The 112693-nt window shown below is 65.0% G+C and carries 112 protein-coding genes, 1 tRNA gene and 1 pseudogene (1 of these 114 cut by a window edge); 54 read left to right on the forward strand and 60 right to left on the reverse strand.

Annotated elements, in window-relative coordinates; translation table 11 throughout:
* Positions 1 to 576 (forward strand): lipoyl synthase (locus tag J2805_RS05815; protein ID WP_309970625.1); only part of this gene is annotated, 576 nt, incomplete at its 5' end.
* A 103-nt stretch (positions 577 to 679) separates the two neighbouring features.
* On the opposite strand, the gene J2805_RS05820 is transcribed toward J2805_RS05815, so the two are convergent.
* A complete protein-coding gene (locus J2805_RS05820; protein WP_309970628.1) occupies positions 680 to 2839 on the reverse strand; it encodes an amylo-alpha-1,6-glucosidase in 2160 nt (719 codons plus the stop codon).
* A gap of 291 nt (positions 2840 to 3130) precedes the next feature.
* Between J2805_RS05820 and J2805_RS05825 the strand changes: the two genes are divergently transcribed.
* The gene (locus tag J2805_RS05825) at positions 3131 to 3301 is read left to right on the forward strand and encodes a hypothetical protein (RefSeq protein ID WP_309970631.1); all 171 of its coding nucleotides are present in this window, start codon (positions 3131 to 3133) and stop codon (positions 3299 to 3301) included.
* Between the two features lie 113 nt (positions 3302 to 3414).
* On the opposite strand, the gene J2805_RS05830 is transcribed toward J2805_RS05825, so the two are convergent.
* A complete protein-coding gene (locus tag J2805_RS05830) occupies positions 3415 to 4422 on the reverse strand; it encodes a TM2 domain-containing protein (protein ID WP_309970634.1) in 1008 nt (335 codons plus the stop codon).
* 316 nt (positions 4423 to 4738) lie between these two features.
* Between J2805_RS05830 and J2805_RS05835 the strand changes: the two genes are divergently transcribed.
* Positions 4739 to 5278 carry a hypothetical protein gene (locus tag J2805_RS05835; RefSeq protein WP_309970638.1) on the forward strand — a complete coding sequence of 180 codons (540 nt, stop codon included), beginning with the start codon at positions 4739 to 4741 and terminating at the stop codon, positions 5276 to 5278.
* A 22-nt stretch (positions 5279 to 5300) separates the two neighbouring features.
* Here the strand turns inward: J2805_RS05835 and J2805_RS05840 are convergent, their stop codons facing one another.
* From J2805_RS05840 to J2805_RS05850, 3 genes are all read right to left on the reverse strand, one after another.
* Positions 5301 to 6236 carry a recombinase XerD gene (locus J2805_RS05840; RefSeq protein ID WP_309970641.1) on the reverse strand — a complete coding sequence of 312 codons (936 nt, stop codon included), beginning with the start codon at positions 6234 to 6236 and terminating at the stop codon, positions 5301 to 5303.
* Between the two features lie 98 nt (positions 6237 to 6334).
* A complete protein-coding gene (locus tag J2805_RS05845; RefSeq protein WP_309970644.1) occupies positions 6335 to 6505 on the reverse strand; it encodes a hypothetical protein in 171 nt (56 codons plus the stop codon).
* Between the two features lie 370 nt (positions 6506 to 6875).
* The gene (locus tag J2805_RS05850) at positions 6876 to 9269 is read right to left on the reverse strand and encodes an excinuclease ABC subunit UvrA (RefSeq protein WP_309970646.1); all 2394 of its coding nucleotides are present in this window, start codon (positions 9267 to 9269) and stop codon (positions 6876 to 6878) included.
* A gap of 106 nt (positions 9270 to 9375) precedes the next feature.
* Here J2805_RS05850 and J2805_RS05855 point away from each other — a divergent pair, with 106 nt between their 5' ends.
* Genes J2805_RS05855 through J2805_RS05865 form a run of 3 tightly spaced genes read left to right on the forward strand, consistent with a single transcriptional unit; the run spans position 9376 to position 12435 of the window.
* A complete protein-coding gene (locus J2805_RS05855) occupies positions 9376 to 10593 on the forward strand; it encodes a type III polyketide synthase (RefSeq protein WP_309970649.1) in 1218 nt (405 codons plus the stop codon).
* Positions 10593 to 11303, forward strand: coding sequence for a class I SAM-dependent methyltransferase (locus tag J2805_RS05860; protein ID WP_309970652.1), 711 nt, complete (start codon positions 10593 to 10595; stop codon positions 11301 to 11303). The genes J2805_RS05855 and J2805_RS05860 overlap by 1 nt, the downstream gene beginning before the upstream one ends.
* Entirely contained in the window at positions 11296 to 12435 is a 1140-nt protein-coding gene (locus J2805_RS05865) for an FAD-dependent oxidoreductase (RefSeq protein WP_309970656.1), read from the forward strand. Before J2805_RS05860 ends, J2805_RS05865 begins: the two co-directional genes overlap by 8 nt.
* 61 nt (positions 12436 to 12496) lie before the next feature.
* Here the strand turns inward: J2805_RS05865 and J2805_RS05870 are convergent, their stop codons facing one another.
* Positions 12497 to 12913 (reverse strand): nuclear transport factor 2 family protein, encoded by a 417-nt coding sequence (locus tag J2805_RS05870; RefSeq protein ID WP_309970659.1) that lies wholly within the window; start codon positions 12911 to 12913, stop codon positions 12497 to 12499.
* A 59-nt stretch (positions 12914 to 12972) separates the two neighbouring features.
* Between J2805_RS05870 and J2805_RS05875 the strand changes: the two genes are divergently transcribed.
* Both J2805_RS05875 and J2805_RS05880 read left to right on the forward strand, forming a co-directional pair.
* Positions 12973 to 13932 carry a hypothetical protein gene (locus tag J2805_RS05875; protein ID WP_309970662.1) on the forward strand — a complete coding sequence of 320 codons (960 nt, stop codon included), beginning with the start codon at positions 12973 to 12975 and terminating at the stop codon, positions 13930 to 13932.
* A gap of 9 nt (positions 13933 to 13941) precedes the next feature.
* Positions 13942 to 14613 carry a peptide deformylase gene (locus J2805_RS05880; protein ID WP_309970665.1) on the forward strand — a complete coding sequence of 224 codons (672 nt, stop codon included), beginning with the start codon at positions 13942 to 13944 and terminating at the stop codon, positions 14611 to 14613.
* On the opposite strand, the gene J2805_RS05885 is transcribed toward J2805_RS05880, so the two are convergent.
* Positions 14610 to 16706, reverse strand: a complete 2097-nt coding sequence (locus J2805_RS05885; protein WP_309970668.1) for a S9 family peptidase — start codon at positions 16704 to 16706, stop codon at positions 14610 to 14612. The two genes, J2805_RS05880 and J2805_RS05885, sit on opposite strands and share 4 nt — an antisense overlap.
* A gap of 114 nt (positions 16707 to 16820) precedes the next feature.
* Between J2805_RS05885 and J2805_RS05890 the strand changes: the two genes are divergently transcribed.
* From J2805_RS05890 to J2805_RS05905, 4 genes are all read left to right on the forward strand, one after another.
* Positions 16821 to 17675: a methyltransferase domain-containing protein gene (locus J2805_RS05890; RefSeq protein WP_309970671.1), complete on the forward strand. Its 855-nt coding sequence runs from the start codon at positions 16821 to 16823 to the stop codon at positions 17673 to 17675.
* Positions 17676 to 17797: 122 nt separating this feature from the next.
* A complete protein-coding gene (locus J2805_RS05895) occupies positions 17798 to 18259 on the forward strand; it encodes an NfeD family protein (RefSeq protein WP_309970675.1) in 462 nt (153 codons plus the stop codon).
* Between the two features lie 100 nt (positions 18260 to 18359).
* A complete protein-coding gene (locus J2805_RS05900; protein WP_309970677.1) occupies positions 18360 to 19322 on the forward strand; it encodes an SPFH domain-containing protein in 963 nt (320 codons plus the stop codon).
* A gap of 264 nt (positions 19323 to 19586) precedes the next feature.
* Positions 19587 to 19934 carry an RNA polymerase-binding protein RbpA gene (locus J2805_RS05905; protein ID WP_011692034.1) on the forward strand — a complete coding sequence of 116 codons (348 nt, stop codon included), beginning with the start codon at positions 19587 to 19589 and terminating at the stop codon, positions 19932 to 19934.
* Between the two features lie 218 nt (positions 19935 to 20152).
* Here J2805_RS05905 and J2805_RS05910 read toward each other — a convergent pair whose 3' ends face one another.
* The 18 genes from J2805_RS05910 to J2805_RS05995 form a co-directional block, all read right to left on the reverse strand.
* Entirely contained in the window at positions 20153 to 20893 is a 741-nt protein-coding gene (locus tag J2805_RS05910; RefSeq protein WP_309970681.1) for a polyprenol monophosphomannose synthase, read from the reverse strand.
* A 424-nt stretch (positions 20894 to 21317) separates the two neighbouring features.
* Positions 21318 to 22988, reverse strand: a complete 1671-nt coding sequence (locus J2805_RS05915; protein WP_309970684.1) for an amidohydrolase — start codon at positions 22986 to 22988, stop codon at positions 21318 to 21320.
* A gap of 95 nt (positions 22989 to 23083) precedes the next feature.
* Positions 23084 to 25981: a DEAD/DEAH box helicase gene (locus J2805_RS05920; RefSeq protein WP_309970687.1), complete on the reverse strand. Its 2898-nt coding sequence runs from the start codon at positions 25979 to 25981 to the stop codon at positions 23084 to 23086.
* Positions 25982 to 26005: 24 nt separating this feature from the next.
* Positions 26006 to 26800: a twin-arginine translocase subunit TatC gene (gene tatC, locus J2805_RS05925; RefSeq protein ID WP_309974825.1), complete on the reverse strand. Its 795-nt coding sequence runs from the start codon at positions 26798 to 26800 to the stop codon at positions 26006 to 26008.
* A gap of 48 nt (positions 26801 to 26848) precedes the next feature.
* Entirely contained in the window at positions 26849 to 27145 is a 297-nt protein-coding gene (gene tatA, locus J2805_RS05930; RefSeq protein ID WP_309970690.1) for a Sec-independent protein translocase subunit TatA, read from the reverse strand.
* A gap of 32 nt (positions 27146 to 27177) precedes the next feature.
* Entirely contained in the window at positions 27178 to 27540 is a 363-nt protein-coding gene (locus tag J2805_RS05935; RefSeq protein ID WP_309970694.1) for a hypothetical protein, read from the reverse strand.
* Positions 27541 to 27550: 10 nt separating this feature from the next.
* Positions 27551 to 29566 carry a helix-turn-helix transcriptional regulator gene (locus J2805_RS05940; RefSeq protein ID WP_309970697.1) on the reverse strand — a complete coding sequence of 672 codons (2016 nt, stop codon included), beginning with the start codon at positions 29564 to 29566 and terminating at the stop codon, positions 27551 to 27553.
* A 122-nt stretch (positions 29567 to 29688) separates the two neighbouring features.
* Positions 29689 to 30084, reverse strand: coding sequence for an FKBP-type peptidyl-prolyl cis-trans isomerase (locus J2805_RS05945; protein WP_028269209.1), 396 nt, complete (start codon positions 30082 to 30084; stop codon positions 29689 to 29691).
* A gap of 30 nt (positions 30085 to 30114) precedes the next feature.
* The gene (locus J2805_RS05950) at positions 30115 to 31044 is read right to left on the reverse strand and encodes an FKBP-type peptidyl-prolyl cis-trans isomerase (protein ID WP_309970702.1); all 930 of its coding nucleotides are present in this window, start codon (positions 31042 to 31044) and stop codon (positions 30115 to 30117) included.
* A gap of 112 nt (positions 31045 to 31156) precedes the next feature.
* On the reverse strand, positions 31157 to 32521 hold the full coding sequence (gene pafA / locus J2805_RS05955; RefSeq protein ID WP_309970705.1) for a Pup--protein ligase: 1365 nt from the start codon (positions 32519 to 32521) through the stop codon (positions 31157 to 31159).
* A 1-nt stretch (position 32522) separates the two neighbouring features.
* On the reverse strand, positions 32523 to 33230 hold the full coding sequence (prcA, locus tag J2805_RS05960) for a proteasome subunit alpha (RefSeq protein WP_309970708.1): 708 nt from the start codon (positions 33228 to 33230) through the stop codon (positions 32523 to 32525).
* 1 nt (position 33231) lies between these two features.
* The gene (prcB, locus tag J2805_RS05965) at positions 33232 to 34059 is read right to left on the reverse strand and encodes a proteasome subunit beta (protein WP_309970711.1); all 828 of its coding nucleotides are present in this window, start codon (positions 34057 to 34059) and stop codon (positions 33232 to 33234) included.
* A gap of 85 nt (positions 34060 to 34144) precedes the next feature.
* A complete protein-coding gene (locus J2805_RS05970) occupies positions 34145 to 34348 on the reverse strand; it encodes a ubiquitin-like protein Pup (RefSeq protein WP_104174275.1) in 204 nt (67 codons plus the stop codon).
* 83 nt (positions 34349 to 34431) lie between these two features.
* On the reverse strand, positions 34432 to 36051 hold the full coding sequence (gene dop / locus J2805_RS05975; RefSeq protein ID WP_309970717.1) for a depupylase/deamidase Dop: 1620 nt from the start codon (positions 36049 to 36051) through the stop codon (positions 34432 to 34434).
* 50 nt (positions 36052 to 36101) lie between these two features.
* A complete protein-coding gene (gene arc, locus J2805_RS05980; protein ID WP_309974828.1) occupies positions 36102 to 37883 on the reverse strand; it encodes a proteasome ATPase in 1782 nt (593 codons plus the stop codon).
* An 82-nt stretch (positions 37884 to 37965) separates the two neighbouring features.
* A complete protein-coding gene (locus J2805_RS05985; protein WP_309970720.1) occupies positions 37966 to 39033 on the reverse strand; it encodes a tRNA (adenine-N1)-methyltransferase in 1068 nt (355 codons plus the stop codon).
* Positions 39034 to 39134: 101 nt separating this feature from the next.
* Positions 39135 to 40322 (reverse strand): site-2 protease family protein, encoded by a 1188-nt coding sequence (locus tag J2805_RS05990; RefSeq protein WP_309970723.1) that lies wholly within the window; start codon positions 40320 to 40322, stop codon positions 39135 to 39137.
* On the reverse strand, positions 40315 to 41064 hold the full coding sequence (locus tag J2805_RS05995; protein ID WP_309970726.1) for an HAD family hydrolase: 750 nt from the start codon (positions 41062 to 41064) through the stop codon (positions 40315 to 40317). The genes J2805_RS05990 and J2805_RS05995 overlap by 8 nt, the downstream gene beginning before the upstream one ends.
* Positions 41065 to 41217: 153 nt before the next feature.
* Between J2805_RS05995 and J2805_RS06000 the strand changes: the two genes are divergently transcribed.
* On the forward strand, positions 41218 to 42123 hold the full coding sequence (locus J2805_RS06000; protein ID WP_309970729.1) for a PAC2 family protein: 906 nt from the start codon (positions 41218 to 41220) through the stop codon (positions 42121 to 42123).
* Positions 42124 to 42180: 57 nt separating this feature from the next.
* On the opposite strand, the gene mshC is transcribed toward J2805_RS06000, so the two are convergent.
* Together mshC and J2805_RS06010 are read right to left on the reverse strand one after the other, a co-directional pair.
* On the reverse strand, positions 42181 to 43461 hold the full coding sequence (gene mshC, locus J2805_RS06005) for a cysteine--1-D-myo-inosityl 2-amino-2-deoxy-alpha-D-glucopyranoside ligase (protein WP_309970732.1): 1281 nt from the start codon (positions 43459 to 43461) through the stop codon (positions 42181 to 42183).
* A 15-nt stretch (positions 43462 to 43476) separates the two neighbouring features.
* The gene (locus J2805_RS06010; RefSeq protein WP_309970735.1) at positions 43477 to 44310 is read right to left on the reverse strand and encodes an undecaprenyl-diphosphate phosphatase; all 834 of its coding nucleotides are present in this window, start codon (positions 44308 to 44310) and stop codon (positions 43477 to 43479) included.
* Positions 44311 to 44362: 52 nt separating this feature from the next.
* Between J2805_RS06010 and J2805_RS06015 the strand changes: the two genes are divergently transcribed.
* On the forward strand, positions 44363 to 45298 hold the full coding sequence (locus tag J2805_RS06015; protein ID WP_309970738.1) for an aldo/keto reductase: 936 nt from the start codon (positions 44363 to 44365) through the stop codon (positions 45296 to 45298).
* 39 nt (positions 45299 to 45337) lie between these two features.
* Here J2805_RS06015 and J2805_RS06020 read toward each other — a convergent pair whose 3' ends face one another.
* Positions 45338 to 45601: a hypothetical protein gene (locus J2805_RS06020; RefSeq protein WP_309970741.1), complete on the reverse strand. Its 264-nt coding sequence runs from the start codon at positions 45599 to 45601 to the stop codon at positions 45338 to 45340.
* 39 nt (positions 45602 to 45640) lie between these two features.
* On the opposite strand from J2805_RS06020, the gene J2805_RS06025 reads away from it, so the two are divergent.
* Complete coding sequence (locus J2805_RS06025) at positions 45641 to 45874, forward strand: DUF5703 family protein (protein WP_011692010.1); 234 nt, start codon at positions 45641 to 45643, stop codon at positions 45872 to 45874.
* A gap of 76 nt (positions 45875 to 45950) precedes the next feature.
* On the opposite strand, the gene J2805_RS06030 is transcribed toward J2805_RS06025, so the two are convergent.
* A complete protein-coding gene (locus J2805_RS06030) occupies positions 45951 to 47114 on the reverse strand; it encodes an acyl-CoA dehydrogenase family protein (protein ID WP_309970744.1) in 1164 nt (387 codons plus the stop codon).
* Between the two features lie 30 nt (positions 47115 to 47144).
* Positions 47145 to 48449 carry a M20/M25/M40 family metallo-hydrolase gene (locus J2805_RS06035; protein WP_309970748.1) on the reverse strand — a complete coding sequence of 435 codons (1305 nt, stop codon included), beginning with the start codon at positions 48447 to 48449 and terminating at the stop codon, positions 47145 to 47147.
* A 165-nt stretch (positions 48450 to 48614) separates the two neighbouring features.
* Here J2805_RS06035 and J2805_RS06040 point away from each other — a divergent pair.
* A tRNA-Leu gene (locus J2805_RS06040) sits at positions 48615 to 48697 on the forward strand.
* A 217-nt stretch (positions 48698 to 48914) separates the two neighbouring features.
* Here the strand turns inward: J2805_RS06040 and J2805_RS06045 are convergent.
* The 4 genes from J2805_RS06045 to J2805_RS06060 form a co-directional block, all read right to left on the reverse strand.
* Positions 48915 to 49148, reverse strand: coding sequence for a helix-turn-helix domain-containing protein (locus tag J2805_RS06045; protein ID WP_309970751.1), 234 nt, complete (start codon positions 49146 to 49148; stop codon positions 48915 to 48917).
* Positions 49148 to 49786 (reverse strand): hypothetical protein, encoded by a 639-nt coding sequence (locus J2805_RS06050; RefSeq protein ID WP_309970753.1) that lies wholly within the window; start codon positions 49784 to 49786, stop codon positions 49148 to 49150. Before J2805_RS06050 ends, J2805_RS06045 begins: the two co-directional genes overlap by 1 nt.
* A gap of 195 nt (positions 49787 to 49981) precedes the next feature.
* Complete coding sequence (locus J2805_RS06055) at positions 49982 to 50680, reverse strand: HNH endonuclease family protein (RefSeq protein ID WP_309970756.1); 699 nt, start codon at positions 50678 to 50680, stop codon at positions 49982 to 49984.
* Between the two features lie 175 nt (positions 50681 to 50855).
* Positions 50856 to 51428, reverse strand: a complete 573-nt coding sequence (locus J2805_RS06060; protein WP_309970760.1) for a hypothetical protein — start codon at positions 51426 to 51428, stop codon at positions 50856 to 50858.
* A 114-nt stretch (positions 51429 to 51542) separates the two neighbouring features.
* Between J2805_RS06060 and J2805_RS06065 the strand changes: the two genes are divergently transcribed.
* Positions 51543 to 52016, forward strand: a complete 474-nt coding sequence (locus J2805_RS06065) for a hypothetical protein (protein ID WP_309970763.1) — start codon at positions 51543 to 51545, stop codon at positions 52014 to 52016.
* On the forward strand, positions 52013 to 52204 hold the full coding sequence (locus J2805_RS06070) for a hypothetical protein (RefSeq protein ID WP_309970766.1): 192 nt from the start codon (positions 52013 to 52015) through the stop codon (positions 52202 to 52204). Before J2805_RS06065 ends, J2805_RS06070 begins: the two co-directional genes overlap by 4 nt.
* 72 nt (positions 52205 to 52276) lie before the next feature.
* On the opposite strand, the gene J2805_RS06075 is transcribed toward J2805_RS06070, so the two are convergent.
* The gene (locus tag J2805_RS06075; RefSeq protein ID WP_309970769.1) at positions 52277 to 52474 is read right to left on the reverse strand and encodes a hypothetical protein; all 198 of its coding nucleotides are present in this window, start codon (positions 52472 to 52474) and stop codon (positions 52277 to 52279) included.
* Between the two features lie 209 nt (positions 52475 to 52683).
* On the opposite strand from J2805_RS06075, the gene J2805_RS06080 reads away from it, so the two are divergent.
* The 4 genes from J2805_RS06080 to J2805_RS06095 all read left to right on the forward strand — a co-directional run bounded on the left by J2805_RS06080 (position 52684) and on the right by J2805_RS06095 (position 56663).
* Entirely contained in the window at positions 52684 to 53985 is a 1302-nt protein-coding gene (locus J2805_RS06080) for a cyclopropane-fatty-acyl-phospholipid synthase family protein (RefSeq protein WP_309970774.1), read from the forward strand.
* Between the two features lie 38 nt (positions 53986 to 54023).
* A complete protein-coding gene (gene lhgO, locus J2805_RS06085; protein ID WP_309970777.1) occupies positions 54024 to 55223 on the forward strand; it encodes an L-2-hydroxyglutarate oxidase in 1200 nt (399 codons plus the stop codon).
* Positions 55224 to 55362: 139 nt separating this feature from the next.
* Entirely contained in the window at positions 55363 to 55734 is a 372-nt protein-coding gene (locus J2805_RS06090) for a SpoIIAA family protein (protein ID WP_309970781.1), read from the forward strand.
* Between the two features lie 59 nt (positions 55735 to 55793).
* Complete coding sequence (locus tag J2805_RS06095) at positions 55794 to 56663, forward strand: HNH endonuclease (protein WP_309970784.1); 870 nt, start codon at positions 55794 to 55796, stop codon at positions 56661 to 56663.
* Positions 56664 to 56702: 39 nt separating this feature from the next.
* On the opposite strand, the gene malQ is transcribed toward J2805_RS06095, so the two are convergent.
* Positions 56703 to 58856: a 4-alpha-glucanotransferase gene (gene malQ / locus J2805_RS06100; RefSeq protein WP_309970787.1), complete on the reverse strand. Its 2154-nt coding sequence runs from the start codon at positions 58854 to 58856 to the stop codon at positions 56703 to 56705.
* A gap of 141 nt (positions 58857 to 58997) precedes the next feature.
* On the opposite strand from malQ, the gene J2805_RS06105 reads away from it, so the two are divergent.
* From J2805_RS06105 to J2805_RS06125, 5 genes are read left to right on the forward strand one after another with little or no spacing between them, the layout of a single operon-like run.
* A complete protein-coding gene (locus J2805_RS06105) occupies positions 58998 to 59363 on the forward strand; it encodes a TraR/DksA family transcriptional regulator (protein ID WP_309970791.1) in 366 nt (121 codons plus the stop codon).
* Positions 59360 to 60118, forward strand: a complete 759-nt coding sequence (locus J2805_RS06110; RefSeq protein WP_309970794.1) for a M50 family metallopeptidase — start codon at positions 59360 to 59362, stop codon at positions 60116 to 60118. Before J2805_RS06105 ends, J2805_RS06110 begins: the two co-directional genes overlap by 4 nt.
* A 9-nt stretch (positions 60119 to 60127) precedes the next feature.
* Positions 60128 to 61210 (forward strand): glutathione S-transferase family protein, encoded by a 1083-nt coding sequence (locus tag J2805_RS06115; protein ID WP_309970797.1) that lies wholly within the window; start codon positions 60128 to 60130, stop codon positions 61208 to 61210.
* 37 nt (positions 61211 to 61247) lie between these two features.
* The gene (locus J2805_RS06120) at positions 61248 to 62384 is read left to right on the forward strand and encodes a serine hydrolase domain-containing protein (protein WP_309970800.1); all 1137 of its coding nucleotides are present in this window, start codon (positions 61248 to 61250) and stop codon (positions 62382 to 62384) included.
* Between the two features lie 51 nt (positions 62385 to 62435).
* A complete protein-coding gene (locus J2805_RS06125; protein WP_309970803.1) occupies positions 62436 to 63557 on the forward strand; it encodes an FUSC family protein in 1122 nt (373 codons plus the stop codon).
* 125 nt (positions 63558 to 63682) lie between these two features.
* On the opposite strand, the gene J2805_RS06130 is transcribed toward J2805_RS06125, so the two are convergent.
* The 3 genes from J2805_RS06130 to J2805_RS06140 are packed head-to-tail and all read right to left on the reverse strand — an operon-like array spanning position 63683 to position 67314.
* The gene (locus J2805_RS06130) at positions 63683 to 64594 is read right to left on the reverse strand and encodes a MaoC family dehydratase (protein ID WP_309970807.1); all 912 of its coding nucleotides are present in this window, start codon (positions 64592 to 64594) and stop codon (positions 63683 to 63685) included.
* On the reverse strand, positions 64591 to 65931 hold the full coding sequence (locus J2805_RS06135; RefSeq protein WP_309970810.1) for a 3-oxoacyl-ACP reductase: 1341 nt from the start codon (positions 65929 to 65931) through the stop codon (positions 64591 to 64593). The genes J2805_RS06130 and J2805_RS06135 overlap by 4 nt, the downstream gene beginning before the upstream one ends.
* A 9-nt stretch (positions 65932 to 65940) precedes the next feature.
* Entirely contained in the window at positions 65941 to 67314 is a 1374-nt protein-coding gene (locus J2805_RS06140) for an acetyl-CoA C-acetyltransferase (protein WP_309970813.1), read from the reverse strand.
* A gap of 105 nt (positions 67315 to 67419) precedes the next feature.
* Between J2805_RS06140 and J2805_RS06145 the strand changes: the two genes are divergently transcribed.
* Entirely contained in the window at positions 67420 to 68136 is a 717-nt protein-coding gene (locus J2805_RS06145; protein ID WP_396134256.1) for a TetR/AcrR family transcriptional regulator, read from the forward strand.
* Between the two features lie 30 nt (positions 68137 to 68166).
* On the forward strand, positions 68167 to 70281 hold the full coding sequence (locus tag J2805_RS06150) for an acyl-CoA dehydrogenase family protein (RefSeq protein WP_309970816.1): 2115 nt from the start codon (positions 68167 to 68169) through the stop codon (positions 70279 to 70281).
* A 132-nt stretch (positions 70282 to 70413) separates the two neighbouring features.
* Here J2805_RS06150 and glgA read toward each other — a convergent pair whose 3' ends face one another.
* Positions 70414 to 71610 (reverse strand): glycogen synthase, encoded by a 1197-nt coding sequence (gene glgA / locus J2805_RS06155; RefSeq protein ID WP_309970819.1) that lies wholly within the window; start codon positions 71608 to 71610, stop codon positions 70414 to 70416.
* 101 nt (positions 71611 to 71711) lie between these two features.
* Here glgA and glgC point away from each other — a divergent pair, with 101 nt between their 5' ends.
* From glgC to J2805_RS06170, 3 genes are all read left to right on the forward strand, one after another.
* Positions 71712 to 73109, forward strand: a complete 1398-nt coding sequence (glgC, locus tag J2805_RS06160; RefSeq protein WP_309970821.1) for a glucose-1-phosphate adenylyltransferase — start codon at positions 71712 to 71714, stop codon at positions 73107 to 73109.
* Between the two features lie 69 nt (positions 73110 to 73178).
* Positions 73179 to 74630, forward strand: coding sequence for an SDR family NAD(P)-dependent oxidoreductase (locus J2805_RS06165; protein ID WP_309970823.1), 1452 nt, complete (start codon positions 73179 to 73181; stop codon positions 74628 to 74630).
* A gap of 100 nt (positions 74631 to 74730) precedes the next feature.
* Entirely contained in the window at positions 74731 to 75195 is a 465-nt protein-coding gene (locus tag J2805_RS06170) for a pyridoxamine 5'-phosphate oxidase family protein (RefSeq protein ID WP_309970826.1), read from the forward strand.
* 52 nt (positions 75196 to 75247) lie between these two features.
* Here J2805_RS06170 and J2805_RS06175 read toward each other — a convergent pair whose 3' ends face one another.
* Entirely contained in the window at positions 75248 to 75691 is a 444-nt protein-coding gene (locus J2805_RS06175) for a universal stress protein (RefSeq protein ID WP_309970829.1), read from the reverse strand.
* A 272-nt stretch (positions 75692 to 75963) separates the two neighbouring features.
* On the opposite strand from J2805_RS06175, the gene J2805_RS06180 reads away from it, so the two are divergent.
* Positions 75964 to 76728 carry a response regulator transcription factor gene (locus J2805_RS06180; protein ID WP_309970833.1) on the forward strand — a complete coding sequence of 255 codons (765 nt, stop codon included), beginning with the start codon at positions 75964 to 75966 and terminating at the stop codon, positions 76726 to 76728.
* Here the strand turns inward: J2805_RS06180 and J2805_RS06185 are convergent.
* Positions 76725 to 78425 carry a GAF domain-containing sensor histidine kinase gene (locus J2805_RS06185; protein ID WP_309974834.1) on the reverse strand — a complete coding sequence of 567 codons (1701 nt, stop codon included), beginning with the start codon at positions 78423 to 78425 and terminating at the stop codon, positions 76725 to 76727. The two genes, J2805_RS06180 and J2805_RS06185, sit on opposite strands and share 4 nt — an antisense overlap.
* 153 nt (positions 78426 to 78578) lie before the next feature.
* On the opposite strand from J2805_RS06185, the gene J2805_RS06190 reads away from it, so the two are divergent.
* Entirely contained in the window at positions 78579 to 79064 is a 486-nt protein-coding gene (locus J2805_RS06190) for a pyridoxamine 5'-phosphate oxidase family protein (RefSeq protein ID WP_309970835.1), read from the forward strand.
* Between the two features lie 17 nt (positions 79065 to 79081).
* Here the strand turns inward: J2805_RS06190 and J2805_RS06195 are convergent, their stop codons facing one another.
* The 3 genes from J2805_RS06195 to J2805_RS06205 all read right to left on the reverse strand — a co-directional run bounded on the left by J2805_RS06195 (position 79082) and on the right by J2805_RS06205 (position 82494).
* Positions 79082 to 79933 (reverse strand): transglutaminase family protein, encoded by an 852-nt coding sequence (locus J2805_RS06195; protein ID WP_309970838.1) that lies wholly within the window; start codon positions 79931 to 79933, stop codon positions 79082 to 79084.
* Positions 79930 to 80856, reverse strand: a complete 927-nt coding sequence (locus J2805_RS06200; protein ID WP_309970840.1) for an alpha-E domain-containing protein — start codon at positions 80854 to 80856, stop codon at positions 79930 to 79932. The genes J2805_RS06195 and J2805_RS06200 overlap by 4 nt, the downstream gene beginning before the upstream one ends.
* Positions 80857 to 80937: 81 nt before the next feature.
* Complete coding sequence (locus tag J2805_RS06205) at positions 80938 to 82494, reverse strand: circularly permuted type 2 ATP-grasp protein (protein WP_309974837.1); 1557 nt, start codon at positions 82492 to 82494, stop codon at positions 80938 to 80940.
* Positions 82495 to 82728: 234 nt separating this feature from the next.
* On the opposite strand from J2805_RS06205, the gene J2805_RS06210 reads away from it, so the two are divergent.
* Positions 82729 to 83736 carry a YeiH family protein gene (locus tag J2805_RS06210; protein ID WP_396134258.1) on the forward strand — a complete coding sequence of 336 codons (1008 nt, stop codon included), beginning with the start codon at positions 82729 to 82731 and terminating at the stop codon, positions 83734 to 83736.
* 79 nt (positions 83737 to 83815) lie between these two features.
* Entirely contained in the window at positions 83816 to 86440 is a 2625-nt protein-coding gene (pepN, locus tag J2805_RS06215; protein ID WP_309970843.1) for an aminopeptidase N, read from the forward strand.
* Between the two features lie 51 nt (positions 86441 to 86491).
* Here pepN and J2805_RS06220 read toward each other — a convergent pair whose 3' ends face one another.
* The 4 genes and pseudogenes from J2805_RS06220 to J2805_RS06235 all read right to left on the reverse strand — a co-directional run bounded on the left by J2805_RS06220 (position 86492) and on the right by J2805_RS06235 (position 89722).
* Positions 86492 to 87601, reverse strand: coding sequence for a lipoate--protein ligase family protein (locus J2805_RS06220; RefSeq protein ID WP_309970846.1), 1110 nt, complete (start codon positions 87599 to 87601; stop codon positions 86492 to 86494).
* 93 nt (positions 87602 to 87694) lie between these two features.
* Positions 87695 to 87952 (reverse strand): type B 50S ribosomal protein L31, encoded by a 258-nt coding sequence (locus tag J2805_RS06225; RefSeq protein WP_309970849.1) that lies wholly within the window; start codon positions 87950 to 87952, stop codon positions 87695 to 87697.
* Between the two features lie 165 nt (positions 87953 to 88117).
* Positions 88118 to 88567, reverse strand: a pseudogene (locus tag J2805_RS06230) (TrmH family RNA methyltransferase); the annotation flags it as partial.
* 213 nt (positions 88568 to 88780) lie between these two features.
* A complete protein-coding gene (locus tag J2805_RS06235) occupies positions 88781 to 89722 on the reverse strand; it encodes a LysR family transcriptional regulator (RefSeq protein WP_309970856.1) in 942 nt (313 codons plus the stop codon).
* A 120-nt stretch (positions 89723 to 89842) separates the two neighbouring features.
* On the opposite strand from J2805_RS06235, the gene J2805_RS06240 reads away from it, so the two are divergent.
* The 5 genes from J2805_RS06240 to J2805_RS06260 all read left to right on the forward strand — a co-directional run bounded on the left by J2805_RS06240 (position 89843) and on the right by J2805_RS06260 (position 93578).
* Complete coding sequence (locus tag J2805_RS06240) at positions 89843 to 90835, forward strand: DUF1852 domain-containing protein (RefSeq protein ID WP_309970858.1); 993 nt, start codon at positions 89843 to 89845, stop codon at positions 90833 to 90835.
* 20 nt (positions 90836 to 90855) lie between these two features.
* On the forward strand, positions 90856 to 91902 hold the full coding sequence (locus J2805_RS06245) for a methionine synthase (RefSeq protein ID WP_309970861.1): 1047 nt from the start codon (positions 90856 to 90858) through the stop codon (positions 91900 to 91902).
* A 2-nt stretch (positions 91903 to 91904) separates the two neighbouring features.
* On the forward strand, positions 91905 to 92477 hold the full coding sequence (locus tag J2805_RS06250; protein WP_309970864.1) for a flavin reductase family protein: 573 nt from the start codon (positions 91905 to 91907) through the stop codon (positions 92475 to 92477).
* An 81-nt stretch (positions 92478 to 92558) separates the two neighbouring features.
* Positions 92559 to 92792, forward strand: coding sequence for a hypothetical protein (locus J2805_RS06255; protein ID WP_309970867.1), 234 nt, complete (start codon positions 92559 to 92561; stop codon positions 92790 to 92792).
* Positions 92793 to 92861: 69 nt separating this feature from the next.
* Positions 92862 to 93578 (forward strand): YoaK family protein, encoded by a 717-nt coding sequence (locus J2805_RS06260; protein ID WP_309970869.1) that lies wholly within the window; start codon positions 92862 to 92864, stop codon positions 93576 to 93578.
* Between the two features lie 65 nt (positions 93579 to 93643).
* Here J2805_RS06260 and J2805_RS06265 read toward each other — a convergent pair whose 3' ends face one another.
* The 3 genes from J2805_RS06265 to J2805_RS06275 are packed head-to-tail and all read right to left on the reverse strand — an operon-like array spanning position 93644 to position 96144.
* Entirely contained in the window at positions 93644 to 94537 is an 894-nt protein-coding gene (locus J2805_RS06265; RefSeq protein WP_309970871.1) for a TrmH family RNA methyltransferase, read from the reverse strand.
* A gap of 17 nt (positions 94538 to 94554) precedes the next feature.
* Complete coding sequence (locus tag J2805_RS06270; RefSeq protein WP_309970873.1) at positions 94555 to 95340, reverse strand: sulfite exporter TauE/SafE family protein; 786 nt, start codon at positions 95338 to 95340, stop codon at positions 94555 to 94557.
* 18 nt (positions 95341 to 95358) lie between these two features.
* Positions 95359 to 96144, reverse strand: coding sequence for an ABC transporter ATP-binding protein (locus tag J2805_RS06275; protein WP_309970875.1), 786 nt, complete (start codon positions 96142 to 96144; stop codon positions 95359 to 95361).
* A gap of 121 nt (positions 96145 to 96265) precedes the next feature.
* Between J2805_RS06275 and serB the strand changes: the two genes are divergently transcribed.
* The 6 genes from serB to J2805_RS06300 all read left to right on the forward strand — a co-directional run bounded on the left by serB (position 96266) and on the right by J2805_RS06300 (position 100143).
* A complete protein-coding gene (gene serB / locus J2805_RS06280) occupies positions 96266 to 97159 on the forward strand; it encodes a phosphoserine phosphatase SerB (RefSeq protein WP_309970878.1) in 894 nt (297 codons plus the stop codon).
* A gap of 59 nt (positions 97160 to 97218) precedes the next feature.
* On the forward strand, positions 97219 to 97458 hold the full coding sequence (locus J2805_RS23905) for a helix-turn-helix domain-containing protein (protein ID WP_396134259.1): 240 nt from the start codon (positions 97219 to 97221) through the stop codon (positions 97456 to 97458).
* A 136-nt stretch (positions 97459 to 97594) separates the two neighbouring features.
* A complete protein-coding gene (locus J2805_RS06285; RefSeq protein ID WP_307048050.1) occupies positions 97595 to 97879 on the forward strand; it encodes an ArsR/SmtB family transcription factor in 285 nt (94 codons plus the stop codon).
* Entirely contained in the window at positions 97876 to 98289 is a 414-nt protein-coding gene (locus J2805_RS06290; RefSeq protein WP_309970886.1) for a VOC family protein, read from the forward strand. The genes J2805_RS06285 and J2805_RS06290 overlap by 4 nt, the downstream gene beginning before the upstream one ends.
* A 147-nt stretch (positions 98290 to 98436) precedes the next feature.
* Positions 98437 to 99315: a proline iminopeptidase-family hydrolase gene (locus J2805_RS06295; protein ID WP_309970889.1), complete on the forward strand. Its 879-nt coding sequence runs from the start codon at positions 98437 to 98439 to the stop codon at positions 99313 to 99315.
* 78 nt (positions 99316 to 99393) lie between these two features.
* Positions 99394 to 100143, forward strand: a complete 750-nt coding sequence (locus tag J2805_RS06300) for a phosphotransferase (protein WP_309970892.1) — start codon at positions 99394 to 99396, stop codon at positions 100141 to 100143.
* A 243-nt stretch (positions 100144 to 100386) separates the two neighbouring features.
* Here the strand turns inward: J2805_RS06300 and J2805_RS06305 are convergent, their stop codons facing one another.
* The 3 genes from J2805_RS06305 to fabG form a co-directional block, all read right to left on the reverse strand.
* Positions 100387 to 101148: an SDR family oxidoreductase gene (locus J2805_RS06305; protein WP_043481547.1), complete on the reverse strand. Its 762-nt coding sequence runs from the start codon at positions 101146 to 101148 to the stop codon at positions 100387 to 100389.
* A 107-nt stretch (positions 101149 to 101255) separates the two neighbouring features.
* On the reverse strand, positions 101256 to 101672 hold the full coding sequence (locus J2805_RS06310) for an Hsp20/alpha crystallin family protein (protein ID WP_309970897.1): 417 nt from the start codon (positions 101670 to 101672) through the stop codon (positions 101256 to 101258).
* 152 nt (positions 101673 to 101824) lie between these two features.
* Entirely contained in the window at positions 101825 to 102550 is a 726-nt protein-coding gene (fabG, locus tag J2805_RS06315) for a 3-oxoacyl-ACP reductase FabG (protein ID WP_309970899.1), read from the reverse strand.
* 140 nt (positions 102551 to 102690) lie between these two features.
* Between fabG and J2805_RS06320 the strand changes: the two genes are divergently transcribed.
* The 3 genes from J2805_RS06320 to J2805_RS06330 are packed head-to-tail and all read left to right on the forward strand — an operon-like array spanning position 102691 to position 104246.
* Complete coding sequence (locus J2805_RS06320) at positions 102691 to 103122, forward strand: DUF3099 domain-containing protein (protein WP_396134239.1); 432 nt, start codon at positions 102691 to 102693, stop codon at positions 103120 to 103122.
* Positions 103119 to 103379 (forward strand): hypothetical protein, encoded by a 261-nt coding sequence (locus J2805_RS06325; RefSeq protein WP_309970902.1) that lies wholly within the window; start codon positions 103119 to 103121, stop codon positions 103377 to 103379. Before J2805_RS06320 ends, J2805_RS06325 begins: the two co-directional genes overlap by 4 nt.
* On the forward strand, positions 103380 to 104246 hold the full coding sequence (locus J2805_RS06330; RefSeq protein WP_309970906.1) for an SURF1 family cytochrome oxidase biogenesis protein: 867 nt from the start codon (positions 103380 to 103382) through the stop codon (positions 104244 to 104246).
* Positions 104247 to 104324: 78 nt separating this feature from the next.
* Here J2805_RS06330 and J2805_RS06335 read toward each other — a convergent pair whose 3' ends face one another.
* Entirely contained in the window at positions 104325 to 105923 is a 1599-nt protein-coding gene (locus J2805_RS06335) for an ABC-F family ATP-binding cassette domain-containing protein (protein ID WP_055805845.1), read from the reverse strand.
* A gap of 312 nt (positions 105924 to 106235) precedes the next feature.
* Here J2805_RS06335 and J2805_RS06340 point away from each other — a divergent pair, with 312 nt between their 5' ends.
* The 3 genes from J2805_RS06340 to J2805_RS06350 are packed head-to-tail and all read left to right on the forward strand — an operon-like array spanning position 106236 to position 108311.
* Positions 106236 to 106907: a biotin transporter BioY gene (locus J2805_RS06340; protein ID WP_309970911.1), complete on the forward strand. Its 672-nt coding sequence runs from the start codon at positions 106236 to 106238 to the stop codon at positions 106905 to 106907.
* Between the two features lies 1 nt (position 106908).
* The gene (locus J2805_RS06345) at positions 106909 to 107661 is read left to right on the forward strand and encodes an energy-coupling factor ABC transporter ATP-binding protein (RefSeq protein ID WP_309970914.1); all 753 of its coding nucleotides are present in this window, start codon (positions 106909 to 106911) and stop codon (positions 107659 to 107661) included.
* Complete coding sequence (locus tag J2805_RS06350) at positions 107658 to 108311, forward strand: energy-coupling factor transporter transmembrane component T family protein (protein ID WP_309970917.1); 654 nt, start codon at positions 107658 to 107660, stop codon at positions 108309 to 108311. Before J2805_RS06345 ends, J2805_RS06350 begins: the two co-directional genes overlap by 4 nt.
* Here J2805_RS06350 and J2805_RS06355 read toward each other — a convergent pair.
* Together J2805_RS06355 and J2805_RS06360 are read right to left on the reverse strand one after the other, a co-directional pair.
* Positions 108304 to 109488, reverse strand: coding sequence for a thiolase family protein (locus J2805_RS06355; RefSeq protein WP_309974846.1), 1185 nt, complete (start codon positions 109486 to 109488; stop codon positions 108304 to 108306). The two genes, J2805_RS06350 and J2805_RS06355, sit on opposite strands and share 8 nt — an antisense overlap.
* 79 nt (positions 109489 to 109567) lie before the next feature.
* A complete protein-coding gene (locus tag J2805_RS06360) occupies positions 109568 to 110989 on the reverse strand; it encodes a class I adenylate-forming enzyme family protein (protein ID WP_309970920.1) in 1422 nt (473 codons plus the stop codon).
* Between the two features lie 61 nt (positions 110990 to 111050).
* On the opposite strand from J2805_RS06360, the gene ypfJ reads away from it, so the two are divergent.
* On the forward strand, positions 111051 to 111932 hold the full coding sequence (gene ypfJ, locus J2805_RS06365; RefSeq protein ID WP_309970923.1) for a KPN_02809 family neutral zinc metallopeptidase: 882 nt from the start codon (positions 111051 to 111053) through the stop codon (positions 111930 to 111932).
* A 95-nt stretch (positions 111933 to 112027) separates the two neighbouring features.
* Here ypfJ and J2805_RS06370 read toward each other — a convergent pair whose 3' ends face one another.
* Complete coding sequence (locus tag J2805_RS06370; RefSeq protein ID WP_309970927.1) at positions 112028 to 112360, reverse strand: metal-sulfur cluster assembly factor; 333 nt, start codon at positions 112358 to 112360, stop codon at positions 112028 to 112030.
* A 13-nt stretch (positions 112361 to 112373) separates the two neighbouring features.
* A protein-coding gene (gene sufC, locus J2805_RS06375) for a Fe-S cluster assembly ATPase SufC (protein WP_309970930.1) crosses the window boundary here: on the reverse strand, positions 112374 to 112693 show its 3' portion. It continues 466 nt past the right edge of the window; the window shows 320 of its 786 coding nt (coding positions 467–786); its start codon lies off the right edge, out of view; the stop codon is at positions 112374 to 112376.

Genomic DNA, 112693 nt, shown 5'->3' on the forward strand with positions numbered 1-112693 from the left:
GAACTGAACCCCGGCACCGGCGTTGAACTGCTGATCCCGGACTTCTCCGGCAAACCCGAACACATCGCCGCGATCTGTGACTCCAAGCCCGAGGTCTTCGCGCACAACGTCGAAACCGTGCCGCGGATCTTCAAGCGGATCCGCCCGGCGTTCCGCTACGACCGGTCCCTGGACGTCATCACCCAGGGCCGGAACCTGGGCATGGTCACCAAGTCCAACCTGATCCTGGGCATGGGCGAGACCCGCGAGGAAATCTCCGAGGCACTGAAGGACCTGCACGCCGCCGGCTGCGACCTGATCACCATCACCCAGTACCTGCGCCCCTCCGAACGGCACCTTCCGGTGGACCGCTGGGTCAAACCGCAGGAATTCGTCGACCTCGCCACCGAGGCCGAGGAAATCGGCTTCCTCGGCGTCATGTCCGGCCCGCTGGTCCGTTCCTCCTACCGCGCCGGCCGCCTCTGGGCCACCGCAATGCGGAAGAAGGGCTGGGAAATCCCCGCCGAACTCGCACACATCGAGTCCTCCGGCAGCACCCGCCAGGAAGCAAGCTCCCTGCTCGCGGCCATTGCCTGAGTTCACCGAACGCGACGCGAAGCCACGCAGATCGGCGTCGGAAGTTCCCTGAAGTTCCTTAGCCGCAGGGGGCCACTGGCCCGAGGAGACCCGAAGAAGTGAGCTAGTCTCCGCCTCTCAGTCCCGCTTGGTCCATGAGTTCTGTCAGCCATGGCCGGTGTTCACGGTGGAACGCCAGCCCTTCAGGCAGCCCCTGTACGGAAGGTTCGGAACCTGAGATGTCGATGGTGATCCGGCCGCCGGCCATGGGTGCGTTGGTGATGTGCAGGTCGCCGTAGGATTCCGGCAGTGCCGGGTCCATCCACATGCCTCCCCGGGACACGTGGGCGTCGTACCGCATCAGGCTCGTCACCAGCATGATGGGTGTGGTGGCCGCCCATGCCTGCGGGGAGCAGGCAGTCGGATACGGCACAGGCTCGGGTACCTGGTCCCGGCTGAAGCCGCAAAACAGTTCCGGGAGGCGGCCGTCGGTGTAATCGGCCGCCTCGAAGAGGGCGGTGGAGATCCGCTGTGCCTCCTTAACGAAGCCGTACCGCATCAGGCCGGCTGCGATGATCGCGTTGTCGTGCGGCCAGACCGATCCGTTGTGGTAGCTGGCGGGATTGTAGGCACCCATGTCGCTGGCGAGGGTTCGCACGCCCCAGCCGCTGAACATCTCGGGAGACATCAGCCGCTCGGCCACCAGCGGTACCTTCTCCTCGTCGACGATGCCGTGCCACAGGCACTGGCCCATGTTGGACGCGCAGGCGTCAACAGGCCGCTTGTTGCGGTCGAGGGCGACGGCAAAATAGCCGCGGTCGGGCAGCCAGAACTCTTCGTTGAATTTCCTCTTCAGCCGCGCCGCCTCTTCGGTGAGCTTGGCCGCCAAAGACGCGTCGCCGGCGTCGTACGCCATCCACGCCCGGGACATGTACGCCGAATAGACCAGTGCCTGGACTTCGCAGAGAGCGATAGGAGGTTCGGCGATGGTCCCGTCGGCGAAGTTGATGCCGTCCCAGGAGTCCTTCCAGCCTTGGTTGATGAGGCCCTGGTCGTTGAGGCGCGCATACTCGACAAAGCCGTCACCGTCCTTGTCGCCGTATTTCCGGATCCAGTCCAGTGCGCGGTCGGCGTGGGGGAGCAGTGCGGCGATGGTATCCCTGGCGAAACCCCAGCGGCTCACCGAACCGAGCGCCATCACGAACTGCGGCGTGGCGTCGACGCTGCCGTAGTAGGCGGACTTGCCGCCCAGCGCCAGGCCGCCGGAGACACCGAGCCGGACCTCGTGCAGGATCTTGCCGGGTTCCTCCTCGCTCATGGGATCCACCACGCTGCCCTGCCGGTCAGCCAGCGTCTGCAAGGTGCCGAGTGCCAGGGACGGGTCCACCGGCAGGGCCATTTCCGAGGCCCACAGTGAGTCCCGGCCGAACAGGGTCATGAACCACGGGGCGCCTGCGGCCACCACGATCCGCTCCGGATGGGCGGGATCCTCGATACGGAGGGCGCCCAGGTCGTCGTAGCTGCGGCGGAGGGTCCGTTCAATGGAACGGTTGCTCATGTGCAGTTTGGGGATCTTCGCCACCCATTCCTGCCGGCGGCGGTCACTGGACGAAACTTCCCCTTCCGCCGGACGAACGAACGAGGCAGCCGGGGTCGCGCCGCCGTCGACGGTGGGCACCACGCTCACTCGGGCGCTCCAGTATCCGCGCGCCGGCACTACGGTCTGAAAGGTGAGGGCATCGGGAGTCACATCCGCGCCGGGGCCGTTGATGATGACGCCCTTCAGGAGGTCCTGCCAGGCCGCGTTGATAATCAGTGAGTCGCCATCGGGCCGGCGGGATTCTTCCCAATGCCGCTGGATACGCGCCTCCTTCACTTCGAAAAGGTCCGCAAAATCCGATTCGACGCTAAGGGAAACAACGCACGCAGTGTTGTTCGAGGAGTAGTTCCGGATGGTGATCTGCTCAAGGATGCCGGCCCCAACTTCCCGCAGGCGCTCCACGATCAGCGGACTGTCCGCATAGCCGTCGGAGCGGGGCACCCGGCCAATGAACAGGGCCCGATACGGTTCACTCGTCGAAGCTGTCAGCGGCTCCAGGGGCTGGCCGTTAACCGCCAGGTTCCAGCGCGACAGGATTCGGGTGTCCTCATGGAAAACGCCATGCGGATGTTCCGGATGGATGTCCCCATTCGCTGAGGAAATGCAGAAGGACGAACCCTCCACCAAAGTAACCGTGCCGGCCCCGACAGGTCCGGCAGCCGTGTCAGCATTCCAACCAGGCATCCCCGCCTCCTTCAATGGCTCAAGACCGGGGCGGCGCCGTGCGACTCCGAGTCCAGCCGTCGATCGCCGCCATACTCCGTTGGATAGACGCTACGCCTGTACTTCCCGTGATCATAGGGTCTGGCCTAGAGGTCCTTCGAGCCCGGTGGCGAAGGTTTTGGCTGTCCAGGTTTGGGACCGCGTCGCCAGATATCAGGCGACGCAGTGATGGGCCGGTTTCGCGGGAAATAGCGCGCAGATGCTGGCCTCGAGTACCGAGGAATCCGCGGTGCGTGACCCCTGGGTCACCCAATGAGGAGCCTCCCGGCAACGGTAGTGTCGAGCACGCTGGAAGACACAGGCCGGACCGGGACGGACCCGATCTTCCGGGGTGCGGCGGACTTCGACCTCGAGCTGATCGAGAGGCGGACGCTCGACGGCCACATCCAAGAGCTCATCTACCGGCCCACCCTGCATTTCTGAGTCCATCCAGGCGAACTGTGGCGCCTGCGCGGACCAGTCCGACCTCCGGCTGTTCAAGCAGAAACCCGCCGCCCCGGTACGGGGGCGGCGGGTTTCTGCCAGGCGAGGATCGACTACTGACCGGCCGAAGGGGTCAGGGTGATGCTCGAGGCTTTGTCGCCGAAGTCATCGGTGACCACGATATTGGTCGGACCGTTTTTGATGTCAAACGCAATCACCCCGCTGTGGACCTGCCCGGCCTGGCTGTCCGCCTCGGTCGGGAGGCCCCCCTCCTCAAGGAAGATACGTTCGCCTTCCTTGCCGTCTGCATCGTATGCCTCGAAGTTTGCAGGGCTGGAACTGCTGGTCCCGGTCAGCGTCTCCCAGGAAACCTCGACCAGGAGGAAGCCCCCATTGTTCGGCTTCATGTAGGACATAGTGGGAATCTCAGAAACGTAGAGGGAGTCAGTGACGGTGACCTTCACCGTGTTGCCCTCGGATACGGTAACCACGAAGGAGTTCGCGTCGGCGCCGGTTCCCGAGGACGGAGCGGGCGCAGCCTCAGTAGCTGCGGGGTCCTCTGCAGCGGCAGACTGTGTTGCCGGGGACTTCTGAAGCTCCTCCATCATGGCTGCGGTGGACGCAATGGTTGCAAGCGTGACCACTGTTCCCACGATCAGGCCGACAAGCCAAACGACGCCGGTGATGATCCATGCTGTCTTCTTGTTCTCCGGATACCCTTCCAGCGGACGGCCGTCCTTGTCCCGGGCATTTCCGGTCAGGGTGATGATCAGGTCCACGATGGACCAGATGCCTAATCCGCCACCGGTCAGCAGCTTGGCGATGCCCGTGCCGATCTTGCCCAGGTAAAAGCGGTCCACACCCAGGCCGCCCAGGAGAAGGGACAGAATCCAGGTGGTCATGAAGGACTTTCCCTGGCCGTTGGCGTAGGGAACATGTCCGTACGGGCCCGGACCGGTGCCCGGCTGGTATCCGCCCGGCTGTCCACCTTGGTACTGCCCTCCGAAGCCGGAGGGCGGGATAGGGGGAACTCCTGCTCCGGTGTCATTCTGGGGCGGATTAGGGTAACTGGGGTAACTCATGGTTCTTGCGTCCCGTTTCTGTTGGCCGATGGCGTTCATAGCACGGGGAATCCATGATCGGCTACCCCCAGTACCGATGATGCTCCGACAATTCTAGACGACGGGTTGCGGCCAGCACGCCAATGCCGGGCCGCTGATGAAACGTGTGAGCGGCAGGCCCTGGGGAGCGGGGGAGGGGGCCACCTCGGCGCGCGCTATAGGCTGATAGCTGTGGGCCGAAGCACTTCCATGCCGCGCTATTGAGCGTCTGTTTTCGTTTTCTTGGCTCTGCCTTTGCCGCGACTGTGGTGGCTCGCTGCTGTGGCAGCAGTCTTGTACTCGACGGCTGGACATTTTCTCGAAGCGAAAGTGCTGCATGGATTCCCTGGTGCTGGTGCTGATGTTGGTGCTGATTGTGTCCGCTGATCCAGCGCCTCTGGCAATCCGAATGACCCAGAAGAAAGCGGACCCGTTGCCATCAGAGCGAGGGGACAGGATCGTGCATCGGAGGCATTCATTTTCGACTTACTGGCACCCCTGCGTATCGAATGTCCGCGTATTCGTTGGTGGCTTCGTCTCTCGCGGGGCTATTCCCAAGTTCAAGACCGGCGGTTACCGTTGGGCCATGACGGGTAGCGGGCGACGTAACGCCTGGTTGCGGATGACAGACATGATGGGTCTGACCGAGCCTGGGAAAAAAGCTCCAAGGCCCAGCCGCCGAGTCCTAGTGTTTTGGACGGTTCTTTGGTCCTTGAATACCGCCCTGTGGCTGCCGCTGGCGGCTGTTGAAATATCTCGAGGAGCCCCTGATTATCTGCATCTCATTCTCGCCGTCATCTCGATCGTGCTTGCAGTTGCCTATTTCGTGATGTGGCTGCAGTCGAAGAAGACCCGGCCGGATTCCAACCTTTCCTAAGCGCATGCCGGCCCTTCTTCATTCAGGGTTTGGTCCGTTGATCAACGTAGCGTGACCAGGCATCCCCAGCGTTGTCAGCGTGGAGGAAAGCAACTTGGTAGCTGTAGCCGAGTGCGTCGGCCACCAGTGGTGGCGGTGTGACGGCGAGGTGCTCGACCAGTGCTGTGTTTCGTGCGCCCAGCAGTTCAATTCCCAAGGCACGGAGTCGGAGCATGATGGTGTTCGGGTGGAGGTGCTGGCCTGCCCGGGTTCCCGGGAAGAGCCACGGGCTTTCGGCGCCTGATGCTGTTCGGAGGTTGGGGCGGTTCCGGAGGTGCTGGCTGAGGAGTTCCGCGAAAGGCTGCGGGACAGGCACTGGATGCGTGCCAAGGGAGATCGTGATCGTGCCGGTGGTGTCGTTGATGTTGACCGCGTCGGTACGGAGCGAGGCCACCCGGACCAGGGGTTGGGCATATAGGAGGAGCAGCGTCCCGGCGACTCTGTAGGGCAGGGACTCGCTGGTGCCTGTGAGCAGTTCCTTTAGCCAGACAAGGCGTTGTTCCTGCGGGATGGCAGGCCGGCTTTTAGCGGCGTAGTGCCCGATTTCGACGCGCATATTCGTGCCGGTCTTTTTCGCAAAGATGAAGAAAGTCCGGATGGCTTTTCTGGTGGTCGGTCCGGTCATGAGCCAGCTGTCCACGTCCTGCTGGGTGCAGGTGGCAGCGGTGCGGCTGTGGGTCTGCCAGAGCCAGTCGAGGAACTTGATGGATTCGGTGATCTCCTGTTTGGCTGCGTGCACCGGGCTTTGGAGCGATTTGTCCGGCGTTGCCATGGCGCGGATGCGTCTCAGGTGGTGCCATTTGGCGAAGTGCTCGACAGGTTTGGCAACTTCGGCCGGCAGGGATCGGAGCTTGTCGTCGATCCAGGCTTCGAAACGGCTCAGATAGGGGTCCTGGTAGGGGAGGAACCCGTGATGCACGAGTAGCGCCCGGAGGTGGTCAGCTGCCCGTCCTGCCGTTTCGCGGTGACTGTCGAGGCCTTCGTGGCTTAGGGGAGTCTCTCCGCTCGAGACGGAGGTCAGGACCTGCGAACATACCGGATGCGCTGGTCAATGGTGTCGAACTTCAGATTGCGAGACAGCTGCTGATTGCGCCAGCCATCGAGCATCTGATCGAAGGTCTGCTGTTCGGGATGGAGCAGCTGGACGGATTCCAGAAGGTGCACCCGTCCGGCTCCATCGACCGCCATTCCGCCTCCCAAACCTGCTCCAAAATCTGAATCAATGATTCATTAAATGCATCATCTCAGCAAATCCGCAGGTCAGAGGCGTTTCTTCTATCATTGGCGCGCTGACCCGGCCGGTCCAGTCATGGCTGGGAAAATCGATTGGAGTCGAATAGAACCCCTGCACGCCGGGGCCTCGAACGCCTGGCGCGGAACTCTGCGGGAGAGTGCCTGAATGATTCATCTGACGAGATACGCAGAGTACTACTTTACATAATGTAGATTATCGGCGTTTTGGGTTACCGCAATCGGAAGTGGCTAAACAGCTGCGTTCTAGCTCCGCCGTCGGCACTGTCCATGACGGCACGGCCAGTGCCGACGACACGTGTCCCGGTCAGCTCCCGACGTAGGCTGCGAGGTGTTCGCCGGTCAGCGTCGAGCGTCCGGCGACGAGTTCGGCGGGCGTGCCTTCGAAGACGACCCGTCCGCCGTCGTGGCCGGCGCCTGGGCCGAGGTCGATGAGCCAGTCCGCGTGTGCCATGACTGCCTGGTGGTGTTCGATCACGATGACCGATTTTCCGGACTCCACGAGGCGGTCCAGAAGGCCCAGCAGGTTCTGGACGTCGGCAAGGTGGAGGCCGGTGGTGGGTTCGTCGAGAACGTAGACGTCGCCCTTTTCGGCCATCTGGGTGGCGAGCTTCACCCGTTGCCGCTCGCCGCCGGACAGCGTGGTAAGCGGCTGGCCTAGGGTGAGGTAGCCCAGCCCGACGTCCACGAGCCGGTCGAGGACCGTGTGGGCCGCCGGTGTGCGCGCCTCCCCTGCGCCGAAAAAGGCCTCGGCCTCGGTCATCGACATGGCCAGTACCTCGGCGATGTTGCGCCCGCCCAGCCTGTATTCAAGGACTGACGCCTGGAAGCGCTTGCCCTCGCAGTCCTCGCAGGTGGACTCGACGGTGGCCATAACACCCAGTTCGGTGAAGATGACGCCCGCGCCGTTGCAGGTGGGGCAGGCGCCTTCTGAGTTGGAGCTGAACAGTGCGGGCTTGACCCCGTTGGCCTTTGCGAACGCCTTGCGGATCGGCTCGAGCAGGCCTGTGTACGTTGCCGGGTTGCTGCGCCGAGACCCTTTGATGGCACCCTGGTCGATCACCACAACGCCGTCGCGGCCGGCAACCGAGCCGTGGATCAGTGAGCTCTTGCCTGATCCCGCGACACCGGTGACCACACAAAGTACGCCCAGCGGAACATCGACGTCGACACCCTTGAGGTTGTGCGTCGAGGCGCCGCGTACTTCAAGCGTGCCGGACGGCGTCCGCACCGATTCCTTGACCGCGGCCCGATCGTCGAGGTGGCGGCCCGTAATGGTGTCGCTCCCCCGCAGTCCGTCCACGCTTCCCTCGAAGCAGACCCTGCCGCCTTCGGTGCCGGCCCCGGGGCCGAGGTCGACGACGTGGTCGGCGATGGCGATGGTCTCCGGCTTGTGCTCGACCACGAGCACGGTGTTGCCCTTGTCACGCAGCTGCCGCAGCAGCTGGTTCATCCGCTCGATGTCATGCGGGTGCAGGCCGATGGTCGGCTCGTCGAAGACGTAGGTGACATCCGTCAGTGACGAACCGAGGTGCCGGATCATCTTGGTGCGCTGGGCCTCTCCCCCGGACAGTGTGCCCGCCGGTCGGTCCAGCGACAGGTAGCCCAGGCCGATTTCGGCGAAGGAGTCGAGCAGGTGCTGCAGGCCCTTCAGGAGCGGCGCGACCGACGGCTCCCGGAGCTCGCGGATCCACGCGGCCAGGTCGCTGATCTGCATCTCGCACAGGTCGGCGATGTTCTTGCCCTGGATTTTCGAGGACCGGGCCTCCGGGCTGAGCCGTGTGCCGTCACACTCGGGGCAGGCCTGGAACGTGATGGCGCGCTCAACGAAGCGCCGCACATGTGGCTGCATCGCCTCGACGTCCTTGGAGAGCATCGATTTGTGGATCTTGGGGATGATGCCCTCGAACGTGAGGTTGACGCCCTCGACCTTGATCTTGGTGGGCTCGGCGTACAGCATCGTCTCAAGCTGCTTCTTCGTGAACGTGGCAATCGGCTTGTCCATCGGCAGGCCCATCCCCTCGAACAATCGGCCGTACCAGCCGTCCATGCTGTAGCCGGGGACCGTCAGGGCACCGTCTCCGAGCGACTTGCTGTCGTCGTAGAGCGCAGTGAGGTCGAAGTCGGAAACCGAGCCCATGCCTTCGCAGCGCGGACACATGCCGCCCAGGTAGACGGCACCCTGCACCACACTCTTCTCGACCCGGCCGCCTGCCTTCTCAGTGCTCATCACCCCGCTCGCCTTCCGCGTCGGGACGTTGAAGGAGAACGCCGTCGGCGGCCCGACGTGCGGGGTGCCCAACCGGCTGAAGAGGATACGAAGCATCGCGTTTGCGTCAGTAGCGGTGCCGACGGTGGAGCGGGGGTTGGCGCCCATCCGCTCCTGGTCCACGATGATCGCCGTCGTGAGGCCTTCCAGCAGGTCCACGTCCGGCCGGGCCAGGTTCGGCATAAAGCCCTGCACAAAGGCGCTGTAAGTTTCGTTGATCATCCGCTGCGACTCAGCGGCGATGGTGCTGAACACCAGCGAGCTCTTGCCGGAGCCGGAGACGCCGGTGAACACCGTCAGCCGGCGCTTCGGGATCTCCAGGCTGACGTCCTTGAGGTTGTTCTCGCGGGCGCCCTGCACGCGGATCAGGTCGTGGCTGTCGGCGACGTGCTCCGCGCGCAACTGCGCGTCCGTCTGGGTGGCCATGCTCATCGTGTCTCCATCCGTTATTCGGGGGCGCCTTCGAAGCATGCGTCGGCGTCGCCTGCCTCAATCTAACCAGCATTGTCTTAACAGCAAAGCTCGCTGAGAATGAACCATGACGGTCTACATGAGGTCCCTGGAAACTGCTGTCCCGCCCACCGTACTCATTCAGTCTGAAGCACGCGATGTGTTTGCCGCCCAACCGGGCCTTACCAGGCTGGGTTCCCGGCTGGTTAAGACCTGCTTTGATTCCGCCGCCATAGACACCCGATACACAGCTGTCACGGAACTCACCAAGGACAGCCGTGCAGAGGATCCGCAGTTCTTTGACCCGGACACCGGACTGGTACTCAGTCCCAGTACCAAGGTCCGGAACGACATCTTCGGCCGCGAAGCAACCAAGCTTTTCGTGGAATCCGCCAGGGCCGCGCTGGATGCCTGCCCCGGAATCGATGCGCCTGACATCACCCATCTCGTGACCGTCTCCTGCACGGGGTTCTTCAATCCCGGGCCGGACTACAAAATCGTCCGCGCCCTCGGCCTGAACCCGGCCGTGCAGCGCTACCACCTTGGCTTTATGGGCTGTTATGCGGCGTTTCCGGCGCTGCGTGCCGCCAAGTCCTTCTGCGAAGCGGATCCCGACGCCGTTGTCCTGGTGGTCTGCGCGGAACTCTGCTCGCTGCACGTCCGCACGTCGAACGATCCCGACACGATCATGGGCTCGGCATTGTTTGCCGACGGCGCGGCAGCGGCAGTTATTTCCGCCCGCGACATCCCGGACGGAAGCCCACTGTTGCAGCTGGACCACTTCGAAACCGTGCTGACGCCCGTCGGCGAGGAATCCATGGCGTGGAACATCGGCGACGAAGGCTTCGAGATGGTGCTGGGAAACTACGTCCCGCACATCATTGACGACCACATCATCGGGGCCCTTGACCCCCTGCTGTCCCGCGACGAATCCCTGCGCGGACTCCCCTACCGGGAGATCACCCACTGGGCCATCCACCCGGGCGGCCGCAGCATCCTGGACAAGGTGCAGTCCCGGCTCGAGCTCACGGACGAGCAACTGGTGCCCGCACGCGAAACCCTGCGTAAGTTCGGCAACATGAGCAGCGCCACGGTGCTCTTCGTCCTCAAGCACATTGCCGAACTTCCGTCGCAGGACGGTGATGAACGCATCTGTTCGATGGCATTCGGGCCCGGCCTCACAGTGGAAACAGCGATGTTCACCAAGGTGCGCGCACGTCTGGCGGGAGGTTCGCCTGGAGAAGTTTCCCGGAAGGCGTCCGGCACACGGGACGCCACGGCACAGACTGAGCCGTCACTGATTTGATGGCCAGCCGGGGACTGCTGCGCCAGCGTGACGCCCACGCTGTGGAGGAAATGGACCGTCCCGGCTGCGATCCGGCACGTCTGGACCGCACTTACGCGCAGTTTTCCGTCGTTAACAGGGCCTTGGCCGGCTGGCGCGGAATCTACCGGACGCACCTCCGGCCCGTCCTGTCAGCAACCACGGCGACAACCCTGCTGGACATCGGGTGCGGCGGCGGGGACGTGCCGGTCCTGCTGGCCGCGTGGGCGGCACGCGACCGGCGGAAGCTCGAGATCACAGCCATTGACCCGGACCGGCGCGCCTTCGACTTCGCCCGGCGCCGCAGACACGTCGACGGGGTGACGTTCCGGCAGGCCTCCACGGCGGAACTGGTCGCGGAAGGGCAACGCTACGACGTCGTCGTGTCCAATCACGTCCTGCACCACCTGGGCACTGCTGAACTTCCGCAGTTCCTGACTGAATCGGCGCTGCTGTCCGGCGGAATGGTCATCCACAACGACATCCGCCGCAGTCCTGCTGCCTACGCGCTGTTCTATGCGGTTTCGTGGCCGTTCCCCGGTTCCTTCATCAGGGAGGACGGGCTGACCTCGATCCGCCGGAGCTACACCGCTGCGGAGCTCCGGGCCGCCGCTCCCCCGGGCTGGTCGGTACTGACCCGCCCGCCCTTCCGCAACCTGCTGACCCTCAACCGGAACACGCGCGGTGATTGACGTCGTCGTGGTGGGCGGCGGCCCGGTAGGGCTGTACCTGGCGGCCCTTCTGCTCCAGCACGGTGTGTCGGTCCGCGTCCTGGAGCGGCGCGACGCTCCCAACACCCACTCGCGTGCCATCGGCATCCATCCGCCGTCGCTGGAAGCACTCGACCGCATTGGCGTTGCCTCCGGCCTGGTGGCGAAGGGCGTGCAGATCCGCCGCGGAGTAGCCATCGGAGGCGGCGTGGAAGTGGCCGGGATGTCCTTCCACACCGTCTCCCGCTGCTACCCGTTTGTTCTGTCGATACCGCAGGCGCGCACGGAAGCCGCCCTGGAGCGGCGGGTCAGGGAGCTGGACGGCGGGTCGCTTATGCGGGGGGCCACCGTGACGGGACTGCACGACGACGGCGCGAAGGTTGCAGTGGACGTCCTCACCTCAGACGGGGAATCCCGGATTCATGCCGCCTTTGTGATGGCCGCGGACGGTGTCCGCTCCACGGTCCGGCAGCAGCTGGCCATTCCCCTGCGGCGCAAGGACTACCCCGACAGTTATGTGATGGGCGATTTCGCGGACGGCACCGCGTTCGGCCCGGATGCGGCGCTGTTCCTGGAACCCGCCGGAATCGTGGAGTCCTTTCCGCTGCCCGGAGGTGTGCGGCGTTGGGTTGCGAGGACGCACCGAACCGGGGCGGACACGGCAACTGCCCGTTCCCTGGCCGGGATCGTGTGGGAACGGACCGGGGTGGCCGTCGACGCCGGCACCAACTCGATGCTGAGCAGCTTCGGCGTCCGGACGCGCCTGGCGACGCGGATGATCCACGGACGGATAGTGCTCGTCGGTGATGCCGCGCATGAAATCAGCCCCATCGGCGGCCAGGGAATGAACCTGGGCTGGCTGGACGCTGCGGGGCTGGCACCGCTCCTCCTCAGCCTGCTGGCGCACGCGGACGTGGAACGGGAACTGCAGCGCTTTGAACGTCAACGGTTGCGGGCGGCTGCGGCGGCTGTGCGGCAGTCCGAAATCAACATGCTGCTTGGCAGGCCGCTGCCCCGAGCCCTGTGGCTCGCCCGCAATCGCCTGATCGGTTACGCAGCAGGCGTGCCGGGCATCAGTGAACGCGTCGCCGCCCGCTTCACCATGCATTCGTGAAGCTCGCCGGCGCCAACGCGGCCGCCCCTGTCTGTTCCCGGCCTGGCTATTCCCTGCCTGCCTATACCGCGGCCGCGTCGCCGGTGAAGTAGCAGTCGTAGCTGTCCTGGCTGCTGATCCGGCCGTCCCGTACCTCGAAGACCGAGGTGGTCCGGGCCCGGATGGTTTCGCCGGCATCCCAGTAGCGGAGGTCCATCAGCAGTGTGGCGGACCAGTCCATTTCAAGCACCACGCGGTTTCCCTCGCAGGTGCTCCGCCGGACGTCAAAGCGCTGGCCGGACACCACGTGGCGGCTCTGGTCGGCGCCGGCCATGACCTGGTCCCGGCCGCGGGTGGAACCTTCGGGCGCAAGCAGGTGGGGCGCTTCGACGAGAGTGAAGTCGTCCGCGAGGAACGTGCCCACCTCCCCGGCACCGCCCCCGGCCTCGAGGGCTCGGATAAATCCCAGGGCACAGGTAAGGGGCGTCTGTTCAGTCATGCACCGAGGGTAGCCCATTGCCCGGCGACGCCGCGGCGCCATGCCCTTAGACTGCTGGCATGAGCCGCGTTCTGCAGGCGGGCCGACGGCGGTATCCGGCTGCCGTCGTCGTACTGGCTGCCCTGCTGGGCGCTCCCGCCGTGCACGGCTGCAGTGCGGGCACGCCGACCCCCGCGCAGCAGTCTTCCGGGAATTCGGCAGAGGCGCCCCCGGCATCCACGGCGCCTGCGCGGGTGCCGCTGAGTGTCGCAGTCAACCAGTTCAGGGACAACTACGGCACGCAGGTCATCGAGATCCAGCTCAGCAACACCTCGTCCGTGCCCGTGACGGTCGTTGCTGCCAAGCTGTCGAGCACGCTGTTCCCCGCAGGAGTCGCCTGGCAGGCGGGGCCGGAGGGAACGGAGGTGCCGCCGGGCCAAACCAAGAGCCTGCCGGCCCGGCTCCCCGGCCCCGCCTGTCTCAGTCGTGCCGAGGACGCCGCGGCCCGCACGTCACCCGCTGAGGTGACAGTCTCCGTCCGGCAGGGAGCCGCCGGCAGCACGGCGCAGCTGGCGGCTGCGGACCCCTTCAGGGTCCTCGCACGGAACCATGCGGAGCTGTGCCTTTCCCGGGACGCCGCGCGCGTGGCTGCATTCGGCCTGGCGCCGGACCTGGAGGTCGCCCCGGACGCCCGCACCGCCGTCGTGGTCCTGACGGTCACGCCGAAGACTTCCGCCACGGGAGCGATCCGTGACCTGACGGTCGAACGCATCGACGGAACCACCCTTCTGGCCGCAGCCCCTGACAGCCCCTGGCCTACTGGCGTTACGGTCACCGCCGGCACGGGCCCCACAGAGTTCCGCCTCCGGATCCGTCCAGCCCGCTGCGACCCCCACGCCGTCGCGGAGGACAAGGTGGGAACGCTGCTGCCCGTGGTGGTGAACGTCGGCGGCCGGGAAGGCATCCTCAAAGTTGCCGCCGGTCCCGCACTCAAAGGGCAGATCCACGACTTCGTCACCGCGGCCTGCGCAGCGCACTAGGCTTTCCCCATGCTCCATGTTTCAAACCCCACGCCATTCAGCGCCGCCCGGATCCGCGAGACAGTGCAGGAGATCCTCGCCGCCGGCGTTCTTCCGCCCATCGTCCAGGCCGGCCATCCCGTGCTCCGGCAGCAGGCGGCCGCATTCGACGGCCAGCTGGACAGTACTGAGCTCGCGGCGCTGATCGCCCTGATGCGTGAGGTGATGCATGACGCCCCCGGCGTCGGCCTGGCGGCGCCGCAACTGGGCATCCCGCTGCAGCTCGCGGTCCTCGAGGATCAGTACGACGTCGACGCCGAGATTTCCGCCGTCCGCGGCCGGTCACCGCTGGAGTTCTTTGCGGTCATCAATCCGGCGTACCGGCCCGTGGGCAACGGCAGCGCGGCGTTTTACGAGGGCTGCCTCTCCCTCCACGGCCTGCAGGCCGTGGTGGCGCGCCACGAGTCGGTGCGCCTCGACTTCACCGACCCGTCGGGAACTGCCCGGCAGCAGGAGTTCTCCGGCTGGCAGGCGCGGATCGTGCAGCACGAGACTGACCACCTGCACGGAATCCTGTACATCGACCGGGCGGAACTGCGCTCGCTGAGCAACAACGCCGAATACGGTGCCCGCTGGGCACACCCTGGCATCGACCTGGCCCGGCAGGAACTGGGGTTCCTGCCGGGCGGACCGGCGATCTAGTTAATCGGCGCCCCGCCGGGATCCCCGGGGTTGGCCTTGGTGGGCAGGTAGCGGGCCCACCACCGCAGGATCTCCTCAAAGCGCTGCTTCCGGTGGTGCGGTGTGCCGGACCGGGAAAGCTCATGGTTTTCCCCGGGGAACACGAGGAACGCCGCGTCCACGCCCTGCTGCTTCAGCGCCGTGAAGTAGCGCTGACCCTGTTCCACCGGGCAGCGGAGGTCCTCTTCGCTGTGGATGACCAGCGAGGGTGTGCGCACGTTCCGGACCGTGGCCATGGGGCTTTGGGCCGCCATCTGCTCCGCTGAGCTGCCGGTGTACTCGCCGCCGAAGAACCATCCGATGTCCGAGGAACCGATGAAGCTGACCGGATCCAGGAACCCCCGCTCCACGATGGCCGCCTTGAACCGGTGGTCCTGGCTGATGGTCCACGCCGTGAGGTAGCCGCCGTAGGAGCCTCCCATGATCCCGAGGGCACCGCCGTCGAGCTCCTGGAACTTTGCCAGGGCGCCGTCGAGGAAGGACAGCACATCCTGCATGTCCACGGTGCCCATCTTCTCCTTGATGGAGCGCCCGTGGGCCTGTCCATAACCGGAGGATCCCCGGGGGTTGCACATGAGGACCGCGTAGCCGGCGTCGGCGTAGACCTGGGCCTCGTCGAACAGGGCCGCGGTGTACTGCGAGAACGGTCCACCGTGGATGTTCAGCAGGACGGGGTGCGGGCCCTTCCCGGGCGGCAGCACCAGCCAGCCGTGGACGGGGTAGCCGTCCGCCGAATCGAACGTCAGCTCCTGCGGCTCGATGATCTCGGCCTGAAGCCGGAGTTCCGCCGAGAAATCCGTCAGCAGCCTCAGCTGGCCGTCCTCCAGCGCGGCGAGGTCTCCGGCGGTGGCTGCATCGGCGAAACTGACGAACATCGAGCCGCCCGCCGAGGCGGCACCGGTGACAACCCGGTCGCCGTGAACCAGCAGGGAGTGGTTTCCGGTAGCTCCGAATTCCAGCAGCTCCACGGTGCCCTGGGCGTTGTTGAGGAGCAGCACGGAATCGGGGCCGCGCAGCTCGAGGCCGGCCGCAGTGCCGGAAACGTCCATGGTCTCCACGTCGCTCAGGACAGTGGCGTCACCACCGTCCGCAGGCATGACGTAGAGGGCGGTGTTCCGTGCCACGAAGTCCTGTCCTGATTCGCCCAGCTCCTGGGCCGTAAAGAACAGCCACTTCCCGTTCCTGGACTGCCGGGCCGCCGCGACAGTCTGGCGGCCGGCGTTGGCGGCCTTGACGGGTTCCGGCTCTCCGCCGGACACGGCCACGCGGTACACGCCGCTCGCAAGGTCCAGGTCGCTGCCTTCATGAAGGGAGGCGACGAAGTACACGAATTCTCCGTCAGTGCTGAACGATTCACCGCTGTGGTCCGTCGCTGCGAACGTGAGCTGCCTCGCCGACGGAAGCAGGGCGTCGGCCACCAGCGCGTCGGCGTCGTCTTCTGCCGCCGCACTCCTGGCGTCTGCCTTGAGAGCACTGAGCTTGAGTGCATTCAGCGCGCGGCCCGCAGGCGCCACACGGGGCTCGTCGTCCAGTTCGGGGACGTCCACGATATAGAGCTGGAGGGCCTTGTCGGCCGTGTAGCCGACACCGTTCATCCGGTACTTGTAGTCAGTGATGAGCCTCGCATCCTCGGCCCCGGCTGACACGCCATCCAGCGTGCCGTACCGGCCGTCGTCCGGCGTCCGGGCGCCGAAGACGATGCTGTGCGAATCGGGAGACCAGGCAAAGGACGAGACACCGAGTTTGGCGTTGGTCAGCACCTGCGGTTCGCCGCCCGCCGCCTCCACAACATGAAGCTGGGGTTTCCCGTCAGCCGTTGCGCGGAGGAACGCCAGCACCAGCCCGTCCGGCGAAAACGCCGGGGCCGTGTCGCGGAATCCGCGGGTCAGCCGGCGGGGCAGCTTCTCCGGGTCCAGGGGTACGGTCCACAACTGGCCCACGTACGTGTCGGCGTCGAAGTCAGGACGGATGACCGAGACCACCGCCCGGCTGCCGTCCGGGTGGACGGCGGGGGCGGAAACGGACTTCAGCAGCGGCAGGTGTTCTGGTTTCACGTTTGTGAGCCTAACGGCTCGGGGATGGCCTGTGAAATAACTCACGGCTCCCGAGGGTCGTGGGGAACCCGGGCGGGAGGGAGGCGGCGGCCATGCCGGCCCTAGGATTGGACCATGCTTCCCGACGCCGTCCGCTCGCTGCTGTGCCCCGTCTGCCGGAACGGCCTGATGCCGGACGGGGACCACCGGCTGGCCTGCCCCAACGGTCACAGCTTTGACGCCGCCAGGCAGGGCTACTTCAATTTCCTGGTAGGCAAGGGAACCGTTTTCGAAGCCGATACAGCCGCCATGGTCGCTGCCCGGTTCGATTTCCTGTCGCGGGGCCACTACCAGCCCCTTGCCGACGTGCTCGCCGAGTTGGCAGCTCCCGCGCTCCAACGGCCGGACGCCGCTGTCCTTGACGCCGGAACGGGAACGGGACACTACCTGAATCGACTGCTGGCAACGGTTCCCGCGTCCGCCATCGGGCTGGACATATCCAAGTTCGCGCTGCGCCGCGCTGCCCGGATGAATCCCGACGCGGTCAACCTCGTCTGCGACGTCTGGCAGCCGCTTCCCGTCACGGACGCCGCCGTCGACGTCGTGACGGTGGTCTTCGCGCCAAGGAATGCCGCCGAGTTCGCCAGGGTGCTCCGCCCCGGAGGACGGCTGATCGTGGTGACCCCGCGGTCAGGGCACCTTGGGGAGGTCGCCGGGAAGACAGGCATGCTCGGCCTCGAGCCTGCCAAAGAGGAACGGCTGGCCGCTTCCCTCGATGCGCACTTCGAGTTCCGCTCCGCCCGGGAACTCGACGTGGAGCTTGGTCTTGCGCCGGTGGACGTAGGCAACCTTGCCCTGATGGGGCCGGCCGGACACCACCTGGACCCGTCGGCGCTGGATGCCATCATTGCCGGGCTGCCTCCGGTCACGAAGGTCTCGGCGAGGTTCCGGATCAGTGTATTTGAACCACGGAACCCGCCGTCCGCATAACGACTTGGCTACTTTCGGACCGTGCCTGAAAGCTCCCTCCTGCGTCCCGCAGCTTCGGTCTAGGATGGAAGGACAGTAACTGAGGGTCTGCTGCCGCAGCTCCGGGGACGAAGGGGGAGCGCGTGTTTGATTGGCTTGGCGAAAACTGGTGGGCCTTGTGGCTCACTGTATTCCTGGCGTTTGCCGTGGTGGAGATGCTGACGCTGGATCTCTTTTTCATCATGCTCGGGGGTGGAGCGCTGGCCGGGTTGCTGGCTGATTTCGCCGGCGCCGATTTCTGGCTGCAGATCGTGGTCTTCTGCGTGGTATCCCTGTTGATGGTCGTCTTCGTCCGGCCTGTTGCGCTGAAGCACCTCAAGAAAGGTCCAGCGGACCAGCGGACCAACATCGACCGCCTGATCGGCGAATCCGCGCTTGTCATGGAGACCGTCAGCACCTCATCCGGCCTGGTCAAAATCGGCGGTGACGTCTGGAGCGCCCGTTCGGAGCAGGGAGTGCTGAACGCGGGCCAGCGCGTGGTGGTGTCGGCCATCGAAGGTGCAACTGCCGTTGTGGCCCCACAGCCCGAAACGGCAGTCCAGTAAGTCCGGAAACCGTCATTTTCCCGGCTGCCGCCACCGGTGCCGGGCCCGCGGCGGACACCGCCGCAAGATAGCAAGACCATAACTGGGGAATAGGTGATGTATGGATATCGCAGTCGCAATAGTGCTGCTGGTTCTCGTTGCGTTCGTAATAATCGTGCTGGTGCGTTCGGTGCGGATCGTGCCGCAGGCCCGTGCCGGCGTCGTGGAACGGCTCGGGAAGTACCAGCGGACGCTGCTGCCCGGCCTCACCATCCTGATCCCGTTCGTTGACAGGCTCCTGCCGCTCCTGGACCTCCGCGAACAGGTGGTCTCGTTCCCGCCGCAGCCGGTTATCACCGAGGACAACCTCGTCGTCTCGATCGACACAGTGGTCTATTTCCAGGTCACCGATGCGAGGGCAGCAACCTACGAGATTGCCAACTACATCCAGGCAGTCGAACAGCTCACCACCACCACGCTCCGCAACGTCGTCGGCGGGCTGAACCTTGAAGAGGCGCTGACCTCGCGCGACCAGATCAATGGCCAGCTCCGCGGTGTACTGGACGAAGCAACCGGCCGCTGGGGCATCCGTGTCTCCCGGGTGGAGCTGAAGGCCATCGATCCGCCCCACTCCATCCAGGACTCGATGGAGAAGCAGATGCGCGCGGAGCGGGACCGCCGCGCGGCCATCCTCACCGCCGAGGGCACCAAGCAGTCGGCCATCCTGACCGCGGAAGGCCAGCGTCAGTCCTCGATCCTCAAAGCCGAAGGCGACGCCAAGGCAGCCATTCTCCGTGCTGACGGCGAAGCCCAGGCAATCCAGAAGGTGTTCGACGCAATCCACAAGGGGAACCCGGACCAGAAGCTCCTGGCTTACCAGTACCTGCAGACACTCCCGAAGCTGGCTGAGGGTTCCTCCAACAAGCTCTGGATCATCCCGAGCGAGGTCGGCGAGGCCCTGAAAGGCATCGGCAACGCCCTGGGCGGAACCAACCCTGATCCTCGCACAGCTGGCCTGTTCGACGGTGACAAGGACTCCAAGCCGGCGGAAGCCCACCCGAACGACTCAAGGCAGCCGCTCTAGGACTGCGTCGCAAACAACACGCAGGGGAGGTATCCGCTACGCGGGTATCTCCCCTGTTTTGTCGGCATTGGCCCCGGCTTTACGTGCCGGGAATATAGCCCGTATAATAGGATATTTGTCCGGCTGGTTCAGACCGGTTGGAACATAAAGGCTTGGCAGAGCGTTGCATCTATTGATGCAGTGCAGTGCAAACAGTAGTCCGTGGCGTGAGCTGCCCCGGCTAGCGCGGAGCCTGACTCCGCGAACCGACCAAAGGGAGAAATCATGAGCGATCGCAGCCTCCGGGGCATGCGTCTTGGCGCACAGAGCATGGAGACCGAATCCGGCGTTGAGCCGGCTCCACGCCAGCGGGTTGAGTACCGTTGCGAGGACGGCGAGCAGGTCTTCGTTACCTTCTCCTCCGAAGCCGAGATTCCCCCTGTTTGGGTTTCGAAGACCGGCAAGGAAGCCTTGCTGGTTGACGGCGAACGCCCCATCAACAGCAACGAGAAAGCAGTGCGCACGCACTGGGACATGCTCCTGGAACGCCGCTCACTGCCGGAGCTTGAGCAGATCCTCGAAGACCGTCTGACCATCCTGCGCGAGCGGCGCGGCGAACGGCGTTCGGCTTAGACCGGAGACGCCGGCGGCATATGTGACCGTCTGACGGCCACATGCCGGTCTGACAGCACAAAGGGCCGGGCCCGTACCTCGAAAAGAGGTTACGGACCCGGCCCTTTTGCTATGTCCGGCTGCCTTCACTGTCGGCAGGGAGGGTACGCGGGCGCCGGTCCAAGAGATATGACTGTGCTGGACCGGCACAGTCATATCGTCTAGGACGCGCATATCGTCTAGGACGCGGCTGAGGCCCGGCCCGTGAGCTTCTTCCAGCGGGCAGCGAGTCCCCACTTGGTCACATTGATCATGGCTTCCACGACGATGTTGCCGCTCATTTTGGAGGCTCCCAGTTCGCGCTCCACGAATGTGATGGGGCGTTCCACAATCTTCAGGCCCATTTTCGCCACCCGCCAGGCGAGGTCCACCTGGAACCCGTAGCCCACGGAGTCCACCTGGTCGAGGTTGATCTTCTCGAGGGTGGTACGACGGAAGGCGCGGTAGCCGCCCGTGACATCCTTGATCCTGACGCCGAGCATGATTCGGGCGTAGGTGCTGCCGATTCGTGAGATGGCCTGCCTGTATAGCGGCCAGTTGACCACGCTCCCGCCGGGAACCCAGCGGGACCCCATGGCGAGGTCTGCGCCTTCCTCCACGGCGTCCAGGAGCTGCTGCAGCTGCTCGGGCTTGTGTGAACCGTCGGCATCCATTTCCACCAGAACGTCGTACCCGGCTTCCAGGCCCCATTTGAAACCGGCGATGTAGGCGGCTCCCAGTCCGGCCTTGCCTTCACGGTGCAGCACATGGACCTGGCTGTCCTGCGCGGCGATCCCGTCCACCAGCTGTCCGGTGCCGTCCGGGCTGTTGTCGTCCACCACCAGCACATCGGAAGCCGGGACGGCTGCGCGCAGGCGCGCGAGTGTCTTGGGCAACGATTCGAGCTCGTTGTAGGTGGGGATGATGGTGAGGACACGCACAGCGAGGCCCTTTCCTTGATGGGAGCGGTCAGCGCGCCAGGAAGCTGAGCAGAAGTGTCGGCTTTAAGGCGCAAGTCACCATTATAGGGAGTTTGGGCCTGCCGGGCGTGTCACGGGGCAAGCCGCGGGCAGGTCCACGCGCCTCGGGCCAGTTTCAGTCGGCTGCGATGTGCACCGGCGGAACTGTTTTCTGCTGCGAAGTGGACCTGCCCCTGGGACTGCCACGGCCCGGCCCGCCAGCAGGGCCGGGCTAAGCATCCCGCTGGAGGGGTGACGTGACCAGACGGAGTCCTTGTTAAAGTGGATTCCGCCCGTTGCCACTCAATGCTACGGACAGCCCCAACAGTGTCAACCCGCGCTTGACGTGCGGTTTTAGCCATAGCCGCAGGTCAGGAGCATACGGCGCGCCGGTGGCTTTTCCGGTCTATGACCGGAGTGAACCGTTTGTGAACAACTCCCGGCCATCGAGGACGGTCTGCAGGCACACAGGATCGCTTCCGGTGTCCATCGCCGGCAGCAGGGGTGTCCGCGCTCTGGGATCCGTACTCCAGGACTGCACGCGTCCGTCCGCAACCTGCACCATGAGTTCCTCCACCTCCCAGACCGCAAAGCTGGCAGGCGCCCCCGGCACCAGCTGGCCTGCCATCGGGTTGCTGTACTTGGCTGCCCGCCAGCCGGCCCTTGTGTGCCCCAGGAACGCGGCACGCGCCGAGATCCGCTGATCCGGGTTGCTGTGTTCGAGGCAGGCACGCACGCTGGCCCAGGGGCTCAGCGGTGTCACGGGGCTGTCGCTGCCAAAGCAGATGGGGACACCCGCGGCGTAAAAGGACGCGAAAGGGTTCATCGCCCGCTCCCGGTGCCCCAGCCGCTCCTGGTAGAGACGTCCGGGCCCGCCCCAGGCTGCGTCGAATCCAGGCTGGACACTGACCGTTACGGAGTACTTGGCCAGCCGTCCGATTGCGTCGGCATCGGCCATTTCAACGTGTTCGAACCGGTGGCCTGCTGCCCTGACCCGCTGCTCCCCCACTTCCGCGGCTGCCCGGTCCAGCGCGTCCAGCGCGGCATCGAGTCCGGCGTCGCCGATGACGTGGAACCCGGCCTGGATGCCCAGCAGCGAGCACGCCGCCAAGTGGGCAGCTGCCTCGTCAACGGACAGGTAGAGGCTGCCCCGGTCCCCCTGGGCGTCGCTGTAATCGTCCCTCAGGGCAGCAGTACGGGAGCCTACGGAGCCGTCGATGTTCAGGTCGCCGGCAAGGCCGCGCACGCTGACTCCCAGGCCATCGAGGATGCTCCGTGCATCTTCAGCAGACCCGGCGAGCTGGCCCCAGTACGGAAGGACCTCAGGCACGGGCCTCCCTGGAGCGTCCTGGCTGTTCCAGCCTGCTGCGATCCGCAGGTCGGCGGTGCTGCCGATATGCGGTGCCGCCATTTCCGCCACGGCCACGTACCCGTTGGCGGCGGCTTCAGCCAGGGCGCGGCCCTGGTAGGTCCGCAGCACGCTGTCCGGGAGCTGCCTCGCGGCAAGCCGTGCTGATGTGTGCGCGTGGCGTTTGACCTGGCTCCCGGCGGAGAATCCGTCCAAGCCCTGAAGGGCGGCTGCTTCAGCCAGGGAGGAGGAGACCAAAGCGGAGTGGGCGTCCACCCGTGAAAGGAGTACCCGCCGGCCGCCCGCCGCACGTTCCAGTTCGTCACGGCTGGGCAGGGCCTGGTCATCCCAGCTGCTCTCATCCCAGCCATGCCCCAGGACGGTGGCGTCGGGGGCCGACCCGGCAGAGGAGGAGGCAACGGCGTCCAGGATTCCTGCCGCCGAACGGACGCCGCCGAGCTGCAGCGAGTCCAACGCAATGCCCGTTTCGGTCAGGTGGACATGCGAATCAACAAAGCCGGGCGCCAGCAGGGCACCGTGCAGGTCGATGACGTCCATGGAGGCATCAGCGATGGACGTAGCCGCCTGCTCCGAACCCACCCAGGCCACGGTGTCCCCGTCCACCAGCATGGCGGTGGCAAAGGGGTCGGCAGCGGTATAGACCGAACCGTTGCGGTACAGCGTCACTTTGCGTTCTCCGGCCGGTAGGTCCGCCCGTGCGTCAGTCATGTTGTGGGGTGCTCCTAAGCAGCCTTGAAGGATATGGATGTCATGCTGTGTTGTGTTCTGCCATGCTGCGTTGTGCCGGTACAACCGGCGTACGGTCACACCACTGTGGAGTACGCAACCACGCCGCGGCGTACCAGGATGATGGCCTCCGAGCACAGCCGCGAAAGCCGGGGATCCAGGCCGGGGATCTTGGCCAGCTGGTCCAGGAGGTCGATGACCTGTTTGACCCATCGGACAAAGTCGCCGGCTGCCAGGTCCGTCCCGCTGAGGACTTCCTGGAGGTGCCGGCCCTTGGCCCACTTGAAAATCGGCCAGACCAAGCCGAGTTCCGGCTCCCCGGTCAGCGGCAGCTTGTTCTCTTCCTCGGCGTCCTCCAGGACTGACCACTCCCGGACGACAATGTCGACGGCCGTCTCAAGCGAGACACTGGGCATCCTGGGCCGCAGCCCGCGTTCCTCCCGCTTGGCCTGGTACACCAGCACGCTCGCGAGTGCGGCGACTTCCGTGGCGTCCAGGTCGCTGAACGCGCCCTGCCGCAGGGACTGGGAAATGAGGAGGTCCTTTTCGCCGTAAATCCTGCGCAGCTTCTGACCATCAGCGTTGATGGTCACTTTTCCCGACTCTGAGGTTTCCAGGTAGCCGTAGCTGGAGAGGAGATCGCAGACCCGGTCGAAAGTCTTGGCGATCGTGTTGGTTCGTCCTTGGATTTCGCGGACCAGTCCATCCGTTTCCCGGCGCAGTTTCCACCAGCGCTCGGACCAGCGAGCGTGATCCTCACGTTCACTGCAGCCGTGGCAGGGATGCGACCGCAGCGCCAGCCGGAGTTCGGTGATCTTCTTTTCCAAGTCAGGCAAGGCCGCGGACCGTCCGAAATCCGTGTTCCGGTTGCTGGCCGGCGACGGGGGACGGTTGTCCCGGATCGCGTTCCGGACCGAGGACGCCAGGTCCTTGCGCGACTTGGGCACCTTCGCATTGAATGACTTGGGTATCCGGACCCGGGTGATCGGGGTGATGGGCCCTTCGAGGTCCTGGAGGCCAATCCTTCGCAGCTGGTTGTCGAGCGTCAGCACGGCAGGCCGCGGCTCGCGGGAATTATGGTCGGAGCCAAGCACGACGGCGAAGCCGGGCGCCCTGCCCGTGGGCACGTCCACTACGTCCCCGGGCAGCAGCCGGCTCAAAGAGTCCTCGGTGATGGACTTCCGGGCCCGCGATGTGCTTCGCGAGGCGGCGTTTTCCGCGTCCGAGAGTTCCCGCCGCAGCCGTGAGTATTCGGTGAAGTCGCCCAGGTGGCACGTCATCGATTTCTGGAAGCCGGCCAGGGACTCCTCCCTGCTCCGGACCTGCCGGGCAATGCCCACCACGGAGCGGTCGGCCTGGAACTGGGCGAAGGAGGATTCGAGGATTTCCCGGGCGCGGGGCCTGCCGAACTGCGCCAGCAGGTTGATGCTCATGTTGTACGTGGGACGGAAACTCGAGTTCAACGGGTAGGTCCGGCGCGAGGCCAGGCCTGCAACGGCTGTCGGGTCGGTCCCGGGCTGCCACAGCACTACTGCGTGGCCCTCCACGTCGATGCCGCGGCGGCCGGCGCGGCCCGTGAGCTGCGTGTATTCTCCGGCGGTGATGCCGACGTGAGCTTCACCGTTGAACTTGTCCAGCTTTTCGAGCACCACCGAACGGGCCGGCATGTTGACGCCCAGTGCCAGGGTCTCGGTGGCGAACACCGCTTTGACCAGGCCCTCGACAAAGAGTTTTTCCACGACTTCCTTGAACGTGGGAAGCATCCCGGCGTGGTGGGCGGCCAGGCCGCGCAGGAGGCCGTCCCGCCAGCTCCAGAAGCCGAGTACGTCAAGATCATCCGACGGGATGTCCTGGGCGGCTTCGTCGACGCGGCGGGCGATAACCTGCTGTTCCCGCTCGGTGGTCAGCCACAATCCTGCCGAGACGCACTGTGCCACTGCTGCGTCACAGCCGGCGCGGGAGAAGATGAATGTAATGGAAGGCAGTAGGTCCTGCCTGTCCAGGCTGGCGATGACCTGCGGGCGGCTGGCTTTGCGGACGGGGCTCTGCTGGCCTCCCTGGGAGCCTCGGCTGTCCCCGCCCCGCTGGCCCTGTTGGCGGCGCTGGCTGCGGCCGCCATGGCCGAAGCGTGCCCGTGAATTCATTTGGCTTTCGGTTCGCGCCATCGCCAGGAGGTCGGGGTTTACCTCGAAACCGCGTTCCAGGGCAACGTTGGCGGTTTCCGCCGTCGCGGCGGGATTTGATTCCCCTGCCGGGGCGATTTCATCGAAGGTCGTTTCGCCGGCGAAGAGGTCGACGATTTCGCGTCCCACCATGACGTGCTGCCAGAGCGGTACCGGACGGTGCTCGGAAACGATGACGTCGGTGTGGCCCCGGACCGTGTCCAGCCACGCGCCGAACTCCTCGGCGTTGGAAACCGTAGCGCTCAGCGACGCCACCTGGACTTCGCTGGGCAGGTGGATGATCACCTCTTCCCAGACCGCGCCGCGGAAACGGTCGGCGAGGTAGTGGACTTCATCCATGACCACGAAGCCAAGGTCGTCCAGGGTGTCCGAGTCCGCGTAGAGCATGTTCCGCAGGACTTCGGTTGTCATCACTACCACCGGGGCATCGCCATTAATGCTGGTGTCTCCCGTGAGGAGCCCGACGTTTTCGGGGCCGTACTTGTCTGCCAGCTCCGAGTACTTCTGGTTGCTCAGTGCCTTGATCGGGGTGGTGTAGAAGGCTTTGAGGCCGCGCTGAAGGGCCAGGTAAATGGCGAACTCCCCCACGATGGTCTTGCCGGCTCCGGTGGGTGCCGCGACCAGGACTCCCCTTCCCTGCTGCAGGGAAAGGCAGGCCCGGCGCTGGAAATCGTCAAGTTCGAAATCCAGCGTCCGGACGAATGCGCCAAGGTACGTGTTTGCTTCTGCGGTCCGTTCGGCACTGGCCCGATAGAGTTCGGACGGCGACTGTGGCCCGGTTGTGGAGGACATACTTCCAGCCTAGTCGGCTTGGGACTACAGTTTCCCCAGTTCGGAGCCGGGCGTTGCGACGTCGGCGGTCGCATCGGTTTCGGCGGCGATTTTCGCAGCCTTTCGGTCCCGGCGCCGGTCATTGAAGATACACAGTCCGATGGCGGCGAAAAAGAGTGCAAGCAGCGGGCCTGCGAGCAGGAACATCGACAGGGCGTCAGCGCCCGGCGCAGCAACGGCGGCAAGCACGAAGACCAGAAAGACCGTGATGCGCCATGCTTTCAGGATGGTCTCACCCCTGATGATGCCTGCCATGTTGACCCCCACCAGAACCACGGGAACCAGGAAGGCGAGGCCAAGGAACAGGACCATGCGGGTGACGAAATCGACGTAGTCACGGGCATCGATGAGGTTGGAGAACCCTGCGGGTGTGAACTGGGTCAGCGCCCGCACAACCTGCGGCGTCACCATCCACCCGACCCACACGCCGGCAAGGAACAGCGGCACGGCTGCGGCCATGTAACCGAGCGTGTAGTGCCTTTCCTTCTTGGTGAGGCCAGGGGTAATGAAGGCCCACAGCTGGTAGATCCAGATGGGGCTCGAGATGACGGCGCCGATCAGCAGGGACAGCTGCAGTTTGAAATCGAACGGCGATGCGATGCTCGAGAAGTTAACTGAAGACGTTCCGCCGGTGTGCGCAGCGATCCGGTCAACAGGCTCCTTGAGGGCGCTCAACACGGGGTCATAGAGAATCCAGCCCCCGATCCCGCCGATGACAAGGCCAATTGCTGACTTAATGAGCCGGTTCTTGAGCTCCTTAAGATGGTCCATCAGGGCCATCCGACCCTCAGGGTTGGATTTACGGCCCTTCGTCAGTGCCACTTCAGGTTAAACGCGGTTCGACGGCGGAACGTCGGTACCGTCTGAGCTGCCCGTGCCGCTGCCTGAGTCACCGTTCTGCGGCCGGGACTGCGGGTGGTTGACGATCTTGCCTTCGACAGGGTCCGTGCCGTCCTTGGCCTCGGGCTTGCCGTCGTTCTTCATTTCCTTGACCTCGGATTTGATGATCCGCATTGACTGGCCGAGGCTACGGGCCATGGCAGGAAGTTTGGGCGCGGCAAAAAGCAGCAGAGCCACGATGATAATAATGACGATGGGCCAAGGGCCATCAAAGAGTCGTCCCACTGGAAGTCCTTTCCTCGAAATACATCCTACGTCTAACTGAATTCGATGTCGCGCAGCGCCTGGGGCTGGCCACGGTCCGCTTTGCGCTGAACGCGCCGCCGGCGGCGCTTTTCCCTGCGGGAGGATTTGGACGTCTGGTAATCATGTCGCATCTGCATCGGCGAGGCAAAAACTGCCGACCCCGGCACCGCCCGCTGCCCGTCCGGGACGGTCCCCGGCTGCCGGGCCGGGTCGGTGATATCGGCCAGGGGCGCCCCGAACCGCTCACCGGCAGCGCCCAGGTCCTTCATAGTTGCCATGAACTGCCGGAAAAGCCTGATCCCCAACAGCACGTAAAAGAGCAGGGAAACGGCTATGAGCGCTATCCAAATCAGGATCCAGGACCACCAAGGCATGCTGAGAAGTCTAACCGCCGTAACGGGACAGTGCTGCGTCGATCCATTCCTGCGCGGCGACGGCCAGGTCCGCGGGCTCCAGGATACGGACGGCGCCGCCATGCTGGGCCACAAACATCGGCAGCCAGCTTGTGTTGCCGAACCGGATCTCGGCAATGAGCCCGCCGTCCGGAAGCGGTGACGTCCGTTCGGCGTAGTAGTCGTCGGCCAGGCCGGTGCCGTGCGGTGCCAGTTGCACCGTTACCAAGGTGTCGTCGTCGTTCGGAGTGAACAGTTTGACGGGGAAACCCTCGGCCGGCCTCACCGCCTCGGTCACCTTCCGTCCGCTCGGTTCCAGTCCCTCGATGCGGTCCAGCCGGAAGTTCCGCAGACCTTTGGCACTGTGGCAATATGCCTCGAAGTACCAGGTGTTGTCCAGGGAATAGAGCCGCAGCGGATCGACGTCCCGCTCGGACATGGAGTCCCGCTGAGCTGAAAAGTAGGTGAGGTGCAGCTGCCGGCCGTCCGCAATGGCTTGCCGGATGGTCGCCAGGTGCGCTGAATTCGCCGGCCCCACCTCTGGGCCGGCGATGGAGCCCGCCTTCAGTCCCTCCTCCCCCGCAGCAGCCATCAGCTTCACGGTGACGGACTCCAGCGCACTCCCCTCGGCGAGCTCCGGGAGTCCGTTGAGGGTCTCCAGCCCCGTCAGCAGGGCGCAGGCCTCATCCACCGTAAAGCGGACCGGCCGGTTCATGTCCAGGTCCTGGGTGATGAAGACGTGGTCGTCCTCCCACTGGATGTCCAGGAGGTCATCCGGGTATCCCTCGGGCAGGCCGGAACAAATCAGGATCCGCAGATCGTCTTCCAGCTCTTTTCGCGTCACGCCGAAGCTCGCGGCGACCTCGCTGATATGCAGGCCCTGGTTGTGGACCAGGAACGGGACGAGCTGAAGCATCCTCTTGAGCTGGTCCTCGGACGTTCGTTTGCGCGTACGCTTCGCCGGAGCGGTGACCGGAAAAGCGATGGCGGGAGCCGGTGAGGCGGCGAAATCCGCGGCCGCCTGCAGCCTTCTCCGGACTGCGGCAGCCAGTTCCGCCGGCGCAGCGACCACAACGTTGGGACCGTAGGACGCGAGTTCTTCGCCCAGCACCTCAGCGTCGCGGAACGGAACGCGGAGCCGGTCCCAACCGTCGTCGGGCGTGCTTTCGGGGTTTGCGGGTGAAGGGTTGCCCGCGGGCCGGACTTCGGCCGCTTCGGCGGCGCGCTTGCGCAGCCCCAGCAGCTTGCCTGCTGCCACGTCTACCAGTGCGGACTGAACCGCCAGCTCGGGAAGCGAATCCAGTTCGCTGCGGACGTTGAAGCCGGCTTGGCGTGCGTAGCTGTCCTTGTCGAGGACGGTCACGGCAGAGGTGAAGCGGGAGAGCCGGAAGAAGCGCTTCGCGGCACGGCCGCGGTCAAAGCCCACCAGGTACCACTGGCCAAAGCGGCTGCCCAGGCCCCATGGTTCAACGGTCCGGACTTCTTCACGGCCTGTGCTGCCGGCCAGGTACGCGAAGCTCACGGGATGCTGGGCGTGCATCGCCGAGATCAGGTCCTCAAAGGCCTGCCCGGCCGGCTTGATCCGCGGCTGGACTCCCGCCGGGAGTTCAGCTTCAGTGAGCCCGCCGGCGGCCTGCAGCTTGCGCATGGCGTCCTGCGCCGCCGACCCCAGGGCAGCCTGCTCCCACAGTTGCGCGGCCAGGATCAGGACAGTGCACTCGGCGGAGGTAAGGCTGACGTCCGGGAGCCGGTTGGACTCCTTGCCGATCCGGTAGCGCGTGGTGGCCGGATCGTCTGAACTCCAGCCGTGGTCCATGACCGTCTCGACTTCGAAACCGAACTGGCGGAGGTCGCTTTTGTCCCGCTCGAACATGCGGCCGAAGGTTGCCTCACTGCTGCTGGTGTCGTGGTAGACCTTTTGGCGCAGTTCACTGCGCCGCAGCCCGTAGCGGGTGTTGAGCAAGGCGATGAGCAGGTTCAGGAGGCGTTCTGTACGTGAGGCGGACACCTTGGCTACGTTACTAAAGCCGCTGGGGCTTAACGCCGAAAGCGCGGCAACAAAGGAAAATTACCTTCCGATTGTTACCGCGCTCCCGACGGTTCGTCCGGCGGGTGCCGGGCATTCTCCGCTTAGCGGACTCCGACGAGGTCCACTACGAAGATCAGTGCTTCATTGGGGCCGATCGCTCCGCCGGCACCGCGGGATCCGTACGCGAGTTCCGAGGGGATTTCCAGGCGGCGGCGGCCGCCGACCTTCATGCCCAGCAGGCCCTGGTCCCAGCCCTGGATGACCTGGCCCACGCCTACGCGAAAGTCCAGGGGAGCTCCGCGGCCCCACGAGGCGTCGAACTCCTCGCCGGTGGACCAGGCGACTCCGACGTAGTGGGTGGAGACGGTGTCGCCGGGCTTGGCCTCGGCACCGTCACCCTCGATGAGATCGGTGATGACCAGCTCGGTGGGGACGTCCCCCTCCGGGAAGTCAATTTCCGGCTTCTGGCGGTCGAAATTGCGCTGTCCAAATGACATGTTTGCTCCTTTTTCTTGGATTGGGATGGCTTACTTGACGCCGAGGATGTCGACGACGAACACCAGATCGCCCTTGGCCTCGCCCTGGCCTGCGTCACCGTAGGCAAGGTCCTTCGGGATGACCAGGAGGACACGCGAACCGACGGTCTTACCCGCCAGGCCCTGCGTCCAGCCCTTGATGACGCCGGTCAACGGGAAGCTGGCCTTTTCGCCGCGGTCGAAGCTGGAGTCAAACTTAGTGCCGCCGTTGAGGGTGACTCCGACGTAGTTGACGGTCAGGGTGTCAGTTTCCTTGACGGCCGGGCCGGTGCCCTTGATCAGGTCCTGGGAGACGAGGGCTGTCGGCGCCTTGACGCCTTCGACCGAGATCTCGGGGATTCCCTTATCGTTTTCCTTCACGGTCGGAAGCCCGGCGGGCGGTGTGACCGTTTCGCCTTCAGGCTTGTCGAGGACCTTCGGGGCGTCCTTGGCAGCCAGGATCTTGACGACCAGAAGCTGCGTGGGGCCGGCCTCGGCGCCTTCCTGGGCGGCCTGGCCCGGAACTGCGAGGGCAAGCTGCGAGCCGATCTTGGCGCCCACGAAGGCGTTGTAGATCACGGCGTTGCCGGACTTGAGCGCATCATTCAGCTCAAGGGGCTCGGGGTCCTTCGCGTAGGTGTCTTCCAGCGTGGTGCCGTCCTTGCCGCTGACGGCAAGGATCGAGATGTCGGCGATCTGGTTCGCCTTGAGGCGGTCTCCGTCGCCCTCGGTGACCACTTTGACGGTGGGTTCCTTCACGTCAAGGGGCTTGTCGAATTCGACTCCGGGTGCCTTCTTGTCTCCGTTGTCCGTTAGCTTCAGGGAGTCGAGCTTGGCGGTCTCGCCAGCAGACTGGCTGGTGGGCTCCGGGGCTGCAGGCGACCCGCCGCAGGCGGTGAGCAGCAGCAGTCCGGGAATGAGAATTGCTAGTAGTCGGCGCACGTAAGAACTTTCGTCGGGGCAAGATGGATGCGTTGCCGACAGCGGTGTGCGCGGCAACGCAGTCTGTGGCCGCGTAAACGGCCCCATCCAGAATAGCCCCTGAAGCTGGGTATCAGCCCATAGAGTCCAGGAGGGCATCAACGCGCTCGTCCACGTTCCGGAACGGATCCTTGCACAGGATCGTCTGGTGGGCGCGGTCGTTCAGCTTCAGATGCACCCAGTCCACCGTGTAGTCACGGCCCAGTTCCTGGGCACGCCGGACGAAGTCCCCGCGGAGTTTTGCCCGGGTTGTCTGCGGCGGCGCGTCCACGGCATCCTTGACGGCGGTGTCGTCCACCACGCGGCGCACAGCTCCCCTGGACTGCAGCAGGTAGTAGAGCCCGCGGGTCCGGGAAATGTCGTGGTAGGTGAGGTCCAGCTGGGCAATCCGCGGCGCATCCAGGCCGAGTCCGTGCCGGTTCCGGTAGCTGTCCATCAGCTTCTTCTTGATGGCCCAGTCGATCTCGGTGTCGATTGTGCTGGTGTCGCCGCTCTCGATGGCGGTGAGCGTCCGTTCCCACAGGTCCAGGATGAGCGGCACGTGCTGATTGTGCGCGCCGTGCTCGGCAACAAAAGTGGTGACCTTGTTCAGGTACTCACGCTGGATCTCCAGTGCCGTCAGCTGGCGGCCGTTGGCTAGGCGGATGAGTGCCCTGCCGCTGAGGTCATGGGAGATCTCCCGGATGCTGCGGATGGGATTCTCCATCCGCATGTCCCGCATGATCACCCCGGCCTCGATCATCCGAAGGATCAGGTCCACGGTGCCGACCTTCATCAGGGCAGTGGTTTCGGACATATTGGAGTCGCCCACGATCACGTGGAGACGGCGGTAGAACTCCGCGTCGGCGTGCGGCTCGTCCCGGGTGTTGATGATGGGACGGGACCTGGTGGTGGCCGAAGAGACACCCTCCCAGATGTGGTCCGCGCGCTGGGAGAACGCGAACGTCGCGCCGTGAGGGGTCTTGAGGATCTTTCCTGCTCCGGCGATGAGCTGGCGGGTCACCAGGAACGGAATCAGGATTTCCGCGAGCCGGGAGAACTCGCCGCGGCGGGGAATGAGGTAGTTTTCGTGGCTGCCGTAGGAATTGCCCGCGGAGTCCGTGTTGTTCTTGAAGAGGTACACCGTGCCGTTGAACCCCTCGGCGGCCAGCCTTTCCTGTGCCTCGTCCACGAGGTCGTCCAGGATCAGCTCGCCTGCGCGGTCGTGGGCGATCAGCTGTGCCAGGTCATCGCATTCGGCGGTGGCGTACTCGGGATGGGAGCCCACATCGAGGTACAGCCGGGAGCCGTTGGTCAGGAACACATTCGATGAGCGTCCCCAGCTGACCACCTTCCGGAACAGGTAGCGTGCCACCTCCTCAGGGGCCAGCGGACGGGAGTCCGGGCTCGAGTAAGAGATGCCGAATTCGGTTTCGATGCCGAAAATGCGCTTGTCCATTTCAGTTCTCCTCAGACAGCAGGGCGGCGATTTCGTCGTCGCCAAGGCGTCGGAATGCCCGCCGGGATCCCCGGGTGCCTTCCGAATTGCGGTCCAGGACTGCCACTTCAAGGGCCGACGCGGGCAATTCGCCCGTTTCCTTGTCAGTGACAAGTCCTTTCATGGCGAGCCTGATTGCACCGGCGAAGTTCAGTTCGCGCTGCCACCCGCCGTCCACGGTCTCGGCCACTTTGTCCGCCTGACCGCCCATCACAATGAAGCCCTTTTCGTCAGCGATCGAACCGTCGAACGTCAGCCTGTACAGGTGGTCGTCGGCCGGGCTGCCGCCCACTTCCACCACCGCAAGTTCCACCTCAAACGGTTTCTGCTCGGCGGTAAACACTGCACCGAGGCTCTGCGCGTAGACACTCGCCAGTCCCCTGGCGGTGACGTCTTCCCGGTCGTAGGAGTATCCGCGGACGTCCGCGTACCGCACTCCCGCCTGGCGCAGGCTTTCGAATTCGTTGTACTTGCCGACGGCGGCGAACGCGATCTTGTCGTAGATTTCGCCGATCTTGTGCAATGACGGCGACGGATTCTCCGCAACGAGGGCGATCCCCTCCTCGCAGCTGACCACCACCACGGAGCGGCCCCGGGCTATTCCCTTCCGTGCGAAATCCGCACGGTCCTTCATCAGCTGTTCGGGCGACACATAAAACTGTTGAGTCATATCAGGCCTCCCGCCGGGCCGAGGTTCTGGCCTCGATGATGGTCTCCGCTACAGCAGCCAGATCATGTTCGGGGATGCGCCTGGCGCCGGTCCGGCCCACAGTGTAGACAACCGGCCACAGCTGCCGGATGGGGTCCGGTCCGCCGGTTGCCGAGTCGTCATCCGCCGCGTCGTAGAGCGCTTCGACGGCTACGGCCACCGCCTCTTCCTCGGTAAGTCCCGGCCGCCAGAGCTTCTTGAGGGCCCCGCGGGCGAACATGGAACCCGAACCCACCGCATGGTGTTCCTGCTCCTCGTACCGTCCGCCGGTGACGTCGTAGGAAAACAGGCGGCCGATCCCCGCAGGCAGGTCGAACCCGGCGAACAGCGGAACAACGGCGAGGCCCTGCATGGCCATGGGCAGGTTTCCGCGGATCATCGCGCCGAGCCTGTTGGCCTTGCCTTCGAGGCTCAGCAGCGTTCCCTCGATCTTTTCGTAGTGTTCCAGCTCCACCTGGAACAGCCGCGTGAGGTCGATGGCGATGCCTGCGGTGCCCGCTATTCCCAGGACCGAATACCGGTCCGCGGGAAAGACCTTTTCGATGTGCCTGCTCGCGATGATGTTGCCCATCGTGGCGCGGCGGTCCCCGGCCATCAGTACTCCCCCGCCGTAAGTCAGCGAGACGATGGTGGTGGCATGCGGCACCTGCAACGGCTGTGCGCCGGCACCGGCGGGGGTCGCCGGGAACGGCTGATTGTATGGGAGTAAGCCGGGCCTGTTTCGTTGGAGGTGTTCAGTGAATGATGACGTGGCGTTGGCAGCTACCTGGTTGGCTGTTGTGTCCTGCACTGATGCACTCCTTCAACGTGGTGGGTCAACGTCTCTTCGACCGTCCGGGCTGCCGTCCTCCAATCAGGCGCTGGCAGCGTGAATCCTACTGGCCGCCCTTTTGCACGAAGGCCCGGACGAATTCTTCGGCGTTGGATTCGAGGACCCCGTCGATTTCATCGAGGAGATCGTCCACGCCTTGGGTGGCTGCCGACGCCTGGGCGTCTCCGGCTGCGGGTGGCGTTGCGGGGGCGTCGTCTTCGATTTCGCTTTCCCGCGACTGCGGCTGCTGCTGCTCCTGGCCTGCCATTTCCTTCTCCTTCTATCCGTCCCCGGTGAGAGGGGACATCCTGTAAGCCCATATTGCCACGGCTTAAGCCGTGGTGGGGTGCTTTATGCCGGTGGCGGAGGCGGAGTTTGTCCGAGCAGTTCGGCCAGGAACGATCCGGCGTCTTTATGCCTTGCAAACAGGCCTCCGGTGAGGGCTTCGGTGCCCCTCAGGGGCTCGCGGGTAGGCACTCGCTGAAGCCTTCCGTGGCCGGGAACGTCGAAGATGACTGAGTCCCAGCTGGCGCCCACCACATCCTTGCTGAAGCTGCTGACGCAGTGGCCGCGGAAATAGGCGCGCGTGTCCGACGGCGGTTCCGTCATGGCCCGGGCGATTGTTTCGTCGTCGACGATCCGCTCCATCCGGCCGCGGGCAAGCAACCGGTGGTACAGCCCCTTTTCGGGCCGCACGTCCGCCCACTGCAGGTCCACGAGGCCGAGGCGCGCGTCGTTCCAGGCAAGGCCGTCCCGCTGCCGGTAGCCCTCCAGCAGGGAGAGCTTGGCCAGCCACTCCACGGACGATGCGGCACTTGCCCGGTTGCTGTCCAGGTCCGTCAGCGTCGATGCCCAACGTTCCAGGAGGGCATGGGTGTGTCCGTCGCCGTCCACTGCATCGCCCACGCCGGTGTCCTGGGCCAGCTTGGCGGCGGCCTCGTGATACATCCACTGCAGGTCAAGCGCAGTGACCCGGCGCCCGTCGAGGAGACGGAGGGTGGCGGTCAATGAGGTGTCGTGGCTGACCGCCTGCAGGGCGGCCACGGGCTCGTGCACCTCCACGCGGGGCGCCAGGCCTGCCTCGATCAGGCTGAGGACGGTGGCAGTGGTCCCGAACTTGAGGTAATTGGCTGCCTGGCTGAGGTTTGCATCGCCGATGATCACGTGCAGCCGGCGATATTTGTCCGCCGTCGCGTGGGGCTCGTCGCGGGTGTTGATGATCGGGCGCCGGATGGTTGTCTCCAGGCCCACCTCCGCCTCGAAGAAATCCGCCCGCTGGCTGATCTGGTAGCCCGCCCGGGAGTTGTCCTGTCCAAGGCCAACCCGCCCCGCACCGCACATGATCTGGCGCGTGATGAAGAACGGAGTGAGGCCCCGGACGATGTCGCCGAAGGGCACCGCGCGGGGCATCAGGTAATTTTCGTGCGAGCCGTAGGACACTGACTTGTTGTCGGTGTTGTTCTTGTAAAGGTTCACGGGAGGGAGCTGCGGATCGGCGGCCATGCGCCGCACCGCCGAAAGCGCCACGACGTCGCCCGCAGCGTCCCAGGCCACTGCGTCGCGCGGATTGGTGACTTCCGGGCTCGAGTACTCCGGATGAGCATGGTCCACGTAAAGGCGTGCGCCGTTACCCAGGACCATGTTCATCAGGAGCGAACCCGATTCGTCCTCGCCGTCCTGCTCCAGCTCTTCCCGTCCGTAGGCCAATGCCACGGCCTCGGCGTCGAGTACAGGGGGCTGGTCAGTCAGCTGGCTGGGGTCGGCATGGCTCCGCTCCAAGGTCCAGCCGCGGGCATCGTGCAGGGGTTCCTCATCGGTGTAATCCCAGCGCGTTTCCGCTCCGCCGGCTGCACGCTGGCGCGTCAGCGCGGCATACGCCTGAATAACCCGGGCGGACATCATCGTGGCGTTGGCGCCCGGAGCCGACGGCGCGTGGATGCCGTATTCGGTCTCCGACCCCATCACCCGCATGACGCCGCCTACCGGCAGCGGACCTCCTGGCACCGCTCCGCTGCGCGGCGTCACAGGTACTGGCCCGTGTTGGGCATTGTCTCGATGGACTTCCCGGGCTCCTGTCCTGCCTTGCCCTGAACGATGGTGCGGATGTAAGTGATGCGCTCACCCTTCTTGCCGGAGATGCGGGCCCAGTCATCCGGGTTGGTGGTGTTGGGCATATCCTCGTGTTCGCGGAACTCGTCGACCACGGCGCGCAGCAGGTGGTCGATGCGAAGACCCTTCTGCTGCGTGGTCAGCAGGTCCTTGATGGCGTACTTCTTGGCACGGTCCACCACGTTCTGCACCACGGCACCGGAGTTGAAGTCCTTGAAGTACAGCATCTCGGTGTCCCCGTTGGCGTAGGTCACCTCAAGGTATTCGTTGGACTTTTCGGTGGAGTACATCGCCTCGACAGTGCGCTGGATCATGGCATCGACGGTTGCCTGGACGTCGCCGCCGTGCTCAGCGAGGTCGGACTCGTGGAACGGCAGGTCGGTGGTGACGTACTTGTAGAAGATATCGGCGGCAGCCTCCGCGTCCGGCCGCTGGATCTTGACCTTGACGTCCAGCCGGCCCGGGCGCAGGATGGCCGGGTCAATCATGTCCTCACGGTTCGATGCACCGATGACAATGACGTTGTCCAGGCGTTCGACGCCGTCGATCTCGCTGAGGAGCTGGGGAACGATGGTTGTTTCGACGTCGGAGGAGATGCCGGTGCCGCGGGTGCGGAACAGCGAATCCATCTCGTCGAAGAAGACCACCACGGGGCTGCCGTCCGACGCCTTCTCCCGGGCACGGGAGAAAATCAGGCGGATGTGCCGCTCCGTTTCGCCGACATACTTGTCCAGGAGTTCCGGGCCCTTGATGTTCAGGAAGTAGCTCTTCAGGTCAACGTTCCCGGTGCGCTCGGCTGCCCTGGCGGCCAGGGAATTCGCCACGGCCTTGGCGATCAGGGTCTTGCCGCAACCCGGAGGGCCGTACAGGAGGATTCCCTTGGGTGCCTTCAGGCCGTGCTCACGGTAGAGGTCAGGGTGCAGGAACGGCAGCTCCACGGCATCACGGATCTGTTCAATCTGCGGGCCCAGGCCACCGATATCCTCGTAGGTGATGTCCGGGACCTCTTCGAGCACCAGGTTCTCCACTTCGGAGCGCGGAACCTTCTCCAGGGCGTACCCCGTCCGGGAGTCAATGGAGAGGGCGTCGCCCACGCGAAGCTTTTCCGACATCAGCGCCCCGGAAAGGCGGATGACGCGTTCCTCATCCGCGCGTCCCACCACGAGGGCGCGGTCCGTCCCAAGCATTTCCTTGAGCGTGACCAGTTCGCCGGCGCGTTCGTAGCCGAGGCCCGCCACCACCAGGAGTGCTTCGTTGAGGAGGACTTCCTGGCCGACGGCAAGCTGGTTCATGTTCACCAGCGGGCTCACCCCGACGCGCATCTTCCGGCCGGCGTTGAAGATGTCCACGGATTCTTCGGTGGCCGCCTGGCCGCTGTTTCCCGCGGTGGGCTGCCGCTTGGGGTTCAACTGCAGAATGGTGCCAAAGCTGTAGGGCGGCTGGCCCTCCTGGTCCAGGGCGTTCTTCAGGCGGAGGATTTCCGCTTTCGCGGTTTCCAGCATGCCTACCAGCTTTGAGTTGTTCTGCGTCGCGGCCGCGAGCTGGCGGTCGATGTGCCGCAGTTTGTCCCGGAGGATGTTCACCTGCCGGTCCGCAACCGAGAGTTCGTTGGCCACATAGCGGGCGTTCTCAGGTTCCACTGCCCCTGTGGGTTCGTCCGGTGTCCGTGAGGAGTCGTTGTTCGGAGTCTCCATCATGCATCAGCCCCTTCCTGCGCTTCTATTAAGACCTTAGCCCCAAGAAGCCGGGTACTGCTGGAGACATCCGAAATACGGACTAGTTCGTGACCTCCGGGTCGTCCTTCACGTTGGTTCCGGCGATCGCATCGCGGGCAGCGCGGCGTAGTTTCTTGTCGGAGACGAGCCGCTCACCCACAGCGCCGGGCGTCCAGGCGTTGACGTCCTCTTCGTTGAAGTCGGTCTTGGAGGGCCGGCGCTTGACTGAGATGCCGGTGACCCCATCCGCGAGCCTGCGCGTGACCAGCAGGAAGCCCGTGTGGGCGACCATGCGGTGGTCCGGCCGCACGGCCAGTCCTTCCAGGTGCCAGCCGCGGACCATGGACTCCCAGGCATCGGGTTCGGTAAAGCGGCCGTCGGCACGGATGGCCTCCGCCGTCCGGGACAACTGGGTCACGGTGGCCACGTAGTTGATCCACACGCCGCCGGGGGCTAGCACGGTGGCGACGGCGTCGAGGCATTCCCAAGGCGCCAGCATGTCCAGCACTACGCGGTCCACGGAGCCGGGGGCCTCGCTGCGGACCACTTCTTCCTGGAAGTCGCCGAGGGAAATCTTCCAGGCAGGGTGCTGACCGCCGAAGATGGTTTCCACGTTGCCGCGGGCGATGTCGGCGAATTCCTCGCGCCGTTCAAAGGAATGCAGGTAGCCGTTGTCGCCGACGGCACGCAGCAGCGAAATCGAGAGTGCACCGGAGCCCACACCGGCTTCCACCACTCGGGCGCCGGGGAAGATGTCCGCCATGGTGACGATCTGGCCGGCGTCCTTCGGGTAAACCACGGCCGCACCGCGGGGCATGGAAAGGACGAAGTCAGAGAGCAGCGGGCGGAGGGTCTGGTACTGCTGGCCCACGTTGTTGACCACAACGGACCCGTCCACCTTGCCGATGATTTCGTCATGGTTCAGGAAGCCGCGGTGGGTATGGAACGCTCCGCCGACCTCCAGGGTGATGGTGTTCATCCGGCCGCGCTCGTCAGTCAGCTGCACCCGCTCGCCTTCCCGGAACGGACCCCGACGACGGGCGGCGCCCACCGGCAGTGCGCCGGTGGTGCCGGCGATGTCTGCGGTGTCGCCAGGGGCGATGTTGTTGGCGGCAGTTTCGCTGCTCATGGAATATTCCTCGCTTTTGTAAACCTGTGTGGCCGTGCATCAGGACGGCCGGGCACCAGACGCCGGCCCGGGCGCCGATATTTCGCGACCGGCAGGTAACTCTACCGGTTCCGGACCTTCGCGCGCCCGCTGCGGCGCATTTCTTTGCCTGTAATGGCGGTCACCACGGCCGACTGGCGGAGCAGGCCGGTCACCTTTCCGTGGTGGTCCACCACTGCATACTCGCGGCCCTCGAGCTGGGCCAGGTACTGCACCAGCTCCTGGCCCTGGGACCATTCCGGCACATACGCGCCGGCGCTCAGGGCGTGGGAAACCGCAGTGGCCGGCGTGGTTGCCGCGGCCCCGGCCGGAACGGAAGCGACGGCGGCCTCGTCCACTATTCCTGCGGGGCGGCCGTCCGGTCCGCACAGAATGATGGCCATTGCGCCGTCTGCAGCAAGCCGGCGGACATCGGCCACCGTGGAGGATTCCGGTATCCCGACGGCGGGTTCAGCCAGTGCAGCGGCGTTGACCAGGTGCAGCCGGCTGCGGAGGCGCCCGTGCTGGATGGAGGCGGAGGCCCCCATCCAGAGGAAGCTGCCGACCAGGACGGTGATGAGCATGAGCGAGACGTCCGGGCGGTCGCCCCGAAGCAGCGGGAGAAGGACGAACCAAGCGGCCAGTGCAATGACGATGATCCGCCCCGCCCAGCCCGCGGCAACGGTGCCCTTTTCCTGGCTGCCGGTGGCCTTCCACACGGCGGACTCAACCAGGCGGCCGCCGTCGAGGGGAAGCCCCGGAAGGACGTTGAAAATGCCAATCAGCAGGTTCGCCCACACAAAGATGTTGGAAAGAATCCCCGCCACGCCCGAAGGATCCGTTGCCAGAATGAGCAGCCAGCCCGCACCGGCAAGCAGGAAGTTGGCTGCAGGGCCGGCCAGGGCAACCAGGACGGAGCGGCCGGGGGTGGCGGTGAACCCCTCGAACTGGGTGTGCCCGCCCCACAGATTTAGAACGATCTTCTCCGTGGGCCAGTGAAAAATCTTGGCCGTCAGGGCATGGGCAAGCTCATGAACCAGCACCGAGATAAGCAGCAGCAGGGCGTAAGCGAAGGCCACGTAGTAGGCGGCAACGCCCATGTCCGGGTACTGGCCCTCGAGCACGGGCCCGTAAACGATCACGGTGAACGCCGCGATGATGAACCAGGAATACGCCAGGACCACCCGGATCCCCGCGATACGGCCCAGTGAGATGCCTTCCTTGCGGCCAGTGGAGACCTTGGGGTCCGCGCCGCTTGCCGGCTCAGTCAAGACTGTTGCTCCGAACCGTTGCCTCTTCAAGCCCGAAGTCCCCCGACGGGAATCCGTTGCGCCGCACCACCAGTTCCTGTAGGTCCGCAACCGTGCGGCCTTCGAGGGAAAGCCAGGTAGCCCGGGCCGGATCTGCGGGCAGGGGAACGATGTGAGGGATGGCTACGGTCACCACTCCGGACGCCAGGGCGGCGGCCACACCCGGCGCCGAATCCTCAAGGGCAACGCATTCGTGGATGCTCAGGTCGGGGTCCTCCTGCCGCAGCAGGGTGATCGCTTTCAGGTAAGCCTCGGGATGAGGCTTGCCTTGGGTGACGGTGTCACCGGTCACCACGAACTCGAAGTAGGGCTTCGGCAGGCTGGCCACGATCTCGCGGGCAAGCGGCCCTTCGGACATCGTCACCAGGGCGCACCGGACGCCTGCCTCGTGCAGCTGATCCAGCAGTTCGCGGGCACCGGGCCGCCACGGCACGGACGCGCGGACCCTGCTGACGACCTGGGCCGTGAGTGTGTCGATGATTTCCCGTGACTCAAGCTTCACTCCGGCCTGCTGAAGGATGCCGGCCGAGAACACCAAGGACTGCCCCACCAGCTGCATGGCCTGCTCGTGGGACCACTGACCGCCGTGTGCCGCAACGAGCGCGTGCTCCGCCTCGATCCAATACGGCTCGGTGTCGACGATGGTGCCATCCATGTCCCATAAAGCGGCTTTGAGAAGTGGCTGGGAAGCTGAGGATCGCATGGATCCAAGTCTACGGTGCGCCAAATGGCCGCAGGCATGCACTACGCCCTTGGCGAATATCCTGCACGATGCCGCAGTGTTGCCGCGGCTCGGCCCAGATTAGTGGCGGTTCATTTCATGCACCCGGCGGGGTCTTGGACGTAGGGTGAAGAAATGAATAGCTTCGAGGGAGACACCAGCGAACCGGGTGCCACGCCCGAGCCGGAGCGGCTGCTGCAGCCCGTGCCCGAAGGCCAGCGCATCACAGTGATGCTCGCGGCTTTTGAAGGCTGGAACGACGCCGGCGAAGCGGCGAGCGATGCCCTTCGGTATCTGAACAAACTGTGGGGCGGCAAGAAAGTGGCCTCGATTGACGCCGACGAATACTACGACTTCCAGTTCACCAGGCCCACCATCCGCCGGACGTCGTCCGGGGAGCGCAAGATTAAGTGGCCGTCCACACGGATCTACAAGGCCAGTGCCCCGGATGCGAATGTTGACGTGATCTTTGTCCAGGGCACGGAGCCGTCCTATAAGTGGCGGGCATACACCGCTGAGCTGCTGGTCCAGGCCGAGGCCCTGCACGTTGACTACGTCATCCTTGTGGGTGCCCTGCTCGCGGACGTGCCGCACAGCCGCCCCATTCCGGTGAGCACGTCGACGGACGACAGCGCCTTGCGCGAACGGATGAACCTTGAAGCGTCCCAATACGAGGGGCCGGTAGGGATTGTCGGCGTGCTTTCGGAAGTGGCCCTGCTTGCGGGCCTGCCCACAGTGTCCCTGTGGGCGGCCGTTCCGCACTACGTGGCCCAGGCCCCGTCACCGAAGGCCCAGCTTGCCCTTCTCCACAGGATTGAGGAGCTGCTCCAAGTGCCGCTCGACACCCACGAACTGGCGGAAGAGGCGGATGCCTGGGAGCGGGGAGTGGATGAGCTTGCCACCGAGGACCCTGAAATCGCTGCCTATGTCCGGCAACTGGAAGAAGCGAAGGACACCGCCGATCTTCCCGAAGCAAGCGGCGAGTCCATTGCCCGTGAGTTCGAGCGCTACCTCAAGCGCCGCGGCAAGGACAAACAATAGCGAGCAAGACCCGGACTCCGGCGGGGACCGCCGGAGTCCGGAGCATTTTCCAAAAGGCTAGAGTTCGACGCCGAGCAGGGAGTTCACTGCGTCGCTGACCAATGCCTGGTCCGTTGGCGAGGCGGCAGCAGACCCCTGGTTCCGGGCCTCGGCTGCCCAGCGGTCCACGGCTGCGAGGGCGCCGGGGGCGTTGAGGTCGTCCGCCATGGCGGTCCGCATTTCGGCGACCAGGCCGGCGGCCGAGCCCTCCGTGGCCATGGAGAGCCCGGTGCGCCAGTCTTCGAGCCTGGTTTTCGCTTCGGCGAAGCCTGCCTCCGTCCAGGACCAGTCGCTGCGGTAGTGGTGGGCGAGGATTGCCAGGCGGATCGCCGCGGGTTCCTCGCCGTCGGCACGCAGTTTGGAGACAAGGACCAGGTTCCCCTTGGACTTGCTCATTTTTTCGCCGTCGAGCCCCACCATCCCGGCGTGGGCAAAGTGCCGGGCCAGCGGAACACCGGACAGTGAATACGCGTGGCCGGCACCCATCTCGTGGTGCGGGAAAACAAGGTCGGAACCGCCACCCTGGACAGTAAACGGCGCGGGCAGGTATTTCTGCGCTATGACAGTGCACTCGATGTGCCAGCCGGGCCGGCCCTCCCCCAGTTCGCCGCCGGGCCAGCTGGGTTCACCATCCCGGGCCACACGCCAGAGGAGCGGGTCCAGTGCCTGCCGCTTGCCTCCACGGCCCGGGTCGCCGCCGCGTTCGGCAAAGAGTTCCAGCATTTCCGTTTCGGAAAGTCCGGAGATCGAGCCCAGGGTCCACGCCCCAGGTTCGGATGACTGCTTGCCGGCCGCTTCGACGTCGTAGTACACGTCGCCGTCGGGTTCGCCGGCGGTGCCGGCGACGCGGTAGGCCAGGCCAAGCCGCAGGAGCCGCTCGATTGCGGGAACGATCTCCGGGACGGATTCGACTGCCCCGACGTAGTGGTCCGGCGCCAGGACATTGAGTGCTGCCATGTCGGTCTGGAAGAGCTCGATTTGGCTTGCCGCCAGGTCGCGCCAGTCGACTCCGGTAGCTGTTGCCCGCTCGAGGAGGGGATCGTCGACGTCGGTCACGTTCTGGACGTAGGCGACGCGCTGGCCGCCGTCACGCCAGGCACGGTTCAAAAGGTCGAACGCGACGTAACTGGCGGCGTGGCCCATGTGGGTGGCGTCATACGGGGTGATTCCGCAGACATACAGAGATTGTTCCCCCGCGGCCTCAAGGGTGCTGTAGGCACCCTCGGCGGTGTCGAAAATTCGAACGGCGGGCATGCGGCCCGGGAGCTGAGGAACAGGGCGGGAGATCCAGGATTTCACAGGCCAAGCCTAGTGCTAGGCGCTGATGACATTGAAACCGAGCAGCAAATACAACGCCAGGCCCAGGAAAATGCGGTACCAGACGAAGAGCCGGTAACTGCGCGTGGAGACGAACTTCAGGAACCATCCGATGATGACGTAGCCCACTACGAAGGCGATTACCGTGGCCAGTGCGGTTTCCGGCAGGCCATACGGGCCGGTGATGCCCTCTTTGGAGGCCACCTTATACAGCTGGTAGAGGCCGCTGCCGAACACTGCGGGAATGGCCAGCAGGAAGGAATACCGGGCTGCGGCTTCGCGGGTGTAACCCATCAGCAGGCCCGCCGTGATGGTTCCGCCGGACCGCGACACGCCGGGGATGAGGGCCATGGCCTGCGCCAGGCCGTAGAGGATGCCGTGCTTGTAGGTGAGGTTGGTAAGGTCCCGTTCCTGGCGACCCACCGTGTCCGCCACGGCGAGGATCAGGCCGAAGACGATCAGCATGGTGGCCACGATCCAGAGGCTGCGCAGCACGGATTCAATCTGGTCCTGGAAGATCAGGCCCAACACGATGATGGGAAGGCTGCCCAGGATCACCAGCCAGCCCATGCGGGCATCGGGGTCGTTCGACGGCACGCGCCGCGTCAGCGAACCGAACCAGGCCTTGATGATGCGCACAATGTCGCGCCAGAAGTAGACGATTACTGCCGTCTCAGTTCCGAGCTGGGTAATAGCGGTAAATGCCGCTCCAGGGTCCGCAGCCTGCGGCAGGAACGAACCGACGATGCGCAGGTGGGCGCTTGAGGAAATCGGGAGGAATTCAGTCAGCCCTTGGACAAGACCCAGCAGGGCCGCTTCAAACCAGTTCACGTTTATAGACCCTACGTCATGAAGCAGGGCGAATCCCCGTAAGCTAACAGCTATGCAGCAGCGTTATGTCGGCAACAGTGGGTTGCGCGTGTCCTCACTCTCCCTGGGAACCATGTCGTGGGCGCGGGAGACAGATGAACAGGACGCCTCCGAACTGTTACGGACGTTCGTCGACGCAGGCGGAACCCTGATCGACACTGCCGCCTCCTATGCAGATGGCCAGGCGGAGGCCTTGCTGGGATCCATGCTGGGCGACGTCGTCTCCCGCTCGGAAGTGGTGATCTCCACCAAGGCGGGGATCTCGACGTCGGACGGCCGCCGGAGCGTCGATACCTCCCGGAACGGCATGCTTTCCGGCTTGGATGCCAGCCTCGCCCGCCTCGGCACTGATTATGTCGACATCTGGTTTGCGCAGGCATGGGATGCAAATGTCCCGTTGGAGGAGACGCTGTCCGCCCTGGAGTTTGCGGTGCGGACAGGCCGCGCCCGGTACGCGGGTGTGTCGAACTTCACTGGCTGGCAGACTGCCAAGGCCGCGGCGGTGGCAGGCTTCCCCCTGGTTGCGAGCCAGTCAGAGTACTCGTTGCTGCAGCGGAAGCCTGAGGCCGAACTGATTCCGGCCATTGAAGACGCAGGGCTTGGCCTGTTTGCCTGGGGGCCATTGGGCCGTGGTGTGCTCAGCGGCAAGTACCGCGGGCACATTCCGGCGGATTCGAGGGCGGCGCAGAAGAGGCTGGCCAGTTATGTTGAGCCGTACCTCGAGCAGCCTGCGTCCCGGATCGTGGAAGCGGTTGCCATGGCCGCGCGGGGGCTCGGCCGGTCATCGATCGATGTTGCCCTGAGCTGGCTTCTCTCGCAGCACGGGGTGGCTACTGCAATCGTGGGTGCCAGGTCCCCCGTTCAGCTCAAGGAGATTCTGGACTCGCAGCTGGCACCGGTGCCTGCGGAAATCGCGCGGGCCTTGGAGGATGTTTCCGCGCCGGAGTAAGCGGTCCGGCGGGCGCCGGAATCCTGGCGGGTCCGCGACTCAGTCCTCGACGATTTCCAGGTCCTCGTCCTCTTCGGCTTCCTCTTCGTCGTCGTCATCCACGTCGTCGATGACCTCCAGCGGAGTGACTTCGCCATACGCCTCGTAGAGTGAATCGTCATAGACTTCGAAGGCATCAGCAACGGCAAAGAATGCCGCTTCGACCGTTGGGTCTCCCTCGCCCCGCCGTGCGGAGGCTGCGATCAGGTGTTCTTCCAGGGCTGTGGTCAGGGACTGAAGCGCGACACGCGGATCGATGCTCATGACTTCACGTTAGTCGGAAATGGACGAAAATGGAGAGCAATGAAAGAACATTTTCTGAGCAGTTCAGTCCAGCGGGAGCGGGACTACGCGAGGCAGTACGAGTATCTCGTACTGACGGTCGGTCCTGAGGATTCGCTCCCTGAAGCGCGCCGTCGCCTTGTTGAACATTCCGAATACGGCAAGTGGGAGCTGGAACGAAGCCGCCTCTATGTGGGCGGCGGCAGGCGCTTCTGGCTTCGCCGTAAAGTCATCCAGGTCCAGCGGACCGTGTAGCGGACGCGGACCGTTCAGTGAGGCTCGGCGGGCAGTTCAAGCCTGCCTACGTCCCCAGCCCCGGTTCCAGGAGCTGCTAAGGCGTCTCAAGGGGCCCAAGCCAGGCGTTGGCCACGGTATTGTGCGCCGACTCGTCATCGGAGGGGTGGAACATCCCGGCGAGCACGTCACGGTAGAGACGTTCAAGTTCCGTTCCCCGGAAGTAGCTCGATCCCCCTGACACCCGGATCGCCAGGTCCACCACGGTCCGTGCCGTTTCAGTCGCCCGGACTTTGAGGCCCACAAGCCTTGGGAACCATTGGCTGCCGTGGTCCACCAGCCGGTCAACATCCCGTGACAGTTCGGCCAGTTGGGGATACAGGGCGTCCATGGCCATGGCGGCCTCTGCCACCTTCCAGCGGATGTCGGGGTCCTGGGCGTAGCTGCGTCCGTCATTCTTGAAGGATGTCCGGCGTTTGACCGCTTCCACTCCCAGGGCCAATGCCCGTTCGCCGAGGCCGGTGTAGACGGCGGCCAGCAGCGTCTCGAAGCAGGCGAAGATGGCGAAGATCAGCGGGTCGGCGTTGGGGCCCACCGGCAGTTTTCGGAAGATCCGGTCCGTCGGCACCCGAGCGTCCGTCAACACGGTGGTGTTTGACTGGCTCGCCCGCATGCCGAGGGTGTTCCAGTCGTCGAGGATCTCGTAGCCGGCAGTGTCGCGGCTGATGAAACCATGGACGAGTTCGCCCTCGCCGTCCCTGGCCGAGCCATCCTTGCCGAAGATTCCCAGCCTGGTCCAGGCCGGAGAAAGGCTGGTGAAGATCTTCCGGCCGGTGAAGCTGTAGCTGCCGTCCGTGTGCGGCGCGGCAACGGTCAGGGAATCGAAAAGCACCGAGTCGTTGCCGGCCTCCGAGTTCCCGAACGCAAAAATTTCCCCCTGCGCGGCCTCGCGGAGGACAAAGTCGAGGGAGGAATCGCCGCGGGTGGCCAGGACATGCGCGACGCCGGTCCACACCAGGTGCATGTTGATCGCCAGGGCGGTGGCCGGGGCGGCCGTCGCCAGCCTTCGTTGCAGCTGTGCTGCCGCTTCAAGGCCAAGCCCCAGCCCGCCGTCGGACGCCGGCACAAAGATCCTGAGGTAGCCCGCCGCGGCGAGTTCCTCCAGATCCTCGGTGAAGAAGGTATTCTCCCGGTCGTAGCGCGCGGCACGGCCGCGGATGCGTTCCAGGAGGGCGTCGCTGAGGATCTGGTCCGGTGTCATGGTCTGGGCCTTCATGTGTGCGGGGCGGGCTCAGTAGTTGGTCAGCAGCCTGTCCAGCACCCTCGCGCCGAACTTGAGGGAATCTGCCGGCACCCTTTCGTCCACGCCGTGGAACATCCCGGTGAAGTCGAGTTCGTCCGGGAGTTGGAGCGGGGCGAAGCCGTAGCCGGTGATGCCGAGCCTGCTCAGGGACTTGTTGTCGGTTCCGCCGGACAGGGTGTAGGGAAGCACCTTGGCGCCCGGGTCCTCGGAATGAAGGGCATCAATCATGGAATCCACCAGGTTTCCGGCAAACGGCACCTCGAGCGAGACGTCGTTGTGGACGTAGGAGACCTCGACTCCGTTTCCTGCCAGTTCCCTGACGATCTCCAGGACCTGCTGCTCCTGGCCCGGAAGGGTCCGGCAATCCACCAGCGCCTCCGCGGACTCCGGGATGACGTTGTGCTTGTAACCGCCCTTAAGGAGCGTGGGGTTGGTGGTGTTCTGCAGGGTGGCTCCGACGAACCGCGCCACAGTTCCCAGCTCCTTGAGGAGCCTCTCCGGATCGTCCGGATCGAATTCAACGCCCGTGAGTTCCGTCACGCCGTCAAGGAACTGCCTGGTGGTTGGCGTCAGCTCCACCGGCCACTGGTACTCGCCGATGCGTGAGACGGCGCTGGCGAGGCGTGTGACGGCGTTGTCCGTGTTGATCTGGGATCCGTGGCCTGCGCGGCCGTGGGCCACCAGACGCAGCCAGGAGAGTCCTTTTTCGGCCGTCTGAAGGAGGTAGGTGCGCTGGCCGCCAATGGTTGCCGAGAATCCGCCCACCTCAGAGATCGCCTCGGTGGCTCCGTCGAAGAGTTCCCGCCGGTTTTCGACGGCGTAACGCGCACCGTACGTGCCCCCCGCCTCCTCGTCGGCGAAGAACGCGAAGATCAGGTCCCGCTTGGGCTTGCGTCCCGTCCGGGCAAAGTTCCGCATCACCGAGAGGATCATGGCGTCCATGTCCTTCATGTCCACGGCCCCGCGACCCCAGATCAGGCCGTCCTTGAGTTCTGCGCCGAAGGGGTCCACCGACCACTGCTCCCGGAGCGCCGGGACAACGTCGAGGTGCCCATGAACCACCAGGGCGCTTGCCGAGGGGTCCTCCCCCGCAATTCGGGTGACGACGTTAGCACGGCCGGGCGCCGACTCGAAAATCTCGGCCTCGAGGCCGACTTCGGTGATGAGTCCGGCCGTGTATTCCGCTGCCGCGCGCTCCCCCGGACCTGAGCCGTCGCCATAGTTCGAAGTATCGATCCGGATCAGTTCCTGGCAGATCCTGACGACTTCATCCTCGGGGCGTACTTCAGTCATGTTTCACTCCTCGTGGGGGCGGCTTGATTGCTGGTTTCAGCCTACCCACAAGCCCCCTGCAACCCCCGATTATTTGTTTCCGGAAAAGTCGTGCTAGAGTCTTTCTCGCTGCTTCGGAGAAATCCAAAACGCTGAAAGGCGGAACGGATCCCCGAATTACCACCTGCGCGGGTGGCGGAATGGCAGACGCGCTAGCTTGAGGTGCTAGTCCTCGAAAGGGGGTGGGGGTTCAAGTCCCCCTCCGCGCACAAGGGAAAACCCCTGGAATCCACGGATTCCAGGGGTTTTTTTCTGTGTCCAAACACATCCTGGACAGTCGGTCCTTGGACGGCGACTGACGCTGAGGCGATGACGACGGACTTGCCCGTCAGCCACCTGACCGTGGACTCGGCCCATGTGGGTCATGGGGGAACGATAGCGGTCCGCCGGTTCGTATACCGTTACGGCGGCTTGTGTGGGCCTTCCTCAGGCGTAAATTTTGGGGACGGTCACCAGCAGGTCCCCCACCTGGCAGTCGAGAGCCTCGCAGATCGCCGTCAGGGTGGAGAACCTGATTGCCCTCGCTCGGTCGTTCTTCAGGACCGACAGGTTCACCAGGCTAACTCCTACACGTTTGCTGAGTTCGGTCAGGGTCATGCCCCGCGCCTCGAGGAGTTCGTCGAGCCGGCAGTGGATGTCGGAGGAGTCGTCTGCCGGCATCAGACCAGTCCTTCCGTGTCCGTCTGAAGGCGCCGGCCGTACTGGAAGACCCCGGCAACCATTAGCAGTACAAGACCGAGCATCAGGGGTCCGAGGCTGAACTCAGCCGAGAGGATATGGATGGTCTCAGGGGTGCGCCCCCCGGCCGCGATCATTTCCGCCACCCGGGCAAGCGCCCATCCCTCGAGGAATGGGCCGATGGTCCCGACCAGCGCGAGGATGGCGCCGCAGACACCCACTATCCACACGGAGCCGGCGGTGAACAGGACAGCGCTGCGGAGCCGGTAGGCCAGCAGGAACACCAGCGTCAGGATAGCCAGCACTCCGATCTGGTTCAGCCCCGCGACCCAGGACAGGAGCTCAGCGGGACCGGAGGGAAGGTCAGGGATGGTTGCTTCCAGTGATGTGTAGTGCCCAGTGGATTCCAGTTCCAGTCCGGTGGCGGTCTGGCTTTTTGAGGCCACGGGAAGCTCCAGAGTCACGGGTCCGGTGAAATAGCCGATGATGCCCCTGATGGACATGTAGGTCGTCATGACCGCAGCGACGGCGGAGGCGATCATAAGGAAGAGCGCATCCGCCCTGGACACGATCTTCTTCGAGCCGCTCTGTGAACGGGCAGCGTCTTTGGCCAGCTTCATTGTTCCCCCATGATTATCGACATTCGTTAATAACGACAAACGATAAGCTATCGTTTCCGGCGTAGACCGTCAACGACCTCGCGGCACGCGTCGCTAACCCCACGCGCCGGGCGGGCCCCGATCCAGTCGCCCGGTCGTCTCCCACGTCCCCTCAAAAGCCCTGCCGCCGCCGTGATCCTGTGCCGGCTGTCGAGCCTAAACGCAGGAGGCCAGGATGCCTGCGATTGCGTCGTGTTCCGGCCTGGTGACCCACAGTTTGTACTTCGCCTTCACCGATGCAATCCGAGCCACGTACTCGCACCGGAAGGCCTTGTTCGGCGGCAGCCAGGTGGCGGCATCCTTGTCCGACTTGGCCATGTTGGATGGGCCGTCGGCGGCCATGAGGTTCAGGGGATCGTTGGCGAATTGTTTTCGCTGGTCTTCGCTGATCTGTTGGGCGCCGGTCTGCCACGCCAGTGACAACGGAACAATGTGGTCAATCTGGACCGCGGAACTTGTGTCCACGCCCCGGACGAACCGGATTATCGTGCCGGTGTATTTGTCAGCCAATGTGCCGGTAGCCACCACGCAGTCATGAGTGCCGGGCTTGAAGGTCTCCCCTGTGAGGTCCCGGGCCAGAATGTCGTTGCGGGTGTCACAGCCGTTGTGGTCCACGTCCGCCCAGGCGGCGCCAAACTGCTCTCGGCTGTAGCCGGTCTTCGGAGCGCGGCCCTTGACCGGAATAGCGGCGAGCCGGGAGATCGCGGCGGCCATGTCGTCGGGGTTCGCTGCCGGCTCGGCGGCCGGACCTTCCCCGGACGGCGCTGCACTGCGGACGGCCTCCGCGATCGCCGTACCGGCCGATGATGCGGCGTCGCATCCGGCCAGGCATCCAAGCAGCAGAGCGGCGGTCACAAGGGTCAGTGATTTGGAACTACGGCGTGGGATCGTCTTGTCCTTCTTTAATGCGGCGGTCCGGCTCAGGCTATCGCCGTCGCGGGGCACCGCCTTGCAGGCGAACCGATGACGCCGGTCACAATCGCCTTCCGCCGCTGAGACGGCAGCGGTGCGCACACACGTCAAACTGAAGCTAGAGGTCGTCCTTGCCGGAGCGGGCCCCGTACAGGTATGCGAGGTCATTGAGCGTCTGCAGGGTCAGCTCCTGCGCCTGGGCCACCCGGGACTGCCGTTCGGGAGAATCGCCGGCGTCATTCCGCCCGGACGGCACCGGCGCTACCGAAACCGCTTCGACGCCGTAAAGCGCCTTGAGGTACTCCAGCTCAAGGCGGCCGCGGACGCCGTCGGCCTTTGACCGGATTTCAGTCACCGCCAGCAGTGCATAGGCGACATGCCTGCGCTCCCGCCAGAGTCCCGCCTTCAGTGCCAGCCCAAAGAGTCCGTCCAGTTCCTGCCCGGCGGAAGCTTTGGCCTTACCGACGTAAATTTCGGCTGCCGTCCCGGACTTTGACTCCGTCCACCGGTAACCCAGGGGTACGCGACGCCCTCTCTTGGACAGATAGAGGGCAGAGGCCGTCAAGAGCAGCTTCCCGTCGCCCAGCACTGTATAGCCCAGTGTGATGTCGCTCAGCTTCCCGTTTCGGCAGGCACTGATGAACTCCTGCACGTCGCTGTCCCACAGCCGGTCCGTTAGGCCCTTTTCCATATCCGTCCACCCCCAAAATAACGGTACCGCTCAGTGGTGTACCGGATCAGGAGACTCGCTGCTGTTGCCCCCAAAATGCGGCTTCTGCAGGCCGGCAAGGCCTAGGCTGGGTCTGTGAAGTTGTCCCCCGGCCCTTATGAACTTGCCGTGTCGGCCCCTGCCGAATGGTGGCAGATCGTCGCTGCACTCGGGCCGCTTGCGGTTCTGGCCGGCGCTATCCTCGCTGCCTTTATCGGGTGGCGGACCCTGCGGCAAAAAGCAGTGGCCGACGCCCAGGCGCTGACCCAAAAAACCCGTGCTGATGACCGTGCGGAATGGTGGAAACGCACACAGTGGGCCCTTGACAAGGCGCTGGAGGCCGACGAGGACGCCAAAGCCCTTGGCCTGGCCTCACTGGCAGTCCTGGCGCGCAGCGATCTTGCCCGCGGAGAAGAACTGGAACTGCTCGACATTGCGTGGCAGTCGGTGACGGAGGCCAACGGCGACGACGGTACCTGGGGTGAGGAAGTCGAAGCCGTGGACTCCGAAGAAGCAATCGGCGACAATGGAACCACGAGCACCGACAGTACGGAGGAGGGAAAGTCATGAGCACCAGCACACCGGAACAGAAAAAGTCCCGGACGCCGCGGCACGCCTCCACTTCCCGCGGCAGGCAGCTGACGCCCTCGGAGCACCGGGTCCAGGTTGCGGCCGCCAAGCTCCGTGTGGCCCTCGATGAACGTTTGGGCCGCCCCACCCCGGCAGAGACCAAGGCGCTCTCCAAGGAAGATCTTTAAACCAAGCCGGATACGTATGGAAAAGGCCCCGCAGTGCGGGGCCTTTTCCATGTTTGGTTACTCGGAGTTCCCTTAGACCTTCTCGGGTGTGCGGTCAACAACCGGTTCCGAGCCCGTGAACTTCCGTTCCCGGCGGGGGAAGGCCCAGAACCTGAAGTCCTTCGCCTCCACTCGTGGTTCAGGCTGCTTCTCAGGTTCCCGGGACTCTTCTTTCTTAATGTCCCTCCGGTAATCCTTGTCATACGGATAGCACATCACTGACCTCCTCATAGTGAATGCTCCTTAATCCTCCTCCCAATTTCCGTGCCGGTCGACAGGTTTTTGGGTGGCCCAGGTCCGGGGGTGTCGTTCGGCCCAAGACACCGGCGCGGGTTGCACCATAGATTGAACAACTACAGGTGCTCGGGCATGGCGCATCCGTCGCAGTGCCAAGAGGATCTGGCAGGCAGCAGGGTCAGTTGGAACGAAAGGCAGTGCACATGACGAATACTGCGGGTGTGGCACCGAGGCTGGCAGATGCGCTGGCCGTTGTTTTGGGCACTCAGGGGATCCCGCTCCGGCTTCGCGCCTGGGACGGCTCGCATGCAGGTCCCGAAGATGCGCCGGTTCTCGAGTTCCGCTCACGGCGGGCGTTGCGCCGCATCCTATGGTCGCCCGGGCAGCTGGGCATCAGCCGTGCCTATGTTGCCGGGGACATCGATGCTCCCGGCGATGTATTTGCCAGCTTCGCCGCCCTCAGCTCGGCCGGAAAGTTTGCTCAGCCCGGGCCGTTCCCGCGGCTTACGGCGCGGGAAGTATGGACCCTGCTCAAGACTGCGATCCGGGTTGGCGCGATCGGTCCGAATCCTGCTCCCCCGCCGGAGGAATCGAGGATCCACCGGTTCGGGAGCCGGCACTCCAAGAGCCGGGACGCCGCGGCAATATCGCATCACTACGACGTCGGCAACGACTTTTACGCCATGGTGCTTGGTCCATCGATGGTCTACTCCTGCGCCGTCTGGAACCACCCCGCCAGCGGGAATGGCGGGCCGGACAGTCTGGAGTCCGCCCAGGAGGCCAAAATTGACCTGGTCTGCCGCAAACTGGGACTGCGGGCCGGCATGCGCGTGCTGGACGTCGGCTGCGGCTGGGGCAGCTTCGCCCTGCACGCCGCCCAGCGGTACGGCGTCGACGTCGTTGGCGTCACACTCTCCAACGAGCAGGCGGGGCTGGCCCGCAAGCGGGTGGCCGACGCCGGCCTGACCGATCGCATCGACATCCGGGTCCAGGACTACCGCGACGTAGATGACGGGCCGTTCGATGCGATCAGTTCCATTGGCATGTCAGAGCACGTGGGCCGCGAACAGATTTCCCGCTATGTGTCCCAGCTCCACGACCTGCTGCGCCCTGGCGGCCGGCTGCTCAACCACGCAATCTCCTGGAACGCGGGACCCACCGAGGCGGACCCTGACTCGTTCATCCCCCGCTACGTGTTCCCGGACGGAGAGATGCTGAGCCTGGCGGAGATGGTCGGCGCCCTTGAGGCCGGCAAATTCGAAGTGCTCGACGTCGAAGCGCTGCGGCAGCATTACGCGCTGACGCTCCGGGCCTGGGTGCACAACCTCGAGCGCCATTGGGATGAGGCAGTCAGCATCAGCAGCCCCGGACGTGCCCGTGTGTGGAGGCTCTACATGGCCGCCAGTGCGCTGGGCTTCGAGGCCGGACTGACAGGCGTCAACCAGGTGCTCGTGCAACGTTCCGGTGGAACCGAACCGCCGCTGCGGCGGACCGCGTGGATTTGATTGCCGGCGCCTCGGCGGCAGGCAGGGGTGCCACGGCAATGACTGAGAGCATAGGCGTCATCGGCGGCGGCATCGTGGGAATCGCGATAGGTCGCGCCCTCAGCACGCGCGGCCTGGCGGACGTCACGGTCCTGGAAAAGGAACAGCGTGTCGCGATGCACCAGACCGGCCACAACTCAGGGGTAGTGCATGCCGGCCTCTACTATGCGCCGGGCTCGCTGAAGGCCCTCCTGTGCCAACGGGGCAGGGTGCTGACGCGAGATTACTGCAGGGAGCGGAATCTTCCCTACCGGGAACTGGGCAAGCTCGTCGTTGCACTCACAGAAGGGGAACTCCCTGCCCTGGCCAACATTGAAAGCCGCTCCGTCGCGAACCGCGTTCCGGGGCTGCGCCGTCTCGGAGCCGATGCGATGCGTGACGTCGAACCGCATGTCGCCGGGGTGGCGGCGCTGCACTCGCCGCATACCGCCGTCGTCGACTTTGCGGCGATCACCGAAGCCATGGCCGAGGATATCCGCTCCGCCGGCGGCAAAATCCTGTTCGGCCACGAAGCTGTTGCCATCACCACCGACCGGGGCAAGGTGCGTGTCACTACGAGTCACGCCGAATTTCTGTTCGACCGCCTGATCGTCTGCGCCGGACTGCAGTCCGACGTCGTCGCCCGGCTCGTGGGAGCCGCCGCGGCTCCCGCAATCCTTCCCTTCCGCGGTGAATACTGGGGCCTGGCCGCCGTAAAGCAACACTTGGTCAAAGGCATGATTTATCCCGTGCCGGACCCCCGGTTCCCGTTCCTGGGGGTGCACTTCACCCGTGGCGTGTACGACACCGTCCACGTGGGACCGAACGCCGTTCCCGCCCTGGCCCGCGAGGGGTACGGCTGGCGCCAGGTGTCCGTCAAGGACACTGCCGCGTCGATTCTGTGGCCCGGCGCCCGGGCACTGGCCAGGAAACACTGGCGGATGGGCGCGAAAGAGATCGCGGCGTCGCTGGTCAAGCCCCTGTATTTTCAGCAGGCACGCAGGTTCATCCCTGAACTGCAGATGGACGACCTGACGGCGAAGACCGCTGCGGGCGTTAGAGCACAGGCGTGCTCCCGTGACGGCAGCCTGCTCGACGACTTCGCGATCGAGGAAGTCGGACCGGTGACGCTCCTGCGGAACGCCCCCTCCCCGGCGGCGACTTCCGCGCTGGCCATTGCAGACCATCTCCTTGAGCACCATGTCCTCCCCCGCAAATGACGGACCGTACGCTGCGTGGTTGATGGACAACCGTGGCCTGCCCCGTTAGATTGGCGCCGGGGCAGGTTTCCCGGCCCTGAAACGCCGGGGAGATTGCAGCCGTCCGGGCTGCGCCGAGTACTGCCCCTTTGGGGGAGCATTGACACACAACAGCGAGGCCAACGTGTGTGTGGTCCGGGTGCGCCAGGGGATATCGCGGATCACCTTGCGGCCCAGCGCCAGGATCACCGAGGCGGACGGGCTCCGGACCCGGGAAGAGTTGCTGGCCCTGACCGGGGGCTCCCGCGGCGGCGTGTTGCTGGACATCACAGGTGTGGGCTCAGTCAGCAGGGAGGCGATCAGCGTCTACAGCTCAGCGGTGACGGTCAGCGCGTTCGCCATTCTTGGCAGCACTCCGGTGGACCGCGTCATCGCCCACGGTCTGCTGGGCCTCCCATTGCCGGCCTGTCCAAGCGAGTACTTCACGGACGAGGCCGAAGCACTGAGCTGGCTCCAAACCGTCGGCGATTGAAATCCTTCATCGCAGGGTTTGGAGTGTCCGGCGAACTGAAGCACTGAAAGAATGGGCGCATGACTGCGATCTTCCTGGTGTGGAACCCGGACCGCTGGAACGACTGGAACTACACGTCCGTCGTCGAACAGGTCCGCGAAACCGGGCAGTTTTACGGATGCTGGGAAACTGCGCGCCCCGCTGCCCTGCCTGCCGGCGGGGATGCCTGGCTGCTGTTGCAGGGGAAGCACGGGCGGGGACTGCTGGGACACGGTGCGGTGATCCCGGTGCAACCCTGCGCCGGAGTGCCGGCTGCCGATAAGGCTTCCACGCAGCTGATCGTCGCCTTTGATTCACTCCTGCCCCTCGGCGACCAGCTGGCGCCGGAAATGCTCAGAAGCGCAGTGCCGGACGTGCACTGGAACCTCATCCGCAGCGGCCAAACCGTGGAGCCCGCCGCCGCGGCCCGCATCCGTGACTTGTGGCGACTGGAAGGCCCGACGCCGGTCCCGGAATCCACGGTGCCCGCGCCCGGAACCTATCCCGAGTGGGCCGTCAGCACGGTTGGTATGAACCGCTATGAACGGAACCCTGAGGCGCGGCGCGCGTGCATCGCCCACTACGGAACAAACTGTGCGGCCTGCGGCTTTTCCTTCGAAATCGCCTACGGCGAGACCGGCAGGGACTTCATCGATGTGCACCACACCGTACCGGTTTCGCTGCTCGACAGCAGTTACCGGCTGGACCCTGTCACGGATCTGGTGCCGCTGTGTTCGAACTGCCACACTATGGCCCACATCGGTGCGACGACCCCGCGGTCGCTCTCCGAACTGCGCCAGATCCTGGCAGGCGCCGGCTACCTGCGCGGACGCACCTTCAGCCCAGGGGAACTTGAGTCCCAGAACGAGGCCCGGAGAATCCTGGGCCCCGCCCAGGCTGACCCAGGGTAGGCACCGGGCGCAAAGGATGGCGAAGTTGGCCAGATGCATTTAGCCGGACGTCTTCAGTGCCTCCCGGACTACGCCAACCAACGAATTGAAGCGGCCGTTTGCCGGCAGGTCATCAATGAGGACAGGCCCATCTGGGCCCGCGAGGGGGATACGCCAGTTGGGGTGCTCCGCGTCCGTTCCGGGCTGGTTCTGCGTGCGTGTTTCTCCCACGGCATCCACGAGGGCCACGCCCAGTAGGGCGGACGGCGTCAGGGCGGTGAAGGCGTAAAGCGCTTCAACGGTCCGTTGAACGTTTCCTGTCGTATCGGGAAGCAGGCCCCGCTCACGCACCAGGGCCAGCACCGCCTCCTGCTCGGCAGCGGCCTCCGCCCGCTCCTCCTCGACGGGACGCAGCAGCAGTCCCAGTGATTCGCGGAGCGTGACGTGCTCACCGGCGAGGTATCCCGCCGTCGGGGGCAGGTCGTGGGTGTTGACGCTGGTCAGGCACTGCTGCCGGTATTCCTCGGGCGAAAGCGGTCCGCCTTCGCCGTGTTCGAACCACAGGATGGACGTACCGAGGATTCCCCGCTCCGTCAGGTAGTCCCGGACCCATGGTTCGAAGACGCCTAGGTCCTCCCCGACCACCATCGCACCCGCCCGCTGGGCCTCCAGGGCGAGGATGCCGATGAGGGCTTCATGGTCGTAGTACACGTAGGTGCCCTCGGCCGGTCCGGCGCCTTCCGGAATCCACCACAGGCGGAAAAGACCCAAGATGTGGTCAACCCGGACGCCGCCTGCATGACGCAGTATGGTCCGGAGCATGTCGCGGTACGGCCTGTACCCCGCAGCCGCCAGACGGCCGGGATGCCACGGCGGCTGGGTCCAGTTCTGTCCCTGCTGGTTGAAGACGTCCGGCGGGGCACCGACCGTGACGCCCCGGGCAAGCACATCGTGGAGCATCCAGGCGTCGGCTCCGACCGTCTTGACGCCCACCGCCAGGTCATGGACGATCCCGATGGACATCCCGCACGCTTTGGCCGCCCGCTGTGCTGTGGCCAGTTGATCGTCGCAGATCCATTGCATCCAGCGGTAGAACTCCAGCCGGTCCGCCAGAGAGTCCCGCATGGCGTCGCAGTATGGCGTATCCGGTGACGACGCATCGCCATGCCATTCGGGTGCCGTTGACGGAAGCCGCTCCGCCAATGCGCACCACAGCGCAAAGTCATCCAGGCCCTTGCCCTCCGCCGCGCAGAAGTTTTCAAACATCAGGGCGCGTCCGGGGCTGCGGCGGACCCTGAAAATAAGTTCGAGTGCCGCAAGTTTGGCTTCGTAACTCGAGTTTCGGTCCAGCAGGCCGTCGGCCGTGTTGGCGGAGTGCAGGCTGGCCGCGCTGTTTCCAATCGCGGCTCGGGAGGCGGGATCAAGGTACCCGTACTCCGGCACATCCTCAACCCGGATATAGAGCGGATTGAAGAAACGTCGAGTCGTAGGCAGGTACGGCGAATCTTCGATGGGTGGCCGGGGCTCCCCCGCATGCAAGGGATTCACAAGGACAAAACCCGCGCCGTCCTTGCCTGCAATCGCGGCCAGGTCCACGAGGTCGGAAAAGTCGCCGATGCCCCATGACCGGGACGACCGCACCGAATACAGCTGGGCGGTAAGGCCCCAATGGCGTTCGGATGCCAGGCGCCGGGTAGTCTCCAGCCGTTCGGGCGTAATGATCAGCGCACATTCTGCGCGTTCCCCGTCGGTGTCGGCATGCAGGGTGTGCCAGCCCAGGGGCAAACCTGCCGGGATGGCAAACGCCGCCCGCCCGGTGAGGACGCCGTGGACATCCCTCGGTGACTCCCAGTCTTCGCGCTGCTCCGCGTCGACGCGCTTCCCGTCCTCGGTCTCCGCCCACACACGGACGTCCGTACCGTGCGGCACGTGAATGGCGACGCTGACTTCACGGCCCTCCCTGGAAACGACCGACGGCGGCAGCAGCCGCGTCCAAGCGGCCAGTTCCGCCTCCTGCAGGGCGCCCTGGACGTCCTCCGGCGTCTCGGTTCGATCCCCCAGGGCAGTCAACACACCGCGTAGCGTGCTGGCTGCGACGGGATGCTCAACACCGTCCCAGCCGTGGAAGGAAGTGCTCACCCCGCGGGCAGCCGCCAGTTTCCGGAGCAGATCGTCGTAAGTTTCCATGTGGTCGTGTCCCGTTACATCCGCCATGGCCCTACTCTATTGGCTCGCCGGGCCGCGGCAAGGCAGCGCCTTCGCATTTCGCCATGGCCTCGCCCGCGGAGTCTCGGCCTGCCCGCCGCACACCGCCGCTTTCGACTCGGCCCCGCCGCAGGGCTAGCCTTGGACACTATGGTCGACGTCGAGAGGTTCAGGATGCTTCTGGAAGAGGAGCGTGCACGGAAGACGCTATTGCTGCCGGCGCTCCGTGCGGACATCAGCTCCGCCAACGCGGCGCGCCAGAACTCGAACGTCGATGACGAACATGATCCAGAGGGCTCCACCATCGCCTTTGAGCTCTCCCAGGCCGCCGCGCTGATGAAGCAGAGCAGCGCCACGCTGGCGCAGGTGGAGGCGGCATTGGGACGGATCGCAGACGGCAGCTACGGCTACTGTGAGGTCTGCGGTGTACCCATAGCCGAAGGCAGGCTCGAAGCCCGCCCCTGGACGCCCTATTGCATCGACCACGCCGGCGGCACATCGGGCGGTAAAGCGTGACGGATGTTGCCGGTTCGCTGTGGCAGCGGATCCTTTCGGGATTTTCCCAGTCCCCGTCCCCGCAGGTAACGGCCCTGGAGCTGATGCTGGTCATCCTGATTGCCACGGCACTCTCCCTCCCCCGGGCATCCTGGCGGTATTTTGGGCTGCTGGCCACCGTCACCCACGAACTCGGCCATGCGTTCGCGGCCCTAATGACCGGGCAACGCCTGGGCGGCATCAGGTTGAGCCTGGATCACTCCGGAACCACCACCACCTACAGCAGGGGCCGCCTCCCCGCCATCTGGTCGACATTCTGGGGATATCCGGTACCCGGAGTGGTGGGAGCCGCCATGGTGTGGTCCGGTTTCAACGGCTGGGGCCCGGCGGCGATGTCTGTCGGCACCCTGATCCTGCTGGGATCCTTCCTGTTCATCCGCAATGCCATGGGTCTGCTGATCACGTCCGCAGCCGTCCTTGGCTCCGCCCTGCTGGTGCTGTTCGTCCCGCCTGAATTCACCGCCCACGTGGTGATTTCCTTGGGGCTTGCCCTGCTGGTAGCGGCAGTGCGCGACCTCGCCAAGCTCTCCAACGTCCATCTGCGGCGCCGGGACAGGCTTCCGACGTCCGACGCTCACCTTTTGTATCGTGCTACGTCCGTGCCCTCCGCCATCTGGATCCTGCTGTTCACCGCGGTGGTTGCCGGTTCCTGGTGGGTGGCCTGGCAGCCGATGGCGCAAGTGCTGGTTGTGCTTCCGGGAGTGTCGGGGCAATAGGGTGGAAGCATGACTTCTGATTGCCGCGGCGCGGCCGAACACGGGTCCGGCTCCGATTTCAGCACCAGAGGGTCCTATGTCACCGGCGGAGGAGAATTCACCCGGGACACCAATTACATCGAGGACCGGATCACCCGGAACGGCACCCCCGGACCTAACGGTGAACCCGGCTGGCCCGTGGAGGCCGGCAGATACCGCTTGGTCGCGGCCCGGGCCTGCCCCTGGGCCAACAGGACGGTTATCGTCCGCCGGCTGCTGGGACTCGAGGACGCCATCTCACTCGGACAGCCGGGCCCCACGCACGATGCCCGGTCGTGGACCTTCGACCTGGATCCGGGCGGCGTGGATCCTGTCCTCGGCATCGAGCGGATCCAGGACGCCTATTTCCGCAGATTCCCCGGCTATCCCCGCGGTATCACCGTCCCGGCGATAGTGGACGTGCCAACCGGCCAGGTGGTCACGAACAACTTTCCGCAGATCACCCTGGACTTCGCCACGGAATGGACAGCGTTCCACCGACCCGGGGCACCGGACCTCTACCCGAAGCACCTGCGGGCGGAGATCGATGAAGTCAACAAACGGGTGTTCACCGAAATCAATAACGGGGTATACCGCTGCGGCTTCGCCGGTTCGCAGCAGGCCTACGACGCAGCCTACGCCCGGCTCTGGACCGCCCTCGACTGGGTCGAAGCGCGGCTTGCGGGGCAACGCTACCTCGTGGGCGACACGATCACCGAAGCGGACGTTCGACTGTTCACGACCCTCGTCCGCTTCGATGCCGTCTACCATGGCCATTTCAAGTGCAACCGGCACAAGCTTAGCGAGATGCCGGCACTCTGGGGCTACGCCCGGGACCTGTTCCAAACGCCCGGTTTCGGCGACACCATCGATTTCGTGCAGGTCAAACAGCATTACTACATCGTTCACGAGGACATCAACCCCACGGGAATCGTGCCGCAGGGACCGGACCTGTCCGGCTGGCTGACCCCGCACTCCCGCGAGTCCCTGGGGGGCCGGCCGTTCGGAGACGGCACCGCGCCCGGGCCCGTCAGGACGGGTGAAGAAGTTGCCGCGGGACACGGGGCAGGCTGATCGCCGCCCTCGTCGGCGCGCCCGCTAATGTTGAGCTATGCCATTCTCGACAGGATTTGCCGCGCCCGAATACCAGGGCGTCCGGGCCCTCTTTGATTCGTTCCTCGAGGATGACCCGGGATACAGCGCCCAGCTTGCCGTCTACCAGGCAGGCAGCAAGATGCTGGACCTCAGCGGGGGCCCGCATCTGACTTCGGGCTCAATCACCGGCGCCTATTCCTGCTCCAAGGGCGTGGCCGCCTTCGTCATCGGCCTCCTGGTCCAGGACGGAATCCTTGACCTTGACCGCACCGTGGCGCATTACTGGCCGGAGTTCGCCGCCCGGGGAAAAGGGGCAATCACCGTCCGGCAGGCGCTCTCCCACCGGGCCGGGCTGCTTGGCGTGGAAGGCGGATTCGCGCTCGATGAATTCACGACGGCGGACGCCGCCCGCAGGCTCGCGGCGGCCGCTCCCCTGTGGCGTCCCGGTGCCACGTTCGGATACCACGCGCTGACCATCGGCATCATCATGGAGGAGCTCTGCCGCCGCGTCGCCGGGAGCACCCTCCAGGAGCTGTACGATGCCCGTATCCGGGTGCCGTTCGGCGTCGACTTCTTCCTGGGACTGCCGGAGGACCAGGAGCCGCGCTACCGCAACGTACTTTACGACGCGGACCCCTGCCAGCCGTGGGTGGATCCGTTGGGACTCGAAGGCCTGAACGGCAACGCTGCGATCAGCACGGTCATGGAACTCCCCAACCACAGGGTCATCCGCGCACACGGCATGAGCAGTGCCGGCGGTGTGGGCTCCGCCGAGGGCCTGGCGCGGCTGTATGCCGCTGCCACCACCGGCCTTGACGGCGGCAATGCGTTCCTTGCTGCGGACACGGTCCGGACCATGGCCGAAGAACAGGTGTGGGGGCTGGACCGCTCGTCGGGCCTCGATAATGCTTTTGCCATTGTGTTCATGAAGCCGCATCCAAGCCGGAACTTCGGCAGCCACCGGGCGTTCGGCCACGAAGGCGCCAACGCCGCGCTCGGCTTCGCGGACCCCGCCTACCACCTCGCTTTCGGCTACATTCCCGGAAGGCAGGAGGAGGGCCGCACGCCCGGCCGGGCGCACCGTTTGGCTCACGCTGTGCGGCAGGCCGCGGGCTCGGGCCGGCAGGTGCCGGCGGCCGGCACTTACTCCTGAGTAGGTTTGTCCATTTGTAGCACCATCCGGACAGGCTTATGGTGAGGCCAGATGAACAAATCAAAACAGCATACTGAGGAATCCCCGACGCTCCCGGCCAGAGCCTGGCGCATCATCGTGGACAGCCTTGCCGCTGCCGTCTCGGGTCCGAGGCTGCAACTGGCCGCCAAAGCGGCACTTGCAGCGGGGCTGGCCTTCCTGGTTGCGCCGCTGATGCCCGGGGCCGCGGCGCAGTACCCCTACTACGCCCCGCTCGGCGCCCTGGTGGCAATGTACGAGAACGTCGCGGGGTCCATGCGGCAAGGCGTCCAGACCCTCATCGGTCTGGGGCTGGGCATCGGCCTCGCTTTCCTGTTGGTGAGCTTCAGTGACCCCACCCCGGTGACGGTCGCCGTCGTAATGGGGCTGGGAGTCCTGCTTGCCGGGCTCCCGCGCCTCGGAGCGGGCCGCGACTGGATCCCCACTGCAGCCCTCCTGGTGCTCCTGGTGGGGGGAAACAACCCGGACGATTTCTCCTTCGGCTACCTCCTGCAGATGGGGGTGGGTGTCGTCGTGGGCATCGCGGTCAACATCCTGGTCTTCCCGCCTCTCCACTTCAAGGCGGCAGCGCTCAGCCTCGCCGAACTCCGGTGGGCGCTCGCCAAGCAGCTCTCCGACATGGGCGAGGCCATGCGGGAGGAGTGGCCGCCCGAACACGAGGAGTGGGCGGAGCGATCGGAGGCTCTCGCCCAATCAGCACGGCAAGTCAGGGCTGCCGTCCAAAAGGCGGATGCCAGCCGGCAGGCCAATCCCCGCCGCCGACTTCACGACCATAACCTGGACCGGGACTACAACGACCTGCGCGGGCTGGAGAGCGTGACCTTCCATATCCAGGACATGACGGAGGTCCTGGCAGATGTTATTTGGGACGAGGACGCGCCGTTTGTGATTCCGCTTCCGTACAGCGAACCGCTGGCGGAGGCACTGACGGCCGTCAGTGAAGTCCTGCGGTCCATGGAGGACGAGCAGCCTGGCAGGCAGAATGAACTGATCGCGTCGGCCAAATCCGCCGTGGACGCGCTGGCCGAGCGGATGGCATCCGATGACGTCAACCCGAATGCCCCGAGCGCGGCCGAATCCATCGTGCTGAATCTGCACCGCATTCTCCGTGCGGTCGCGGCCGGGCAGTCCTGAGCTTAGGCTGCGCAGCATCCGGAGTGACTGCCGGGGTCCGGTTCCGGCAATAAGTACGACGCCGGAGGTCACCATTCGAGGTGACCTCCGGCGTCGTGATTTCAGCACTTTTGCGGGACTGCGCGTTACAGCGCCACCACGGACCCGCTGAAGTGCCGCCTGCCGGACCGCGGATTCCATGCCACGTACTCGGAACGCTGCCAGGCGCCGGACGGAGCAGGGACCGAACTGATGTCGAGTGCCACACGTGCCGGCAGGAACACGGGAGCCTCAAAGGTGACATCCCAGCGGAAGGAATCCCCTTTCACGGCGCCGACGTCAGCAAGTGCCCGCGAGGCAAGGTACATGCCGTGCGCGATGGAGCGCCGCATCCCCAGGGCCTTGGCGGTAAGCACACTCAGGTGGATGGGATTGAAGTCGCCGGAGACGGCAGCATAGGCCCTGCCGGTATCGACGCCCAGCTGCCAGAGCGCTGTGGGGTCAGGAGCCGCAAACGTCGTGGAGTTGGCGGGCGCAGAGGGTTTGTCGATCCCCGGGAGGAAAACGCCTTTTGCCAGGTGAGTGGAGATTCCCTTCCAGCAGACCGAGGCTTCCCCTGCGCGGCGCACCTCCGCAACGATGTCCACCTGTGTGCCGGCGCGGTGCCCGCGCAGGTTCTCGGCCCAGGACGTGATGTCCAATGCCTCGGTGAACAGGACCGCTCCGTGTTGCTCCACCTTGTTGCTGAGGTGCACCATTCCCAGCAACGGCAGCGGGAAATCGTCCCGGGTCATCACGCTCATCGATACGGGAAAGGCGAGGGCATGAATGAAGCCGGCAGGCAGGATGTCGCTTGCCGTCTCGCCCACCAGATGCTGGTATGCCGTTAGGTTGCCCACCTGAGCCAGCACTCCCCTGACCTCATGCCCGCAGGCAGGCAATGCGATCCCGGCGTCGCTGCCAAGGACGCGGCGCCTTGCCGCGGTGGCGGCCGCATTGACGAACAGCTTGGACAGGGACGGCATGTCACCGAGAATCACGGGCTGGGCACCGGTCATGCGCCCACCAGGTTCTGTCCGCAGACCCGCAGCACCTCGCCTGTTATGCCGCCGGCGGCATCGCTGGCCAGGAATGAAATGGCCTCGGCGACATCACCGGGTTGTCCTCCCTGCTGCAGGGAGTTCAGGCGCCGTGCGATTTCGCGGGTCGCAAACGGAATCCTTGCAGTCATTTCAGTCTCGATGAAGCCCGGGGCCACTGCGTTGATGGAACCATGGTGTTCCGCCAGGAGGGGGGCCGTGGCGCGCACCATGCCCATCACGCCACCCTTGGACGCCGCGTAGTTTGTCTGCCCCCGGTTACCGGCAATACCGCTCGTGGACGCAACCGACACAATCCGCGGCGCGTTCCGGAAGTGCTCGGACGCCAGCAGCGCCTCATTTATGCGAAGCTGCGCAGCAATGTTGACGGCAATCACGGAACTCCAGCGTCCCTGGTCCATGTTGGCCAGGAGCTTGTCCCGCGTAATGCCTGCGTTGTGGATGACAATGTCCAGCCCGCCGTGTCTGCCCACCGCATGATCGATGATCCGCTGTCCGGCATCCTCCCGGCTGATGTCCAGCTGCAGCGCAGTTCCCCGGACCTCGTTTGCCACCGCTGCCAGGTGGTCTCCGGCGGCCGGAATATCGACAACCACCAGGGTGGCACCGTCCCGGTGGAGTGTGCGAGCAATCGCCGCGCCGATTCCGCGCGCGGCGCCGGTCACGACAGCCACTTTGCCTGCCAGCGGCTTTTCGGGATCGGCGGGAAGCTGCCCTTCCCGGGATGCGACGGTGAGGAGCTGCCCATCGACGAAGGCCGACCGGCCGGACAGGAAGAACCTCAGGGCGCCCAGGACGCTGGGACTCACGGTGGTTACCCCGTCCGCCAGGACGATGCCGTTTGCCGTGGCGCCGGCGCGCAACTCCTTGGCGAGGGATCGCAGCAGCCCGTCCACACCCTGACGGGCCGCCGCCGCGGCAGGCGTGGCCGCGCTCGCCGACTTTCGGGACACCGTGACGACACGGGCGTTGGGCGCCAGGTCCCGGACGGACGCCGCAGCCGAGAGGACCGGCTTTTCAAGGTCCTCCGGACGGTCCAGTTCGTCCAAAACCAGGATGATAGCGCCCAGTTTCTCCCGTGGAACGGCATGCCGGCGGACGTCGAGGTCCCAGGACAGGAGGGCAGCGGCCAGTTCGTCCGCGCCCGCGCTGGATCCCTGGACCAGGACCGGGCCGGGCACGAGGGACTGTCCCGGCTGGTACCGCCTGAGCGCTACCGGCTGCGGCAGGCCAAGCTTCCTGGCAACGTCCTTGCCGATTCCGCGGCTTACGAATTGTGTGTACTTGTCCGTCACGCCGGCCTCCTAGAGTGCTTCAAGAATGGCGACGACCCCTTGGCCGCCGGCAGCGCAGATGGAAATCAGGCCCCGGGCCGGACGGCCGTCCATCTGGCCCTTTTCGTGAAGCATCTTGGCCAGGGAGGCCACAATCCGGCCGCCCGTGGCGGCAAAGGGGTGACCCGCTGCCAATGAGGAGCCGTTGACGTTCAGCTTTGAGCGGTCGATTTTGCCCAAGGCTCCGTCCAGGCCCAGCCGTGTGCGCCCGAATTCTTCGTCCTCCCATGCGGCCAGGGTGCTGAGGACTGTCCCGGCGAAAGCCTCGTGGATCTCGAAAAGATCAATGTCGTCCAGCGTCAGGCCGTTCCGTGCCAGCAGCCGGGGAACCGCGAATGCAGGCGCCATCAGCAGGCCGTCCTTGCCATGGACGAAGTCCACCGCGGCCGCCTCACCGTCGACGACAGCGGCAAGTTTGGGCAGCTCGTGCGCGTCGGCCCACTCCTCCGAGGCGAGCAGTACCGTGGACGCACCGTCGGTCAGCGGCGTGGAGTTGCCGGCGGTCATGGTTGCCTCGGCGCCGAGGTTCTTACCAAAGACGGGCTTGAGCGTCGCCAGTTTTTCCAGGGTGGTGTCGGGGCGGAGGTTCGAATCCCTGGTCAGACCGCGGTATGGCGTGAGCAGATCGTCGAAGAACCCGGCGTCATAGGCGGCCGCCAGGTTGCGGTGGCTGTTGTAGGCCAACTCATCCTGGGCTTCGCGCGCGATCTTCCACTGTGCGGTGGTGAGAGCCTGGTGCTCGCCCATGGAAAGGCCCGTCCGGGGCTCCCCTGTGTTGGGCGCATCGGGCGCCAGGTCCTTGGGCCGGAGGCGGCTCAGCACCTGGATCCGCTGGGGCAGGGACTTGGCGCGGTTGAGGTCCAGCAACACCTCTCGCAGGCCCTCGCTTACGGCGATCGGCGCATCGGAAGCGGAATCCACGCCGCCGGCAATGGCCGAATCGATCTGGCGCAGCTTGATCTTGTTGGCCAGGCCGAGGACCGTTTCCAGGCCGGTGGCACAGGCCTGCTGGAGATCGTAAGCGGGGGTTTCCGCGGAAAGGGCAGAGCCCAGCACGGCCTCGCGGGTGAGGTTGAAGTCGCGGGAGTGCTTCAGGACCGCTCCCGCGGCAACTTCGCCGATGCGTTCGTCCTGCAGGCCGAAGCGGGCTATCAGGCCGTCCAGGGCGGCCGTCAGCATGTCCTGATTGGAGGATTTGGTGTAGGCCCCGCCAGTCCGCGCGAACGGAATCCGGTTTCCGCCCACCACCACGGCCTTGCGCACCTGGGCCGCAGCGGGCGACGACGCACGGGTGGTGTTGGATGATTCGTCTGGTCCGGGTGCGGACGGTCCGGTAAAGGACATGTGCTGTCTCCTCTTGATCAACGCTGGTTACCGATACCCAGCGTACCTGATACGCTGGGTATCGTGAACATCCTTCATGCTGAACTTCCCGCGCCGTCGAGCAGCATCGTTTCCAGTGGTGATGCATCGGGCGGCGACGCACTGCCCGCTCCCTCCGGCGCCGCCGTCGACGGGCGCGCCGCACGCTGGCAGTCCCACCGCGAGGAACGCCGGCGCGAACTTATCAAGTCCGCCCGGAAGGCTGTCCATGCGCTCGGCAGCGATGCTTCCATGGAGGACATCGCCGCCGCAGCAGGAACGTCCAAGTCCGTGTTCTACCGTTATTTCGGGGACAAGGCCGGACTGCAGCAGGCAGTTGGCGAAGTGGTGCTCAGCCAGATGCAGCGCCGCATCCAGGAAGCTGCGCAGAGCGCACAGACACCAAGAGAGGGGCTCTTCGCCATGGTGTCGGCCTATCTCCAAATGGCGGAAACCAGCCCGAATGTCTATGCGTTCGTCACCACCTACTCTGCAGGCGAACCAGGGGCGGCGAACGCGGGCATGGCAGCAGCCGGAGCCCTTGGCCACTTCTTCGAAGAAGTGCGCGACATGATTGCACGGCCCATGCGCGCGCACCTGGGCACCGGCAAGGAATCCGTGATCGGCTACTGGCCCACCGCAGCGATCGGGCTCGTACGGAACGCCGGAGAACAGTGGCTCGGCACCCCGGCGTCTCCCGCCAAGCCGTCGCAGGAAACCATGGCCCGCCAAATCACCGCGTGGCTCTGCGTCGGGATAGCCCCGGAACTGGACACGGTGGATCCCCGGACCCCAAACCCTTAATGAATTGTCAGAACCAACGAAGGAATCGACATGACTGACGTAGTTGACCGCCCCGCCAGCCAGGCAAACCGCCCCGCCGGCCGTACCAAGCAACCTGCCGACGGGTCACCCGCCGTCGACGTCGCCGCGCTGGGTGAGCAGCTCCTGGGCAAGTGGGCCCACATCCGCCGGCACTCGCGCGAGCTTTCGGGCCGTCCCGCACTGCACAAGACCGAAGGCCTCACCCACACCGAGCACCGCCAGCGCACATTCGGGCAGCTGAAATACCTGGTGGACAACAAAGCAGTTCACCGGGCCTTTCCCGCTTCACTGGGCGGTTCCGACGATCACGGCGGAAACATCGCCGGATTCGAGGAACTCGTCACGGCCGATCCGTCGCTCCAGATCAAGGCGGGTGTCCAGTGGGGGCTTTTCGGCTCCGCCGTGATGCACCTGGGCACTGAGGAACACCACGCCAAGTGGTTGCCCGGCATCATGAACCTGGACATTCCCGGCTGCTTCGCGATGACGGAAACCGGGCACGGCTCCGACGTGGCCAGCATTGCCACCACGGCCACCTTCGACCCCGCCACGCAGGAGTTCGTGATCCACACGCCTTTCCGCGCTGCGTGGAAGGACTACATCGGCAACGCCGCAATAGACGGACTGGGCGCCGTGGTCTTCGCCCAGCTGGTAACGAGGGGCGTCAATCACGGCGTGCACGCGTTCTACGTGGACCTGCGCGATCCGGAGACCAGGGAATTCCTGCCGGGCATCGGCGGTGAGGATGACGGCGTCAAGGGCGGACTGAACGGCATCGACAATGGCCGGCTGCATTTCAGCAACGTCCGTGTTCCGCGCACCAACCTGCTCAACCGCTACGGGGACGTAGACGCGGACGGCGCCTACACCTCCCCCATCGCCAGCCCGGGCCGTCGCTTCTTCACCATGCTGGGCACCCTGGTCCAGGGCCGCGTCTCCCTGGATGGCGCCGCAGTGGCGGCCAGCAAACTCGCGCTCAAGACCGCCGTCCAGTACGCCGCCGAGCGTCGCCAGTTCAACGCTTCGTCCCACACTGACGAAGAAGTACTGCTTGACTACCAGCGCCACCAGCGACGGCTGTTCACCCGCCTAGCAACAACCTATGCCGCCGGCTTTGCCCACGAGCAGCTTTTGCAGAAGTTCGACGACGTCTTCTCCGGCGAGCACGATACCGACGAGGACCGCCAAGACCTGGAAACACTCGCCGCGGCGCTCAAGCCGCTCAGCACGTGGCACGCCCTTGATACCCTCCAGGAATGCCGGGAGGCCTGCGGCGGGGCAGGGTTCCTGATTGAGAACCGCTTCGCATCCCTGCGTGCCGACCTGGATGTGTACGTCACCTTTGAAGGCGACAACACCGTGCTGCTCCAGCTGGTGGCCAAGCGCCTCCTGGCCGACTACGCCAAGGAATTCCGCACCGTCGGCGTCGGCGTGCTGGCACGCTACGTGGTGAGCCAGGCCGCCGGCGCCGCGGTGCACCGGACGGGCCTGCGCCAGGTTGCCCAGTTCGTCGCGGACACGGGTTCGGTGCAGAAGGCGGCAATCGCGCTCCGGGACGAAGACACCCAGCGGCTGCTGCTGACCGACCGGGTGCAGACCATGGTCGCTGAGGTCGGAGCCGCGCTGAAGGGCACCAACAAGCTGCCCCAGCGCCAGGCGGCAGCCGTCTTCAACGAGCACCAGCACGAACTGATCGAGGCAGCCCAGGCCCACGCGGAACTCCTGCAGTGGGAGGCTTTCACGGAGGCGCTGGCGAATGTGGCAGACCCGGGCACCAAGCGTGTACTGACGTGGCTCCGGGATCTGTTCGGCCTCTCGCTCATCGAGAAGAATCTGTCCTGGTACCTCATGAACGGGCGGCTTTCGATGCAGCGCGGCCGCACGGTGGGTGACTACATCAACCGGCTGCTGACCAAGATCCGCCCGCATGCCCTGGACCTCGTGGATGCCTTCGGCTACGGGCCGGAGCACCTTCGCGCGGCCATCGCCACGGGGGCCGAGCGGGCCCGCCAGGACGAGGCGCGTACTTACTTCCGGGCCCAGCGCGCCGACGGACAGGCGCCGGTCGACGAGAAGGTCCTGCTGGCGCGGAAGGGCGTGGACTCCAAGACTCCGCGGCGCTAAGTCTCGGCGAATTTCCGAGGGAAACTGCGGAAACCACGACGGCGGCGCCCCGATCAGGTGGGGGCGGCGCCGTCGTGGTCCGTTAACCGTTGCCGGTTGTGTTCGGCGGTTCTACGCGGCGTCTGCTCCGGTTCAGGCAAGAACGGAGCGGTACACCTCAAGTGTGGTTTCCGTAATGGACTCCCAGGAGAAGTGCTCCTCGGCGCGTCGCCGGCCCGCCTGCCCCATCGCGCGCGCCCGCTCCGGATCGGACACCACTTCGGTCAGGGCGGCCGCAAATTCGCTGACGAACTTCTCCGGATCAAGCGGAGTACCCGTGCCGTCGGTGACCTGCTCGATGTCCACGAGCAGTCCGGTTTCGCCATGCTGCACGACTTCGGGGATGCCGCCGGTGGCACTGGCCACAACGGCAGCGCCGCAGGCCATGGCCTCGAGGTTCACGATGCCGAGCGGCTCGTAGATGGACGGGCAGGCGAAGGCGGTGGCGTGGCTGAGGACCTGGATGAGTTCGTCGCGGGGCAGCATCCGCTCGATGAGGATAACGCCGCTGCGCTGGCTCTGGAGTTCCTCGATCAGCCGTGCGGTTTCCGCGGCAAGCTCGGGTGTATCCGCCGCGCCGAGGCACAGGACCAGCTGGACATCCGCCGGCAGCTTTGCCGCTGCGCGGAGCAGGTACGGTACACCCTTCTGGCGGGTGTTCCGGCCGACGAACACCACGCTGGGAAGTTCCGGGTCGATGCCCAGGGCCCTGATGGCGTCATCGCCCTCGTCACGAGTCCAAAGGTCAACGTCGATGCCGTTGTGCACCACGCGGACCTTGGCCGGATCGACATCAGGGTAGCTGCGCAGGATGTCCTGCCGCATCCCCTCAGAGACGGCGATGATTGCGGCCGCGGCCTCGTAGGCGGTCTTCTCCACCCAGGAGGACAGCGCGTAGCCGCCTCCCAGCTGTTCAGCCTTCCACGGACGCAGCGGTTCGAGGCTGTGGGCGCTCAGCACATGCGGGATGCCGTGGAGCAGCGATGCCAGGTGGCCGGCCATGTTGGCATACCAGGTGTGCGAATGCACAAGGTCGGCTCCCGCGATGTCCGGGACGATCCGCAGGTCCACACCAAGGGTCTGGACCGCGGCATTGGCCGCACCCAGGTCCTCCGGAACCGAGTAGGACGTCACCTTGGCCCCGTGGTAGTCGGGATCCCGGGGCGCACCGAAGGCGCGCACCTGCAAATCCACATGCTTGGCCAGCACCCGGCTCAACTCAGCCACATGGACGCCGGCGCCACCGTAGATCTCGGGCGGGAACTCTTTAGTCACAATGTCTATTCGCACGTTACCCAAGGTAGTCGTTCCGGCGTATCTGTTCTAGTGTGAAGGGGTCCGGGCATGCCGGACTTTTTGGGGAGTTACGAAGGCGTACAGGAGCGACCATAATGCCGTTGAATAAGAAAGTCCTGGCTATTGTCCTCGCCGGAGGCGAGGGAAACCGTCTTATGCCATTGACGGCTGACAGGGCTAAACCCGGCGTGCCGTTTGCCGGGAGTTACCGGCTAATCGACTTTGCGCTATCAAACCTCGTCAATTCGCGTTATCTCCAGATAGTGGTGCTAACGCAATATAAATCGCATAGCCTGGACCGCCACATTTCCGAGACCTGGCGCATGTCCACGCAACTCGGAAATTATGTTGCCTCCGTTCCGGCGCAGCAGCGTGTCGGCAAAAGCTGGTTCCTTGGCAGCGCCAACGCCATCTACCAGTCCCTGAACCTGATCCATGACGCCAACCCGGACATTGTTGTGGTGGTCGGCGCGGACCACGTTTACCGCATGGACTTCGCCCAGATGGTGGCGCAGCACGTAGCCAGCGGAGCGAAGGCAACTGTAGCCGCCGTCCGGCAGCCGCTGAACATGGCGAACCAGTTCGGCGTCATCGAGGTTGACCAGGACGACCCGCAGAAAATCGCGGCGTTCGTGGAGAAGCCTGCCCAGACCCCCGGCCTGGCCGCGGATCCCACCCAGTTCCTGGCATCCATGGGCAACTACGTTTTCGACGCCGATGCCCTGGTGGAAGCCCTGCACGTCGATGCCGAGCGCCTGGACACCAAGCACGACATGGGCGGGGACATCATTCCCTACTTCGTGAACCAGGGCGAAGCCGGCGTCTACGACTTCACCCTCAACGACATCCCCGGATCCACGGAACGCGACCGCACATACTGGCGCGATGTCGGCACCATCGACTCGTTCTACGACGCCCACATGGACCTGATCTCGCCGCTGCCTGTTTTCAACCTGTACAACTCGGAATGGCCCATCTACACCCGCCAGAGCATTTCCCCGCCCGCCAAGTTCGTGCGCGGCGCGAACAACACTGTGGGAACCGCCTTGGACTCCATCGTGGCCAGCGGCGTGGTCATCTCCGGCGGCATTGTGGAAGGTTCGGTCCTGTCCAACGACGTCTATGTGGGCACAGCCAGCCGCGTGGTGGATTCGGTGCTGATGGACAAGGTGCAGATCGGCGCGGGCGCAGTGGTCAATCGCGCCATCATCGACAAGAACGTCAAGGTGCCCGCAGGCGCAGCAATCGGGCTGGATCCCGAACGTGACCGCGCCCGTGGCTACAAGGTGACGGACTCCGGCATCACTGTTCTGTCCAAGGGCCAACTGGTCCCTGAGCCGGACGAAGCCGAACGGGCACTTTCAGCAGCCAACCTGCACCTCGTTCCCAACGCGGTGCAGGCGGCCACACAAAATTCCGCTTCTGCGAGGGAATCGGTGGAGAAGGTCGGGGAGGCCCACGCCGCCGCCGTGCGCGTTGCCGCCGCCGACTAGGAGACCATCAGCGCAATCCCTGAACCCTTGAGGCAGGCCGGAAGCTTCCCAGGCTGTAAAATCGGAACAATGAACTCCCCCGATTTGACGCCTGAGGACATCCAGGCCTGCCTCAAGGTCTTAAATACCATCCATGCCTACGACGAGGAGCACCCGGACTACGTCTCGGTTCGCCGCGCCACCGGCAAGATGTTCAAGGCTGTCAAGCGCCACCGCCGGGTCACCAAACGAGACCTGATCGCTGAGTCCGACCGCGCCGTCATCGCCCAGACGGCCACCGCGGCCCCGGACAGGATCGATGACGAGACCCGCGGAAACAAGCTGGAACCTTCGGCGACGGGAAAGGTGGCAGGGCACCTCATCAGGTCCCGCCCCTGCTACATCTGCAAGAAGCACTACACGCAGGTGGATGCCTTCTACCACCAGCTGTGCCCTGAGTGCGCCGCGTTCAGCCACACCAAACGCGATGCTCGCACCGATCTCACCGGCCGGCGTGCCCTTCTTACTGGCGGACGCGCGAAGATCGGCATGTACATCGCGCTCCGGCTGCTCCGGGACGGCGCCCACACCACCATCACCACACGCTTCCCGAAGGACGCAGCGCGTCGCTTCGCGGCTATGGAGGACAGCGGGGACTGGCTCCACCGGCTGAGGATTGTGGGCATCGACCTCCGCGACCCTTCCCAGGTCATGGCACTGACCGATTCGCTCGACGCGGCCGGCCCGCTGGACATTATCATCAACAACGCGGCCCAGACCGTCCGCCGGTCCGGGAATGCGTACAAGCCTCTGGTTGACGCCGAAGACGAGCCCTTGCCGGCAGCACTCGAAGCGGCCAACGGGGGTCCCGAACTGGTGACGTTCGGACACGCCCACGACAAACACCCCCTGGCCCTCGCGAGCAGCGTCATGGAGCATCCCGTCCTGGCCGGAGATGCCATCACATCCCTCGCCCTCTCCACGGGGTCCGCATCGCTGGAACGGATTGCAGCGGGCACGGCCATCGACGCCGGAGGCCTGGTCCCCGACCTGGCCACGATCAACAGCTGGACACAGGTGGTGGACGAAGTGGACCCCCTGGAAATGCTCGAGGTGCAGCTCTGCAACGTCACCGCGCCATTCCTCCTGGTGAGCCGGCTGCGCGGGGCCATGAAGCGCTCCACCGCGCACCGGAAGTACATCGTGAACGTTTCCGCCATGGAAGGGCAGTTCTCGCGCGCGTACAAGGGCCCGGGCCACCCGCACACGAACATGGCCAAGGCAGCACTGAACATGATGACCCGCACCAGTGCGCAGGAAATGCTCGATTCCGACGGAATCCTGATGACGGCCGTGGACACCGGGTGGATCACAGATGAGCGCCCCCATTACACCAAGGTCCGGCTCATGGAGGAAGGCTTCCATGCGCCGCTGGACCTGGTGGACGGTGCCGCCAGGGTCTACGATCCCATCGTCATGGGTGAAAGCGGCGAAGACCAGTACGGCGTCTTCCTCAAGGACTACAAGCCGAGCCCTTGGTAGCAGGCACGCCGCCCTGCTAACAGCAGGGCGGCTGCAGGAACGGCGTCCAAGGCCTTATGGCCCTGATGGGCCGCCCGGAGGATCCGTAACGTGGGTCTACATGAACACGATCACGCCGCCCGAGGGCCAACTCTCCATTGACCAGTGCTGGGCCATGCTTGACACCGAAACTGTCGGGAGGGTCGCGCTCGTTGTTGATGGCCATCCGGAAATTTTCCCCGTGAATTTTTTGCTTCAGCGCCGCTCCATAGTCTTCCGGACAGCGGGCGGGACCAAGCTGTGGGCGGCCATGACGTCCAAACCGCTGGCTTTCGAAATCGACGGCTATGACGCCGGCGACGAAGCGGCCTGGAGCGTGGTTGCACGTGGCGAATCCGAAGTGATCGAAAGCCAGGAAGAGAAAGACCAGGTCGACGCCCTCTTCCTGGAACCGTGGCAGCCCGGGGATAAGGATAACTACGTCCGGCTCAGGCCTAAGGCGATGACCGGCCGGCGGTTCAAGGTGAAGAAGCCTGACCTGTGGAACACGCGGCTGTCCGACGCCCGGCGTGCCTCCTTCGAGTAGGCATGCTCCCCCTTTGAACGATCTGCTTCCTTGAAAGATCTGCCCGCCAGGGTCAGTGCTTCTCGGGCGTGTGGACCACCAGCACGGGGCAATGCGCGTGGGCAACGCAGGCAGAACTCACCGAGCCCAGCAGCAGCCCTCCGAACCCGCCGTGGCCCCGCCTTCCGACCACCAGCATGTCAGCGGTCCGGCTGGCGTCAATGAGGCTGTGCCGTGGGCGGCCCTGCACCAGCCGGGTCTCAATGTTCGCGGGCGTTTCCGGTCCAAAAGCCTTGGCTAGCGACTCCTTGAGGATCTCCCCGGCGCGGACGTCGAAGTCGTTGATCCCCATTGCCACGTAGCCGTCATACACCGGCGGGTAATCCCAGCACGCCAGCACCACCAGGTGCGCTCCGACGCCCACTGCGAGGCCCTGGGCGTGCTTCAGGGCTTCCACCGAAGCCTCGGAGCCGTCCACTCCGACAACGATCGTACGGACGTCCCAGGCCTCGTTCATTTCTTCCCCTTTCGCAGGCGGCTCCCGCGGGCGGAGCCCAACGGCGGGCCGTCGGGTGTACTTCAAGGATGTGTGCCGGAAGCTGGGGCAGGTAGGGCCTAAAGTCATGCCCTGTTGGGTCCAAGGACCCTTGTTGCCCCTATTGGCGTCAACGAGAATGGCAGAGCCGGACGAACCAAACCGGCTCCGGACAGACATAATGGGACTTGCACCGCACCGGCTCGCCGGCTGCGGACCGACAGTGGCAGCTCAGGCCGCCGGACAGGAGGACCATGATTCCCCGGGCAGACCAGGGTCCCCGCGCGCAGCCCATGCATACGGACCTTATCCGCGTGTTCATCCTCGATGACCACGAACTTGTCAGGCGGGGACTGCAGGAGCTCCTCGAGGGCGAGGGCTTCGACGTTGTGGGCAGCTCCGGTTCCGCGGTTGAGGCGACACGGCGCATTCCAGCCCTGCACCCGGACGTCAGTGTGCTCGATGCCCGGCTTCCGGACGGAACGGGAATCGAGGTCTGCAGGGACGTCCGGTCAGTGGATCCGAACCTGAACTGCCTCATCCTGACGAGCTTTGACGATGAGCAGGCCTTGCGGGGCGCTGTACTCGCCGGCGCCCGTGGGTATGTCCTGAAGGAGATCGGCGGCACGGACCTTATCGGGGCAATGCGCCGTGCGGCAGCAGGAGAGTCACTGTTCGACGACGGCGTGGCGGCGAGCATCGTTGAAAGCCTCGTCACACCCCAGCAGGTGGATCCAAGGACCGCCGGGCTCACACCTCAGGAGCGAAGGGTGCTCGAACTCGTGGGAGGCGGCCTCACCAACCGGCAGATCGCGGCGGAGATGTTCCTTGCGGAGAAGACCGTGAAGAACTACGTCTCCTCGCTCCTGGCGAAGTTGGGCTTTGAACGGCGGACGCAGGCTGCGGTGTACATCGCCAACAACTCGATGCCTGCCTCGTCCCCCACCGGGCACTCCGGTCCGGTCCATTCCGCCACCGCCCACTCGGCCGGCTCCGATGCTGACGGGCACCGGCGCTAGAGCGGAACTGACCACTCCAGGCTGGTCCCGGCCTCGGGCGTGCTGGTGATGGTGCAGGTGCCTTCAAGCATCCTGGCGCGTTCTTCCATGTTGTTGAGTCCATTGCGCTTTGCCGAGTCCCTGAACCCCCGGCCGTTGTCCGTAACCTGGACCGTCATCCTGCCCTTGAGGGCCGAGACGGATATGTCGATCGAATCTGCGCCCGAGTGGCGGATGGCGTTGCTGAGGCCTTCGGAAACAACGGCGACCACATGGTTGGCCGTATCCGGCAGCACGGAGTCCACCGGGCCTTCCAGGTTCAGCCCGGGGGTGAAAGCCATGGTCCTCGCGGCGCTCCGCGTGACGCGCCGCAGCCTTCCGCTGAGCAGCTCGGTTTCCCCGTTCCCTGTCCTGAGCGAGTAAATGGTGTCCCTCAGGCTGCGGATCGCCTCATCCAGTTCCCCGGTGATCGCGCCGATCCGTTCCAGCGCAAGGCCTTCCCTGGTGAAGCGGGTCAGGCTCTGCACGCTCAGGCCCGCGGCAAAAAGCCGCTGGATCACGAGGTCATGAAGGTCGCGGGCAATGCGGTCGCGGTCAGTGAAGACCAGCAGTTCTTCGCGCAGCCGGTGAACCCGGGCGAGTTCGAGCGCCAAGGCGACGTGGGAACCAAAAACAGCCCCCATCTCAACGTCGGTACGGCCGTAGGCACCTGCTCCGGCGTCCCGGACCAGGACGAGAAGGCCGTGGTGGGCGCCCTGCGTGCTCAGCGCCACCGCGAGGAGTGGACCGGCCACGCTCTCCTCCAGCACTCCCAGGACGTCCGCGGCTTTCTCCACCAGCAGCGGTTCGCCTCCGGCGAGGACCGACTGGATGGCTTCTGAATCCAGGGCCAGGGGCAGGCCCGAAAACAACTCTGCATCCTTACCGTTGGCCCCGGCCACAACGTAGCCGACTCCGTCCGCGGACGGTGCCACGATCAGGGCCAGCCGGGACCCGGATTCCCGCAACGCCCTTCCGGCAATCGGATCAAGGCCCCCTGACGAGGTGAGGGGATCGCTCCCCAGCATCAGTCCGGAGACATCCATGCAGGCCTCCAGCCACTGTGCGCGGCGCCGGGCATCGTCGTACAGCCGGGCATTTTCTATGGCCACTCCGGCCGCCGCGGCGAGGGCAACGGCAAGCTCCTCATCCTCTACGGTGAAATCGCCCCCGCCTTCCTTTTCCGTCAGGTACAGGTTGCCGAAAACGACGTCGCGGACCCGGACCGGGACGCCGAGGAATGACTGCATAGGCGGGTGGTGTTTGGGAAAGCCGTACGCTTCGGGGTGGCGGCGAAGGTCATGGAGCCGCAGCGGCCTGGGATCGGAGATGAGCAATCCCAGGACACCGTGACCGGTGGGGAGGGGACCAATCCGGTTGGCCAGTTCGCCGTCAATCCCGACAGTGATGAAGTGGCTTAGGACGCGGTCATCGCCAATGACCCCCAACGCTCCGTAGCGGGCGTGCAGCAACTGGCAGGCGGACTGGACCACCCGTTCCAGGACGGCATCCAGACTCAGATCCTCCGCGACGGCCACGACGGCTTCGAGCAGGCCACCCATACGCTCCTGGAACTGCAGGAGTTCACCGGCCCGCGAAACAAAATCCTTGAGCAGGTCTTCGATCCTCAGGCTGCCCGCCACTGTATACCGTTCGGGACCGTCGCCATTGGCATGCATATCCACAACCCGACTCCTGACCGCTTTTGTCCGCTCCGGCGGCGTGAGGCCAGAATACCGTTAAGGCTTTGTTCACGGGGCGGGAAAGTACGGAGTCGGCTTGGGGCCATTGTGCCCTAGCTTGCCTTCCGTTCCTTGCCTAGGCTCAGCGTCATGAGCACTGATAGCAAACCGGAGCCTGACGCTTCGCAGGGGGTCGAAAACCTCGACAGCAACGAATGCTGGAGGCTGCTGCGGAGCGTCTCGGTAGGCCGCTTGGCTGTCTGGGTCGACGACCACCCGGACATCTTCCCCGTCAACTACAAGGTGGACCACGGCACTCTGGTCTTCCGTACGGCAGAAGGCACCAAGCTGCAGTCAGCCACCGGAGACACGCCCGTGGCCATGGAGGCCGACGGGGTGGACACGGACACCGGGATCGCGTGGAGCGTAGTGGTCAAGGGCCAGGCCGCCCCGGTCAGGAACCCGCAGGAGGTCCTGGACACGGTGGGGCTGCTGCTGTTCCCCTGGCAGGGCGGAACAAAGGAACACTTCGTCCGGATCAGCCCGGATACCGTCACTGGACGTCGCTTCAAGGTCACTCCCCCGCTGACCTGGTGGACGCCGCTCGATGACGCCACCCGGTCCGCGGACGAATAAGGTGCCTCCGCGCGTGCCTACGCCAGGCGCGTGATTTCCACGCTGACATTCAATGCGGAACCCCCGCCGCCGGACAGGATGCCCTTCAGCGGCGGCACGTCCCGGTAGTCACGGCCACGCGCCACCGTGACATGGAAGTCGCCGGCCGGTTTGTGGTTGGTGGGATCCCAGCTGCGCCACTCACCGTCCCACCATTCAAGCCACGCGTGCGACTGGCCGGCCACCGTCTCGCCGATATCCGCCGTCGAACGCGGGTGAAGGTAACCGGAAACGTACCGGGCAGGAATCCCGCAGCTGCGCAGTGCCCCGACGGCCAGGTGTGCCAGATCCTGGCAGACGCCCTGCCGCTGGCCCCAGGCCTGGGCAGCATTGGTGGTGACGCCCGTGGAGCCCTTCATGTAGGTCATTTCTCCGCGCATCCATTCGAAAATGGCCATGGCGGCCCCGTGCGGGTTCCTGCCTTCGACCACGCCCGGAATGATGCCCAGCACTTCGTCGCCGGGGCCGCTGAGCTGGGACTGCGGAATCCAGTCGCTGAACTGGTTGAGGGTCTCAGGCGTCTGCAGCACGTCCCAGGAGACGATGTCGCCGTCGGCCGGGATGCGCTCCGCGCGGTGGACTTCGACCGTGGTGGTGGCGACGACCTCAAGGTACTCGTGCGGCATCTGCATGTCGAAGGCGGTGACACGCGTACCCCAATAGTCTCGGTAGCTGCTGATGGCGGCCTGCGACGGCGCGACCTTCATCGACGATTCCAGCACCACCTGCTGAGGATCCGTCAGCGGCGTCATCCGGGCTTCGTTGTACGAGAGCGTGACGCGTTTGTTGTACTTGTAGCCGGTCTTGTGGATGATACTCAGCCGGGTCATGAAACTTCTCCCACCCAGGCCAGTTCGTCCGCCTGATTGAAGTACTTACGGGAAATTGCGTCCGAAGCCTGCGAGACAGCCTTCTGGACGCGCTCCATGTGTTCCGGCAGCTCGGACATGAGGTCGTCCGTGCGGTGGAACTCCAGGAAGGTGCGGGCCTGGCCCACGATCCGGCGGGCGTCGTTGATGAAGCCGACGCGCTGGGCGGAAGGGTCGAGCTTCGCCAGGCAGTCGTCGGCATCGCGCAGCGCATAGACGATGGAGCGCGGGAACAGCCGGTCCAGCAGCAGGAACTCGGCGGCATGCTGGTCGCCGAAGGCCGCCCGCCGGGTTCGCAGGAAGGACTCGTAGGCGCCGGCGCAACGGAGCATGTTCACCCAGGACATGCCGGCGGAGAGGACATCGCGGGTGGAGAGCATGCGGGCCGTCATGTCGGCGCGCTCCAGGGAGCGTCCCAGTGCGAGGAACAGCCAGCTGTCGTCGTGGCTGACGGTGGTGTCCGCCAGCCCGCTGACCATGGCGGTGCGTTCCAGGACCCAGTGGCAGAACCGGTAGGTTCCCACAACGTCCTTGCGGTGCTGGTTCAGGCCGTAGTACGTGGTGTTCAAGCTCTCCCAAAGGCCCGAGGAGACAGTCTCACGGGCACGGCGGGCGTTTTCGCGGGCAGCACCCAGGGAACCCGCAATGGAGGTGGCGCTCTGTTTGTCGTAGGCGAGGGCGTGCAGCAGTTCGTCCAGGCCGAACTCGTCGCTGTCGGGGCGGGCGCCCATGACTGCCAGGAGCTCCCGGGCAACGCTGTCGCGCTCCTCCGTGGGCAGGTGGTTGAGCCGCTCCAGGTGAACGTCCAGGATGCGGGCGGTGCCGTCCGCCCGCTCCACATAGCGGCCGATCCAAAATAGGGACTCTGCAATACGGCTAAGCATTCGCGGCTACCTCCTGCGGGTCCGAAATCTGCATGAACATAAATGGTGAAAATGATGCGGGCTGCACCCGACGGCGTCGGCTCACTGCTGCTGCTCCGTCTGGCGGTCGCGCCAGTTGCTTTCGACCGGCCACACCGAAACCCGCTCGCGGACGTTGATGGACGGCCGCGGCAGGAGTTCTACCGGAACCTCGGGAGAGTCAGACAGCACCCAGGTGTCCTTGGAGCCGCCGCCCTGGCTGGAATTGACGATCAGCGACCCCTCTTTGAGCGCCACCCGGGTCAGTCCGCCGGGGAGCACCCAGACGTCGTCGCCGTCGTTGACGGCAAACGGACGCAGGTCCACGTGCCGAGGGCCAAACTTATCACCGCTGAGGGTAGGAACCGTAGACAGCTGCAGGACGGGCTGCGCAATCCAGCCGCGGGGATCGGCGATGACGCGCTTGCGCAGAGCCTCGAGTTCATCCTTGGAGGCATCGGGCCCGATGACCAGGCCCTTGCCGCCCGAGCCGTCCACCGGTTTGACCACCAGTTCATCCAGCCTGTCCAGGACGTGCTCGCGCGCTTCCTTTTCCTCCAGCCGGAACGTGTCCACATTTGCGATCACTGGCTCTTCGCTGAGGTAATAACGGATGAGGTCGGGCACGTAGCTGTACACGAGCTTGTCGTCCGCCACGCCGTTGCCCACGGCATTGGCGATGGTCACGCCGCCGGCGCGGGCGGCATTGACCAGACCCGGGCAGCCCAGCATGGAATCGGCACGGAACTGCAGAGGATCGAGGAAGTCATCGTCGATTCTCTTGTAGATGACGTCAACGCGCTGTTCGCCTGCAGTGGTCCGCATGTAAACCCGGTTGCCGCGGCAGATGAGGTCGCGGCCCTCCACGAGCTCCACGCCCATGAGACCGGCCAGCAGGGTGTGCTCGAAGTATGCGCTGTTGAACACCCCGGGAGTAAGGACCACTACTGTGGGGTCGTCGACGCCGGACGGCGCCGTCTTGCGGAGCGCGGACAGCAGCCGGCGCGGGTACTCTTCGACCGGACGGATCAGTTGCTGGCCGAAGGCTTCGGGCAGGCCCTTGGCCATGGCGCGGCGGTTTTCCAGCACATAACTGACGCCCGAGGGTACGCGCACGTTGTCTTCCAGCACGCGGAAGGTTCCCGTCGCATCCCGGACAACGTCGATCCCGGAAATGTGGACCCGGACGCCGCCGGCCGGTTCAAAGCCGTGAACCTGGCGGTGGAAGTGGGCGCTCGTGGTGACAAGCTGGCGCGGGATGACGCCGTCGGTAACCACGGTCATCTTGTCGTAGACGTCGTTGAGGAAGGCTTCCAGCGCCCGGACCCGCTGCGCGACTCCCCTTTCGAGGACGCTCCACTCATCGGCCGGGATCACTCGCGGCACGATGTCGAGGGGAAACGGCCGTTCCTCCCCTGCGAAGTCGAAAGTGACGCCGCGGTCCAGGAACGTCCGCGCCATCGAGTCGGCACGGGCGGTGACGTCGGCGAGGGAAAGCTCACGGAGGGCTCCTGCGACCTGCCCGTAGGACTTCCTGGCTAGTTGGCCGGGGGCAAACATCTCGTCGTAGGCACCGCTGCGGCCGGCGGCCTCGGAGTAATCCTGGAATAGGTCAGACATGGTCATTAGCCAACCACCTTTTTGTTTCGATTTCATTACTGGTGCCCGTTGTGGCGTGTTGAAGCCACCCCCTCCGGTTCGTGTTTTTCCGCACTCTTCCGGCAAAGTAGGTGAGTGCCACTGCCCAGATTCCCCGCCGCCCCCCTGGGACGGATCTCCGCACGGATCCCACCCATCGTGCCGGGACTGCTCACTGCCGTTTTCGCCGTCGGGGTGGCCTTTACCGTACACGCAATGGTGCCCGTCCTGCCTGCCATGACCATCGCGGTGGTGCTGGGACTGCTGGCCGCAAACCTGCCGGGTACGGGAACGTGGGTTGCAGACGGGGCACGCCCCGGGCTCGACTTCGCCGGAAAGCACCTGATGCGGGCCGGCATCGTGGTCCTGGGCCTGAAAGTCAGCGTCATGGACGTCCTGGGGCTCGGCTGGCAGGCGCTGCTGCTGATCACGGGCGTGGTACTGGCCAGTTTCGCAGGGACGTACGGGATATCCCGGCTGTTCCGGCTGACGCGCGACGCCTCGCTGCTCATTGCCACCGGCTTTTCCATCTGTGGTGCCTCGGCTATTGGTGCCATGGCCGCGGTCCGAAGGATCCGGCACGTGGATACAGTCCTGCCGGTGGCACTCGTGACGCTATGCGGCACGCTGGCCATTGGGGTCCTGCCTCTCCTCCTGCACCCGCTGCAGCTCACCCCCGAGGTGTTCGGTGCCTGGACCGGCGCGTCGGTGCACGACGTCGGCCAGGTGGTGGCCACAGCGCAGACCGCAGGGACCGGCGCGCTGGCGATCGCCGTCGTCGTCAAACTGACCCGGGTGATCCTCCTGGCCCCCATTGTGGCCGCCGCCGGCGTCCATCAGCGGACGGTCATCAGCCGGGATGCGCGGAATGAAGCAGCGCGCGACGAGGAGGCGCTGAACGGAGCCGTTGAAAACGGCGCGGGCAATCCGGACGCGGACGGCGCAGAGGTGCGGTTGCCGCCGGTTGTTCCGCTGTTCGTCATCGGATTTGTGGCCATGGTGGGTTTGCGCTCCACGGGCTGGCTGTCCCCCGGGTGGCTGGACGCGGCAGCCGCCGTACAGGACCTGCTGCTGGGCACGGCGCTCTTTGGCCTGGGCTCGGCGGTGCGCGTGCAGACCCTGCTCCACACCGGGGCGAGGGCGCTATTGGCGGCCCTCGCGGCGTGGCTGCTGATCGCGCTGCTGGGCCTCGGGGCCGCAGTGCTGATCGTCCAGCCGTACTGATCCTCCAGCCACCTGTGCCTGCCGCCCTGCAGGCTGCCCGGCGCGGATAACGGGGCCGGGCCCGTGATTCAATAGCTTGGTGTCGAATCAGAACCTGCGCCGCGATGAAGCGGCCATACGCTCAGCCCTGATCACCACCCACAGCTATGACGTTTCACTGGACGTTCGCCTGGCCCAGGATCCGGAGGTCAGCGGGTACACCAGCCGCAGTGTCATCAACTTTTCGGCGCAGGAACCGGGGGCGACCACCTTCCTGGACTTCATCAGCAGCGACGTGCACAGCGTCTTCCTGAACGGCAAAGGGCTGTCCGTCGAGGACGTGGTGGACGGATCCCGTATCCGGCTGGACAACCTCCAGGCGGAAAACCAAGTGACCGTCACCGGCACGGCGCTTTACAGCACCTCCGGAGAAGGCATGCACCGCTTCTTCGATCCGGCGGACGGAAAGTGCTACCTCTACACCCAATACGAGCCCGCTGATGCCCGCCGCGTCTTCGCGAACTTCGAGCAACCCGATCTTAAGGCGGAGTTCACCTTCCACGTGATGGCGCCGTCGGACTGGCAGGTCGCCTCCAACGGCAGCGAGGCCGGCCGCACCCGGCTGACCAGTGACCCGGCAACCGACCGGTGGGACTTCGCGCCCACGGGCCGGATATCCACCTACATCACCACGGTGCTGGCCGGGCCGTACTTCAGGGCGTCGGACCACTGGAGCGGAATGCTCGAGGACGGGACCGCGCTGGAGGTCCCGCTGGCGCTGTACTGCCGCACCTCCATGGCGAAATCGTTCGACACCGACCACCTGTTCCAGCTCACCAAGCAGGGGCTCGGGTTTTTCAACAACCTCTTCGACTATCCCTATCCCTGGGGCAAGTACGACCAGGCCTTCGTTCCCGAATACAACCTCGGTGCCATGGAGAACCCCGGACTGGTCACTTTCACCGAAAACTACGTCTTTACCTCCCGGGCGGCCGATTCCCAGTACCAGGGGCGGGCAAACACGCTCATGCATGAAATGGCACACATGTGGTTCGGAGACCTCGTGACCATGCAGTGGTGGGACGATCTCTGGCTCAAGGAGTCCTTCGCGGACTACATGGGCACCCTGGGCGTGGACCGCGCAACGGACTGGGACACGGCCTGGGTGAATTTCGCCAACAACCGTAAGGCCTGGGCCTATGTCCAGGACCAGCTGCCCACTACCCATCCGATCGTTGCAGACATTCCGGACCTGGAGGCAGCCAAGCAGAATTTCGACGGCATCACGTATGCCAAGGGCGCGTCAGTGCTCAAGCAGCTGGTGTCCTACGTCGGTTTTGAAGCGTTCATTGCGGGGTCACGCCGGTACTTCCGGGACCACGAGTACGGCAACACCACCCTGGCTGACCTGCTGGCCGCCCTGGGCGAGGCGTCGGGCCGGGACCTGACCGTATGGGCCCGCCAATGGCTGCAGACCTCGGGGATCTCCACCGTCACTGCCGAGATCGAAGAGCACGACGGCGTGCTCGGCAGCGTCGCGCTCGTCCAGGACGCGGTGGACCCCACTACGGGACGCCAGGAACTGCGGCCGCACCGGCTGCGGATCGGGCTGTACGACTTCAACGCCGACGGCGCACTGGTCAGGGCGGACAGCGTGGAGACGGACCTGGCCGGGGACCGCACGGTGGTGCCGGAGCTCAGGGGCAGGCCGGTGCCGGCACTCCTCCTGGTTAACGACGATGACCTCAGCTACGTGAAGGTCCGGTTTGATCCACGTTCCGAGGCAACCGCACGGGCGTCCCTCGGCGCCCTGCAGGATCCGATGGCCAGGGCGTTGTGCTGGACGGCGCTCTGGGACGCAGCACGCGACGCCGTGGCCCCTGCGGACCGCTACGTCGCGGCAGTGGAAAGATTCGGCCCTGCCGAACAGGGCATCGGCGTGCTGCTGAACGTCCTCGGCAACGCCGCCACCGCCATTGACCGCTACGTTCCCGCGGCGCAACGGGCGTCGGTCCGGAACAGCTTCCTCGATGCCGCTGCACGGGAACTCGAGTCTGCCGAGCCCGGTTCGGACCACCAGCTGGCCTGGGCGAGGACACTCGCCACCACAAGCAGGCGGGCCGACGCAAGGCTGGGCCTCATACGAGGGATCCTGGACGGTACAACGGTGCTGGAAGGCCTGGCCGTCGACCCGGAACTCCGCTGGAGCCTGTGGCACGCACTCGCGGCCAACGGGCAGGCCACGGAGGCCGAGTTGGATGCCGAACTGGCCCGCGACACCACTGCTTCCGGCCGCGCCGGCCATGCCACGGCGCTGGCTGCCCGGCCGGATGCCGCCGTCAAGGCCGCCGCCTGGGATGCCGCCGTCAACGGCAACGCGCTCTCCAACGAGCTCCTCAGCGCCACAATCGCGGGCTTCAACACCGCGCCTGACGCGATGCTGGACCCGTTCGTGGAGCCGTACTTCGGCTCCCTGGAGAAGGTCTGGGCGGAGCGCAGCATCGAGATTGCCAGCCGGATTGTTCGCGGACTGTTCCCTGCGGGGCAGGACCTCGTCGCCGGCCTGCCGGAGGAGCATCCGGTCCTGGCCCGCGCCGATGACTGGCTCGCGGGGCATCCCGCGGCACCGCGTGCGCTGCGCCGGATCATCATCGAGCAGCGGAGCCACCTGCACCGTGCCCTCACGGCGCAGGCCGCCGCGAATATCCCGTCGGTTGCTCCATAACGGCCGTTTTGACTGCTCAGAACGGCAGTTGCAGAGCAGTCGATGAAAATCCTAGGGCACCCGGTGCAGCCACTCCCCGGTTCCGAACTTGGCAGCGACACGGTCCCGGGCGGCGGCAAGCTCCGCGTCGGTGAGGACGGAGGGCGTGGCTCCATAGCGGCCGCTGAAGACCTCCATCATGGCCTCCACGATTTCCGCCCGGGCAAGGCCGGTCTGCCGGCGCAGCGGATCCACCCGCTTCTTTGCACTGGCGGTGCCCTTGTCCGAGAGCTTTTCCTTGCCGATCCGCAGGACCTCCACCATTTTGTCGGCGTCGATGTCGTAGCTCATGGTCACGTGGTGCAGCATGCCGCCGTTGGCCAGGCGCTTCTGGGCCGCCCCTCCGATCTTGCCCTGTTCCGTAGCGATGTCGTTGAGGGGCACGTAAAAGGCGCTGATGCCCAGTTTCTCCAGCGCGGCCATGACCCAGGCGTCAAGGAACGCGTAGGAGTCGGCGAAGCTGATGCCGTCCACCAGAGTCTGGGGCAGGTACAGCGAGTAGGTGATGCAGTTGCCCGCTTCCATGAACATCGCTCCCCCGCCGCTGATCCGGCGCACCACCGTGATGCCGTGGCGGGCCACGCCCTCGGGGTGGATCTCGTTGCGCACGGACTGGAAGCTGCCGATCACCACGGACGGTTCCTCCCAGTCCCAGAACCGCAGCGTGGGGTTGCGGCGACCGGCGCCCACCTCCTCGGTGAGGACCTCGTCCAAGGCGACGTTGACGTGCGTCGGCAGCACGGACGGGGCTATGACATTCCAGTGGTGGTCCGCCCAGCCGGTGGCCTTTGCCAGTGCCCTGCGGACGGCGACGGACACGGCGTCGGCGGAGAACCCGAACAGGACGGCATCCTCGGGCAGGGCAGCGGTCACGGCCCCAGAGATGTCCGCCGCGGCCGTCGTCTCCGGAAGCCCGGTCAGGGCGCGGTTGATATCCAGGAGTGCTTCATCGGGTTCCAGGAAGAAGTCGCCGCTGACCGAAACGTGCGCGAGGTGCCCGCCGACGACGTCGAAATCCACCACAACCAGCTTGCCGCCCGGAACCTTGTACTCACCGTGGCGCCGGCCGCCGTCGTCGTGCGTGCCGTCTGCCGCGCCGGTCTCAGAAGGAGGGAATGTCATGCATTCCATCCTGCCCCAAGGACGCGAAAAACCCGCCCTTTCCGGATGATCCGGACGGGGCGGGCTTTCCAAAAGAACCTTGGGGAGAAGTGGTTACTTCTTGCCGCCGAAGCCCTTGAAGCGAGCGTTGAAGCGCTCGACGCGGCCTGCGGAGTCCATGATGCGCTGCTTGCCCGTGTAGAACGGGTGGGACTCGGAGGAGATTTCGACGTCGATGACCGGGTAGGTGTTTCCGTCTTCCCACTCGATGGTCTTCTTGGAAGACACGGTGGACTTGGTCAGGAACTTGACGCCGGAAGCCAGGTCGTTGAAAACAACAGCTTCGTACTTCGGGTGGGTATTAGCCTTCATAATGGGACCTTCGTTCGTACAACTGGATTTTGCCAGCTGCCAGGTATGAATGGGATGCAGGCCGCGGATCACCGGTTTGCATGTCAAAAGCAGTGCAAGACACCGGGTGGCCGGACCAACACTCAATCCTAGCCTAAAGACGCTCCCGGCACGAACCGCCGGGGGTTAGTCCCGGGGCCGCAGTTCCCAGAAGGCGACGGCGGACGCCGCAGCGACGTTGAGCGAATCGACGCCTGCCCGCATCGGAATCCTGACGGCGAGGTCGACGGCGGCGAGGGTGTCCGCGCTCATCCCCGCGCCTTCCGTGCCGAGGACCAGGGCCAGCTTGTCCGGATTCCGGGCGGCCAGCTCGTCAAGGTCCACCGCATCGCCGGTCAGCTCCATTGCGGCGACAGTGAATCCCTGTCCGCGCAGCACCTCAAGATCGCCCGGCCAGGACTCCAGGCGGGCCCAGGGAACCTGGAACACGGCGCCCATGCTCACGCGGACGCTGCGCCGGTAGAGCGGATCGCCGCACCGGGGCGAGACCAGCACCGCGTCCACGCCCAACGCGGCCGCGGACCGGAAGATGGCGCCGACGTTGGTGGTGGTTCCAATGTGTTGTAGGCATTTCACGGCGCAAAACATCGCCGGGGCTCGGCACGAACAGTCACACAACGTGAAGAACCTTGATTTGCACCTATTCTTCGTCCGCCTCTGGCAGCTTCTCCAGGGCCTTGCCTGTCAGTTTGGCTCCTGCGACGGGTAGGTACGACACCAGCAACCCGCTCGGCTGCAACAGACGCGTCGAATCACCTGAGGGATACGGAACTGCCTACTCGACTGCGGTCAGTCGAGTAGAGCGACGCCGAACTCAGCGACGACGGCCCGCAGTTCCCCGAGGTAGCGCTGTGCTTGGTCGGTGAGCGGAATCGCGGCGTGGCCGATCCAGCCGATCTCGATGCGTTCGTCAACGTCGAGTGGGATGGCGACGATCTCCGGGTCCAGCTGCCCGCTGATGATGCCCGTCGAGATCGTGTAGCCGTGGAGCCCGATCATGAGGTTGAAGATTGTCGCTCGGTCAGAGACCCGGATCTCCTGCTTACTGGACAAGGTGGAGAGAATCTCCTCGGCAAAGTAAAAAGAGTTGTTCGCACCTTGATCGAAGGTCAGCCGCGGCAAGCCGGCAAGATCGTCAAGAGTCGCTCGCTCTTTTGAGGCGAGCGGGTTGTTCCGTGAAATGAAAATGTGCGGATCGGCGAGGAACAGCGGAGAGAACGCGAGCCCGGATTCGCGGAGCAGCTTGTCGATGACCTTCCGGTTGAAATCGTTCCGGTAGAGGATGCCTATCTCACTGCGGAGTGTCCGGACATCCTCGATGATGTCCCAGGTGCGGGACTCGCGGAGCGAGAACTCGTATTCGGCCACCTCAGTGGCCTTGACCATCCGGACGAAGGCGTCCACGGCGAACGAGTAGTGCTGCGTGGACACCCCGAGCAGACGTCGTGTCGGTGGCCTGCCAAGATAGCGCTGCTCGAGGAGGGCGAACTGCTCGACGACCTGCCTCGCGTAGCCGAGGAACTCTACCCCGTCGGCGGTGAGGGTGACCCCGCGGGCGGAGCGAACCAGGAGTGCACGGCCCACCCGTGCCTCAAGGTCCTTCATTGCCGCGGACATGGTCGGCTGCGCGACATAGAGAAGATCGGCCGCCGCGGAGATCGACCCCTCAGCGGCAACTTCTATGAAGTAGCGGAGCTGCTGCAGGGTCAGTCCGCTCGAAATCTGAGCCATAGGGAAAGTCTATATGAGTGCATAGCGACGCCTAGTTACTTGATACCCCTTGAAAGGGGGCACCATGGACACGTCCCTTTTGAAAGGCCGTCTCCGGCCCATCTCCAAGATTGGCAGCACATGGCAGACGACTTCACCTTCAGCCTTACCACGACCCGCTTCGACGAGGACTACTCCCCGTCGGAAGGCTCCCGGATCACGACGAATTTCGCCAACCTGGCACGGGGCGAGCACCGCCAGGAGAACCTCCGCAACGCCTTGACCATGATTCGGCGCCGTTTCAACGATCTCGCAGACTGGGACAACCCGGACCGGGACCGCTACGCGCTCGAGCTTGAGATCGTTTCCGTGCAGATACAGCTCACCGCGGACGGCACGGATCAGCAGTTCCCGCTGTTCGAGGTTCTCGATATCCAGATCATCGACCTGCTGAACGGGGTCCGCCATCAAGGGATCGTCGGCAACAACTTCTCCTCCTACGTCCGAGACTTCGACTTCAGCGTCGTACTGCCAGCGGCAGCCGGGGACTCAGGCAAGCCCACGGTGCCTGAGGACTTCGGCGATCTTCACGGCAAGCTGTTCCAGCACTTCCTCGATTCCCCGGTATGCCGGGAACGCTTCCCGCAGCCGCCAGTGGTCTGCATCAGCGTCTCCACAAGCAAGACGTACCGGCGAACCGGGAACCGTCACCCGGTCCTGGGCGTCGAGTACCAGCAGGACGAGTTCTCGCTGACGGACGCGTACTTCGCAAAGATGGGACTGCGGGTGCGCTACTTCATGCCACGCGGCAGCGTTGCGCCGCTCGCCTTCTATTTCCGCGGCGACCTGCTCAATGACTACTCCAACCTGCAGCTCATCGGCACCATCAGCACCATGGAGACGTTCCAGAAGATCTACCGCCCCGAAGTTTACAACGCGAACTCCGCCGCCGCCGCCGTCTACCAGCCGAGCCTGGGCGAGCAGGATTACTCGCGGACCCAGATCGCTTACGACCGCGTCGAGCGCGGTCAGCTCGCGATCACGCAGGCGAAGTACACGGGGGAGCACTTCATCACGCCCCACAAGGATCTGTTGGACCAGTGGACCGCCAACTACCCCGCCCCCGTCAACTGACCCACGGAGAATCATCAATCATGAACACACTTTTGCCCACCACCGTCGTCGGTAGCCTGCCGAAACCATCGTGGCTCGCACAGCCGGAGACTCTTTGGTCCCCGTGGAAGCTGGAGGGAGATGCGCTGCTCGAGGGCAAACAGGATGCGCTGCGGATCGCCATCCACGAGCAGAGCCTGCGCGGCATCGACATCGTCAGCGACGGCGAGCAAACCCGCCAGCACTTCGTCACGACCTTCATCGAGAATCTCAGCGGGGTCGACTTTGAACAACGCAAGACCGTGCGCATCCGCGACCGCTACGACGCGAGCGTACCGACCGTCGTCGGACCGGTGCGCCGCGAGCGGCCGGTATTCGTCGACGACGCAAAGTTCCTCCGCGCAACCACGGACCGGCCGATCAAATGGACTCTTCCCGGTCCAATGACGATGGTGGATACCCTCTACGATGACCACTACAAGAGCCGCGAGAAGCTGGCCTGGGAGTTCGCCACGATCCTGAACCAGGAGGCGAAAGAACTCGAGGCGGCCGGCGTTGACATCATCCAGTTCGACGAGCCCGCGTTCAATGTCTTCCTCGATGAGGTCAAGGATTGGGGAGTGGCTGCGCTTGAGAGAGCCGCAGAAGGACTGCGCGCTGAGACCGCCGTGCATATCTGCTACGGCTACGGGATCAAGGCGAACAATGACTGGAAGGCGACGCTCGGCTCACAGTGGCGGCAGTACGAGGAAACTTTCCCGCTGCTGCAAAGCTCCAGCATCGACATCATCTCGCTGGAATCCCAGAACTCCCACGTGCCCATGGACCTCATCGAGCTCCTCCGCGGCAAGAAAGTCATGCTCGGGGCAATCGACGTCGCAAGCGAGACCATCGAGACCCCGGAGGAGGTCGCCAACACCCTCCGCATGGCCCTGCAGTTCGTCGATGCGGACAAGCTCATCCCCAGCTCCAACTGTGGCATGGCACCGTTCCCCCGGGACGTCGCACTGGCCAAGCTGAGTGCCCTCAGCGCAGGGACGAACATCATTCGCGAGGAACTCGCCCGCTCCGCCCCCAAGGTGTCATAACGATGTTCCATGCTTACCCCACGGACACATGGCTCGACACTCCCAAGCAAAGCTTCCCGTCCTCCCTCCCGGCCAACGAATTCAAGTCACTGTTCCGTGGCCATCCGGGAGGTGTCGCCGTCATCACGGCCGATGCCGGCGAAGGACCGGTGGCACTGACGGTATCTTCGGTCGTGTCAGTGAGTGCGGAACCTCCGTTGATGATCTTCTCGGTCTCGGCACTGTCCTCTGCGTCCGAAGTACTTTCCCGCGCCGAAACCGTCGTCGTGCACCTGCTGGACGCGCACGACGTCGACTTGGCGAAGTTTGGAGCGACCCCCGGCGCCGACCGCTTTGGCCAGACGCACCGCTGGTCGCCCCTTGCAACCGGCGAAGCGGTGTATGAGGATGTCCGCGCCTGGGTGCGCTGCGCCGTCATCGATCGCATGGAGGTGGGGACCTCCACCATCATCGCCGTTCACGCCCTAGAGTCCCGCGTGATGCGTGACGTCCAAGCGGGCGAACCCGGCGACGCCCTGGTCTACCACAACCGTTCATGGCATCGTCTGGGCGAGCATTCCAAGCTTGAAGCCTGAGCGCCGCGCCAACAATGCAAGGCAGGAAGCCGAGCGGCTCACGACGGCGGAAGCATAACTCCCGCCGTCCGCGCTTCGTGGGTGGCGGCATGGACGCTCAGCACGGCCAACGACCACATCCTCGCTGAGGGCCTGATCGACGACGACACCGTTGCCCAGTTTGGCGAGACAACGTTCACGATCCTGAACGGCAAGGGCCGGGACGACCTTGTCGGCCATTCCAAGATTGCACGTCGACGCTTCGATGGCGCCCTCGCCACCGGCGCAGATCCCCGGAGCGACGGCATCGCCTTAGTTGCCTGCCAGTCCATCTAAAACCACCAACAAGCATGTCCGAGGGGTGGTCATGGAGACCACCCCTCACGATGAAGGATCCCTTAAACCATGACATCAGCTGTAGCCAGCTCAGGTATCAAAACCGCCTCTACCCCACAAGAAAATGTGTCGTCTCCGGAAAAGTTCCGACTGATGCTCATGATGGCCCTCACGCTCGTTACAGGTGTGGTTGACGCGGTCGGCTACCTTGGACTTGATCACATCTTCACCGGAAACATGACCGGCAACGTGGTGATTCTTGCTATGGCGTTGGCCGGGGCGGCGAACCTGCCAACTTTGGGCCCACTGGTAGCACTTGGCGCCTTTCTCCTCGGCGCGGCGGTTGCCGGATCTACGCTCCAGTCAAGCCCGAAAGGCTGGAACCGCAGGGTCACGCTCCTTCTCACAGCGGGTTGTATCGCGTTGACGGGAACCGCCGCCACCTCTCTCATCGTGGAAGACGTCGGCCGGCAGTCCATTGGTGTCCTTGTTGCCGCCGTTATCGCCATGCACATGGGCTCCCAGGCCCTGATTGCGCGGCATTTGGGCGTACGAGACATGACCACAGTGGTCATTACTTCCACCATGACTTCCCTCGCCGGAGAGTCACTTGTGGGCAAGCAACGGCCCAGGTTACTCAACCGACGGCTGGGCGCTGTCCTCGCTATGTTCGCCGGGGCCGCTATCGGAGTACCCCTGCTCCAGATCCATCTCAGCGTCCCGATCGGCCTCGGCATCGCCATCACCGCCGCTGTGACGTTCCTGGGGAGTCGCCGCTGGCATTGATGCGGTACTCCAGCTCTTCAATTGCTCCTGACACCGCGGTCGGGCGGGTGCGTCACGCTCAGCCACTACCTGGTCGCGTAGAAGGCGACCGCCGACGAGGCAGCCACATTGAGGGAGTCGACGCCGTTCATCATCGGAATCGTCACGCGCGCGTCGAGCGCCTGATCGGTCTCAGGCCTCAACCCCTCTCCCTCCGTGCCGAAGACCAGCGCCAGGTTCGGGTGGTCCTGGGCGACCAGCTCATCGAGTGTGATGGCACCTTCGCCGAGCGACATGCCGGCCACGAAGTAGCCTGCTTCCTTGAGTACCTCAAGGTCCCCAGGCCACGACTCGATTCTGGTCCATGGCACTTGGAACACAGTCCCCATCGACACCCGGATGGAGCGTCGGTAGAGCGGGTCGGCGCACTGTGGAGAGACCAGGACAGCGTCGACGCCAATGGCCGCGGCGCTGCGGAAAATCGCCCCAACGTTTGTATGGTCGGTAAGGTTCTCCAGGACCGCGATCCTTGATCGTCCCGGCATACGAGCTCGATCAGACTCTTGTATCTTGCGACCACTGACATTGGTGTGGTCCACGATGTCCTCCAGGACGGCCACCCTCCGGGCGCCGGCCAGCAGTTCGGGCAGCGGAACCGGCACGGGACGGTGCATGGCCGCCATGGCGCCGCGGTGCAGGTGGAAGCCCGTGATGTCCTCAAGCAGCGCCGCGCTGCCGATGTAAACCGGCACATCCGGGAACTCACTGAAGACATCGGCCAGGTCTTCCAGCCATTTCTCGGCGAGGAAGAAGGACCGCGGCCGGTGGCCGGCCGCCAGGGCGCGGCGCAGGACCCGGGACGACTCCGCTATGTACATCCCTTCGGCGGGCTCGCGGACTTTGCGAAGGTGGACATCCGTCAGCCGGGTGTAGTCGGACACCCGCGGATCATCGGAGGATTCGAGGTAGTGGAAGGTCACTGGACAGTCATTTCAGGTCATTTGAGGAGGTTGGCGATCATGAAGCCCAGCGCAACCAGCCCGAGGGCAAAGATGACACCGCGGAGGACCGGCGGCGAGAGCCGGCGGCCCACCTTGGAGCCTACGACGCCGCCAAGGAGGGAACTGACCGCGATAATGGCCACGACAGTCCAGTTGATGCGGCCGAAGGCAAACAGCAGGTAGGACGCGGCCGCCACGATGTTCACGCCCAGCACGAGGATGTTCTTCATCGCGTTGGCGTTCTGGATGGTTCCTGTCATGAAGACACCCAGGATACCGACCAGCAGGATGCCCTGCGCAGCCACGAAGTAGCCGCCGTAGACGCCGGCCAGGTACACCAGGACGATCAGGACCACGCTGTGGCGTTTGTCCCGGATGGCATGTTCGGGGTTCTCTTCGCGGTTCCTCACCCATCGCTGGAGCCGGGGCTGGAACACCACCATCAGCAGGGCCAGCACAATCAGGGCCGGCGCGGCGTAGTGGAACACTTTTTCCGGCAGGTGCAGCAGCAGCCAGGCGCCGCTGATGCCGCCCAGCAGGGAAGCCGGCAGGAGCCGGAGCAACTGTTGACCGCGCCCCGCAAGTTCTTTCCTGTATCCCCAGGCTCCCGCGGCGTTTCCGGCCACCAGCCCCATGGCATTGCTGATGGAAGCTGTTACCGGGGCAACTCCCAGGGCGATGAGCACGGGAAAGGTCACAAGGGTGCCCGAACCCACCACACTGTTGATGGTTCCGGCCCACAGCCCGGCAAAAAAGACGAAGACGCCGCTGAGTAAATCCACGCTAGGCCGGCCGCCGGATCAGCGGCGGGCGGTGGCTGCGTAGCGGCCCGCACTGACAGTGACGTCGAGGGGCAGGCCGAAGGTCTCGCTGAGGTGCTCCGAGGTCAGGACGTCCGCGATGGGGCCGGCAGCCACCACTTGGGCATCCCGCATCAGCATCGCGTGGGTGAAGCCCGGCGGGACTTCCTCAAGGTGGTGCGTGACGAGCACAATGGCCGGGGCTGCGTCGTCGAGGGCCAGTTCGCTGAGGCGGTGCACCAGGTCTTCACGGCCGCCGAGGTCCAGGCCTGCGGCAGGCTCGTCCAGGAGGAGCAGTTCGGGGTCCGTCATGAGGGCCCGGGCAATCTGGACGCGTTTTCGTTCGCCTTCGGACAGGGACGCGAACGCACGGTTCAGGAGCGGGCCCATGCCCCACTCGTTCAGCAGCCGGAATGCACGGCGCTCGTCATCCTTCTCGTAGCCTTCGCGCCAGCGTCCGGTGACGCCATACGCCGCGGTCACCACGACGTTGAGCACTTTCTCGTGCTCGGGAATCTGGTTGGCCAGCGCGGCGGAGGACAGGCCGATGCGGGGCCGGAGTTCGAAGACGTCGACGGCCCCCAGCATTTCCTCGAGGATCCCTGCCATTCCGCTGGTGGGGTGGAGCCGTGCCGCCGCAATCTGGAGCAGTGTGGTCTTGCCGGCACCGTTGGGTCCGAGGATTACCCAGCGTTCGCCTTCCTTGACCTGCCAGTCCACTTTGTTGAGGAGCGTTTTAGCTCCGCGGACAACGCTGACGGCAGCCATTTCAAGAACATCACTCATAGGAGTAGACACTAGGACAAAACAGCGTGCGACTGATAACTGAAGCGTCGCAGCCGGAACGGCCGCACGGCGGGACGAAACGAATTCGGGCGGCGGGACCGCGCTGGCTAAGATTGCAGCCATGAGTTCGAACGTGACTGCGGTCAGCTACGGCGTGAAATTGTCCCCTGCGGAACTGGAGCGCCTCCGTTCCCTGCTGACCGGATCCGGTGCCTCCTTTGCCGCCGAATCCCGCACCGAAGACGGCCGTTTCGAAGTGTATTCGGTGGACATCGCCGTGGAGTCCGGGACCGCGGCCGAGATCGGCGCGCTGCGCCAGGACATTGCCGCGGCAGGCTTCAGCGGCATGGACACCGCGATCGTTCCCGCGGCCCTTCGGGCGGCGCCCCGCAAGTTCCTCATCATGGATGTGGATTCCACCCTGATCCAGCAGGAAGTCATCGAACTCCTGGCCGCCTATGCCGGAAAGAAGGAAGAAGTCACGGCGGTTACCGAGGCGGCCATGCGCGGCGAGCTCGACTTCGCCCAGAGCCTCCATGCGCGGGTGGCGGTCCTCGCCGGGCTGCCGGCCCATGTCGTCGACAACGTCCGGGCCGAAGTGAAACTCAGTGAGGGCGCCGCAGAGCTCGTTGCTGCCTTCAAAGCTGCCGGCCATGCGGTGGCGGTCGTGTCGGGCGGGTTCAACCAGATCCTGCGTCCCATAGCCGAGGACCTGGGAATGGACTACTGGATCGCCAATGAACTGGAAATCGTCGACGGCGCGCTGACGGGCAAGGTGCTCGGTGCGGTGATCGACCGCGCAGCAAAGGAGAAGTACCTCCGCGAGTGGGCCGCCGCTGAAGGCATCCCCATGGAGTACACCATCGCCGTGGGCGACGGCGCCAATGACCTGGACATGCTCAGCGCCGCAGGCATTGGCATCGCTTTCAACGCCAAGCCCGCCGTGCGCGCGGCAGCGGATGCAGCCGTCAACATGCCCTACCTGGACGCCGTGCGGCACATCGCCGGAGTCTGAGGCATGGGCCGGGCGCCCGCGCCGACAGTGCGGCGCTAACGACGCAAAGGGAAGTCGCCCTGGCGAAAGAGCTTGGGCTGTCCTCTCCACTTTTGCTCGAGAAGTGGGCACGTCAGTACCGGACGGAAGGCGAGGACGGGCTGCGCCCCAAGCCGAAAGGCCGTCCGAAGACGAATCAGCCACGGCATCCGTCGCAGAGCTCCGGGCACTTGGCGATATCGCAACGCTCCAGTCGTGGAGATGGTTCAGCGCCCGCTACCCGTTGGCCAATGTCCCGTCGTTGTCTGGCTCGAGCGTGAGCGTGGACATGGCCTGCTTGAACGGCACCAACACGCTCGGCTGATTCAATGGCCAGGGAATAGCCGCAGGACGACCGTTCGCGTTATCGATGAACAGGCCTTGATATGCAAGTTGCTACTTGCCTATAGTGGAGCCATGGTCGATGTCTTCCGAGCTCTCGACGACGAGACAAGGCGTCTCGTCCTCGATGAACTGTCAGCGCGCGACGGCCAGACCCTGTTCGAGATCTGTTCCGTGCTCACGATGCGGCACGGTCTCAGCCTCACACGACAGGCGATCTCGCAACACCTCGGCGTGCTCGAGTCGGCCGGCCTCGTCGTGACGGAGAGGCGCGGACGTTCCAAGTTCCACTACTTCAACCCCGAGCCACTCGCCGAGATCACGGGACGATGGCCCACCAGAAAGAGGACCGAACAATGAAAATTGCCCTGACGAGCCTGTTCGTCAACGATCAACGAGAAGCCCTCGCCTTCTACACCGAGGTGCTCGGCTTCACGAAGCGCCATGACATCCCCCTCGGTGACGACTTCTGGCTCACCGTCGTGTCGCCCGACTCGCCTGACGGTCCGGAGCTGCTTCTGGAGCCTTCTAGCCACCCTGCCGTGAAGCCGTATCGGGATGCCCTTGCAGAAGACGGCATCCCACTCGCTCAATTCTCCGTCGACGACACCGAGGCCGAGCACGCCAGGCTGACCGGCAAGGGCGTGGTGTTCACACAGCCACCGACTGACATCGGCACTGCTGTTGTGGCCGTCTTTGATGACACATGCGGCAACCTCATCCAGCTCATCGAAATGAAGCCTCCGGCTCAACGCGCCGACGCCCGTTGAGGGATCGGACCTACGAGGCTTCCATGACCGACTCTGAAAACCTACTTAGCCACGCGCGGTCCTCAAGGATTGACGCCAGTTGATGCTGCGGAGTCTACTTAGGGACGATACTGCCGTTCCCTTCCGACCACTTTCCTTGGAGGCGCCGTGACTCCTGACTTGCACGTGAGCGAAGGCTACGTTGAGGTCCGCGGCGGCCGGGTCTGGTATCAAGTGCTTGGCGACGGAATAGGGATTCCGCTGGTTACCATCCACGGCGGCCCAGGGGGAACGCACGACTATCTGGAGCCGCTGGGGGCTTTGGCTGACGAGCGGCAGGTCGTGTTTTATGACCAGCTGGGTGCCGGGAAGTCGGATATCCCGGATGATGTGAGTCTTTGGACCAATGACCGATTGGTCGAGGAGGTTGAGGCAGTCCTCGACGCAGTGGGATCACCGAGGGTCCACTTGCTCGGCCAATCGTGGGGGACAATCGTCGGGGCCGAATATGCGCTGCGTTCCCCGGAGCGGCTGGCGAGCTTGGTTCTGTCCGATCCGTGCCTAAGCATTCCCCGCTTCGCGGCCGCGACGGCGGCACTCCGCGCGGCCCTTCCAGCCGACGTGCAGGCCATCCTTGCCCGCCACGAGGCGGCGGGCACAACTGCCTCCGAGGAGTATCAGGAAGCAAGCATGGAGTTTTATCGGCGACATGTATGCCGATTGGATCCCTGGCCGGATGCGCTGATGCGTACATTCGGCCAGCTGAACCTGACGATTTATGAGCGAATGCAAGGCCCGAGCGAATTTGTCATTACAGGCATCCACAAGGACTACGATGTTACCGACCGTCTCGGTGGACTGACGGTCCCCACCCTATTCATGTGCGGCCGTTATGGCGAGACACGGCCCGAGGAGACTAAGTACTATCAAAGCCTCGTGCCCGGATCTGAAGCGGTGATTTTCGAGGAGAGCAGCCATCTGCCTCATCTTGAGGAGCCCGCGCGCTACGCCCAGGTACTTCGGGAATTCCTGCACCGGTGTGACTAAGCATTCCGAACGTGTTGCTGATGGTTCCCCCAGGGAGATCGTTTGGTCAGCTTGTCGGCACGCAGTAGCGTTCTTCGGGTGAACGAAGAAGCTGAAGAACTTGCCGGCGGAAATGCCTCAGAGAGTGTCGTTCGTGTTGGCGATACGGTTCGCAAACCGTGGCTGGAAAACTCTGGCACTGTTCAGGAGTACCTGAAGGCTCTTCAGATAGCGGGCGTTGACGTTCCCAAGCCCCTGGGTAAAGACCATGCTGGGCGGCATGTCATCGAGTACATCGAGGGTGTATCTGCGCTGGAACAGCTGCCCCTAGGGCGGGCTGACCTCTTGCGGGTCGGCCGTTTAATTCGCCAGATTCACGATGCGAGCGAAGTATTTGGCCTTCCGGATACGACCGGATGGAACGTTCTACTTCCTGCCGAAAGTCCGAACCTGATGTGTCACAACGACCTGGCTCCATGGAACCTCATTATGGGCGAACGGTGGGTGTTCATTGATTGGGACGCGGCGGGCCCGAGTACGCGCCTCTGGGACCTTGCATATGCAGCGCAGTCCTTTGGCGTGCTCTTTGAAGGCCAACCGGTGCCAGAGGCAGCTGCGAGGCTGAGCGCTGTCATTGACGGTTATGGGGCTGACGAGGGCCTACGTGAAGCGCTGCCCGAGGCCATGGTAAAGAGGGCAGCGGCCATGCACCAACTGTTGAAGTCCTCACACGAGACCGGGTTCCAGCCCTGGGCGGAAATGTACGTCAACGGCCACGGCGAGCACTGGCACGCTGCGGCTGACTATGTGCTCCGTAATCAAGACGCCTGGAAACAGGCGCTGACCTAGATCGCTGCTGCCGTGCACGGGCCCGCTGAGGGATCGTAAGCCCAACCTCTTGCGCGGCACTTCGAGCGGAGACCGAAAAGGCTCCATCCCGGAAAGGGACGGAGCCTTTTCGCAAAGGGGCCAACCGCTTACCTCTAGAGTTGGACGCGCACATTTGCGAGTCCAACTTTCGGGGTGCACTTCGATTTCGCCCGGCCTTCCTTTTTGTTGGTTCGCGATTCCGTTGTTAGCGGCGCGGAAGCGTCAGCCTGCCTGGCCGGTGCTCTTGCCGAAGTAATCGGCGCCGCCGGCGTACTCGGTGTGGCCGGTTTCGACGTCGGCGGTGACCATCTTGGCGATTTCCGCGGCGAATTCCGCAACGGAATAAAGCTTGCCGGCCTCTGCGCGGCGGGCTTCGATGGCGCCGGGGTTGGACCGGTCAAGCAGCGTGGCGGTGACGGTTCCTTCGATCATGTCGCCGGAAACCACCACGAAGGAGATGCCTTTGTCTGCAAGGTTCGGGATGAGGGCGCGGAGGGCGTCCTCGCCGGCGCGCTTGCTGCGTGCCACGGGCTCATATTCCGGCATGGTGGGCACGGAATCGATGAAGTGGGCCTGGTGGCTCGTGACGAACACCACGCGCGAGCCTTCGCGCATCAGCGGCACGGCGGCGTTGAGCATGTTGACCTGGGCATCGCGGTTCAGCTTCAGGGCGTAGCCCTCTTCCATTCCCGATTCCATGCCGCCGGAAGCGTTCAGGACCAGGACGTCCAGCGAGCCGAAGTTTTCCATGGCAGCGCTGGCCAGGGCCTGGACACCTTCCTGCGTGGTGAGGTCCGCCCCAACCGCCGCTGCACGGCCGCCGGCTGCCTCAATCTCGGCGACCACCTTGTTGGCGCGCGGGGCTTTCTGGCGGTAGTTCACCACAACGGCGGCACCTTCTGCGGCGAGGAGTTTGGCAACATCCGCGCCGATCCCCCTCGACGAACCGGTCACAATCGCAGTCTTGTTGTCCAACAATCCCATTCGAGCTCCTTTGTTCCAAACGTCCAAAATCTGTGGGTCTGCCATCCATCATGCCAGCGGTGGGGAAGATTTCAGTTGTTTGACCTCAACAAAGAAGCCGACGCGGGCTAGTTCCGGTCGATCCGGATCTTGCGCTTCTCAGCGGCGGGTGCCTGCTCGGGTGCCGGCGCGCGCACCTCCAGGACACCGTCCTTGTACGTGGCCGTGACGTCATCCTCACGGGATCCGGGCGGCAGGGAGACACTTCGCGAAAGGGAACCGTAGCGGAACTCCGAACGGTAGCCGTATTTGTCCTTGTGTTCGGACTTTTCCTCGCGCTCGGCCTTGATGTGGAGCATCCCGTCGGCCACTGAGACGTCCACGTCCGTCTCGGGATCAATGCCGGGCAGTTCCGCGCGCACCACGAGCGTGTTGCCGTCCAGGAACTGTTCCACGCGCATCGATGACTGTGTCGGGTCCCCTTCAAGGAACCGCCGGAACGGCTCCAGGACATCCGACGGCATCCATTTGTTGAGATCGGCCATGATCGCTCCCTAGTTTTGTTGCCCCGCAGTGGCGGCCGGCCGCGGCACGGGACCGGTCCGTATGCCCATTACACACCCGGCAAATGGGCGTGTAATGGGCAAAAGGTCCCGTTCTGCAGGCTGAAGCGGGCCGCGGGGAGCAAGGGAACGGGCTAGTGCCCCATGCCCAGCCCGCCATCCACGGGGATCACGGCGCCGGAGATGTAGGACGCCTCATCGCTGGAGATCCAGCGCACCACATTCGCCACCTCTGCGGCTTCGGCGAAACGGCCCGCGGGAACCTTGGACAGGTAGTCCTTCTGGGTGGCCTCGGGAAGCTCCGCCGTCATGTCCGTGTTGATGAACCCCGGAGCCACAACGTTGGCGGTAATGCCCCGGCCGCCGAGTTCGCGGGTCAGCGAACGGGCAATCCCCACGAGGCCGGCCTTGGAGGCGGAGTAGTTGATCTGGCCGGGCGCGCCGTACAGGCCGGATACCGAGGAAATCAGCACAACCCGGCCCTTGCGCATGCGGATCATTCCCTTGGACGCCCGCTTGATGACCCGGAAAGCGCCGGTCAGGTTGGTATCGATGACCGAGGTGAAATCGTCCTCGCTCATGCGCATCAGCAGTGTGTCCTTGGTGATGCCGGCGTTCGCTACCAGGACCTCCACGGGGCCGTGCGCAGCTTCGACCTCCGCAAAGGCTGCGTCAACGGAAGCCTCATCGGTCACATCGGCCTTGACGCCCAGGATTCCGTCCGGAAGCGTCGAGTCGCTGCGGAACGTCACGGCGACCTTGTCACCGTTTGCCAGGAAAGCCTCGGCGATGGCCAGTCCGATGCCTCGGTTGCCGCCGGTCACCAGAACGCTGCGGCCGGTTGATACTGCTTCAGTCATAGTTTGCTCCGGAATTCTGCGGCATGGGGTACCGCGGTGAGGGGCGGGATTTTTACTGCCTCCGATCTTAGCCTCCGTTTGGGCGGCACTGTTGAGGGTGAGAGAATTGGGTTAAGCCTTGGGAGCGTGATTAATCAGCCGTGACACTTGCAAAACGACCCGGACATTCGATGCCCGGTGGACCGGACGCCGTCTCCGGTGACGCCCAGGTGCACAGCATCACGGATGCAGCTACTGCCCACTCGGAAGAGATGCGCGAGCGGATGATCAAGTACGCCGTGGCTATGGGTATCCGCATGGTCTGCCTGATCCTGGTGTTCGTCGTTGATGGCTGGTTCAAGGTCGTACCGATTGCGGGTGCGGTGTTCCTGCCCTGGATTGCCGTGGTCATTGCCAACGGCAGCGACAAGGCGGAAATTCACAGCGATTACCTGCTGGACTCCGCCCCGCTGGCGGAGCTCGAAGCGCCGGAAGCGCCGGCAGTTGCCGAAGACGAAGGCCCAACGGTTCTCCAGGGCGAACTCATTGAGGACGAAGAAGATAACAACGGCCAGGAACGGGCAGCTTCATGAACATTTTTGACCTGGCGGGAGGCGACGCCGGGCCCTCCGAAGCGGCTGCACCCGTCTGCTCCAGGAAGGCCTGCCGGTCCGGTGCTGCCTGGCAGCTGCTGTGGAACAACCCCAAGATCCACACGCCTGAACGCCGCAAAATCTGGTTGGCCTGTGATGAGCACCGGCCGTGGCTGGAAGATTACCTGCAGACCCGCGGCCTCTGGAAAGAGACGGTGCCGCTGGACCTGGCAACCGCGTCAGGCAGGGACGGCTGAATGTACCGCTTTCTCTTTTCCAGCAAGTGGCTGGGCTATCTGCTGCTGGCTGCAATCTTTGCCACGGCCTGCGTCTTCCTGGGCCGCTGGCAAATGGACCGCAGGGCCGAGACCCTCGCGGAAATCAACCGTGTCACCTCGAACTACTCGGCCACTCCGCTGCCGTTCGCGGAAGCCGAGGAGCAGTTTTCCCGGCTGGATGCCGACAGGGAGTGGACCCAGGTTGAGCTGAAGGGCCGCTATGACGTCGCCGGCCAAAGAGTGGTGCGCAACCGCCCGCTCAACGGTCAGCCGGGCTATGAGGTGGTGGTTCCCTTCAAGCTCAACACCGGGCAGACGGTTGTGGTGGACCGCGGTTGGCTCCCGATCGGGAACAACACCCCGGGCCGCCCCGATTCTGTCCCCGAACCGCCCTCCGGCGATGTCACCGTGATCGTGCGCCTGAAACCGGGTGAGCCCGAACTTCAGCGCGGCGCCCCGGACGGACAGCTTGCCTCCATCGACCTTCCGGCCTACGCCGCCCAGCTTGGCTACCCGGTGCTGACCGGCGCCTATGGACAGCTGGCTTCCGAAACACCGCCTGCCGCCACAATGCCGTATCCGTTCCCGAAGCCCTCGGTGGAAGAAGGAACCCACCTGTCCTATTCGCTGCAGTGGTTTGCCTTCGGCGTACTGATGTTCGTCGGGTTCGGCTACGCGGCGCGCCAGCAGGCCCGCAACGCGGAAATCGATGCGCAGGACGCAGCGGAGGACGGCGCGCCCGATTACGCGGTAGCGGCGAACCGGCGCCGTCCGGCTCCCCGAAAGCGGAAACAGCCGACGGCGGAGGAAGAGGAAGATGCGATTCTGGACGCCCAAGGGTACTGATGCTCGTCGGGTTTCGCGTCGTCAGTTGCGTCCGGAACGCCCGCACCGTGGCGCGGAGGTTACCTCGGCAAAAGAGGCCTACGCCAGCGTAATCAGGTCCAGGTAGTCTTCGTTCCAGTGGTCCTCGACGCCGTCGGGCAGGAGCACAACGCGTTCGGGGTTGAGGGCTTCGACCGCACCCTCATCGTGGCTCACCAGGACGACGGCGCCGGTGTAGTTGCGCAGGGCGCCCAGGATCTCGGAGCGGCTGGCGGGGTCCAGGTTGTTGGTGGGCTCGTCGAGGAGCAGCACGTTCGCACTCGAAGCCACGATGGTGGCCAGGGCGAGGCGCGTCTTCTCGCCGCCGGAGAGCACCCCGGCAGGCTTGTCGACGTCGTCACCGGAGAACAGGAATGATCCCAGGATCCCGCGCACCTCGGCGTCGTTCATGTCAGGTGCGGAGGAGCGCATGTTCTGCAGGACGGTGCGATCGACGTCGAGTGTCTCGTGCTCCTGGGCGTAGTAGCCCACCTTCAGGCCGTGGCCGGCGATCACTTCGCCGGTGTCGGGCTTGTCCACGCCGGCCAGCATCCGCAGCAGGGTGGTCTTGCCCGCGCCGTTGAGGCCCAGGATAACTACCTTGGAGCCGCGGTCGATGGCCAGGTCCACGTCGGTGAAAATTTCCAGTGATCCGTAGGACTTGCTGAGTCCGTCCGCGGTGAGCGGGGTCTTCCCGCAAGGCGACGGGTCCGGGAAGCGCAGGGCTGCCACGCGGTCGTTTTCGCGCACGGCTTCCAGGCCGCTGAGCAGCCGTTCGGCACGTTTGGCCATGTTCTGCGCGGCAACAGCCTTGGTGGCCTTGGCGCGCATCTTGTTGGCCTGGTCGAACAGGACCTGCGCCTTCTTTTCGGCGTTGGCGCGTTCACGCTTCCGGGCGCGTTCGTCGGTTTCGCGCTGCTGGAGGTAGCGCTTCCAGTCCATGTTGTAGAAGTCGATCTGGGCGCGGTTGGCGTCCAGCAGGAAGACTTTGTTCACGGTGGCTTCGAGCAGTTCGGTGTCGTGGCTGATCACGATCAGGCCGCCCTGGTGGTTCTTCAGGAAGTCGCGCAGCCAGGCGATGGAGTCGGCGTCGAGGTGGTTGGTGGGCTCATCCAGGAGCATGGTTTCGGCATCCGAGTACAGGATGCGGGCGAGCTCCACACGGCGCCGCTGCCCACCGGACAGGGTTTTGAGCGGCTGGTTCAGCAGGCGGTCCGGCAGGGCGAGGTTCGAGCAGATCGCTGCGGCCTCGGCCTCGGCAGCGTAGCCGCCGGCGGCCAGGAACTCGGATTCCAGCCTGTCATACCGGTTCATCGCCTTGCGCTGGACAGCGGCGTCTTCGCTGGCCATCTCTTCATGGGCCAGACGTAGCTTTCCGACGGCGACGTCGAGGCCGCGGACGGACAGGATCCGGTCACGGGCGAGCTGTTCCATGTCCGGTGTGCGCGGGTCCTGGGGAAGGTAGCCGATCTCGCCGCTGCGGGTGACCTTGCCGCCGGCGGGCAGGCCTTCGCCGGCGAGGACCCGGGTCAGTGTGGTCTTGCCTGCACCGTTACGGCCGACAAGGCCGATCTTGTCTCCCTTGTCGATCCGGAAGCTCACCTGGTCCATAAGGAGGCGGGCGCCGGCGCGCAGTTCGAGATCCTGGACGGTAATCAATGCAGCTAAGGCCTTTCACAACAGGGAACGCCGCGGCACAACGGATGGAGTCTGGGCAGGGCCGGGGCAGTGTGGCCGAGAGAACGGCCCTTACCAGTCTACCGGCACCACTCCCCCCGGATTACCTCGCCATCTGGGGGCCTGGATGCCTTCTTTTGGGCACCCTGTCCAGAACCGGCGTGCCCACTTAGTGGATCCCCTACAAAATGTGGCCGCGTCCGGAGACGTATCGTCGGAATGGAGGGGGAAGCGCCCGCGCGCGGGCGGCTGCCCCCATCCCAGTTGCACTTGCACCAATTGACAGGACCTCCCATGACCAAGACCGACAGTGACGTCACCGGCCAGGCCGCCGGCGCTAAATCAGGCACCAAGCCCGGCCGGAAGCGCTGGAATGCCACGGATCTCGGCCTCATCGCCGTCTTTGCGGCGCTTGTGGCCGGCTCCGCGCTCATCGCGGCCATTCCGGTGGGCGGCCTCGGCGTCCCCATCACCCTGCAGACACTCGCGGTGATGCTGACCGGGCTGGCCTTGGGCCCCGGCCGGGCGTTCGCCGCAGTAGGCCTGTACACGCTGCTGGGGCTGGCCGGCCTGCCGATCTTCAGCGGCGGCCGGAGCGGGCTGGGGATCCTCGCCGGACCCTCCGCGGGCTACATCATCGCCTTTCCCCTCGCTGCCCTGGCAGTCGGCTGGCTGACCACCATCGTGCTCCGCCGGACCTTGAAGTACCGGGGGCTGTTCCTTTTTGCCGCGGCCATGGCCACCAGCATTGTGCTGGTCCACGGCCTGGGCGTGCTGGGCATGATGGTCAACGCCAAGCTGGACCTTTCCAAGGCGTTCCTCGCTGATCTGGCCTACTACCCGGGCGACATCATCAAGAACATCCTGGCCGTCAGCATCGCCCTTGCCCTGCACAAGGCGTTCCCGGATCTCCTGATCCGCCGAGCCGGCGTCCGGAACTCTGCGGCGGGCCGGGCAAGCAATTAGCATGGGCAACATCCTTCTGGACGGAGTGGCGGTTCGGGTGGCAGTGGACGGGAGTCCGCAGCCCAAGACACTCCTGCACGGCATCTCACTGAACCTCAAGGAACAGCGGATCGGCGTGATCGGAGCCAACGGTTCAGGGAAGTCCACCCTGCTGCGGCTCCTCAACGGACTCGTGGCACCCAGCGACGGAACGGTGACCGTTGACGGTGACGATACCGTGCGTGCGGTACGTGCCGTGCGGCGTAAAGTCGGATTTGTTTTCACGGATCCCCTGTCCCAGCTGGTGATGCCCACCGGCCGGGAGGATGTTGAGCTGTCCCTGCGCCGATCGGTCCGGAATACCAGGGAGCGGCGGAACGCCGCCGAGGCGATCCTGGACCGCTTCGGGCTGATGCCGCTGGCAGACCAGAGCATCTACGAGCTCTCGGGCGGCGAACGGCAGCTCATGGCCCTGGCCGCTGTCCTCGCCGTGGAACCCGGAGTGCTGGTGCTGGATGAGCCGTCCACGCTGCTGGACCTTCGCAACCGTGAGCTGCTGCGACGGACCCTCTCCGGCCTCAGCCAGCAGATCGTCATGTCCACCCACGACCTGGAGCTGGTCCGGGACATGGACCGTGTCCTGGTGGTGGAATCCGGACAGGTGGTGTTCGACGGCGGGGCCGCCGCCGCCGTCGAACACTACCGGGAGCTGTCCGCCGCCGGACTCCCGCCGGTCAGCGCCACGGTGCCGCCGCGCCATCCGGAGGACCGGTGAGCGGCCAGGGATTCCTGCTGGTGAACTACGTTCCCGGCACGTCACCGGTCCATCGGGCGCCGCTTTGGCTGAAGTTCCTTGTGGTTGTTGGCTGCGGCATGGGATCGTTCCTGGTGGTCGACTGGATGGTTGCCGCCGCTGCGCTGGTTCTCATGTGTGTCCTGTTCCTGCTGAGCGGTGCCGGCCCGGCGCGGCTGTACAAGGCAGTCCGGCCCATTCTGCCCGTGCTGCTTGCCGTCGGGCTGTTCCAGTGGTGGCAGCTGGGCGGTCCTGTTGCGGCACGCATTGTCCTGAACATTTTGGTCTGCGTCGTCGCAGCATCCATTCTGACCGCCACCACGCCGATGCAGCGGCTCCTGGACGGCGTCGTCTCGCTGGCCGTTCCGTTCCAACGCTTCGGGGCGGATCCGGAACGCTTCGCGCTGACCATCGCAATCATGCTCCGAAGCATTCCGTTCATCGCCGGAGCGTACGCCGACGTCAGGGATTCGGCACGAGCGCGCGGCCTGGAGCGCAATCCGAGGGCACTCGTCCTGCCGGTATTCATCACCACCGTGGCTTATGCCCGCCAGACCGGCGATGCCCTGGCTGCCCGGGGACTGGGCGAGCCCGACGACGATGACTACCCTCACCGGGACGCCGCTAGCTAGTTTCGGCGGGCCGGTCGAGACGTTCGTACCGAAAAAGCGCCGCGGTTCCCATGCCGCCGGCAATGCTGATCATGGCCAGCGCCAGCTGTCCGGCCAAAGCCTCCCTGCGTGCCTGGGCAAGGAGCCTCGTCACCAGGACAGCGCCCGACGCGCCGTACGCGTGACCCAGCGCCAGCGCCCCGCCGTCGAGGTTTGCCCGGCCCGGGTCGATGCCAAGGGCGTCCAGGCAGGCGAGGGTCTGCGAGGCGAAGGCCTCGTTGAACTCCACCAGGGAAAGGTCCGCGGCTCGGATACCGTGCCCGGCCAGAAGCCGCTCCGCCGCGGCGGCGGCACCCATGCCCAGGACCCGCGGATCCACTCCCGCCGTGTCGGTGCCGAGCACCAGCAGGCCGTCGGCCGCTCCCAGTTCCCGCGCCCGCTGCAGGGAAGTGATCACGACGGCGGACGCGCCGTCGGCGTCGAAACAGGAGTTCCCCGCGGTGACAGTGCCGCCGGCCGCGAACGCCGGCGGGAAGCGCCCCATCAGTGCGGCTGTCAGGCTGGCCCGCGGACCGTCGTCGGACTCCACGTTTCCGGACGTCGTCCGCAATGGCACGATTTCGCCGGCGAAGGTGCCTGCTGCTGCCGCTCCCACGGCCCGTTGGTGGCTCTGCAACGCGAACCGGTCCTGCCGCTCGCGGCTGATGCCGAAAACCTCAGCGACATTGTCCGCCGCGGCGCCCATGTCCGGATCCCCGTAACTGAGGGGCACGAACTGGGCCCGGCGGAAGAATTCGGGGCTGCCGTCGGCTGCCCTGTTGGCACGGAGGGGAGCCGTGCTGATGCTTTCAACCCCGCCCGCAAGATACGCCCCGTTGCCCCCGGCCGCCACGAGCCGGGCAGCGAGCACGATGGCGTCGAGCCCGGAGCCGCACTGCCGGTCCACGGTGACCCCGGGAACACTGACCGGCAGTCCGGTCTCCAGGGCTGCAAGGCGCGCAACATTGCCGCCGCCTCCCACCGCATTGCCGATCACAACGTCCGTAACAGCCGGTGCCGGCAGACCTGTGCTTTCCAGCAGGCTGCCAAGGACGGGGGCCAGGAGCTCGTGCGCGCAGAGCCCTTTGAACCGTCCGTTGACGCGTCGGATGGGGGTGCGCAGGGCTGCGATGACCACCGGCTGGCGGTCAGCCGGCAGTGCCGTGCCCCCGGCGCGGACGCCGGAACGATCGGGGGCGGAGCCTGGCGACGGTTCGGGCCGCGGCGAAGGCAGCGGTTCAGGCAAGGCGGCGGATCCTGGCGTCGCCGCTCTGGACCCAGTCCAGCAGGAGCTGCCGGCTGACCTTGCCGCGGTCGGTCACCGGCAGCTCCGCCAAGGCGAAATACTGCAGCGGCCGTTTGTCCCTGGGCAGGACATCGTCCAGCCCGGCCTTGAGCTGCGTGGCCGTGATGCCTCCATGGGAGGGCACGACGCCGGCCACCACCCGCTGGCCGCGGACGTCATCGGCCATGCCTGCCGCGACGGCAGCTGCGACACCGGGGACGGAGGCCAGGGCGAGCTCCACCTCGTGCGGATAGACGTTCTTGCCGGCTGTGATGATCATGTCGGCGCGGCGGCCCAGGATGTGAAGCTCGCCGTCCCGCAGGTACCCCTGGTCCCCCACCGTGTACCAGCCGTCGAAGCAGCGAAGTGCCTGCCCGTCGTCGCCCCACAGATAGCCGTTGCTGACCATGCCGCTGCGGACGCAGATGTTGCCGTCCGTGCCGTCGGGAAGCGGTGCGCCGTCGTCGTCCAGGATCCGGACATCGACGCCGGGAAAGGGTTTCCCGATGCCGGTTCCGCCGGCATCCAGCGGCTTCCCGGCGCGCAGCCCCGCACCGGAAACGAAGCTTAGCTCCGAGGCGCCGTAGTACTCGTAGATGGTTGCCTTGGGCGCCCAGCGCCGGGCGGCCTCCAGGGTGCGGGCGTCCAGCTTGGAACCGGCGCAGATGATGGAGGTTACGCCGGAAGCGTCCACGCAGCCGGCCAGTCCGCGTTCACTGAGCAGCCGCAGCATGGTGGGCACCAGGACCAGGCGGGTGATGCCGTCGTGCGTGATGGCCGCGTGCACATCGCCGACGTCGAAGAACTCCAGGGTATGGAATTCCGAGCCGGCGTACAGGCACTCGGAGAGCGCGTAGAGGTTGAGGCTCGCGGCCAGCGGACCCGGGGCAAGCGTCCTGTCCTGCTGCGTGAGTCCGAAGAACTCAATGGAGGCCTCGAAGGAGAGCTGCCACGAACGCCTTGACCTTGTGAACGCCTTGGGCACGGACGTGGTGCCGGAGGTCAGCCCGATCAGGAAGGGTGATTCCGGGCGCCCGTCGCGGAGTTCCGCGGGCTCCGTGGGCTTACCGGGCTCAGATGGCGGCGGAACGGCCACGGCCTCGTCCAGCCGGGCCGCAATGTCAGCCTTGAGCTGCGCCGGCCAGGACGGGTCGAGGACGGCGCATTGCCGGTCACCTGAAACGGCGGCAGCGAACGACGCGGCAAAGTCCACGGAGTTGGCCTCCGCGAGCACGCTCACCGCTCCGGCATCGGGAATCCGCGCCGCGGCGGCGTCCCGAAGGGCGGCCCAGCTAAGGTGCCGGCCCGCCACGACGACGGCGGTGTCGTCGGGGCGGTCATCGGCCCAGCGTTGGAGTCTGTTGAGGAAAGGCATCGGATCAACTTTACCGGCCGGGCATGGGTCCCGCCCTGTCCGCGAAGGCTATTGTGACAATATGAGTTTCAATGACAATGTCCAGCTGGACCCGTCCCAGGTCCAGGACCGGCGCGGCATGGGCCGCGGGACTAAGATCGGCGGCGGCATCGGAGGCGGAATCATCCTCCTGCTGGCTGCCCTGTTTGGGTTCAACCCGCAGATGCTGGAAGGCCTGACGGGCACGGCGCCCGGCCCGCAGAGCCAGGGAAGTGCACCGGCCTGCGAGAGCGGCGCCGACGCCGACGCCCGCCTCGACTGCCGCATCACCGGAACCGTCAACAGCCTCAATGCCTTCTGGCCCGCCTACCTGGCCCAGTACAACACGGAGTATCCGCGGCCAACGACGGTCATCTTCAGCCAGGCCACCAACACCGCGTGCGGGGGCGCAACCTCAGACGTTGGCCCGTTCTACTGCCCGGCTGACACCACCGCCTATTTCGACCCCGGATTCTTCCAGGACCTGGTGGACCGCTTCGGCTCGTCCGGCGGTCCGCTGGCGCAGGAGTATGTGGTGGCGCATGAATTCGGCCACCACGTCCAGAACGTCCTGGGCAACCTTGACCGGGCTCAGCAGGATCCGCAGGGCCCCGAATCGGGGGCCGTCCGGGTGGAGCTGCAGGCGGACTGCTATGCCGGGCTTTGGGTCCGCTACGCCACAACGCAGCAGGATCCCAAGACCGGCCAGCCGTTCCTGGAACCTCTCACCCAGCAGGACCTGAACGATGCGCTGTCCGCGGCATCAGCCGTCGGTGACGACCGCATCCAGGAAGCCGCCACCGGCCGGGTTTCCCCGGAGGCCTGGACCCACGGCTCCAGCGCCCAGCGGCAGAAGTGGTTCTATCAGGGCTACCAGACCGGCGACATCAACCAGTGCGACACGTTCTCGGCGCCCACGCTCTAGCGATCGCTTAAAAGTTCGACGGCGGCCGGTCACCTTCCGTGGAAGGTGACCGGCCGCCGTCGTAGTTTAGCCAGTGCTATTCAAAGACCCGGGGATCAGATGTTGAAACCGAGGGCCCGCATCTGGTCGCGTCCGTCTTCGGTGATCCGCTCGGGACCCCATGGCGGCATCCAGACCCAGTTCAGGCGCCAGTCGTCCACGACACCGTCGAGGGCCTTGCCCACCTGCTCCTCAATGACGTCCGTGAGCGGGCAGGCCGCCGTGGTGAGCGTCATGTCGATCAGGAGGGCGCCGTCGTCGTCCGAGTACTTCAGGCCGTAGAGCAGGCCCAGGTCAACGATGTTGACTCCAAGTTCGGGGTCAATGACGTCCTTGAGTGCCTCTTCGACATCTTCGAGGCCCGTGCGGGCCGCATTGATTTCGGTCATGGCGTTGTCCTAACTAGGCCTGTGCGGCAGCGATGGTGGCTGCGCCAGCACCGGTGGCGTAACGGTCGTAGCCTTCTTCTTCGAGGCGGTCGGCGAGTTCCGGGCCGCCCTCCTCGACAACCTGGCCGTCAACGAACACGTGCACGAAGTCCGGCTTGATGTAGCGCAGGATGCGGGTGTAGTGCGTGATGAGCAGCGTGCCCATGTTGCCTTCGGCGTGCGCACGGTTGACGCCCTCGGAAACAACCTTGAGCGCGTCCACATCGAGGCCGGAGTCGGTCTCGTCCAGGATGGCGAACTTCGGCTTGAAGAGCTCGAGCTGGAGGATCTCCA

Source organism: Arthrobacter oryzae, from assembly GCF_031454875.1.
Taxonomy (GTDB): Bacteria; Actinomycetota; Actinomycetes; order Actinomycetales; family Micrococcaceae; genus Arthrobacter; species Arthrobacter oryzae_D.

Bases quoted from the DNA above. Each gene is read 5' to 3' on its own strand.
- J2805_RS06210 (WP_396134258.1), top strand. From the start codon at position 82,729: ATGGTGCCCGTCCTGCCTGCCATGACCATCGCGGTGGTGCTGGGACTG.
- J2805_RS05850 (WP_309970646.1), bottom strand. From the start codon at position 9,269: ATGAGCATGGCCACCCAGACGGACGCGCAGTTGCGCGCGGAGCACGTC.
- J2805_RS05830 (WP_309970634.1), bottom strand. From the start codon at position 4,422: ATGAACGCCATCGGCCAACAGAAACGGGACGCAAGAACCATGAGTTAC.
- J2805_RS05870 (WP_309970659.1), bottom strand. From the start codon at position 12,913: ATGACTGAACAGACGCCCCTTACCTGTGCCCTGGGATTTATCCGAGCC.
- J2805_RS06250 (WP_309970864.1), top strand. From the start codon at position 91,905: ATGTTCCATGCTTACCCCACGGACACATGGCTCGACACTCCCAAGCAA.
- J2805_RS06105 (WP_309970791.1), top strand. From the start codon at position 58,998: ATGGTCGACGTCGAGAGGTTCAGGATGCTTCTGGAAGAGGAGCGTGCA.
- J2805_RS06045 (WP_309970751.1), bottom strand. From the start codon at position 49,148: ATGCCGGCAGACGACTCCTCCGACATCCACTGCCGGCTCGACGAACTC.
- J2805_RS06030 (WP_309970744.1), bottom strand. From the start codon at position 47,114: ATGACACCGGACCAGATCCTCAGCGACGCCCTCCTGGAACGCATCCGC.
- J2805_RS06285 (WP_307048050.1), top strand. From the start codon at position 97,595: ATGGTCGATGTCTTCCGAGCTCTCGACGACGAGACAAGGCGTCTCGTC.
- J2805_RS06095 (WP_309970784.1), top strand. From the start codon at position 55,794: ATGACTGCGATCTTCCTGGTGTGGAACCCGGACCGCTGGAACGACTGG.
- J2805_RS06195 (WP_309970838.1), bottom strand. From the start codon at position 79,933: ATGACCCGGCTGAGTATCATCCACAAGACCGGCTACAAGTACAACAAA.
- J2805_RS05875 (WP_309970662.1), top strand. From the start codon at position 12,973: ATGAGCCGCGTTCTGCAGGCGGGCCGACGGCGGTATCCGGCTGCCGTC.
- J2805_RS05860 (WP_309970652.1), top strand. From the start codon at position 10,593: ATGGCCAGCCGGGGACTGCTGCGCCAGCGTGACGCCCACGCTGTGGAG.
- J2805_RS05880 (WP_309970665.1), top strand. From the start codon at position 13,942: ATGCTCCATGTTTCAAACCCCACGCCATTCAGCGCCGCCCGGATCCGC.
- J2805_RS06200 (WP_309970840.1), bottom strand. From the start codon at position 80,856: ATGCTTAGCCGTATTGCAGAGTCCCTATTTTGGATCGGCCGCTATGTG.
- J2805_RS05945 (WP_028269209.1), bottom strand. From the start codon at position 30,084: ATGTCATTTGGACAGCGCAATTTCGACCGCCAGAAGCCGGAAATTGAC.
- J2805_RS06070 (WP_309970766.1), top strand. From the start codon at position 52,013: ATGAGCACCAGCACACCGGAACAGAAAAAGTCCCGGACGCCGCGGCAC.
- J2805_RS06305 (WP_043481547.1), bottom strand. From the start codon at position 101,148: ATGGGATTGTTGGACAACAAGACTGCGATTGTGACCGGTTCGTCGAGG.
- serB (WP_309970878.1), top strand. From the start codon at position 96,266: ATGAGTTCGAACGTGACTGCGGTCAGCTACGGCGTGAAATTGTCCCCT.
- J2805_RS06260 (WP_309970869.1), top strand. From the start codon at position 92,862: ATGACATCAGCTGTAGCCAGCTCAGGTATCAAAACCGCCTCTACCCCA.
- J2805_RS06245 (WP_309970861.1), top strand. From the start codon at position 90,856: ATGAACACACTTTTGCCCACCACCGTCGTCGGTAGCCTGCCGAAACCA.
- lhgO (WP_309970777.1), top strand. From the start codon at position 54,024: ATGACTGAGAGCATAGGCGTCATCGGCGGCGGCATCGTGGGAATCGCG.
- J2805_RS05995 (WP_309970726.1), bottom strand. From the start codon at position 41,064: ATGCGATCCTCAGCTTCCCAGCCACTTCTCAAAGCCGCTTTATGGGAC.
- J2805_RS06180 (WP_309970833.1), top strand. From the start codon at position 75,964: ATGATTCCCCGGGCAGACCAGGGTCCCCGCGCGCAGCCCATGCATACG.
- J2805_RS06175 (WP_309970829.1), bottom strand. From the start codon at position 75,691: ATGAACGAGGCCTGGGACGTCCGTACGATCGTTGTCGGAGTGGACGGC.
- J2805_RS06115 (WP_309970797.1), top strand. From the start codon at position 60,128: ATGACTTCTGATTGCCGCGGCGCGGCCGAACACGGGTCCGGCTCCGAT.
- J2805_RS06325 (WP_309970902.1), top strand. From the start codon at position 103,119: ATGAACATTTTTGACCTGGCGGGAGGCGACGCCGGGCCCTCCGAAGCG.
- J2805_RS05845 (WP_309970644.1), bottom strand. From the start codon at position 6,505: ATGGCGGTCGATGGAGCCGGACGGGTGCACCTTCTGGAATCCGTCCAG.
- J2805_RS05835 (WP_309970638.1), top strand. From the start codon at position 4,739: ATGGATTCCCTGGTGCTGGTGCTGATGTTGGTGCTGATTGTGTCCGCT.
- J2805_RS06340 (WP_309970911.1), top strand. From the start codon at position 106,236: ATGACCAAGACCGACAGTGACGTCACCGGCCAGGCCGCCGGCGCTAAA.
- J2805_RS05905 (WP_011692034.1), top strand. From the start codon at position 19,587: ATGAGCGATCGCAGCCTCCGGGGCATGCGTCTTGGCGCACAGAGCATG.
- J2805_RS06000 (WP_309970729.1), top strand. From the start codon at position 41,218: ATGAATAGCTTCGAGGGAGACACCAGCGAACCGGGTGCCACGCCCGAG.
- J2805_RS05900 (WP_309970677.1), top strand. From the start codon at position 18,360: ATGGATATCGCAGTCGCAATAGTGCTGCTGGTTCTCGTTGCGTTCGTA.
- J2805_RS06080 (WP_309970774.1), top strand. From the start codon at position 52,684: ATGACGAATACTGCGGGTGTGGCACCGAGGCTGGCAGATGCGCTGGCC.
- J2805_RS06370 (WP_309970927.1), bottom strand. From the start codon at position 112,360: ATGACCGAAATCAATGCGGCCCGCACGGGCCTCGAAGATGTCGAAGAG.
- J2805_RS06130 (WP_309970807.1), bottom strand. From the start codon at position 64,594: ATGACCGGTGCCCAGCCCGTGATTCTCGGTGACATGCCGTCCCTGTCC.
- J2805_RS06060 (WP_309970760.1), bottom strand. From the start codon at position 51,428: ATGGAAAAGGGCCTAACGGACCGGCTGTGGGACAGCGACGTGCAGGAG.
- J2805_RS06240 (WP_309970858.1), top strand. From the start codon at position 89,843: ATGGCAGACGACTTCACCTTCAGCCTTACCACGACCCGCTTCGACGAG.
- J2805_RS06050 (WP_309970753.1), bottom strand. From the start codon at position 49,786: ATGAAGCTGGCCAAAGACGCTGCCCGTTCACAGAGCGGCTCGAAGAAG.
- J2805_RS05920 (WP_309970687.1), bottom strand. From the start codon at position 25,981: ATGTCCTCCACAACCGGGCCACAGTCGCCGTCCGAACTCTATCGGGCC.
- J2805_RS06075 (WP_309970769.1), bottom strand. From the start codon at position 52,474: ATGAGGAGGTCAGTGATGTGCTATCCGTATGACAAGGATTACCGGAGG.
- J2805_RS06290 (WP_309970886.1), top strand. From the start codon at position 97,876: ATGAAAATTGCCCTGACGAGCCTGTTCGTCAACGATCAACGAGAAGCC.
- prcA (WP_309970708.1), bottom strand. From the start codon at position 33,230: ATGACTCAACAGTTTTATGTGTCGCCCGAACAGCTGATGAAGGACCGT.
- J2805_RS05970 (WP_104174275.1), bottom strand. From the start codon at position 34,348: ATGGCAGGCCAGGAGCAGCAGCAGCCGCAGTCGCGGGAAAGCGAAATC.
- dop (WP_309970717.1), bottom strand. From the start codon at position 36,051: ATGCGGGTGATGGGGTCGGAGACCGAATACGGCATCCACGCGCCGTCG.
- J2805_RS06330 (WP_309970906.1), top strand. From the start codon at position 103,380: ATGTACCGCTTTCTCTTTTCCAGCAAGTGGCTGGGCTATCTGCTGCTG.
- J2805_RS05820 (WP_309970628.1), bottom strand. From the start codon at position 2,839: ATGCCTGGTTGGAATGCTGACACGGCTGCCGGACCTGTCGGGGCCGGC.
- J2805_RS06140 (WP_309970813.1), bottom strand. From the start codon at position 67,314: ATGTCCTTTACCGGACCGTCCGCACCCGGACCAGACGAATCATCCAAC.
- fabG (WP_309970899.1), bottom strand. From the start codon at position 102,550: ATGACTGAAGCAGTATCAACCGGCCGCAGCGTTCTGGTGACCGGCGGC.
- glgC (WP_309970821.1), top strand. From the start codon at position 71,712: ATGCCGTTGAATAAGAAAGTCCTGGCTATTGTCCTCGCCGGAGGCGAG.
- J2805_RS06165 (WP_309970823.1), top strand. From the start codon at position 73,179: ATGAACTCCCCCGATTTGACGCCTGAGGACATCCAGGCCTGCCTCAAG.
- pafA (WP_309970705.1), bottom strand. From the start codon at position 32,521: ATGGACAAGCGCATTTTCGGCATCGAAACCGAATTCGGCATCTCTTAC.
- J2805_RS06020 (WP_309970741.1), bottom strand. From the start codon at position 45,601: ATGAGCATCGATCCGCGTGTCGCGCTTCAGTCCCTGACCACAGCCCTG.
- J2805_RS05825 (WP_309970631.1), top strand. From the start codon at position 3,131: ATGAGGAGCCTCCCGGCAACGGTAGTGTCGAGCACGCTGGAAGACACA.
- J2805_RS06345 (WP_309970914.1), top strand. From the start codon at position 106,909: ATGGGCAACATCCTTCTGGACGGAGTGGCGGTTCGGGTGGCAGTGGAC.
- J2805_RS05915 (WP_309970684.1), bottom strand. From the start codon at position 22,988: ATGACTGACGCACGGGCGGACCTACCGGCCGGAGAACGCAAAGTGACG.
- J2805_RS06275 (WP_309970875.1), bottom strand. From the start codon at position 96,144: ATGAGTGATGTTCTTGAAATGGCTGCCGTCAGCGTTGTCCGCGGAGCT.
- J2805_RS06220 (WP_309970846.1), bottom strand. From the start codon at position 87,601: ATGACATTCCCTCCTTCTGAGACCGGCGCGGCAGACGGCACGCACGAC.
- J2805_RS06185 (WP_309974834.1), bottom strand. From the start codon at position 78,425: ATGCATGCCAATGGCGACGGTCCCGAACGGTATACAGTGGCGGGCAGC.
- J2805_RS06235 (WP_309970856.1), bottom strand. From the start codon at position 89,722: ATGGCTCAGATTTCGAGCGGACTGACCCTGCAGCAGCTCCGCTACTTC.
- J2805_RS06125 (WP_309970803.1), top strand. From the start codon at position 62,436: ATGAACAAATCAAAACAGCATACTGAGGAATCCCCGACGCTCCCGGCC.
- J2805_RS06015 (WP_309970738.1), top strand. From the start codon at position 44,363: ATGCAGCAGCGTTATGTCGGCAACAGTGGGTTGCGCGTGTCCTCACTC.
- J2805_RS05890 (WP_309970671.1), top strand. From the start codon at position 16,821: ATGCTTCCCGACGCCGTCCGCTCGCTGCTGTGCCCCGTCTGCCGGAAC.
- J2805_RS06035 (WP_309970748.1), bottom strand. From the start codon at position 48,449: ATGACTGAAGTACGCCCCGAGGATGAAGTCGTCAGGATCTGCCAGGAA.
- J2805_RS06360 (WP_309970920.1), bottom strand. From the start codon at position 110,989: ATGCCTTTCCTCAACAGACTCCAACGCTGGGCCGATGACCGCCCCGAC.
- ypfJ (WP_309970923.1), top strand. From the start codon at position 111,051: ATGAGTTTCAATGACAATGTCCAGCTGGACCCGTCCCAGGTCCAGGAC.
- J2805_RS06190 (WP_309970835.1), top strand. From the start codon at position 78,579: ATGAGCACTGATAGCAAACCGGAGCCTGACGCTTCGCAGGGGGTCGAA.
- tatC (WP_309974825.1), bottom strand. From the start codon at position 26,800: ATGGCCCTGATGGACCATCTTAAGGAGCTCAAGAACCGGCTCATTAAG.
- J2805_RS06025 (WP_011692010.1), top strand. From the start codon at position 45,641: ATGAAAGAACATTTTCTGAGCAGTTCAGTCCAGCGGGAGCGGGACTAC.
- malQ (WP_309970787.1), bottom strand. From the start codon at position 58,856: ATGGCGGATGTAACGGGACACGACCACATGGAAACTTACGACGATCTG.
- J2805_RS05985 (WP_309970720.1), bottom strand. From the start codon at position 39,033: ATGAGCAGCGAAACTGCCGCCAACAACATCGCCCCTGGCGACACCGCA.
- J2805_RS06170 (WP_309970826.1), top strand. From the start codon at position 74,731: ATGAACACGATCACGCCGCCCGAGGGCCAACTCTCCATTGACCAGTGC.
- J2805_RS06120 (WP_309970800.1), top strand. From the start codon at position 61,248: ATGCCATTCTCGACAGGATTTGCCGCGCCCGAATACCAGGGCGTCCGG.
- J2805_RS05935 (WP_309970694.1), bottom strand. From the start codon at position 27,540: ATGCCTTGGTGGTCCTGGATCCTGATTTGGATAGCGCTCATAGCCGTT.
- J2805_RS06310 (WP_309970897.1), bottom strand. From the start codon at position 101,672: ATGGCCGATCTCAACAAATGGATGCCGTCGGATGTCCTGGAGCCGTTC.
- J2805_RS05855 (WP_309970649.1), top strand. From the start codon at position 9,376: ATGACGGTCTACATGAGGTCCCTGGAAACTGCTGTCCCGCCCACCGTA.
- J2805_RS06225 (WP_309970849.1), bottom strand. From the start codon at position 87,952: ATGAAGGCTAATACCCACCCGAAGTACGAAGCTGTTGTTTTCAACGAC.
- J2805_RS06150 (WP_309970816.1), top strand. From the start codon at position 68,167: ATGACTGACGTAGTTGACCGCCCCGCCAGCCAGGCAAACCGCCCCGCC.
- J2805_RS06205 (WP_309974837.1), bottom strand. From the start codon at position 82,494: ATGTCTGACCTATTCCAGGATTACTCCGAGGCCGCCGGCCGCAGCGGT.
- arc (WP_309974828.1), bottom strand. From the start codon at position 37,883: ATGGAGACTCCGAACAACGACTCCTCACGGACACCGGACGAACCCACA.